This is a genomic window from Flavobacterium crocinum (assembly GCF_003122385.1).
GTDB lineage: Bacteria > Bacteroidota > Bacteroidia > Flavobacteriales > Flavobacteriaceae > Flavobacterium > Flavobacterium crocinum.
The window spans coordinates 1,153,432-1,268,774 of record NZ_CP029255.1; the positions used below are offsets into that span (position 1 = coordinate 1,153,432).

Here is a 115,343-nt window from a genome sequence, read left to right on the forward strand (position 1 = left end):
ACAAACATGTCGCTCCGCTGGAGCTTTTTTTCATTTGTCTTATTGAAATTCTATAAATATTTTACCCCGCTGGGTTCTTTGCTGATAAAATAAGTTTTAAGCAATATTTTTACTTAAATCATATCTTTCATTAGAATCAAGGAAAGAATAACCTATTGTTTTTTTTCTTTTTTTGTTTACTATAATGGTGACAAAGTTATTTTTGTCTTCGGTTGACAATAGAATGTGTTCGAATTTTTCTGAAGAATCTCTGTAAATTTTATAAATTAAGTCGTTGTCTTTAATTTTTTTGGATAAAACTTTAGCAGATTTTAGTTTACTTACATAAGGCCAAATATTAAAAATATTTGAATCTGTTTTTTTTACTTCTACCATATTTTCGGTCCTAGTTGAGTTGTATTTTTCTCTTTCGAGCAACTTGGGACCTTTTTTGTTTTTCATTTTTATAATAACTGCCAGAACACATAGCGAGGCAGATATAATTAACATAACGAGTAGAGATAGATGAAAGTGATGTACGTGAGCTGTCATGATATTTAATGTTTTAAATGTTTTGACAAATTTGATTTAGCTCTACAATACTGCATAAAGTCATGAGATTGCGATTGCCATAATTATACCCCTAATATAATAAAAATTTGGCAATATTTTGATTAAATTTTGCTTTTATTTCAATCACAGCCAAATTTTTTCATCGCGACAGCGGCTATAAATGTATCTTTTTAAATTTGAAATGGTTTCCTGATAATTGGGTGCATCATAACCATAGCGTTCATGTTCCATTTGTTCCCTTTCTATGGCATCGCATCCTTTAATTACTTCCTTAATCATGTCAAGCAATGCAAGTTCTTTATTGTCAGTCTTTTGGAATTTAAATTCAACAATTTCATCCTGTAGCTCTTCACAATAATCAATAAGCTTTATAACTTCCGGTTCATCCAGAAGATATTCTTTATTTCTAAAAATTTCTCGTACCAATTTCATAAATAATTAATTTTCAATTTTTTAAATTCCAAATTCCAAAATTTCTTAAAAAAAGTAAATTAGCGAAAATTAGTGTTATTCGGGGTAATATTTTAAGTAAAAAAAAATCCAAACTCCAATTGTAAAGTTGGAATTTGGAATTTATAATATTGGAATTTTACAGACTAAACGTCGTCGTAATCTACATAAATAGTATCTGATGTTGGATGTGCCTGACAAGTTAAAATTAAACCTTCAGCAATTTCACTATCGGTTAAAATAGAGTTTTTCGTCATTTCGGCAGTTCCGGTAGTCACACGTCCTAAACAGCTGCTGCAAATACCGCCCTGACAAGAATATGGAGCATCAACGCCTTGTTTTAGTGCAGCATCCAGAATCGTCTGTTTTTTAGACATTTCAAAAGTAGTTTCTTCATCATCTACTAAAACCGTAATTTTAGTATGACCTTCCTGAGACCCCTGAATTGCGTGTTCTTCAGAAGAAGAAGTGAAAAGTTCAAATTTAATAGCTGATTCTTTTACATTTTTCTCTTTCAAAATATCAGAAACAGTGTTGATCATTTCTTCAGGTCCACACAAATAGAATTTATCAAACTGTAATTCTTTGTGTTTGTTGTTTAAAACAAAATTCACTGCCGATTTTTCAATTCTGCCAAATAAAGCATTTTCAGCTTTTGCCTGACTAAATACATAGTGTACAAAAAATCTGCCTACATATTGTAGTTGTAAATCATGAAGTTCCTGATGAAAGATGGTGTTTTCAGGAGTTTTGTTTCCGTAAACCAATACAAATGAACTTTTTGGCTCATTTTTTAAGACCGATTTTATGATAGAAAGAACAGGCGTAATCCCGCTTCCTGCAACAAAAGCCGCATAGTTTCTTTGTCTTTCGGCATCTGGTTCAAAAGTAAATTTACCTTCCGGCTGACCTACTTCCAAAACATCTCCGGCTTTTAGTTTTGTGTTGGCAAAATGAGAAAAAAGCCCATTTTTTACCGCTTTTACAGCAATTCTTAATTCGCCGCTATCCGGAGCAGAACAAATAGAATAAGCACGTCTGATTTCCTGATTATCAAGAGTTAATTTTAAATTAATATATTGACCAGCTATAAATTTATAGTCCGATTTTAGTTCTTCAGGAACATTAAAAAGTATAGAAACAGCATCTGCAGTTTCGCGTTTAACCTCTTTAATTATAAGTTTTAAGAATGAAGGCATGATCTAATTTTTCTGCAAAAGTAGCAAACCACTATTAAATCTTTAGTACTAAATTATTTTTTTTAACTTTTTTTGTAACGTTTTCCTACATTTGGTCTCTTACTACAAAAATACTAAAACCATAAACCATGATTAAGAAGTTTATTTACCTCGAATGGAAGGCGTTCATTAGATCAGCATCTTTTGGTAAAAACCTGACAATGAAAATTATAATAGGTTTCTTTATGATCTATTTTTCTCTGATTTTTATTGGGATGGGAGTTGGAGCATTTTATGTTCTTAAGGATATGAAACTGGAACCACTGGTAACGGTCAATAAATTTCTGATTTATTATTTTCTTTTTGATTTGATAATCAGATTGTTATTGCAGTCAATTCCGGTTTTAAATATTAAACCGCTGTTAGTTCTGCCTTTCAAAAAGCCTACAATTGTTCATTTTTCTTTAGGAAAAACAGTTTTATCTTTTTTCAATTGGGTACATGCCTTGTTTTTTATTCCGTTTTCGGTTGTATTAATTTTAAACGGGTATGATGTTGTTGAGATCGTTTTTTGGCATTTAGGAGTTATGGCGATTATCTACATCAATAATTTTCTGAATATCATTTTAAGTAACATCGATAAACTATTTGTTGTTTTTGCTGTGCTAATTGTAGCTTTAGCAGGAGCCCATTATTACAAACTATTTGATATTACATTATTTACAACACCATTTTTTCAGAGCTTTTATGATATCGATGGAGTCTTTTTAATACCAATTGTAATATTAGCAGGATTGTATGTTTTTACATTTAAGTATTTTAAAAAGAATCTTTATCTGGATGCCGGACTTTCTGTAAAACACGATATTGCTTCTACAGAAAATCTTTCCTGGCTGAATCAGTTTGGAACTTTGGGAACCTTTCTTAAAAATGACATCAAACTGATTAAAAGAAATAAGAGATCAAAAACAACCATTTTTATGAGTGTTCTCTTTTTATTCTACGGACTTCTGTTTTTTAGTAACTCATACCAGCCTGCGGTAATGCACATTTTTGCAGGAATATTTGTTTCAGGAGGGTTTCTGTTTGTTTTTGGTCAGTTTGTACCAAGCTGGGATAGTTCTTATTATCAGTTGTTAATGACACAGAATGTTCCGTATCGAGGTTACATCACTTCAAAATGGTGGCTCATAGTTATTGCTACTTTTGCCTCTACAATTCTGGCGTCATTTTATCTTTTTTACGGATGGGAGGTTTATTTGACCATTGTAGTCGGAGCAATTTATAATATTGGGGTGAACTCGCACCTGGTACTTTTAGGTGGTGCATTTACCAAAACCCCAATTGATTTGAGTAATGCAGGAGGGGCATTTGGAGATAAAAAAGCGTTTAATGTAAATGCAATGCTTCTTTCTTTACCAAAAATAGTTTTACCTCTTTTACTGTATTGGCTTGGACTTCATTTTGGGAGCAAACCAATCGGACTGGCTTTGGTTGCCGGAGCCGGAGTTCTTGGATTTATATTCAAAGAAAAGGTTTTTTCATTAATTGAAAAAAGATACAAAATGGAAAAATACAGTACGATAAGTGCTTATAAACAAAAGAATTAATTAGATGATGAGTCAATTTGATAATTAATCTAGAATCAACAATTTAAAATCTAAAATTACCATGATACAAGTAAATCAACTTACAAAAATATATAACGGAACAACAGTCTTAAATATCGAAAGTCTTGAAATTCCAAAAGGGCAAAGTTTCGGATTAGTGGGGAATAACGGAGCAGGGAAAACAACTTTTTTCAGTCTGCTTTTGGATCTTATTCAGCCATCAACAGGATATATAAAAAGTAATGACATTCAGGTAAATACGAGTGAAAACTGGAAATCTTTTACAGGTTCATTTCTGGATGAAAGTTTTCTGATTGGCTATTTAACACCGGAAGAATATTTCTATTTTATCGGAGATCTTAGAAATCAAAACAAAGCCGATGTTGATGCTTTGTTGGCACAACATGAAGAATTTTTTAATGGAGAAATTTTAAAGAACAAAAAGTATCTTAGAGATTTATCAAAAGGAAATCAGAAAAAAGTTGGAATTATTGCCACGTTAATTGGAAATCCTGAAGTTGTTATTTTAGACGAACCATTTGCCAATTTAGATCCAACAACCGTTAGCCGATTAAAAAAAATAATTAAAGATCTGGCAGACAATCCAAATGTGACCGTTTTGGTTTCAAGCCATGATTTGCAACATACGGTGGAAGTTTGTGACCGAATAGTGGCACTTAATAAAGGGCAAATCGTAAAGGATATACAAACCTCAAATGAAACCCTGCAAGAACTGGAATTGTTTTTTGCAGTTTAAATTTCTGTCATTACAAAAAGAAGCGTATTTTTACAAGTCAATATACTAAAATTGATTTTTAGCAGTTATCGTTTTAAACTCTTTTCTATTGAAAAAGAATACTCTTAAATATAGTTTTACTTTCGTTTTTTTATTTGTTTTGATAGCTTGTTCTACCAAAAAAAATACATTTTTGGCCAGAAGTTCGCACTCTATCGGAACCAAGTATAATATTTTGTACAATGGGGGAATTGGTTTAGAAAAAGGACTTCAGTCTATTCAGGCCAACAATGAAGACAATTTTTGGAAAATCCTGCCAATAGAGAAAATGCAGTTTGATGAAAATTTTTCTGAAGGAGAAAAAGCCAAAAATCCCGATTTCGAAAAAGCAGAAACGAAAGCAACCAAAGCTATTCAGAAACACTCCATGAATATTGGAGGAAGAGAGAGAAACTGGCAGATTGATGAAGCCTATCTTATGTTGGGGAAAGCAAGATATTATGATCAGCGCTTTATTCCCGCAATTGAGGCATTCAATTATATTTTGTACAAATATCCGGAAAGCAATAATATTTATACGGCAAAAATCTGGCGTGAAAAAACCAATATGCGTTTAGGTAATGACGCAATTGCGCTTAAAAACATTAAACTTTTACTAAAAAAAACAGATTTAGACAAACAGACTTTTGCCGATGCAAATGCGCTTTTGGCTGAAGCATTCTTGAATTTAGAACAGAAAGACAGTGCTGTTTCCAGACTAAGAATAGCAGAACAGTTTACCCGAAAAAATGAGGAACGCGCAAGATATCGTTTTATTTTGGGACAAATGTATCAGGAAGAAGAAAAACGAGATAGTGCAATTTATTTTTATGATGGTGTAATTGATTTAAACAGAAAAGCCGATCGTAAATATATGATGCATGCTTACGCAAAAAGAGCGCAATTGTATGATTATGAAAATGACAACGATACCATCTTTTTAAAAACATTCAATAAGCTAGTTACAGATCGTGAAAACCGACCGTATTACGATTTTCTTTTTTATGAGATGGGGGTTTTTTATGATAAAAAGAAAGATCAGGAAAATGCCTTGAAGTTTTACAATAAATCTTTAGGAAGAAAATCCAAAGATCCTTATTTAATGGCATCGGCATATCGTAACATTGGAAACATGTATTTTAAAAATACAGATTATTCGATGGCGGCGAAATATTATGACAGTACACTCGTAAAACTGGATCCCAAAACCAGAGAATATGCTTTTATAGAAAAAAATAGAAAAAATCTGGATAATGTCATTAAATACGAAGCAGTTGCAAAACGTAATGACAGTATTATTAAAGTGTACAATTTACCGGCAAATGATAAAAAGATTTACTTCGAAAATTATATTGCCGAGCTGAAAAAGAAAGATGAAGCGAAACGTCTCTTAGAAGAAAAAGAGAAAGAACGATTGGCTAATATCGACTTAAATTCCAGAGCAGAAAATCCGGGAAATGGGGCGGTAAATCCCAATTCTTTAGGAAAACCGGCTGAACTGGAAGGAGCAGGAATTGGAATGCCAATGGGAATGAATGAGTCAGCAAGTACATTTTATTTTTATAATCCTACAACAGTTGCTTACGGAAAACTCCAATTCAAAAAAATGTGGGGTAGCAGAACATTGGGCGGAAACTGGAGATTGGCAGGAATAAAATCGGCTAATGACTTGGCAATGAATGATACTATTGCTGATAAAGAAATTGCTAATGTATCAAAAGATACTATTGTACCGGAAAAATATACCGTTGCATTTTATACCAAACAGCTTCCAACTTCAGAAGTTGCGATGGACAGTATTGGTAAAGAACGCAATTTTGCTTACTATCAGTTAGGACTTATATATAAGGAGAAATTTAAAGAGTATAAATTGGCAAGTGATAAACTTGAACAATTGTTACGTAATAATCCGGAAGAAAAACTGGTATTGCCATCAATGTATAATTTGTATAAAATTTATCAAATTACAGATCCGCAAAAAGCAGAGGCAATAAAAGCTGAAATTTCATCCAAGTATCCAACTTCAAGATATGCTCAGATATTAAACAATAAATCAGACGATCCAAATTCCAGTCCGGATGCTGAATATAAAAGGTGGTATAAACTTTTTGAAGAAGAAAAATTCGAAGAAGTCCTGGCCAATATTGACAATCTGATTAATCAATATTCAGGAGAAGATATTGTTTCGAAGTACGAATTATTAAAAGCCAATACTTTAGGGAAAGTAAATGGTTTAGAAGCCTATAAAAAAGGAATGGAAAATGTTGCAGATAATTATCCGAACAGTGAAGAAGGTAAAAGTGCCCGAGAAATTCTGGAGAAACAAATTCCGGTTCTGGAAAGGTTAAACTTTACAACTGCTGACAACAAAAGTTGGAAAATTTTATATGCAGTTTCAAATAAAGACACCAAAACGGTTAAGCAAATCGAAGAAGCGATTAGAGTCTTTTTATTGGTTGAAAATTTTGAACGATTAACAACTTCTTTCGACAAATACAATTTAACTGAAAGTTTTGTAGTTATTAATGGTTTAAAATCTGAGGCTTATGCCAGAGATGTTGCAACAGTTTTTAAAGACGATAAAAAATACAAAATTGCTCATCCTGCAATTATTATATCTACAGATAATTATAAAGTGGTTCAAATTAAAAAGAACCTGGACGCCTATTTGACCCCAAAAACCCCATAATAATGTTTGAAAAAGTAAAGAAAAACGGAACAGAACAATTAGGAAAAACGAACCGAATAGTAGAAGGAACGTCAATAGTTGGAGACATAGTGTCAAAAGCTGATTTTAGATTAGACGGTGAATTGATTGGAAATTTTACTTCGCAGGGAAAAATTGTAATAGGAGCCAAAGGATCAGTCAAAGGAGAAATTATCTGTAACAATGCCGATATAGAAGGAGTATTTCACGGAAAAATAAAAGTTTTAGAAATCCTCAATATTAAATCAACTGCGCAAATTCATGGAGAAGTAGCAGTAGGAAAGCTTTCAATAGAGCCTGGAGCAGACTTCACAGCAACCTGTGCGATGTTAACACATTCAAATCCGGTAATTATGTTAGAAGATGGAAAAGGAACCGAAGAATAATAGAAATAAATGGATTGCACTCATTAATATTCCGATACAAATGGGTGTAATCATTTTTTTGTTTTCTTATTTGGGAAGCTGGCTCGATGAAAATCATCCGAACGAAAAAGTATATTACCATAAAATCTTAATTATGGTTGGTGTTGCTCTGGCACTATACAATGTATTTCGTCAGGTAAACGAAATCAACAAAACAAAGTAGTCTTCGTTTTAAAACAGCATTAAATAAATATTGCATCTTTGCAGAAAATTTATTGAAAATGTTTTTAAAAAAATACGGACTTATTCTTTACCTATATATAGTAGCATTTATTTCCTATATAATTCATAAAGGAGTTTTTTTTATTCTTAAGATACAAGAACAGAATTTCTATTTCAGTCTGGAAATATTGTATTTGATCTTTTTGTTTTTTTCGACCTTATTATTAATAGGTTTGTTACTAATAAGGAAAAATAAATTTGACAGCGTTGGAATGCTTTTCATGCTCGGAACTTTTATTCAAATGTTTTTGTATTATGGATTTTTAAGACTCATTTTGTCAAACAATATTCAGAACCTGCCTGTCGAAAAAAAGAACTTTTTTCTAACATTTCTTCTCTTTTTGTTATTTCAGACGATTTTAACTGCCCGATTATTAAATGAAAAGCGTTAAAATAACAATTCTTTAAAACTAGGTTTAAAAATAATTTTTCATATCCTTTTGAATATTAATAAAAAATGTACCTTTGCACCAAATTTTAGAAACGTAAAAAATAAGATTTTCCAAGATATGGTGATTTCAAACAAACCACTCAGCTTTATTCTTGCTGCTTTTGTAGCTTGTCTTCCATTAATGAGTTTTTCAAATACTGAAAAAGACTCAGCGCATGTTCAAACTGAAGCAACCCATGAAGGTGCTGCAGAAGATCATCATGCAGAGCCAACAGATATTAAATCTAAGATTAAAGCCTTTATTGGTCATCACGTTTTAGACTCTCATGATTTTACATTAACACAAGATGATGAGACAGGTAAATATTATGGTTTTCCATTACCGGTAATTCTTTGGGATAATGGTTTACACATTTTTTCTTCTTCTAAATTCCACCACGGACATGAAGTAGCTGAATCAAACGGTAACTATTATGTGATCAACCACCACGATGGTAAAATTTACAGAACAGATGCTAAGGGTACAATTACTGAAGATGAGAAAACAGGTCATCCAACAAATGTTCGTCCTTTAGACTTCTCAATTACAAAAACGGTACTTTCTATTATGGTTGCCGCTTTATTAATGTTCTGGTTATTTACAAGCTTAGCAAAATCTTATGCTAAAAATGGAGGAATATCTTCTGGAGTTGGAAGATTTTTTGAACCTTTAGTTCTTTTCATCCGTGATGATGTTGCTATTCCAAACATTGGAGAAAAGCATTATAAAAAATACATGAGTTATTTATTGACTATATTTTTCTTTGTATTGTTTTTAAATATCTTCGGATTAACTCCGCTAGGAATTAACGCAACAGGAAACTTCACAGTTACATTTGCTTTAGCAATCCTTACTTTCTTAATAACAAACTTTTCAGCAAATAAAAATTACTGGGGTCACATTTTCTGGATGCCGGGTGTACCAAAACCAATGAGAATTATTTTGGCACCAATTGAATTGTTGGGAGTTTTTATTAAACCATTTTCATTAATGATTCGTTTGTACGCAAATATTTTTGCAGGTCACATCGTATTAATGAGTATCATTGGTTTAATGTTTATCTTTAAAAGCTGGATTGGAAGTACATTATCTTTCGGATTATCATTTGTACTTTCTATACTAGAGATTCTAGTAGCATTTTTACAAGCCTATATTTTTACTATGCTGTCTGCACTTTATTTTGGTTCAGCAGTAGAAGAGCACCACCACGAAGAGGAGGGGCACCACTAAAATTAGATTTCAGAGTTTAGATTTCAGATTTATAATAATCTAAAATCTACATTCAAAAATCTAAAATCAAAATTGAATGTTTAATTTTTAATATATACAAATATGAACGGTTTAAATTACATTGGAGCAGGATTAATCGTAATCGGAGCAGCAGTAGGTATTGGTAGAATTGGTGGTTCAGCAATGGACGCTATCGCTCGTCAACCAGAAGCTTCAGGAAAAATCCAAACAGCTATGCTTATCGCTGCTGCGCTTATTGAAGGTATTGGTTTCGCTGCGTTATTCGCTGCTTAATTAAAACACAAGAACAATAGTTGCAACGGTTGGTTGTAACTATTGTTTTAAAAATGAAACATTAAAATAAAATTGCTCTTTGCAGTAGTTTAAAAAGATATAATTTAAAATTTATAATTCTATATAATGGAAAAGTTAATAAATCAGTTCGAGTTCGGTTTGTTCTTTTGGCAAGTATTAATATTTGTTGGATTAATTTTCTTGTTGAAAAAATTTGCATGGAAACCTATTCTTGATGCAGTAAATGATAGAGAACAAGGAATTAAAGACGCATTACTTTCTGCTGAAAATGCAAGACAAGAAATGCAAAATCTTCAGGCAGATAACCAAAGAATTTTGAATGAAGCTCGTGCAGAACGTGATGCTATGTTGAAAGAAGCTCGCGAAATGAAAGAGAAGATGATTACTGATTCTAAAAACGAAGCACAGGCACAAGGTCAAAAAATGATCGAGCAGGCTAAAGCGGCTATCGAAAGCGAAAAAAATGCTGCTATGGCAGAATTGAAATCTCAGGTTTCAACTTTATCGTTAAGCATTGCTGAGAAATTATTGAAAGAAGAATTATCTAACAAAGAAGCTCAAACTAAATTAGTTGAGAAAATGTTAGGTGACGTAAAGTTAAACTAAGATTATGGCAAGTACAAGAGCAGCAATTCGTTATGCAAAAGCAATTCTAGACTTAGCAAACTCTAAAGGTGTTGCCGAAGCTGTAAATAACGATATGAAATCAATTGCAAATGCAATTGAGACTAATGCAGAATTGAGTACCTTTATTCAGAACCCAACAACAAAAGTTGAAGTTAAAGAAAGTGCTCTTTTAGAAGTTTTCTCAGATGTAAATGGTGTAACTAAAGGTTTATTTCATTTATTATTTGAAAACAAAAGATTTGAAATTCTAGATGCAATTGCAGTAGAATATAGTAAAGTATTTGATCAAAGCAACGGAATTGAAGTGGCAAAAGTTACAACAGCTATTCCGATGGATGCAGAATTAGAAGCTAAAGTTTTAGCAAAAATTGCAACTTTATCAGATAAAAAAATTACAATTGAAAATATAGTAGATCCTTCCATTATTGGTGGATTTATTTTGAGAATAGGAGATAATCAATACAACGCTTCTGTTGCAAACAGATTACAAGTATTAAAAAGAGAGTTAAGTAATTAGTTTTTATAACACAAAAAGTGTCTAAATTATAAATTAAGATGGCGGAAATCAAACCTGCTGAAATTTCAGCAATATTAAGAAAGCAAGTAGAAGGTTTTGAATCTGGTGCTACGCTAGAGGAAGTAGGAACAGTACTTCAAGTTGGAGACGGTATTGCTCGTGTTTACGGGCTATCTAATGTACAATATGGAGAGTTAGTAGAATTCGATAACGGTATGGAAGGTATCGTATTGAATCTTGAAGAGGATAATGTTGGGGTTGTACTTTTAGGACCATCAACTGGACTTAAAGAAGGATCTACTGCAAAAAGAACTCAACGTATTGCTTCTCTTAAAGTAGGTGAGCAAATGGTAGGACGTGTTGTTAACACTCTTGGTTTTCCAATTGATGGAAAAGGACCAATCGGTGGAGACTTATACGAAATGCCTTTAGAAAGAAAAGCACCTGGAGTTATCTTCCGTCAGCCAGTAACTGAGCCATTACAAACAGGAGTAAAAGCAGTTGATGCTATGATCCCGGTTGGACGTGGTCAGCGTGAGCTTGTAATCGGTGACCGTCAAACAGGTAAATCAACTGTTTGTATCGATACAATCTTAAATCAAAAAGAATTTTACGATGCAGGAAAACCTGTATTCTGTATATATGTTGCAATTGGACAAAAAGCTTCAACTGTAGCAGGAATTGCAAAAATGTTAGAAGAAAAAGGAGCAATGGCTTATACCGTTATTGTTGCTGCTAATGCTTCTGATCCAGCTCCAATGCAAGTTTACGCTCCATTCGCTGGTGCTGCAATTGGAGAATACTTCAGAGATTCAGGTCGTCCAGCACTTATTGTGTATGATGACTTGTCTAAACAAGCTGTTGCTTACCGTGAGGTTTCTCTTTTATTAAGAAGACCACCGGGACGTGAGGCTTACCCTGGAGACGTTTTCTACTTACACTCTCGTTTATTAGAACGTGCTTGTAAAGTAATTGCTGATGATGGTATCGCTAAAAACATGAACGATTTACCAGATTCTATCAAATCTATCGTAAAAGGTGGTGGTTCATTAACTGCATTGCCAATTATCGAAACTCAAGCTGGTGACGTTTCTGCATATATCCCAACAAACGTAATCTCTATTACAGATGGTCAGATTTTCCTTGATGGAGATTTGTTCAACTCTGGGGTTCGTCCTGCAATTAACGTAGGTATCTCTGTATCTCGTGTTGGAGGTAATGCTCAAATTAAATCAATGAAAAAAGTTTCTGGAACTTTAAAATTAGACCAGGCTCAATTCCGTGAATTAGAAGCTTTCGCTAAATTTGGTTCTGACTTAGATTCAGTTACTTTAAACGTAATCGAAAAAGGAAAAAGAAACGTTGAGATCTTGAAACAAGGTTTAAATGATCCTTATACAGTTGAAAACCAAGTAGCTATTATCTACGCTGGTTCTAAAAACTTATTAAGAAACGTTCCTGTAGAAAAAGTAAAAGAATTTGAAGCTGATTTCTTAGCTTACTTAAACAGTAAACATAAAGATACGCTTAACGCGTTAAAAGCTGGTAAATTAGATGACGCTATTACAGATGTTATCGAAAAAGCAGCAAAAGAAATCTCAGCAAAATATAACTAATTAGATAATTCGTTAATTAGATAATTAGGAAATGAGTTAACATTTTTCTAATTATCTAATTTTCAGATTGTCACATTTTCTAATTAATAGATGGCAAATTTAAAGGAAATCCGTAATAGAATTACTTCCGTTTCATCAACGATGCAGATTACGTCTGCGATGAAAATGGTTTCTGCTGCAAAGCTGAAGAAAGCACAAGATGCAATCACTGCAATGCGTCCTTATGCCGAGAAATTAACGGAGTTATTGCAAGATCTTTCTGCATCACTTGAAGGTGAAGTTGGAGGAGATTACACTACACAACGTGAAGTAAAAAAAGTATTGCTTGTAGCTATAACTTCTAACAGAGGTTTGTGTGGTGCTTTCAATTCAAATATTATTAAAGAGATTAAAAATCGTACTGCTTTTTACCAAGGAAAACAAGTAGATGTTTTTGCTATTGGTAAAAAAGGAAACGATGCTTTAAGCAAAACTCATAAAGTACACGGTCATCATAATGCTATTTTTGATCATTTAACTTTTGAAAATGTTGCTGGAATCGCTGATAATCTTACAGAGAAATTTTTGTCTGGAGAATATGATAGAATTGAATTAGTTTACAATCAGTTTAAAAATGCTGCGACTCAAATCGTTCAGACTGAACAATTTTTACCGTTAGCTCCTATTAAATCTGACGTTACTACTTCTACTGGAGATTATATTTACGAGCCTTCAAAAGAAGAGATTGTACTGACTTTAATTCCTAAGTCATTAAAAACGCAATTGTATAAAGGTATCCGTGATTCATTTGCTTCAGAGCATGGAGCACGTATGACTGCAATGCACAAAGCAACAGATAATGCAACTGAATTACGAAACCAATTGAAATTAACTTATAATAAAGCGCGTCAGGCTGCTATTACTAGTGAGATTTTGGAAATTGTTGGTGGAGCAGAAGCTTTAAATGGATAATTTATTCCAAAATATATAAAAAAAAGCCAGCATTTGCTGGCTTTTTTTTATTGGAAGTTTTTTCTTTTTTAAAAATAACTTTTATAAAATGGTGATTCTCAAAATATATAAAGTTGAGAATCACTACCATTTTATAAAAATTGACAGATAAACTCTGCTGTGCTTTGTCTTTTATGGGAACAAACTAGCTTTATTAATCCCAGGGCTCTGTTTTTTTAAGGGTTACAATACAGCAGAATCAATCCCTTGTGCTTTGTCTTTTATGGGAACAAACAAGCTTTATTAGTCCCGGTGCTCTGTTTTTATTAGGGTTACATTACAGCTGAATCAATCCCTTATGCTTTGTCTTTTATGGGAACAAACAAGCTTTATTAGTCCCAGTGCTTCCTTTTTTATAAGGGTTGTATTTAGCTTTCTCAATCCCTGTGAAACAAATTTAGGAAAAGACTGTCTAAAAAAAGTTACATAATTTTCATGTCTAATTTATATATTTCACATGTCATTGATTTTTAATTATATAAGTCTTAACTTAAAGTTTACTTATTTTTGTTTATATTTTAATAATAAATTCATGAATCTTTCTATAAAAGAACTAATTACGTTGCAAGAAATGTTATTTCAAATTGAGATAATTAGGCACTTATATCCTAAGCTTAGCTTAGAGAAATACGAGAATTATCTTAAAGAAATGGTGCCTCATAATTATACTCAGATTGCAGTTTTTGAAAATGCTGTTTGTCTAGGCTTAACAGGATGCTGGTCGGCTACAAAATTATGGACGGGCAAATATCTTGAAATAGACAATTTTGTGGTTAATCCGGAATTTCGATCTAGAGGAATTGGAAAAATGCTAACTGATTATATCGAGAAAAAAGCGATAGAATTAAATTGCAGCAGTATAGTTCTCGATGCCTTTACAGGAAATTTTGATGCTCATCGTTTTTACTACAATCAAGGTTATGCACCGAAAGGGTTTCATTTTGTAAAAATATTAGACGAAACCAAAATGACTGTTTAAAAACAAACACAACTTTTCTTTATTACGTCAACAAAAACACCATTAAACAAAAGAAATGGTTATTTTTGTCCTACAAACATTATTACAATTATATTTTGGGATTATATAAAAATCTATTTAAGCAAACGGCAATTTACGGACTGGCAACAGTTTTACCAAGAATGCTGAGTTTTTTATTAGTGAGATTATATACAGGAATTCTTCCCACTGCCGAATATGGAGAAGTTTCGATTGTATTATCCTGGATGGTTTTCTTTAACGTAGTACTTTCTTACGGTATGGAAACGGCTTTCTTTAGATTCTATAGCGCCGAAGATGACAAGAAAAATGTAATTGCAACTTCTACGATTTCGATATTCTGGACTTCAATTATTTTCTTATTTGTTGCGTTGATATTTAGGAATACGCTGGCGAATTTAGCCGAGGTTGACGTTCAGTATATCACTTATACTGTCTGGATTTTAGTTTTGGATGCTTTGGTTTTAATTCCATTTTCAAAATTAAGAGCTAACCAGAGACCAATGGTTTATGCAGCAATTAAAATAGGAAATGTAGTTATTAATTTGTTACTGAATATTTTCTTCTTAATGTATCTGCCAAAATTAGCAGAAGCAAATCCAAATTCTGTTTGGGATAATTTATATGTAGAAAACTTTCAGATTGCCTATATTTTCATTGCAAACCTTTTAGCAAGTTTGGCAACATTTATTGTGCTTTCTCCAAATTACCTTTCGCTTGGACGAAAATTCGATCCGGAACTTTGGAAAAGAATGATGAAATACGGACTTCCAATTTTAGTAGCTGGATTAGCTTTTGCTGTAAATGAGCATTTTGATAAAATTCTTTTAGGTTATCTGCTTCCTGAAAATTTAGCAAAATCTGAAGTTGGAGCTTATTCTGCTTGTTATAAATTAGGATTGTTCATGGTGCTGTTTGCGACAGCTTTCAGACTAGGAATTGAACCTTTCTTTTTCAGTCATGCGAAAAACGAAAATGCTCCGCAGACTTATGCCGTAATTACAAAATATTTTGTGATACTGGGCTCTCTAATTTTATTGGGAGTTATTGTATTTGCTGATGTTTTAAAATATTTATTATTAGATAATAAAACCTATTGGGAAGCCATGAAAGTGGTACCGCTTATTATTTTGGCAAATTTCTTTTTAGGAATTTACAATAATCTTTCGGTTTGGTATAAACTGACAGATAAAACAAAAATTGGAGCTTACATTTCTATTGTAGGAGCCATTGTCACTTTGGTTTTAAATTATCTTTTAATACCAAAATACAGCTATTATGGTTCTGCCATTGCGACCATTTCTGCTTACGGAAGTATGATGCTTATTTCTTATATTTTAGGAAATAAATATTATCCAATTCCTTATGATATGAACAAAATTGGTGCTTATTTAGGAGTTTCGATATTATTTTCTGTTATTTCGTTTTACGGATTTAGAGAGAAATATTATGTTGGAATCCCACTTCTTCTAGCTTTTATGTATTTAGTTTACCATTTCGAAAAAGATACTATTAAAGGTATAATGAAGAAAAAATAAGCGACGTTTAAAAATTTTATATTTAAAAATGAAAATTCAAATTATCAATAAATCACAACACGATTTACCAAATTACGAAACCATCGCTTCTGCAGGAATGGATTTGCGTGCCAATATTTCAGAACCAATTACGTTAAAACCTTTAGAAAGAACGATTGTAAAAACCGGACTTTTTATTGAATTACCAATTGGTTACGAAGCACAGGTAAGACCAAGAAGCGGACTGGCAGCAAAAAAAGGAGTAACAGTTTTAAATTCACCGGGAACTGTTGATGCAGATTACAGAGGAGAAATAGGAGTAATTTTAGTAAATTTATCAAATGAGGAATTTGTAATTGAAAACGGAGAAAGAATTGCCCAGCTAATTATTGCAAAACACGAAAGAGCAGAATGGATTGAAGTTGAAACACTTACTGAAACATTAAGAGGTGAAGGAGGCTTTGGAAGTACAGGTGTGAAATAGTTTTTGTATTTAGCAAAAACACCATAAAAAGAAAGACCAAACCCAATGAAGATTTTTTGATCTTCCCATAAAATCAAATAAAAAATGAAAATAATTGTCCCAATGGCAGGCCGTGGATCGAGATTGAGGCCTCATACATTAACTGTTCCAAAACCATTAATTCCTATTGCAGGAAAATCTATAGTACACCGTTTAGTTGAAGATATTGCTAAAATATTGAAAGAACCAATTGAAGAAGTTGCCTTTGTTTTAGGTGATGAAGCTTTTTTTGGAGATGATGTTGTAGCAAGTTTAACAGATTTAGCAAAAGGTTTAGGAGCAAAAGCTTCAATTTACCGTCAAGATCAGCCTTTAGGAACGGGTCATGCCATTATGTGTGCTAAAGATTCTTTGTCAGGACCTGCTGTTATTGCTTATGCAGATACTTTAATTAGAGCTGATTTTGAATTAGATCCATCGGCAGACGCTGTAATCTGGGTAAAACAAGTAGATCAGCCGGAAGCTTTTGGTGTGGTGAAATTAAATCAGAATAACGAAATTATTGAATTGGTTGAAAAACCAAAGGAATTCGTAAGTGATTTAGCCGTTATCGGAATTTATTATTTCAAAGAAATTGGAGTTTTGAGAAATGAACTTCAGAATGTTTTGGATAATAATATCAAAAATGGCGGAGAATACCAGATTAATGATGGTATCAAAGCGATGATGGCAAACGGAAAAGTTTTTAAAACCGGAAGTGTTGATGAATGGATGGATTGCGGAAACAAAGATGTTACTGTAGAAACTAATACAAGAATGCTTGGTTTTCTTCATAACGATGGAGAACATTTAGTAGATTATGGTGTGACATTAGAAAACTCAACAATTATTCCGCCATGTTACATTGGAGAAAATGTTGTTTTGAAAAACACTACGATTGGACCAAATGTTTCTTTAGGAAACGGATGTCATGTAACAGACAGTACCATCAAAAACAGTTTGATCCAGACTTATTCTCAAATCAAAAATGCTGACTTGGATAACGCAATGATTGGAAATCATGTAAGTTATGATGGTAAATTTACCAGTATCAGTATTGGAGATTATGCTGTTTTAGAATAAAATAAAAATTAAGAAAGTTTCGTTTTGTTTAAAATGTAGTTTTTAAAAATGATCAAAAAAAGAGTTTTTACTGTTTTGTTTCTTGCTTTATTCAGCACATCGTTTTCGGTTTTTGCACAGACAGAACCCGAAGATATTGCTATGGCAACTGACGAATATCAAGACTCATTTTATGAATCATTAAAACAAAAAGGAATTGAAAATTACGATAAAGCTATTGTGTCATTGGAGAAATGTATCAAACTAAAACCCAATGACGCTGTGGCTTATTTTGAATTAGGAAAAAACTATTTTGCTCTTAAAGAATATCGAAACGCACAGGATAATTTTGAAAAAGCAACGCAGTTAGATCCTAAAAACAAATGGTTTTGGCTGGGAATTTACGATGTAAGTTATGAAACCAAAAACTATCCGCTTGCGATTGAAACGATTCAGAAAATAATTGTTTTTGACGAGGAGTATAAAGACGATTTGATTTCGTTATACATGATTACCAATCAGTATGATAAAGCATTAATTGCGATTAACGAAATGAATGAAAAGTTTGGAAAATCGTCAGATCGTGAGATTTATAAGGCACAGATTTTATCGCAGGGGAAATATCAGAATGCAGAAATTGATAATTTGATTCAACAGATTAAAAAAGATCCAAAAGAAGAATCCAATTATTTGAATCTCATTCTTTTGTATTCAAAAAACAATGAAAATGAGAAATCTCTGGATGTTGCCAAACAATTAGCCAAAGAAATCCCAAATTCAGAATGGGCGCAGGTTAGTTTGTTTAAGACATACTTAGATGCCAATCAGGCAGATAAAGCTATCAAATCGATGAATGTGATTTTGGCAAGCTCAAAAATCGATTCAAAAATCAAACACAGAACTTTGAATGAATTTTTGATTTACGTCAATAAAAATCCACAATATTCTGCCGATTTAGAAAAAGCTATTTCTTATTTTGATAATGATCCAAATGTTGACGTTGCCAAAGAAATTGGAAAGTTTTATCATAGTAAAGGTCAGTTTGAGAATGCGATTAAATATTATGAAAAAGATTTAAAAGCCAATTCAGACACAGAGCTAGAAACCAATATGTTATTATTGGAAGCGTATTCTCAGACCAAACAATTTGAACCAATGACCAAAAGAGCCATGATGCTGATTGAAGTATATCCGAGTCAGGCTCAATTTTATTATTATGCAGGATTAGGAAGCAACCAGCAAAAGCAGTTTAAAAATGCAAAAACCGTTTTAGAAATGGGTCTTGATTATGTTGTTGATGATGTAAAATTAGAATCAAATTTTAATATTCAATTAGGAGAAGCATACAATGGATTGGGAGATGCTAAGAAAAAAGAGGAATACTTTTTGAAGGCAAATGAAATATTAAAGAAAAAAAAATAAAGGAGAAACTCAGATGAAAAAATATATAGCAGTACTAATTCTTTCGATTGCGGTTGTATCATGTAAGACGAAAGCAGTAGCAGTACAAAATAATACAAGCCCAATAGTTGCACCAAAAGAAGAGAAGAAAGTAATTGAAAAACATTACGATAATAAATTAGATTTTTCTACTTTGTACATAAAAGCAAGTGCAAAATATGTTGATGAGAAACAAAGCCAAAATGTTACAGCTGAAATCAGAATTGAAAAAGACAAACAGATTTTAATAAGCGTTCGTTTTTTGGGAATCACAATGGCGAAGGCTTTAATAACTCCTGATGCAGTAAGTTATTATGAGAAAATAAACAGCACTTATTACGAAGGAGATTTTACTAGTTTAAGTAAATGGCTGGGAACAGATTTAGATTATAGTAAAGTACAAAACTTACTGGTTGGTGAAGCTTTTGATGATTTAAGAAAAGGAAAATATACACAGACAATTGTTGAAAACCTTTTTAGACTGGACGAAGAGAAAGATGCGAATTTGAAGAAAACCTTTTTCTTAGATGGCGAAAAATATTTAATTCAGAAAGAGGAAATTTCACAGCCATCAGAAAACAGAACTTTACAGATTGCATACTCAGACAGCAAAACTTTCGATCAGGGAATACTCCCGACAAGTATTGAAATCAATGCGGTACAGCCAAAAGGAAAAACAAGCATTAATTTGAATTACAACAATATTTCATTTAATGAACAACTTTCTTTCCCTTACAGTGTTCCGAGTGGTTATAAAAAAATGACAATTAAGTAAATTTGCAAAAATAAAAATAGAAACATGCCAAAATTTCTCCTAAGTCTAGTTTTAGTTTGTGCCACTACTTTTGTATGGGCGCAGGATTCTCAGCAAGAAAAACTGGAACAGCGTAAAGCTCAAATTCAGCAGGAAATCAGAGACAATGAAAAAATGCTTCAGTCTGTTCGAAAAAAAGAGAAATCTGCTGTGAATGAATATTTGATTCAGGCAAATAAAATCAAACTGAAAGAGAAATTAATCAATACTACAGCAAAACAGGAAAGACTGATTAGTAATGACATGTATATTAATCAGGTTCAGGTTAATAAACTGAAAAAAGAATTAAAAGTCTTAAAAGAAGATTACGCGGAAATGATTTTAAAATCGTACAAAAGCCGATCTGAACAAAGCCGTGCCATGTTTATTTTATCTTCAGAGAGTTTTTTACAAGCTTATAAAAGAGCACAGTATTTAAAGCAATATACTAATTTCAGAAAAAATCAAGGCCTTGAAATTCAGTCAAAAACAGCACAATTAGTTGATTTTAATGCAAAACTTGACGGACAAAGACAAGTAAAAAAGAAGATTATTGCCGAAAACCAAAAAGAGAAAGTAACGCTTGAAGCAGAGAAAAAAGAACAGCAAAAATTGGTTAATTCGCTTAAAAAAGATAAAAATAAAATTGCTGCCGATATTCGATCCAAACAAAGTGAAGCAAAACGAATTGATAAACAAATTGATCGTTTAATTCGTGAAGCAATTGCTGAAGCCAATAGAAAAGCTGCAGCAGAAAGAGCAAAAGCAAACCCAGGTTCCAGCGAAGCAAAAGCACCGGTTTCTTCTTCTAAAATTGCGTTGACACCAGAAGACAAAATTTTAGCAGCCGATTTTAAAGCGAACAGAGGAAGATTGCCGTGGCCGGTAGAAAAAGGATTTATTTCTCTTGGGTACGGAGATCAGCCTCACCCATTGCATCCTTCGATTACGGTACACAATTCAGGAGTTGAGATTACAACTGAAGATGGTGCCAGCGCCAGAGCAGTATTTGCAGGAGAAGTTTCTAAAGTAATCGTTTTATCACCGGTAAACAAAGCAGTTGTAATTCAACATGGGGATTTCTTTACAGTATATCAAAACCTAAGTTCGGTTTCTGTTAGTCAGGGAGACAAAGTGACGATTAAACAAAATATTGGAAAAGTAAGAACAAGCGGAGATACAGGAAAAACAATCATTAAATTCCTGATTCTTCAAAATACTTCAAACAACAATCCGGAAGGATGGCTGCAAAGCAGATAAAAAACAAAAGGGAGCAAATTTGCTCCCTTTTTATTGACTAATAATTTTCTTCCAGGAAATATTTTAAAACATCTGTGGTGGTGACAATTCCCTTTAATTCTCCTTTATCAACAACTGGTGCGGCATGAAATTCTTCTTTTACAAAAATTTCAGCTAAGTCCCTAATAATAAGTTCTGATGAAACTGTCTTTGGTTTAGAAGTCATAACCTGAGGAATAGTGAGCATTTCTAATACAGCTTCATCTGCTCCCTCTTGTCCGTCAAATAATGCACCAAAAGTAAGACGGTTAATATCGGTGCGGCTGATAATTCCAACAACTTCTTTTCCGTTAACCACAGGAATATGACGAATAGAATTAGCTTTTAATTTGTTTACAACATTTTTTAAATTATCATTTTGATTTACAGTTATAACACTCTTTGTCATAATGTGACTTACCGGTTCTCTCTTTTTCATAATTTGATGGTGTTAGATTTATATCAAATATGAAAATTATTTGAAACTAATTAGATGATTTTTATCAGTACAAAAAATAAGAATAAGTAGTATTTTAGGTAGTTACTATTTACAGTAAGAAGATTTAATTCTGATTTCAAACAATAAAAATTACGATTCAAGTTCGTTTGAAATTGCTACGATTGAATTTAAAAATAGTATTTTTGCAGGATGGAAACAAATAGACAGAAAAAAATAGGCGGTGTCCTCCAGAAAGATCTGGTTGATATCCTGCAAGGTGAAGTGAGAAAAAACGGAATTTCTAATTTAGTAATTTCAGTGTCCAAAGTAAGTGTAACTACAGATTTGTCTGTAGCAACAGTATATTTAAGTATTTTTCCACAAGAAAAAGCCAAAGAGACTTTAGAGGCAATTAAAACAAATACAACTTTAATCAAACATGATTTGTCACAGCGCGTACGTTTGCAGTTACGTCGTGTTCCAAATTTAGTTTTCTTTATCGACGACTCTTTAGATTATATTGAGAAAATTGACAATGCACTTGCAGGAAAAGAAAACCCAATAGAAAATCGTGACCTTTTAGAAAAGAGAAGAAAGTCGTAATTTGAATTTCCCTTTATACATAGCCAAACGTTATATTTTTAGCAGCAGTAAAAATAATGCTATCAATATTATTAACCGAATTGCCAGCATGGGAATCATTGTTGGTACTATGGCTTTGTTTGTGGTTTTATCCGTCTTCAGCGGATTAAAAGTTTTCAGTCTCTCGTTTACAAACGAAATCGATCCTGATTTAAAACTGACAAGTACATACGGAAAGTCATTTTTTATTACACCGGATCAGGAAAGTCAAATCAAGAAAATGGATGGTGTTGCCTCATACACCAAAATTATAGAAGAGCGTGTTTTGTTTTTGTTTAAAGACAAACAGCAGGTTACTTATTTAAAAGGAGTTGATAGCACTTATGCCGTTGTTAACGATATAAAGAAAAAACTTTATAATGGTCAATGGCTTAAACCGGATAGTTTTCAGGTTGTAATTGGTTATGGATTAGCTCAAAATTTCTCAATGGGAATCATGGATTTTGAAAACCCACTTCAGATTTTTGCCCCAAAACCAGGAAAAGGGGCAATCGAAAATCCTGAAGAAGCTTTTAATAAAACAGATGTTCTTCCTGTTGGGATTTATTCAATAAGTGAAGAATTAGATTCTAAATACGTATTTGCAGATTTAGGTCTTGCGCAGGAATTATTATTGTATAAGCCAAATCAAATTTCCGGAATTGAGTTTAAGCTAAAAGAAAATGCAGATGAAAATGCAATCAAAAAACAGCTTAATTCTATTTTTAAAAACAAAATCACTTTAAAGAACAGGGCACAGTTAAATGAGTCTTTGTACAAAATGCTCAATACCGAAAATATTGTCGTTTATCTGATTTTTACTTTAGTAATCATTGTCGCTCTTTTTAATTTGGTCGGTGCTTTGATTATGATGATTTTAGAGAAAAAAGGAAATCTTAAAACCCTTTTTAATCTTGGAGCAGAAGTTGGTTATCTCAGAAGAATCTTTTTACTTCAGGGAACTTTATTAAGCTTTTTCGGTGGCCTGATCGGACTTGCTTTAGGAATCATCCTGGTTATTTTACAGCAACAATATGAGCTGATTATGATTACTCCAACATTAGCTTATCCGGTTGTTTTCTCTCTGGAAAATGTTCTAATTGTAATGACCACTATTGTTACACTTGGTTTTGCTGCTTCTTTAATTGCAAGCAGTCGTGTAAGCAAAAAATTACTGGATTAATTTCTTCCTAAAAAATATTACTTATATTTACTCCCTTGAAAATCTACAGCATATGATTGTTTCTGCCTAATCCTAATTTTATTTTTTTAGAATAATTAGGATACTTACGTTTTTAATTTTGAAGTTCAGATTACTACATCTGAACCAATTTTTTCATTTATCCTAAAATATCATGACAGAAACATCTATAAAGGAAAGTTTTATTTCCAAAATTTTTACCACAACAAAACAAGCCTTAAAAGGCGACGAATCATTTGATTATACTTCCGGAAGTATTAAAAAAGCCGTAATTCTATTAGCCATTCCGATGGTTTTAGAAATGATGATGGAATCGGTTTTTGCATTGGTTGATTTGTATTTCGTTGGACATTTAAAACACAGCAGTTTTGCCATTCAGACGGTTGGTTTGACTGAATCTGTATTAACAGTAATTTACTCTCTTGCTATCGGAATGAGTATGGCGGCCACCGCAGTTGTGGCCAGACGCATTGGAGAAAAAGATCCGGTCGCAGCGGCAAAAGCAGGAATGCAAGCCATAATTGTAGCATTTGCGGTGAATAGTTTACTGAGTGTTTTTGGAATTATTTATGCTAAAGACATCCTACTTTTCATGGGCGCATCTGCAGAAGCAGCTGAACATGGTTTCCAATTTACACAGATTATGATTGGTTCCAGTTTGTGTATTATGCTTCTGTTCTTAATAAACGGAATCTTTCGTGGAGCAGGAAATGCAGCTATTGCGATGAAAAGTCTTTGGATTGCCAATATTTGCAACATTATTTTATGTCCAATTTTAATTAACGGTTTGGGACCAATTCCTGCCTTTGGATTAGTTGGAGCTGCTTTGGCAACCACTTTTGGAAGAAGTATTGGAGTTCTCTATCAGGTATATCACTTATTTTTTGGAAGTGGAATTTTAAAAATTAAAATTCCATATTTTGCTCCGGATTTTACACAAATCAAAGCCTTAGTAAAAATTGCTGCTCCCGGAATTTTACAATTTGTAATTGCTTCCTGCAGCTGGATTTTCTTAGCAAAATTAGTAGCAACAACCGGTGGAGATCATGGATCAGCAGGATATCAGACCGCGTTGAGAATTATGATGTTTTTCATTCTTCCGGCCTGGGGATTAAGTAATGCCGCCGCAACTTTGGTTGGACAAAATTTAGGAGCCAAACAAATTGAACGCGCAGAGAAATCAGTTATGACAACCGCCAGATATAATGTAATTTTCATGGCTTCGATTATGGTGATCACACTGGTTTTCGGAAAATATATTATTTCCTTTTTTACGAATGATGAAGCTGTAAAAACCATTGCTGTTGAAGCCTTGCAAATCATGAGCGTTGGTTTTATTTTCTATGGAATTGGAATGGTTTTGATTAATACATTTAATGGAGCAGGAGATACCTGGACGCCAACCGGAATTAATTTCTTTGGGTTTTGGTTATTTCAAATTCCTTTGGCTTTTGCATTAGCAAAGTATTTTAATATGGGACCAACTGGAGTTTTTATAGCAATTCCTGTAGCTGAAACGGCCATTACTCTTGCCGGAATTGTTTTCTATAAAAGAGGAAAATGGAAGCGGGTTCAGGTTTAAAAGATACTCTTTGTACAATATTTCTTAAATTTTTACGTTGGAATTTACTTAAAACCAAAAACTAATTTATTATGAAATTCAACAGAAATTTTTTAGGAATTGCTAGTGCAGTATTTTTATTTGGCCTTTTTGCTTTTATACCATTAGAAGAAAAAAAGATAGTTGTTATTGACGCCGCTCACGGTGGAAATGATCTCGGTGCAGATTATGGGGGAGGTTTACAGGAAAAACTAATTGTAGAGAGAATTGCTAAACTCGTTCAAATTCAAAACAAAGACAACAATCTTGAAATTGTTTTGCTAAGAGATGGAGATCAGTCTATAGAATTAGCTGAAAGAGTTTCAATCATCAACAAATTAAAGCCTGCTTTAGTAATCTCATTACATGCAAATGCGTCTAAAAATATTACCAAAAATGGCGCCGAAGCTTATATTGCTGCCGATGGAAAGTTTTACAATCAATCCAAAGAAAGTGCTGAAACCCTATTACAGAAAGTAGCTGCAGAAAATTTGTCTAAAGGAAGCGTTTCTGGTGCTAATTTCTTTATTCTAAAAAAGTCTAATTGTCCGGCTGTTACTTTAGAAGTGGGATATTTATCCAACGAAAAAGACAGAAAATATATTACCAGTGAAAAAGGACAAATTGAAATTGCAAAGAAAATTTTAGAATCATTAGAATAAAATTATCTAACGAGTTAAATCTTTTGCAAAAAGAATTTATGATATTTAAAATTTGTACATTTGAACGTACAATTAAAAGTACTAAAAAATGAAAGCAATTACAATATCAACTTTAAGAAAAAACATTAAAAATTACTTTGATGAAGTCTCTGAATCTTCAGAAATAATTGTTGTTCCGAGAAATTCGGAAGAAGATGCGGTTGTAATAATTTCTATGAAAGAATACAATTCAATATTAGAAACACAGCATTTGTTGTCAACTAAAGCAAATAGAAAAAGACTTTCAGAATCTATGGAACAAATGGAAAAAGGAAAACTTGTAGACTTTAACCTAGATGAACTTTAGATTACATGGACATTTGTTTTACTAAAAATGGTTGGGAAGAATTTGAATATTGGTTAGAAAACGATACAGATACCGCAATAAAAATAAAAGAATTAATAAAATCTATTCGTGAAAATCCTTTTAAAGGGATTGGAAAACCGGAGCCTTTAAGACATGATTTAAAAAGTTTTTGGTCTCGTCGAATTACAGGGGAGCATCGATTGGTTTATAAAGTTTCAGGAACGAAAAGTGTTGATCAGAAGTGCGTGATTTTACAATGTCGATTCCATTATGATGATTAAAAGGAAAGACCTTCAAATTTTGAAGGTCTTTCTTTTTACAGTTCTTTATCAAAGACTAAATTATATTTTAAACAAACTCATATCCATTATAAACTTCTTCGATTTCTTTCATAATTGCAAATAAATCCTCAGGCCCATCTGTGGTAACTAATTTTTGTTTGAATTCTTTAAAGGAATGAATTCCTTTGAAATAATTGGTATAATGACGACGCATTTCTACAATTCCCAAACGTTCGCCTTTCCATTCCATCGACCATTTTAAATGGTTTCTCGCAGCTTCAACACGATCAATAACAGTTGGAGCAGGTAAGTGTTCACCTGTTTTAAAGAAATGTTTGATTTCGTTAAAAATCCACGGATAACCAATCGCAGCACGACCGATCATGATACCGTCAATTCCGTATTCATTTTTATATTTTAACGCTTTTTCCGGGCTGTCGATATCGCCGTTTCCGAAAATTGGCATCGTAATTCTTGGGTTGTTTTTTACGCGGGCAATATGCGACCAGTCAGAATGACCTTTGTACATTTGGGCACGGGTTCTGGCATGAATTGTTAAAGCCTGAACACCAATATCCTGAAGTCTTTCCGCAACTTCATCAATGTTAATTGAGTTTTCGTCCCATCCTAAACGGGTTTTTACTGTAACAGGTAAATCAGTTCCTTTGATAACCGCTTTGGTTAAACGAACCATCAAATCGACATCTTTTAAAACGCCGGCACCAGCACCACGGCAAACTACTTTTTTTACCGGACAACCGAAATTGATATCCACTAAATCCGGTTTTACAGTAGAAACAATTTTAGACGACATTTCCATCGCTTCTTCATCACCACCAAAAATTTGAATGCCCACAGGACGTTCGTAATCAAAAATATCCAGCTTCATGCGGCTTTTTATAGCGTCACGAATTAATCCTTCCGACGAAATAAACTCAGAATACATCATGTCAGCTCCATGCGTTTTGCATAATCTGCGAAACGGCGGATCGCTTACATCTTCCATCGGAGCTAGTAATAAAGGAAATTCGGGTAATTCTATGTTGCCAATCTTGACCATCTTCGTAATTTTTTGCAAAATTACAACTTTTTAATCGAATTGGCACAATTCGAGTGGCAAAGGCTCAAAGTAACAAAGGGACAAAGGTTTTTTATAGTGCTGATTAACAGCCTTTGAACCTTTGTCCCTTTGTTACTTTGAACCTAATATTAAGATCTATAATCAAAAAATCGAATTGGTTTTCTGCTCATAGGATTAAAAACCAACCGATTCAAAACTTCTTTTGAAGCAAATTCTATTTTTGGAGTTACTCTCAGTTTAGCTCTAAAATGATCTTTTATTTCTTGCAAAAATTCCGGAGTCTGATCTTTCACTGCAATTTTTATGAGGATTTCATCTGTGCCTAAATCATTGGTAGAGATTTCTATCAAATGATTTTCGATATTATCAAAACTGCTCAAAACATCATTCATCGCTGGCGGATACAAAGTTGTTCCTTTATATTTGATCATTTGTTTTTTACGACCAACTACAGGACCAACACGCAAAGTATTTCTGCCGCAAGCACAAGGTTCGTCATGAAACTGAACCATATCTCCGGTTTTAAAACGCAATAACGGCATGGCTTCAATCCCTAAAGTAGTAAAAGTCAATTCGCCCGTTTCTCCGTTTTTTACAGGCTGATTATTCTCGTCTAAAACTTCAACAATAATCAATTCAGGATGATGATGACCGCCTTTTCCGTGTTCACATTCTGTAAAAGCAGTACTCATTTCGGTAGAAGCATAAGTCGAAAATAACTTAATATTCCATTTATCAGTGATTTTTTTCGATAGAATATTCATTGAGAAATCCTGTTCTCTCAAAGATTCTCCAATACAGATTGCCCCTTTTATGCTCGAATTATTATAATCGATTCCGTGAATTTCGGCATATTCAATTAATTTTAAAAGGAAAGAAGGAACCGTAATTAAATAAGACGGATTGTATTTTAAAATCGAATCCCATTGCATTTCCGGAATTCCGGCTCCAACACGAATTACGCCGACTTTCAATTTTCGAAGGCCTAAAAAATAAGCCAAACCAGCCATAAATTTTCGGTCAATTGTTGTCATTAATTGTACCACATCTCCTTCCGCAATTCCCGCACAAGCAAAAGAAATAGCTTCGTTGTAAGCCAATCGGTCTAAGTCAGAATCGGTTAAACCAAAAGTTACGGGATCGCCTAAAGTTCCTGATGTTGAGGCATAATCTATGATTTGATTCTGCGGAACACACACAAAATCATCATTATATTGCTGTAAATCTTCTTTGGTTGTAACAGGTAAATGCTGTAAATCTTCCAGCGTTTTAACTTTCGAAATATCAATATTTTGTCCCGCAAAAAGTCTTTTGTAAAAAGGAGAATTCTCGCTGATATATTCTAAAAGTTCAACTAGTTTTTTTTCTTGAAAAATTTTAATTTCTTCTAAAGAATCTTTTTCTATTGCTGGAATCATTTTAATTTTCTTTTGACTTTTTTTAGATATTTTTCAATCTTTTCTTTATCCGGAACTGTTGTGATTTCAAGACTTAAAGCTTTTTCAAAATTAAGCTTCGCTTGTGCAAATTCCTTTTTTTGGTAAAAATACAATCCTGCTTTATAATACACAACCCAATAATCAGGGTTTAAGGATTGATAAAGCTTTAGAAATTCTGGAGAAATCGTTTCTTTCTTTACAAGAAGCGAATCTATTGTATGATCTTCAATTTTAAATTTTTTAAAATTCTGAAAAGCAGTGGTTTCTAAAAAAGGATCTTTGGCAATGTTCGAATTTTCTTTCTGAAAAGATTTTGTGTGAAGTTGATTTTCACCAAAAATTAAATTCAAATCATAACACACAAACTCGCCCAATTGAAACGGATTTGCAGAAACCCAAACCAATTTTTCTTTTGGTTTAAAAATTATTCCGTGATGAGCGAGCAATTGATTTAATGCTTTTTCGTTTCCAAATCCTAATGAAATATTTTTTAAACCGTCTTTATTTCGTAGAATTTCCGAAGCAATCTTAGGATTTACTTTTGGATTTTCAGATAAAAGTTCCTGCATTCTTTCAAAGCGATATTCAGAATGACTGTTCGCAATTTGTTCCAGATTTCGTTTATCAGTTGCAAAAGCGTCGCCTTGAAAATGATTCGAACAAATTAATTGGTCTGAATTTGGAACATTGTAAACATCCATTTTGTTGGGAGAAACTTCAATCAAAATGGCTTTATTATCATTGGCGCTTCCGACCATAATAGATTCAGAAACAAATACTTTTCTCTTTTTTGCAATGGAAATGGCTTCATCTAAATTTTTGGCGTGTTGTAAAATTTCGCGTGTCAGAATTGAAATTGGAGTTTTTGCAACCAACGGAATTTTAGATTTTGAAGCATTTATCGTAACAGTCAAACCTTCGAGATTCATTCCTGAAACGGCGCCAATCATTCCCGGCCAGGTTACCATCATAAACGGATGTCCTTCTTTTGGTTTTATAAAGGCCGCAATTTTATTTTCCGCGAAAGCGTCATTCACATAAAAATCAAAATTACGAGCCAGAATTAAATTTCCATCTTCTGATTTTTCGTTCCACGCCGCAAAAGAAGAACAGCCAACTAAAGCCAAATCTTGTAAAGCGTGTCCAATATCATGTGCGCCGTGCAGATACAAACCACGCTGGTATTTGGATGCAATGTTGTTAAATTCATCTGAAGAATATTCTGAAACGCCATAAATTTCTGTTTGATATTCATCGGGAACATTCAGGTATAATTTGCGATTGTACCAGTTTAGAAATCCTCTCAATAATTTTTGCTGGAATTTGGACGGAACAAAATCGGTTATTTTGGAAAAGAAAATATGCTGTTGTTTTTGTAAAAGAGAATCGGTTAATGCGCCAGTTGTCAATCCAATTTCAAGCGGATCGCCTTCTACATAAAGTTCCCAAAGTCCTTGTTTATTTTTTAAAAGTGAATTTTTCCCGGAAACAAAAATGCTGTCTGATATTTTGGTTACGACAGGTTTTGAATTATTAAAAGCAGTAAGATCCGGTTTATGATGTTTTGATTTTGATGTACCGCAGGAAGTCAGCAAACTGAAAAAACCGATAAGGAAGAAATAAATAATTCGGTTTTTCATGATTTAATTATTCAGAAGCTTTTTTAATTTTTTCCAGCAGATATTCTTTTCCTACAATTTCAGAGCAGGTTATGACGGCTCCAACCGTAACTCCCAAGACACCATGCATGTTAATACTTTGTCCTGTAAGATACAGATTTTCCAGTTTAGTTTTCGTCGGAATTAAAGTTTTCATCGGATTATTAGAATCTTTAACATATCCATACATATTTCCGCCGTCTCCGCCAATATAATCGCGGTAAGAAAGCGGAGTAGAAGTATGAATCGATTGGATACAATCTCTAATTCCAGGGAATTTTTTTTCAATTTGCTCCAAAAGCTTTTCGGCTTTTTCAGCTTTGAAATCCTCGTAACTTTTTCCACGTTCGTTTTCTTCAAAAGTGGTATTGAAAGTGTTTTCCCAAGCTTTTACATCATCATATTTCATGTACGTCAAAAACGTCATTCCGTCTGCCCATTCTTCGTCTTTTTTGGACGGATTCATAGAAGCCATAAAAGTTTTCGGCCATGAATTATCATCATACTCATGAGCAGTCCAAACATCGTATGAACTTTTAAAATGATAATAATTATGATTGATGTATTTAAAAGTTCTAGGCTTAAAAACAATATAAAGACTAAAGGCAGAAAGAACACTTTCAAGACCTTGAATTCTATTGAAAAATGGCTTTCGGAAGTTTTCCTGACCGACCATTTTCAAAGTTGTTTTAGGCTCGATATTAGAAATAAAAAGCTTTCCTGAAACCTCGGTTCCGTCTTTTATTTGTACCGACTTTACCTTTTGATTCTCAACTTCGATTTTAGTAACTTCTTTATGTTTAAAGAATTCTCCTCCGTATTTTTTTAACTGTTTCAGAAGCTGTTTTGTAATCTGACTGCCTCCGTTAATACAACGCCACGAACTTTCGATATAAGAGTTTACAACAAGTGCGTGAACATAAAAGGGCGATTTATCCGGAATTCCGGCATACAGAAAATTAGAACCCGCCAAAACTGCTTTCAGTTTTTCGTTTGAAGTAAAAGAATCGATTGTCTCTTTCGCGTTAAGCGCTAAAATTTCATCATCATATTTTCCTTCCGATTCCAGATTATAAAGTGGAAAAGCTTTACATACCGACTTTATTTTTTGACAGTAATTTTCGAGATTTTCTTTTTCTTCGGGAAAATAAAAGGCTAATTGCTGAATGAAATTTTCAAACCCCTGCGCATGCGGATATTCAGTTTTATCGTCTTCAAAAGAAATAATATCAAAACCATTTTCATCTAATTTCTTCAGATTCAAATGATCCATTATTCCGATGTATTTGAAATATTGATGGAGATTTTGACCTTCGTCTAAACCACCGATATAATGAATTCCGGTATCGAAAATGGTTTTATCGCGAACAAAAGTCTGAAGATTGCCTCCGTATTGATTGTTTTTTTCGAGTACACAAACACTGTAGCCTTCTTTTGCCAGAATAACAGCAGAAACCAATCCGCCTAAACCGCTACCAATGATGACTACATCGTACTCTTTTTTCATTATTTTTTCTTTAAAATAACTAATGCATTTTCCTCAGAAACCATTTCAAAATTCTCAAACTGATAGTTTAAACCAGAACAATTCACTAAAATAATTAAAGAAGCAACAGGAGTTACTTTTTCAATTTCATCTTTATAACTTTCGTCAGAAATCAAAAGAACATCGTAATGATTTTCCAGCGATGATTCCAATTGATCTAAGTAAACTATTTTTCGCTTTGAAACAATGTAATTGGTTTTGGCCACCAATAATTTTTCTTCATCATTTATAAAAGAAACTATTTTACGCTGCGGTTCCTGCAAGGCTAATAAAACATCCAATTGTCCGTAATCATTTCCTAAATGCAGGATTTTTGCTTTTGGCTGAATGTGTTTATTTAAATTATAATAAACTTCAAGATTCTGTTTTAAATCTTTTTTGACGCTGTTTCCAATTTCGATTTCTTTATAATCATAACTATTAATCAACATGGTTTTGAAATAGTCCGGACCTTCAAGCTGTTCACGGACTTTACGATATTCGGTTTTAAAGAATGCACTTATCAATTTTGTTCTTTCGGTATAATTTGTTCCAAAAGAATCATTATCGGGTGCAATTCTTTCTAAAATTGTAACCGTTAATTTTCCGTGATGAATGACAAAATCGCCTTTCGGAATTAGTTCTGAAGCTCCATGAATTACGACAGGAATAATATCCAGATTGAATTCTTCTGCCAAGAAAAAAGCACCTTTATGGAATCTTTTCACCACATTATTTTCAGAACGTGTCCCTTCCGGAAATACCATTAAAGAATATCCTTGTTCTACTTTTTTTCGCAAATGTTCAACACCGCCCTCCAAACCTTCAGAAACGGGATAAAAACCGGCTTTTCTAACAACACCGCCAAAAATAGGAGAGTTGTAAACCCAGTCGCTTACCAGAAAAATAATTTTTGGACTTAACATTCCGATTGTCAGAATATCCAAAAATGAAGAATGATTGGCAATAATTACGGCTGGTTTCTCGAAAGTTTCATTGAAATTATTAATGACTCTTTTGCGAATAAACGGATTAGAGTACAATACTGATTTCATGAATTTTGAAATCACATATCGAAACGCTTTCATTTTTGCTTTTTTGCTGAAGGGCAAAATCGGCATAATGGTAAAACTGAAAATAGACATTACGATTCCGCCCAAACCATAATAAGCAAACGAAATTACACCATGAACAAAAGTTCGCAATTGAAAAGGCGGATTTCCTTTTTTGGGACGATTCGAAAGAAATACTTTGAACAGAATCGGATAAAAAATGAAAGTGATAATTAACGCTGCAAAGACTCCAATTAAGGAAACCAATGAAATAGAAGTAAGGGCGGGATGTTTGGCAAATATCATCGCACCAATTCCTAAGATTGTTGTAATTACTGCCAGAATAATTGAGGTTCTGTAAATCGCAATTTCGTTGACTCCGTTTGAATATTCTTTTTGTAAAGCACTGGTCATGAAAATACTGAAATCAACTCCGTGACCGAAAATTAAGGTACAGACAATCATACTGAAAATATTCATCTGAATGCCAAAAATACCCATAATGCCAGCCGTTACAATTCCCGTTAGAGCAATTGGAATACAACTGATGATGACCAATTCGATTCTTCGGAAAAAGAAAAATAAAATCAGAATTACAGCAACAAATGAATAATTGACAAGCGAATTAAAATCGGTTTTTAAAGTACTAAAAAACGTTTCGTTCATCTGCTGACGATCGATTGCCACTATATTTTCTTTTGCCGAAGCCGATTTTACAAAAGCGTCACGCTGTTCCGGCGCTACTTTTACTAATGTTGAAATCGTATAAAAACCATTTTTTTCTGTAATGAATTCTTGTAATTGTAAAGCTTTGATTTTTAAAAACTCGGAGGAAGAAACAGGTTTGAAATCAAAATTTAAATGATCAAAAAAGAGATTATAGGTTGTTGGCTTAAAGCCAAGTTTCGAACCCTCAGCAATCAATTCAGATTTTACGAATTGTTTTTTTTGTGAAGTCCAGAATGAATTCCATTTATTTATTTTTTCGATTTGCGCTTGCTGCGAAAGTACAATACCGCCAACCGAACTAAAGTTCAGAATTTTGTTCTGCTGTTTTTCTTTTGCTAAATCTCCAAAAAGTTGGCTGTTGTGCTGTAAAGCTTCTTCCATAGTTTTTCCGTAAGAAGCGACATAAATCGTTTTGGAAGTTAAACTGGTACTTTCTTCCAATTGTTTTTCGGCAGCTTTAATTTCTTTTGGAATAAAATTCAGCTGTGATAAATCATTATTAAAACCAACATCATTATAAGTAAAACAGCAGATAACGGTAATGATAACACAAAGTCCGATTAAGATTTTATTGTTATGAAAAGAAAAATGAGCCATTTTATCGATCATATTCTTTTTATGTTCTGCCGGATTTTCGTGTGGTTTGTATAAATGTGGAACAATTAAAAGCGAGAAAATTCCAGTTGCCATTACAATCACAGCAGCAAAAATTCCCAAATCATTCAGCGCATCCGATTTTACAAAAAGAAGACATAAAAATGCAACGGCAGTTGTAGAACTGCTCATAATTACGGGCATCGTAATGTCTTTGTATAATGTTTTTACATCGCTGTTATGTTTGTAATGCGTAAGAATATGAATAGAATAATCAATCGTGATTCCCAATAAAATAGAACCAATTCCAAGAGAAATCGCTGAGATTTGTTCTCTAACGAAATATAAAAATGCCACAGCAAATAATCCTCCGAATACCGTTGGTAGAAAAATAATCAACGGAATTAAAACTTTTCGATAGAATAAAATTAAAATCAGCATTAAAGTAAACATCGCAATGGATGTCGTCAAAATAATATCACCTTTAATCTGATTGGCATTGGCAACAGCAATTAAGGCAGAACCAAAATAACTGATGGAAGTTTTTCCTTTAAATTTCTGATTTAGATTTTCTTGAATTGATTGTAGTTTTTCTGCAAAAATGGTATTCTTTTCGGTTTCGCTTGACGGAATATTCGATGTAATAAAAAGCAGTAATTTCTTTTTATCCTTTGTCATTACAAAACCATTTTCCAGTGTAAAATCGTCACCAATATTTAGCTGCTGTAATTTTTTTAAAGCAATAAAAGAAATTCCAAAAGGATCCTGCAGAATAAAATCTTTGGTAACAAACCCGGATGGAGAAATAATCGATTTATAATTTCCTTGTACTGTCGCTGCAATGCTGTCTTTTTGCAGTTTTTGTTCAATGCTTTTATAATCTGCGTCATCCAGAAAAAGAGGCAGATTGTTGTAAACAAAATCAATGGTTTCCTGAATATTTTCTTCGTCAACTTTTCCCTGAATTCCGGTTACGTAAGGTTTGCAGGATTTGGAAACACTGTCTGAAAAAGCGGTTGCCATTTCTTTTAAATCCTCAGCAGATCCTTTTTTTTCGAGTTTAAAAATGACAGTGGTTTTATCGGCAAAATTGAGTTGTTTCAGCACTTTTGCCGTAACATCTGTTTTATCGTTTGTCGGGATAAGTTTGGTAATGTCTTCTTCAAATTTCAATCTTGAAGCGAAAAATCCAAAAACCAAAAGCATCAAAACAGCCAAAAAAACCGAGAGCGATTTTCTTCGGTTTACAAATAAATGAATGGCGTAAAAGTATTGATGCATGGTAATTTTATTTTTTTTTGCCACAGATTAAAAGGATTAAAGAGATTCTAATCTATGTCAGTTTGCCACGAATTTCACAAATTTCCGCAAATTAATTCGTGCTAATTTGTGAAATTCGTGGCGAAAAAATCTATTTAATCCTTTTAATCTGTGGCAAAACTTTATTTAATTGTCGTTTTGTTTTTTAGAACTAAAAGCGGTCAAAAGTAAATAACTTATAAGACCAACTGATAGTGCTGAAACGGTTGCTAAAATAAGACTTCCTACGATATATTGAGTAGCATTTTTTTGAATATCATCTAATGTTATTGAACTGTCTAAAACCAAAGGTGCATCAGCCGAAACAAAAAGGCTTCCGATTTTCAAAGAACCATAAATTATAAACGGAATAAAAGGGGGAAAGCTTACATTGGAAGTCAAAAATGCAATAACTTTATTGAGCCTGAACAAAGCAGCCAATGAAAAAAGCAATATGGTTTGAAATCCCCAAAACGGTGAAAGTCCAATAAAAATTCCCAAAGCAATCGCTGCCGATTTTTTAAAATTAGAATCGGAGCTTTCTAAAATATCTTCTAAAAAGAATTTTTTAAAACCTTTTTTTTTTGCCCGGCGAAAGAAATCGCGAGGTTTGATGTATAATAAAGCATTGGTTACCAAAACGGTATTTAAAATACTGATTCGGGTAAAATCCTGAAATGGACGAAAATGAGAAACTCTTTCAGCAGGATCATATAAAACCTGAATCGGAATGTTTTTAACCACAATTCCTTTCCATGCAGCGCGCACAATCACTTCGATTTCAAACTCAAATTTATTGGTATAAAAACGTTTTGGTAATAATCTTAAAGGATATAAACGAAATCCAGATTGTGTATCATCCAGCTTAATTCCGGTTTCGAATTTGAACCAAAAATTAGAAAATTTATTTCCAAAACTACTTTTCTTCGGAACATTTTCCTGCGTCATATTTCGGCTTCCAATCAAAAGTGCGTTTGGTTCATTTTGAATTTCTTCCAAAAAAATTGGAATATCAGCTGCGAAATGCTGCCCGTCAGAATCGATCGTAATCGCATATTCAAAATCCAATTCCAGCGCTTTTCTAAATCCATTTCTTAGCGCACGGCCTTTTCCTAAATTTTTAGGATGATGAATTTGCGTCAGCTGTGAAAATTTTTTTAGGATTTCGCTCGTCGAATCGGTCGAACCGTCGTTGACAATTATAACATTTGAGGTGAAATCTAAAATAGAATCCAGTACTTTTTTCAGTGTTTTTTGGTTATTATAAGTGGGTACAATAACGCAAAAGTTGGTCGAATTAAGTAATTCCTGCTGTGATTTCATGAGGTGTTTTTTGAGCTTACTTCACGAATTGTTTTTCTTTGGCAGAAAAACTTTTAGACTGCATAACGAAATCTTTTAAATACTCTTTTAAAGTAGCATTTTGTTCTGCATAATGTGCCGTAATAAATTTTTTATCCTCTTTGATATTTTTCTTGTAACCGGTTATTCCGGGAACATTTTCCTGAATACTAAGACGAATCATTCTGATTTCGATATTGTTTGGATCACTGTCAATAACCGATTCCAGGAGTTTTGCCCCTTCTTTGAAACGATCAATTTTATCGCCTAATTTTTTCTCAAATTTAGAATCCAGTAAAATAGAAGCTGCTTTGTAAGCCACTAAAATTTTATCATCGCTATTGGAAACACCCGATAGTTTTTCTACAAAATTTTTAGCATTAGTTTCTGATTTTGTAACATCCGTATACATTTTACGAATAGAGGCTAAATCTGGCGTTCCTGCAAAATTTACCCATAAAAGTAATGTCAGTAATAGTTTCATAATTATATTTTTTTGTACACATTGCTCAATTTCAGAGCAGTAGTGTCGTTAAAGTAAGTCGTGTTTTTCACTTTTACCAAACCGTCTTCAGTAGTTGTAATGTCAAGTTCTAAACGTAATTCCGGAGTTACCTCAGGATTAATAAGCGCCATGAATTTTACATTTGCCAAAGACTGAATCATCAACGAACTATTAGTAATCGATTCTGTAAGTTCTTTGATAATCTGAATCATGCAAACACCAGGCATAATAGGATTTCCAGGGAAATGCCCTTTAAAAACCTCATGTTTTTCATTGACTAAAATTGTAATATTATATTTTGAATCGGAGATTTTTTCTTCCGACAGAACTTTGTAAAAATCTTTTAAAATCATCTTTTTTATTTTCCAAATGTATAGGCAGCGCCTATTTGATAAACCATATTCGTATTTATATTAGCGCTTCCTGTTACGTCGTCATACGCATCTCTTGTGCCTTTTTTAATTCTCGCCTCCAATGCAATTCCTTTTGGAAGACTAAATCCAACTCCTCCAATAATTCCAAAGTCAATATCTTCTCCTTTTGAAATTGGTGCAAAAAAGGCATTCGATTTATCATATTTAAATTTGTCGCCAACCATAAAATCTATAAATGGACCAGCTAAGAAATAAATGTTTTCACTAACATTAAATTTGTTCATTGTTATAAATGACAAATATTGAACTGAAATATCAAGATTTCTATTTTCTGTAACCATTTCTGATTGACCATCAGGCAAAGTATTAAAATAGAAACCTTCTACAGAACCTTTTCCTCCTTGTCTTGAATATGTTATTTCAGGTTGTAAAGTATAAACTTTACCTAATTTTAAAGCTCCAAAACCACCAATATAAAAATCTGTTTTACTGTCTAAATCACTATCAGTTATTTTAGAAATATTAACTCCGGCTTGAATTCCTGGTTTAAAAGTTACTTGAGCTTGTGTTTTTACAAATGAAAAAAAAGTTAATGTGATGATAGCAAAAATTGATTTATTCATAATTTTATTTTGTTTTGAAAGTGTAACTAATCCCTAACTGCAAATTGATATTTGTGTTATAATCTCCAAACAAATAATAATTATTGGAGTCGTTTTGATAATAATCGCTACTCAAAACGTCAAGCAAGCCTTTTTTAAATCGGGCTTCAAATGTCAAACCTGATGGCAAAGCATACGCAACACCTAAAACCAAACCAAGATCATTTTGCGCTTTTCTAACAGCAAGATTATCATTTAACAAAATATCCAATGTTGGTCCAGCCTGAAACTGAATTCCCTGTGGCAAAGTAAACTTATTCATTAAAGAAAGCGACAAATAATTTATATCCAGATCCAGATGTTCTACTTTATTGGTTTGACTGCTTTCATCATAATAATTTCGCGCCACATTATTAGAACCTTGTCTGCTGTAATTAATTTCTGGCTGTAAAGAGTAAATTTTAGTAATCTTGATATCCGTAAAACCTCCGACATAAAAATCTGTTTTATAATCGGCATGCATTTCAGAAATAGTCGAAAAACTAAATCCTCCTCTTAAACCTGGTTGGACACTTATTTGGGCATGTATGCTTAATACTGTAAAAAAAACAATAATAAAAAGAACGTTTTTATTCATGGTTTTTACTTCGTTTTAAATTTATAGCTGATTCCAATTTGGAATACCTGATTTAAAATCGCATCATTAGTATAATATCCGTCGTTATCATAATAATCATAACCATAAATGTCTACCAATCCTTGTTTGATTCTCGCTTCGAAAGTTAACCCGTTTGGCAATGTATAGCCAACTCCTCCAACTATTGCAAAGTCAAAATCTTCCGGATTCGTATTGATGTAATTGTCACTAACTTTAAGATCCAATGAAGGGCCTCCTAAAATGTGAAAACCACCACCATTAAAATTAAACTTTGCTACCGCTCCAAGCGTTATATAATTTAGCTCGTACTTTTCAGAATAATAACGGCCGTTTTCAAAATATCTTCCTTCATCTCCTTGTCTGGAATAATTTATCTCTGGTTGAAGAGAGAAAAATTTATTAAATCTAATATCCACCAATCCACCAATATAAAAATCAGTTTTAGAGCTATTATCATCTATATTGGTTAAAGTGGAGATATTTAATCCGCCTCTTAACCCCGGACTAACTCTTACTTGTGCTTCTGAAGATTGAATTCCGAAGAACAAAACAAATGCAATTACTACAAAATTTCTCATTTCGAATTGATTTAAAGTTTATGATTAGTTTAATTTTCTATTCTGATTTAAAGTAATTCAGCTCAATTTTCAACTTAATATTCTGATGAATTATCTGAATCTTTTCAGCAAAAATATTGTTTTCTGAACTGAAAAACAGTGTAAATTTTTCTTTTGTTTTAGAAGCATGAACGATCTTTTCTAGTTTTTGATCTTTTTTAGAGACAAAAATATAGTTGTCGCGTTTGTCGTCTTTCGATTTATAAATTTCAGCTGACTCATTTTCAAACTGTTCCTGAATCGCATATTCCTTTTTTAAAAGCAGACGAAAATCTTCTTTTAAAGTGTTGATTAATATTTTTCGGTCTAATTCTGAAACGATGGAATTGACTTTAAAATCGGTTTCAGAAATTTCAAAATCCATTAATTTATTTCCGAATTCTGTAGTGAAAACAACACGATGTGTAGTATCGTTTATTTTCTTGGCAATGAAAATTCCGGATAACTCATTCCCGTAAACGCTGATATTAGTTTTATAAACATAATCGGTTTTTGAATCGGAGAAATAAGGAACCGTATAAGACGTTTGGTCTAATTTTTTAGGCGTATAGTTTTTTGTAACCGAACCGCAAGAGACGAATACAAGAGCTAAAACGAAATTAATTAGTAAAAACTGAATCGTCGATTTTTGCATTGATTACTTTATTTTTAAGTACAATTCGGGTATAATCTTCAGATGATTCTAATAATTTTACCTGAACTACAGTTGCTTCTTCTTTATCAAAAGTCAGTTCAATTTGTTTGATGTATTTTTTAAGCGTCGCATCTTTCGGAATAAACTTTGCCAGATTCTGACCTTTTACTTTGAAATATGAAATCGTAAATTCTTTATCGTCAAACATATTTCCGCTTACACTTCCTACAATTAATTTATTGATTCGGGCAAAGATTTTACTGTTGCCAATATCGACGGCGCTTTTCTTTCCTTCGTCGTTAATCAGAATTTTTCCGTTTTTAAAAGTAATGCTGTAATTGTATGGTTTTTTATACTGCCATTGTAAAAGTGCCGGTTCTTTAAAAACCATTTTTCCAGATGTTTCAATATCTTTCGAAAGAAAATCCAAATGTTTGTACTGAACAAAATCGGTACTTAAAGTTTTGATTTTTTTCGCCACCACATTTACATCTTCTTTAAATTGAGCAATTTCTGCAGTAGTCATTTTTTGCTCCTGAGCAAACAAACTGCCTGAGATAAAAAGAATTAGTAGAGCTATTTTAGTTTTCATAATTTTTAAAATTGTGCTTTGTTTTTTCGCCACGAATTGCACCAATTTTCGCGAATTTTTAATTTAATAAAATCCGTTTTTATCCGCGTCTTCGCGAAAGCGAATCTGTTTCATCCGCGTTCAATCTCCATAAGCTTTAAGATTCAAAAGTTCTTCGATTGATACGACCTGATAATTATTTTGTTGTAAAAATTGCAAAAACTGTTCCAAGACCAAAACAGAGTGTTCGCCTGTATCATGCAAAAGTACAATTCCGCCGGGAGAAACTCGTTTTGTAATTCGGTTTAAAATCAATTCCTGATTTTTTGTTCCTCCATCAAGCGAACGAATATTCCAGCCAATTGTTTTGTGTCCGGTAATTTTTAGCGCTCTTCTAATGGATGGCGTTGTAACTCCGTAAGGCGGACGAAAAAAGTTGATTTTTCTGGAAGTGAATTTTTCCAGCAGTTTATCTGTCTTACGAAGTTCTTTAGTTATTTTGTCTTCGTGATAAAAATCAAAAAACTTAGAATGACTGTAAGAATGATTTCCAACTAAATGACCTCCCTCGATTACTTTTTGAAGAATTTCGGGATATGTCTCGATATTTTTTCCAATGCAGAAAAAAGTGGCGCTGGCATTATATTTTTTCAAAAGTTCTAAAACTTCTAAAGTATAAGGGCTTGGACCATCATCAAAAGTAAGCGCAATTTTTTTCTCTGTTTCTAATGGATTATTACAATAGGCTTTTACATGATAATTAGAAGAAATTCTCGAAGAACCAACAGCATTTATTCCAATCCACAGCAAAACTACAGCCCAATAATACCAGATATTCATTGGCATAATAAAGTTCGCTAGAAACATTAAAAGCAATAAAAGGATAAAAAATATCGAGATGTTTTTATGCGTTATCATTTGGATAGTAACGTAAAACTATGATTTTTGCCGCTTAATTGATTGTACAATAAAATGGTGTTGTAAGCTGGTTTTGTAACCGAATTTACTTTTACGATTTCCGGAACTTCCTGTGTTTTTAAAATTTTAGAAGCCATCCAAAAAGCAAAAGCCGAAGCCGTATCGTATTCACCGCTCAAATGTTTGTAATATAAAACAGGAGTTTGGGCGAAAGCATTTTCGGCCAGATTTCTGTAATAATTTTCAAAATCTACATTTCCGTCAAAACCTAAAACTAAAGCGTCAATATCTGAAATCTCTAAATGATTCGATTTCAAAAACGATTTTATTTCAGTTTCAACTTCATTAACTTCCAGCGTATTGACAATGGCAACATCTAAAAGTTCAGCATAAGTATTGTCTTTTTTTTCGTTTTCTAAAACAAAAAAACTGGCGCCTTCACCATAAACAGCACCACTTGTTTTAGAAGTCAGAACATCATAAGGCGCAGTATTATCAGCTTTGATGCGTCCGTTTAATTTAAAAAGAGCGGTTGTATAATCTCCGTTTTCGTCAACACCTCCTACTAAAATGGAATTTGCTTCATCTTCTTCAATCTGCATTTTAGCATCAATCAAAGCCGATTCAAAAGAAACGGCACCGTTTACATATGTAAAATTATAACCCTTACATTGCTGTAAAAGTGCAATCTGAGCACCAACGGTATTATGAGTTGACTGAATAAAAGAAGTAGGAGTTAAAAATTCTTCTTTATTATCTAAAATACTTTTCAGGAATTTTTCAGAATCTTCGATGCAACCTAAACCTGTTCCGGTAATGATGGCATCAACATTTTCTACATTGGCATCTTTCATGGCTAAGGTCGAAGCTACGATTCCGTTTTTTACTCCTTTTGCCATTCTTCGGCTTGCTGCAGGCGAAATATATTCTTTGTATGCTGGCGTTACGATTGCCAGCACATTTTCATCGTGATTTACATTGGCTTCTTCCAAAAAAACGGTATCAAATGTTTTTTGAGTCGAAATACAGCCTACTCCATTTATATATGTTTTTTTTGTCATTAGCTTTTTGAAAATATAAGGGTTGAACAGTTTCCTCCAAATCCGAAAGAATTAGATAAAACGTGTTCAATATTTTTATTTATTAATGAAGTCTGCGGTGTCAAATCAAATTCTTCCATTTGCGTTTCAAAATTCAAATTCGGATAAACCACATTATTCTGAATAGACAATACGCTATAAACAGCTTCGATTGCCGCTGCAGCCGCCAATGTATGTCCGGTAAATGGTTTTGTAGAACTAAAATCAGGCACTTTTTTGTCTTCGTAAATTCTGCGTAAAGCTCTTCCTTCAGATAAATCGTTGTTTGGCGTTGCAGTTCCATGAACGTTGATATAGTCAATTTGAGAAGGTTGTAAACCTGAAACTTCAAAAGCTTTTTTCATTGCCAGATAAGCGCCGTCTCCGTTTTCAGAAGAAGCAGTTTGGTGATAAGCATCGTTTGCATTTCCATAACCTGAAACTCTTGCCAGCACTTTTTTATTTTGCTTTTCAACAATTTCATCCGATTCTAAAACTAAAAATGCTGCCGCTTCACCAAGGTTTAATCCTTTTCTGTTATTATCAAAAGGTTTGTTGTAATCATCAGATAAAATCATCAAAGTTTTAAATCCGTTAATGGTAAATTTGGATAAAGCATCGGCTCCGCCTACAATAACACGATCCAGTTTTCCGGTTTTGATTAATCTCGCGCCCAGCATAATCGAATTGGCTGCAGAAGAACAAGCGGTACTTATGGTCGAAACCATTCCTTTTAAACCTAATTCTTCCGCAATTTTTTCAGCAACATCGCCGCCGTCATGACAAGTAATGTATTTTACCAATTCCGGTTTTTCGAAATAATCGTAATAATGTTTCTCAGTCATGTCCATTCCACCCACGCTTGTAGCCGAAATAAGTCCTGTTCTAAATTCGTTAATAGAAGTTATGCCGGCATTTTCAACAGCTTGTTTTGCTGCCAAAGTACCGATCATAGCGGTTCTCGAAAAATTATTATCATCGTTTAATTCCAGTTCACCGATAAGATCTTCATTGGTTTTTTTGATTTCACCAACTTTGATTACATCTGCGTGAACAGTCGAAATATTTTGAATACGAGAAATGCCGATTTTGTTTTCGATTAAAGAAATATAGTTTTCCTCAACCGAATTACCAATCGCAGAAATAATTCCCATTCCCGTTATTGCAACACCTTTTGCCATTTTAGATTTTAGAGTTTTGATTTTAGATTGTAAATTAACTTTGCGTCTTCGCTCCTGATAGCTATCGGGATTGTGAGCATATTTCTCGCAATTAAGAAAAAAGCTTTATAATTTAATCTCGCAAAGTCGCTGAGTCGCTGAGTCGCTAAGCTTTTTTAGCAATCTTTGACAAAATTTCTGTCGATTATTTCGTTCTATTGGCGCTGATATACGCTGCCATAGTTTCGATTGACTGGAAAATAGTTTTTCCTTCTTTCGGATCTACTAATTTAATTCCGTAATCTTTATCTAAAATCACGATCAATTCAAGTGCATCAATTGAGTCTAAACCTAAACCATCTCCAAACAAAGGATCGTTATCAGCAATATCTTCTATTGCAATATCTTCAAGGTTTAGAGTCGTGATAATTTTGTTTTTCAATTCTTCTTTTAATGCTTCCATGCTTATTTATTGTATAATGTATTGATAGTTTCGTTTGTAAATTTTGTGTTTTCTTCCTTGCTGATGGTGCAAAGAAAAGCTTTATAATCTTCTTTAAAAAACTCTATCCAGCCGCACAAAACTTTATCTGCCTTATTCGTATTTAAAAGAATATCCGAATAATTCGACATAAATTCTGTGTTAAAGGTGTCAAATATAAAGAAAGAATTTTCACTTTTCAGCTGATGGCGTATACTTATTTCACCCAGACAAATATTTGGTAGCGTATAAACAAAAACCGCCGGACTTGGAAAATAGTTTTCTTTGTCTGAAATCGATTCCTGATATTTTACGTCCGTATCTAAACTGGATGATTTATTGGCCAAAACCAAAGCGATATTATTTTCTTCTTCTGTAGAAGTTATGGGACTCAAAAGCAATTCTGATCCTAAAAAAGCCAGTTTGCTCAAAGCATCCATTTTGAAAAACTTTGGATACTGCATTTCAAAATTACGATAGGCTTGTTTAGAAAAATCGGCAAAATCGGTTGGTTCTATTTTGAAAACAGAAGTTCCGTTCAAAACAATTTCGTTGTTTTGGATTGTGATGTAGGATTGTATGTAGGTTTTGTTTTGAGTCATTTTGCCAAATCAGTCACTAATTTATTCGTTTAATAATTCCAGTTATACGTGTTCGATCTAATAAATTACTTTTATAAACATAGCTTCCATCTTCAAGAATTTCGATGATTTCGACATAGATTTTTTCACCAATTAAGTATTCTAAATTTTTATCACTTACTTCAAAATAAGTGAGCACATAATTATTATCGTTTATCCAATCGATTTTGTATTTTGAAAAGCCATTCTGATTTTTTTCTACTTGAAATTTTTCGTCTCTTTCTATAATTATATCAGAATAGGCACCATCATTATATTTAAATATGCCATTTTTGAATTCTTTACATTTTGAAATTTTGGATTCTTCAAGTTTTTTATTTTCAAATCTTGCATTGATAAATCTAAATATAAAGTCATAACAATTGTTTCTTAATTTACTATCAGGATAATATTCGATTCCTTTTCTATAAGCAACAACTTGAGCAATATTTTCTTGGTTTTTGTAAGTTGTTTTTTCTGGAATTATTATAACAGAACTTGTTTTACCAAGATTATCAACACAAAAATTTACTGTCAATAATTCTATAGAATTAACATCATTAACGAAAAATTCATCTTGTATTTGTGCACTAATATTTAAATAAAAAAACAAAAAGAGAAAATTAATTATTTTCATTTTCAATTATGAATTAAATTTCACTTTCTCAAAAACCACAGCCGTATTACAACCTCCAAATCCAGAAGCTGTTTTCAAAAAATATTCAATATTTGCGTCTTGATTTTTCTCAATCACATTGATAGCTTCACTAACCCCAATCTCATCAAAACCTTTCGATTCAAAAAGTGTATTTTGATTGGCAGATTCTATCGCAATTACAGTTTCCAATAATCCTGAAGCACCTAAGGTATGACCGTAAAATCCTTTTAAACTATTTACAGGAACATTCTGTAATCCTAAACGATTTAAAGCAATGGCTTCCATTTCGTCATTATATGGCGTTGCGGTTCCGTGCGCTGAAATATAATCTAATTTATTGGCTTCAATCTGCGCTTCTTTTAAAGCATTCTGAATACTTCTGAACAAACCTTCGCCTGTTCTCGACGGTCCAGAAATATGATTGGCATCGTTTATAGAACTGTCGCCAATTACTTTTATTTTAGCGTTTTTGGCTTCCGCCGAAACTAAAACAGCAGCGGTTGCTTCGCCTAAACTTACTCCGGTTCTGTTTTTAGAATACGGTTTACAAGGCAGTTCACTCATCGCTTGAAAAGCATTAAAACCTGATAAAACAAATTCTGAAACTTCGTCTCCAGCGACTACAAAAACATTGTCGTACAATTTAGACTGAATCATTCTTTTGGCAACAGAAACGGCTAAAATTCCGGAAACACAAGCATTTGAAACCACAATGGGCTGTGTTTGAAATCCAAAGAAATCGGCAACGTTTTTAGCTAAAACATCTAAATGCGCATTGTTGAAACTTTCTTCAGAGTCATCTGCTAAAGCCGAAACATTTCCTTTTGTGGTAGAAAGTATAAAAGCGGTTTTGGAATTTAATTCAATTCCAGAATTTTTGATAATTGGCTCTAAAGCCAAAATCATCATTTTCTCTAAACGAGAATATTTGGTTGCACTGTTTATTTTAGCAAAAGCACTGTTTATTTTTTCATTAGAAATAATCGAAGCATAAAATGAATTCGGCATTAAAGAAATATCACTATGAAGCTGAATGCCAGAATCGCCTCGAAGAATTGCTTCGACGTTTGATTCAACATCAAAACCTAAAGGTGTGATGCAATTGGTTTCTGTAATGTATATTTCTCTTAACATTTTATGATTCTCAATTTCTCCTGCAAGGTTTCCAAAACCTTGTAGGTATGTTTTTATTTAAAAGCGTTATCTTCAAAAATGGTTTCACGCAGATTTAGTTTCACGCAGATTTGTGTCAATCTTAATTATTTATACCTACAAGGTTTTGGAAACCTTGCAGGAAAGAAAACTATTTCAACAACCCAACTTTCTTTTTCCATTCCTCATAAAAAGGAGGATTCGTCAGCATTAAATTTCCTGCTGCATCTAAAAAAACCTGAGTTGTTTCGCCTGTGCAGGCTACTTCTCCTTTATCGTCAATAATTTTAAAACGATAAATCATTTTGGCTGCTGGCGTATCTACAACCGTTGTTTCAATTGTTACCACATCGCCGTAACGCAATGACAATTTATGTTCGCAGGTTGATTTTACAATTGGTGTTGTATAACCTGTTGCTGCAATATCTAAATAAGTAAGACCATGTTCGCGTCCAAAAGCTTCACGACCATCTTCGAAATAGGTAATATAATTGCCATGCCAAACGATTCCAAGCGGATCAGTTTCGTTAAAACGAATTCTGATTTCGTGGGAAACGGTCAGGTTTGTGGCTTCTTTAAACTGCTCTTTTCTTTTGATCATAAAATAATGCGATGGCTGATGTGAGAATGAAAAACAAAAAGGATAAACTTATTTCCGGTATAATTTCCAGTAATGAAACGTTACGTAACAAAACGTCGTAAAAAGCTTCTAATCCCCAGTTCATTGGAGACGATTTGGCAATGATTTGCATGATATTCGGCATGGCAAAAACAGGAACCCAAATACCGCCGATTGCAGCTAAAATAATTACGCTAGTTGCACCAAAAGGAGCCGATTGTTCCTGTGTACTTGCAACTGTTCCCAATAAAATTCCAAATCCGATTGCAGCAAAACCTGAAAATAAGGCAACAACACTCATTAAAAATAAATGTCCTTCGATATTTAAAGAAGGCAATCCTATGGACGGAAATAAGAATACGGCAACGGCAACCATCATATAAAACTGAATCATACAAATGACAGAATAGGTAATCGTTTTACCGATAATTACCACTACATTAGAGACCGGATTGGTTCTTAACCGCACAAAAGTTCCCTGTGATTTTTCTTTTACGATATTAATAGATAACGGAATCACGATAAAAAATATCGCAAAAAGTGTCCAGGCGGGAACGTTATGCTGTACCGAATTTGGACGAACTTCTTTATTATTTATTGTGGGAATTATTTCTTTGAAAGTAATGAAACTTTTCTGTTCAAAATCTGCGTTTCCTTCACCTAATTGATTCTGAAAAGTAGTGTAAATCGATTTGGTTTCAATTTGCGAAATCATTTTGTCGATAGAACTCATGACTGCATTTTTGAAACTCATCTGGACCGCAGGATCAAAATAAAGTTTTACTTCTTTTTCTTTTATTATTTTTTGAGGCTCAGCGGTTGAAGTGCTATCTGTCATGCCTAAACTGCTGACAATTTTTTCAACGTTTTGGTCAACTTTAGCCTGTAAATCTGTACTTAAGTTTTTCGGAATTACAATAGCCATCTGATATTTCCCTTTATGAACATTTTCACGGGCAATATCTTCTGTAACCGCCTTGTTGTCGATTTGCGTTACAACACTGAATAAATTACTTTTTTCCAGATTCTCAAAAACGGTTTTTGAAACAGAACCTTTATCATTGTCAACCAATAAAATCGGAATTTTAGAATCGCTTACGGTTTTAAAAGTACTGTCCTGAATTAAAGTCACGGTAATTACCAAAACCAAAGGCATTACAAACAGAATAATCAAACCGCCTAAATCACGTTTAAGCAGTAAAAATTCTTTCACAACCGACATCCAAATTTTATATAGCATCTCTCAAAGCTTTACCAGTTAATGAAATAAAAACATCTTCGAGATTTCGGGCATCTTCAACAGAAGCAATTAAACTGGAAGGCGTTCCTTTAGTAAAAATTTGTCCTTGATCGATGATGGCAATATTGCTGCAGAAATCTTCGGCTTCAGCCAAATGATGAGAAGTATAAATAATGCTTGTCCCGTTTTGGTTCAATACTTTTAAATAATCGATAATTGCATTTTTTGACTGAACGTCAACGCCAACGGTTGGTTCGTCTAAGAATAAAACTTTTGGATTGTGGAGAATTCCTGCAATAAGGTTGACACGGCGTTTCATTCCGCCTGAAAAAGTCTGAACTTGTTTATCGGCAAATTTTAAAAGTCCTAAAAGATCCAAAGTTTCAATTACTTTGTCTTTTAGATCAGAACCTTTTAATCCGTACATGCTTCCAAAATAAAGCAAATTTTCTCTGGCCGTAAGAGTAGGATATAAGGCATATTCCTGAGGAACAACGCCAATAATTTTTTTAATTTTTGAAGAATGATGCTGATAGTCTAAACCATCAATCGTGAAATGTCCCGAGGTTGGTTTTATTAATCCGCAGAGCATGGAGATTAAGGTTGTTTTTCCGGCTCCGTTTGGACCAAGTAACCCGAAAATCTGTCCTTCAGTTATATCCAGCGAAACGTTGTTCAAAGAATACATTTCTGCATTTTTGTACTTTTTCGACAGGGATTCTATTTTAATTATGGACTGCAAAATATAGTTTTAGCTGATCGCTTTTTTTAATTTTTTGAAAAAGATTTCTTCTCTGTTGGCAATGTCCAAAAGTTCATCGGCAATAGTGTTGTAAGCGTTTTCTTTGGCACTTCTGTTTTTATAAATTCGCGAAGCTTCAACAGCAAAATCTCGCCATGAATCGCCAATTTTTGTCATTTCTTTCGAAAGTTCTTTCAATTCTTCATTATTCAAAATAACGGAAGCTTCCTGTAAAAAGGCGGCATAAATAAAACGGAAACCACCGCCTCCGGTTCCAATTTCTTCCTGCATACGAACCATTTGCGCCAGATAATGATTGGCTTTTTTTGTTCCGTGTTTTATCGGCCATTTTCTAATTTGTTTTGAAACAAATTTAATTCCTCGAACACCCACAATTGGCATTGGCGCCAGCATGTCTCTGCAGGTATTTTTTATTCCTTTAATAATCGCACTTTTTAAATCGACATTAGCAGGAACTTGAATTGGATAATACATTTGGCCGCGCGGTGCAAAAGCTCCTTTGGCAAAACGAACTTTATCCAGTTCTTCGTGCGTTAAAGTCGTAACGGTTTCCATTACAGGATCACTCACTAAATAATCTGTATCGGTTTTGCCGTAAACGACTAAATTATGTGCGTTGAAATGGAAACGATATTCATCCGGAAAATAACTTAAGTTGTAAACTCCAACTTGTAATCCGGTTGGAATATTATTTTTTAAATTTTCATCTAAAGCTTTGTTTGCGTTTGAAACAGAAGAAAATTTTTGTCTTTTTATTTTTAAATTTAAACGTGTGGCTACTTTATTAAAAATCTGTCCAGGCAAAGTTCTGTAACTAATCGCTGGTGCATAATTCACTTTGATAAAAGGCAGATATACAAAAAATAATCCTGAGCCAATACCAAAAACCATCGGTTCGCTGATGTTTAGTCCGCTGTTTTTTAGCAGATTTGACGCTACTCCATTCTCGCAATGAGCAGACTGATGATGTGTGAAAGTTAATTCCATTTATTGGGTAATGCTGTTTTTTAATTCTTCAATTGATACTTCAAAAGTATCAGCATATTTCTGCAAAATTTTATTGCTTAATGTTGCAAAAACGCTGGGTTTAAAATGTCTTTTTACGCGCCATTTCCAGAATCCGACATAGCTGGATAAAATAGTAAGATCCATTTTATTGACTTCCATAAAATACACAATCGGACTTACTTCGCCATTTAAAACCTGTTGTTTTGCATCGGCAATGCGTTCGTTTATTTCATCGATTGAATTCGAAAGTGCGATTGTTTTTGGTTCCCAGCCTGTGCTTAAGGTTGTGGTATAATCGCCGTTTTCATCAGTCGCATATAAAAGCTCTTTTACGTTATTTTTCGTTAAGTTACTTGCGTCTTGTGGTACTTTATCTTTTTCCATTTTGCTAATTTAATTCATTAGAAACATATAGATTGCAACTATACATAAACTAATTATTAAAAATCCAAGATTTGCGAAAGCTAAGTTTCGTTGTTTCTTTACAAATAAATAAATCATTTCTATTAATAATCCCAAATAAAACATTTGAGTTATCAAAAATATAAGGACAAAAAATCCCAAGCCGCCGTCAACATGTCTGTGTCCGGTTTCGTCGCAATATTTATGAGGGTCGTAAGTGAAATGCCAAAATAAGAAAACCAACCCAAACAAAAGAACCAGAATTCCGATTCGGATTACGAGATGTAGAATAATTTTTCTTGTATTATTCAACCGTAACTGTTTTTTGAATGAACAAATTAATTTCGCATTCTAGGAGTATCTGGTCTTCGACTGAACTTTGACAGCTCATCGTGCATAAAGTGTAATCGTCGCCAGCGAATTTTGAAACTAAATTTGCTTTGGTAATTATAGTATCGCCGACTTTTGGCAGCGAATGAATTTTTACATTTTTTAAGGCACTTATAAATCCAATTACATTTACGTTCTCATTTTCTGTTCCGTTTTCGTCAAAAAAATATTTTTTTCCAACAATAGACGAACAGGTCTGCGCCGTATTTTCAATTAAACCCGCTTCGATAAAAACATTATTTTGTACAAAAATATTGTCTTCTTTTATCAAAAAGATGGTTTCTACGAAGTTGGCATCAATATCCAAAATCAAATCCACCATAAGCATTGGCGCTCGGTGTGGTAAATAATTTTGTATGTCAACTCCGGTTTTCAAAATCATAATTATTTGGCTAAAACGGTTTTCATTTGTCCGTTTGCAATTTCTTCGTTATTTAATTTCGTCACAATATTTACTAAAGTAATTCCAGCAAACTCTTGTAAAATAGTTACTTCAGATTGAATGTTGTCGTTTAATTGAGGCAGTTTTTTTATTTCAATTTCTTTAATAGAACCGATATAACCTGTTGGAGCAATTTCGTTTCTTAAAAAATATTGATAACCTGTATGCAATGCCACAGACTGTGCCATGTGTTCAATTAAACCTGCTTCCAGAAAAATATTGTTTTCTACGAAAATATTTTCACTTTGAATTTTTAAACCAGAAACCAAAGAAGTTTCGGTATAAGAATGCATAGCGTCGACCATCACAAAAGGAAACTTTTGAGGCAGTAAATTTTCGACCATTTCTTTTTCTAAAAGCGCCATTGTCTCCATTAGCAAACCGTTAAATACGCATATGCGAAAGAAAATCTCCCGCTTTCCGGAACTGATAAAAGGATATGATCTCCTTTTTTCAGATTCCCTGAATTCATTAATTCTTCTAAAGCAAGATAAATAGAGGCAGAACCAACATTTCCAACTCGGGAAAGATTCATAAACCATTTATCATCACTCATTCCGATTCCTTTCTCCGTTAATCCTTTTTTTAATCCTTCCACAAAAAAATTAGAAGAAACGTGAGGAATGAAATAAGTAATATCTTCTGATTTGATGTTGTTTTTATCCATTGCGTCTTTCATGCTTTCCGCACCTTTTGACAGGATAAATTCATCTAATAACTTTACGTCTTGTTTAATAGAGAAAACAGATTCGTTCAACCATTGTTCCGGCGCATAATCGCTCCAGCCTTTGATTTCTCCATTTTCTAATTTATCTCCTCCTGCATACATGCAAGTCTCTAATTCGTAAGCATACGAAAAAGCTTCCATCCATTCGATTTTTAGGGAGATTGGTCCACGTGGTTTGTTTTCTAATAAGAAAGCACCGGCACCGTCTGAAAGCATCCATCTTAAGAAATCTTTTTTGAAAGCAATAATAGGCTGTTCTTCAAGATTTTTTAAGTTCTCTGCTTCGTGATTGTATTTTTGAGCATTCAGCCAAGTCGAAACTTTTTCAGATCCTGTGCAGATTGCATTGTTTGAATTTCCGGAACGCACTGAAAGAAAACCAAATTTTAGAGAGTTCATTCCGGCACAGCAAACTCCCGTTGAAGAGTTTAATTCTACCGATTTATTTTTTAATAAACCATGTACCATCGCGGCATGCGAAGGCAGAAAAATATCCGGAGTTGAGGTTCCGCACGAAAGTACTTCTAAATCCTGTGGTGTGAAATTTTCGTCAAATAATGGAAGAATAGCATTTCTAGTTAATTCGGCATTACTGTGTGTACTTTTTCCTGTTTTGTCAACAGCGTAATATCGGCTTGTAATTTTATTATTGCGCAAAATAATACGTCTTGCTTTTGATGCAGTATCGTTGATAAGACCTAAATAGGCTTCCATTTCATCGTTAGAAACAGCTTCGTTGGGCAAATATTTTGCAGCTTTTGTAATATATACTTCAAACATAATTTAAATTTCGTCTTCTAAACTCCCTGATAATATTGAGTTTGCTTTTTTATAGATTTTAACTTAAGCGGATAGGTAATAAGGTGCAATATATACACTATTGGTGAAATTAACCATATCGCAAGGAATAAATAAATATTAAATACTTTAAGCAACTGTTTTCGCTTTTTTTGATTTTTATAAATGATGTTTGACCACTTATTGAAAATTTTATTTGCCGTTTTATCGACAGTCACTAAATAGGAACTTATTTTTACAGCACCTGCGTTTACTAACTTCGGTTGCAAGTCATTTAAATTATTCTTGTTGAAAGAATCCAGCATAATTTCTCCAAACTGACTTGATTCTTCTATATCTTTATCTGAAACTCCCGGAAGCGGAAAAATACCTAAATATTTTTTCTTAACTCCAGAAAACATCCATTCTACAATTGTGATGACGCTGATTAAGTTTCCAACGCGGTCTACCAAAGCTACATTTCCAACCAATTTAGCGTTTGCTTCTTTCAGCAGGGTTTTAATTTTTTCCTGAGCCATAATCCACATGTTTCTTGAACCGCTGATGGTAATAACAGGAGTATTATTTAATAGTTTTTTGGCATCGTCACTTTTCAAAAAGGAATTGATAGGAATAGAAGGAGATAAATACCAAACCTGATAATGAAAAAGGATCAAATCAAATTTTGTGTTTAAAATTTCTTCCGGAACTGGTTTTAATGCTGTCGGAATCTGTAAAAAAGATTCCGGGAATGCATCAAAAAAAGATTCCTTATTCCAGGGAAAAGGAAACGGCTTTTCTAATTGTATTTCGTGAAAAGTTACCTTTATATTCTCATCTTTTAAAAACGGTTTTGCAATTTGCTTTGCAATAGTTTCCAGCTGCCCTGATTGAGAATAATAAATAACGAGAACATTTTTCATTATGGTTTACTTGCTTTGGTTGCGGACAAAAGTAAGTAAATTTATTTAAACGAATTTTCTTGTTTAATTGATCTAAATTTTCGCTCAGCTTTAGAAATTGCATTCTTTTAAATTTTTGAAGATGCAATTAAAAAATGATTTAAGAAAAGTGCTTTTTTGACAATATAATTAACGAAAACTTCAGAATTCACAGAAAAAAATTATGCTTTTAAATCGTTCCAAAAATCAAAATAGTTAAACCATTGTAAAGGATATTGTCGCAGAATACTTTCTACACTGTTTACATATTCTTTCAGAAGACCTTTTTCGTCACGGTGTTTTACTGTCGCTTCTCTAGCGAATAAATGATAATGAAGATTTGGCTCTTTCATTACATATACAAAAACAACAGGAACTTTTAATCTTGAAGCAATTAAAAATGGTCCGGCAGGAAAATTAGCTTCTTTGCCCAAAAGATTTTCAGAAAGAGATTTAGTGCCTTCAAAATAACGATCTCCTGTAAAACAAACCAATTCGTTATTGGCTAAAGCCGCGTTGATCTCAAAAATATGAGACAAATCTTCTTTGATAATGATGAATTTTACGGTCGGTTTTTGCGTAACACTCTCTAAGTAATTCTTAATGGCAGAATGTTCTAAATCTGTTGTAACTAGATTGATTTGAAAATTGAGGTCAATGTCTCCCAAAAAGTGCTCGGCAATTTCAAAATTACCAACATGGGCACTAATTAAAACACCGCCTTTTTTTTCAGCAAGCAGTTTTTTGAGGGTTTCAATTCCGTCAAACTCATAAGTGAATTTGTTTCGCATTCCTGCTGAGATAGAAACTTTATCAATAATGGTTTGTCCAAAAGTGTAGTAACTTTTGAAAACCATTTTTTTAGATTTGAACCAGGAATACTGCAGCCTCTCTTTAAAATAATAAAAGATAGCACGATTGCTTTTCTTTAAAAATAAAAAGTAATAAGAAGCAACGAAATAAAGTAAGGCGTAAGCAGCTTTAACACCCGCTTTTTTAATCAAAAAAACGAATATTCTATAACCTAAAACAGTTCCTTTTGATTTGCCATCCCATTGACTCATTAAGCTGATTTGGCTTTTATTTTAGTTTCAATAAGGTCATAAAAACTTTGGAAATCAGAAATTCCAACAAAATCTGCTTCAACTAGTTTTACGCCAAAGTTAGATTCAATTGAAACTACTAAATCAACATAATCTAAACTATCTAATCCAAGCGTATCTTTTAAATTAGCATTTGGTTCAATGTCGTCATTATCAACTTCAAATTCATCAACTAAAAAACCATTAATTTTTGCTATAATCTCTTCTTTATTCATCGTTCAATTTAAACTTTTTAACCACCAACGCCGAGTTGGTTCCTCCAAACCCGAAAGAATTGGACAAAAATATGTCAAATTTTTTGTTTAACGTAACTTTAACTAAATTTAATTTTGAAGCATCTTCGTCTGGATTTTCTAAATTGATGTTTGGTGCAATGAAATCGTTCTGCATCATTAAGATAGAATAAATAATTTCACTTGCTCCAGCCATCCAGCATTCGTGGCCTGTCATTGATTTGGTAGAACTTACAGGCGGATTTTTTTCGCCAAAGACTTCAAAAATCGCTTTGGCTTCGTTTGCATCACCAACCGGAGTTGAAGTTGCATGTGCATTTATATATTCAATGTCTGAAGCTTGTAATTGCGCATCATCAAGAGCTCTTTTCATAGCTGTTGCAGGTCCTTCAACGTTTGGAGTAGAAATATGCCCACCATTTGATGAAAATCCGTAACCGCCGATTTCGGCAATAATGTTGGCGCCACGTGCGATGGCTGATTCATAACTTTCCAAAATTAAAGTAGCCCCGCCACCACTCGGAATTAATCCGTCTCGACCAGAATCGAAAGGTCTTGATGCTTTTTCAGGATCGCTTTCTCTGTTGGAAAAAACACCTAATCCGTCAAAACTGCTCATGGCATATTTGTTAATTTCCTGAGCACCGCCCGTAATTACGATGTCCTGAAAACCGCTTTTAATTAAAAAATAAGCTAAACCAATAGAATGTGAACCGCTCGCACAAGCTGCACTTACAGTTAAATTGATTCCTCTAAGTTTAAAAATAGTAGAAAGATTCATGGTAACTGTAGAATTCATCGACTTGAAAATCGCACCAGAACCAATAAGAGCGGTGTCTTTTTTCTCGCGGACAATATCTGTAGCGTCAATGATTGCTTTAGAAACACTATCATTTCCGTACATAATACCTACTTCACGTTCGTCAAAAAAGGCATCGTCAATATTAGCATTTTTTAATGCTTCAATAGTAGCCATATAAGCATACTCGGTTTCTTCACCGATGCTCATACGCTGTCTGCGTGTCAATAGATTTTTTAAATCAGCTTTCGGAACCATTCCTGTAAGGGCCGATTGAAAACCAAATTCTTTTCGCTCAGAATCAAACTGAATACCAGATTTTCCTTGGTACAAAGAATCCTTTACTTCGTCTAAAGAAGTTCCGATACAAGAATAAATTCCCATTCCAGTAATTACAACTCGTCTATTCATCGTCTTTCAAAAGTAATTTTTTATCCTTAAAGTGTTTTTTTAAACACATAGAAACATAGTTTTTGTAAACTTAAAAAAGGCGTTTCACTTATTTTAAATAAACATAGCTTTCTATGTGAAAGAAATGTATTTCTCTTACGTATTCTTTATTGATACATAAAAATCTATGTTTCTATGTTTTTAAAAAATTTTAAGAATATATTCCGCCGTTAATATTGATAATTTCTCCTGTAATATAACTTGCTTTTTTAGAAATCAAAAAGCTTACCAAATCTGCAACTTCTTCGGCTTCGCCAAAACGATTTACCGGAATCAGTTTCAGTAGTTCTTTTTCGTCCAGTTCACTTGTCATATCTGTTTTAATAAAACCAGGAGCAACAGCATTCACTGTAATATTTCGTTTTGCCACTTCTTGTGCCAATGCTTTTGTAGCAGCAACAATAGCGCCTTTTGCAGCCGAATAATTGGTTTGTCCAGCAGTTCCTTTTAATCCGGAAACAGAAACAATATTTACAATTCGGCCGTATTTGTTACGAAGCATTTTTTGAATAAAAAATTGCGTTACATTAAAAAAACCGTTTACACTTGTATTCATCACGTTGTTCCAATCCTGTGGTGTCATCCACATAAAAAGACCATCTTTTGTAATTCCGGCATTATTTACAATCGCTTCTACCAATTTTTCAGGATTGGCTTCCTGCCATTGCGTAAGAACGTTTTGTACTTGATCAAAATCGGCAACATCAAAACCTAGAATTTCTCCTGTTGCACCTAATTTTTGAATTTCTTGTAATGTTTCTTCGGCAGCTGTTTTATTCGAATGATAATTAATCAGAATATGATAATCGGATTCTACGGCTAATTTTTTACAAATAGCACTTCCGATTCCTCTCGAACCGCCTGTTACTAATACACACTTCATAAGTGAAATTTATTTCTTTTTCTTAGCTGCCGGTTTCGGTGTCGATTTCGCAGCTGGTTTGCTTGTTTTTGTTTCTTGTTTTGGTGCTTCTGTCGGAGCTGCGACAGGTTGTGGTTTTTCAGATTTCGAAAACAATTCAGCGTTTTCAAACCATTGGTTGGCTAAAACTGTCCCATCCGGTTTAAGAAATCCCCATTTCCCTTCGTTTTTTACTCTTGCTACGCCACTGATAAATCCTTTATCTTGTTGTGTAAACATCGCAATAATTGCATTTGTAGTAATACCGTATTGTGTTGGAATGACCAATTTTCCAGATTCGTTAATGAATCCCCAGTTGCTTTCTTTTACCGGAGCTAAACCGTTTGTACTGAAAACTTCTGCATCGCTGTAAGTTGGTTCAATAACAAATTTTCCTTCCGGATTGATAAACCCCCATTTTTTTCCAACTAAAACGGGCGCCAGATTTTTTGAGAACGCTTTTCCTTTATCATAAATAGGAAGAATTGCCCAATTTCCTTTTAAATCAATATAACCAATTTTTCCGTTCTTTTTGGCATAAGTTAAATCCTGAGTTTCGAAATCCCAGATTTTTTCAGCTCCATCAACCGGAATAAATTTCCCGCCGCTTACTAATCCAAAAGTTTTGTCTTTTCTGGCCCAGGTAGTTCCTTTAAAATAATTTCCAATTTCGGCATAAGCAGGTTCAACCAGTTCTTTTCCTTCCGTATTGATAATTCCCCAGTTTTTATTTAATTCTACTCTCGCATATCCATTTTCAAAAGGCTTGATCTGATCGTATTTTGGTTCCAGAACAACAGTCATTTTGTTGTTAATTAAACCGACTTTATTGTTTTGTCTGATAAAAGCAACTCCATCATTAAAATCAAAAACTTTTTCAGTAGCAGGAGCTTTTTGAATTTCACCTTTTGTATTGATATAAACCCACTCTTTATCTTTTTGTACAACTGCAATTCCGTTGTTAAAATCTTTCGCATCTTTAAAGTCGGCTGGAATAACCCAAGTTCCTTTCGTATCGATAAATCCCCATTTTCCGCCATTTTCTACAGCAGCCAAACCTTCAGAAAAACTTCTGGCCGATTTGTATTGTGGTTCGATTTTAAAAGATCCGTCTTTAGAAAGATATCCAATTTTGGAGTTCTTTTTAACTAATGCCAATTCCTGACTATTAACAAATTGAATACTTACCAGCAGTAAAAAAATAAGTGTCTTTTTCATGATTTTAAAAATTCAATGTTTAACGATTAAAAAACTAAAACTTTTTTGGGGCCTATCTTGTATGTCAATTTCTAACTGTTGATCAAATAATCTTTTACCTTTTGGACAAAAGGATACATTACCTGATCTTCTTTAAATGTTGGAATTATATTTCGGATATCTTCGTACCATTTTTTAGTAACCGATGAAATTTTACCTTTTTGGTCTAAATAATCAATTGCCTGAGCGATTGTGATTAATTCGATTGCTAAAACTTCAAAAGAGTTTTCGATTACTTTAGCAGTCATCACGGCAGCATTTGTTCCCATACTCACAATGTCCTGATTGTCATTGTTGTTTGGAATACTGTGCACATACATTGGGTTAGATAATGTCTGACTTTCTGCAGTTGTTGATGTAGCAACGAACTGAACGCCCTGCATTCCAAAGTTAAATCCTAAAGTTCCTAAGTTTACAAATGGAGGAAGCAATTCGTTAATTTTTGAATTCAATAAATAATTCAATTGACGCTCTGCCAGCATCGTTAATTTAGTGATAACGATTTTCAGTTTATCCATTTCAAGCGAAATATAATCTCCGTGGAAATTTCCTCCGTGGTAAACGTGCTGATTTTTTACGTCGATAATTGGGTTATCGTTTGCAGAGTTAAATTCGTCTTCCAAAATAGAAGCTACATTATTTATAGTTTCTAAAACAGGCCCCAAAATTTGAGGAACGCATCTTAATGAATAATATTCCTGAACTTTTTCTTTGAAGATTTCTTCTGTGTTTTCTCCAGAATATAAATGGTCTTCTCTTTTACGGATTAAAGTACTGTCAGAAAGATTTGTTCTCATTCTTTCCGCCACTTCCTGTTGTCCTTTATGGCGTTTCGTTTGATTTAATTCCTGAGAAAAATGATCGTCATATGCCTGTACCAATTCGTTGATTGCACAAGAAGCTTTTAATGACCAGTCTAATAATTTTTGAGCATAATGAACATTTACAACACCAATTCCTGTCATTACAGAAGTTCCGTTGATCAATGCCAGACCTTCTCTAATTTCTACCTGAATTGGTTTTAATCCTTCGATTTCAAAAACTTCAGCCGTTGCGCGTCTTTCTCCTTTATAAAAAACTTCACCTTCACCAATTAAGACTAAAGCTAAATGTGATAACTGAACTAAATCTCCACTTGCTCCAACACCGCCGTGTTCAAAAATTAAAGGCGTAATATCTCTATTGATTAATTCTGCCATTAAATGAATAACAGAAGGATGAACTCCTGAATTTCCTAAAGAAAGTGTATTTAATCTTGCTAAAATAGCTGCTTTTGCACATTCTGGATTTAAAGGTTTTCCTGTTCCGGAAGAGTGGCTTCTAATTAAATTATACTGTAACTGAATTTGATCAGACTCTTTAATTCTATATTGAGCCATTGGACCAAAGCCAGTATTTACTCCGTAGATTACTTTGTTTCCTGAGAATTCTTTCAGGAAATTAAAACTTTCGTTTACTCGATTTAAGACCACATCGCTTATGGCAACTTTGTTTTTTCCAAAGATTATGGCTTCAAATTCTGCTAAACTTAAATATTCATTTATTGTATTCATCAAATCGATTTTGGTTGCGCTAATTTAATTTTATTTATCAAAATAATTGTAGTTATTTTGATGATGGCAAATGTAGGTTAATTAATGATAATAATTCTAATATGACAAAGGAGTTTGTTGATGTTTTAGTGATTGGTGCAGGACCATCCGGATGTGTTTCGGCATCATATCTTTTTAAAAACAATGTTAAGGTTAAAGTAGTAGAAAAACAAAAGTTCCCGAGACTTGTTGTTGGCGAAAGCCTTATTCCGCGTGTTATGGATCATTTTGCTGAAGCAGAATTGTTTGATGCGCTTGATGCCATGAACTTCGAGAAAAAATTAGGCGCTCGTTTTATTAGAGGAGAAGAAATCTGCAATTTTGATTTCAGTGTAAAATTTGGAGAAGGCTGGGATTGGACCTGGCAGGTTCCTCGTGCTGATTTCGATAATACAATGGCACAGGAAATTGTACGTAAAGGAATCGATTTGGAATTTGAAACAGAAGTTTTAGAGGTTTCTTTTGAAGGAAAAAACTCAAAAACTATTGTAAAAGACAAAGACGGAAATCTGAAAGAAATTCACGCTAAATTTATCATCGATTCAAGCGGATACGGACGTGTTTTACCAAGACTTTTAGATTTGGATACGCCTTCAAAATTAGATCCGCATTCTTCTATTTTTACGCATGTAAAAGATATAAACAGAGAAGAAGGTGTAGAGGGAACTCAAATTTCTTTTGATATTCTGGAAACAGAAGTCTGGCTTTGGGTAATTCCGTTTTCTAACGGAAATACCAGTTTAGGAGTTGTTGGGCCAACTGATTTTATCAATTCGCTTTCTGAAAATAAAGATAATGCGGAGGCTTTACGAAATGCTATTCAGAAATCAGATTATTATATTAAAAGATTTGCCGGAACAGAATTTTTATTTGAGCCGGTTAAATTAGAAAACTACTCAAGAGCCGTAAAAAGAATGTATGGCGATGGTTTTGCGTTAACAGGAAACAGTTCAGAATTCTTAGATCCGGTTTTCTCATCAGGAGTAGCTTTTGCAACGGAATCCGGAATGCTGGCGGCAAAATTATACTTAAAAGAATCACAAGGAATTCCTGTTGATTGGGAAGTGGAATTTACACAATACATGAAACGCGGCATTGCTGTTTTCACCACTTATGTACAAGAATGGTACACAGGAAATTTACAGACTTTGTTTTTCCATCAGCCGGAAAACCCAGAAGTAAAAGAAAAAATATGTGCTGTTTTAGCAGGTTATGTCTGGAACGAAGAAAATTCGTTTGTCAAGAAACACGATCACGTAATTGCGAATATGGCGTATTTACTGAATATGCAAAAAGAACAAAGCCCTGAATGATTCAGGGCTTTACCAACGAAATATTCCTACGGAATATAAAATGATGTTCTTATTTAGTTTTTTTAGCAATCAGTTTAGACATTGTTTTTGCCGTTTTAGCAAATCCTTCTCCAATTCTGGTTTCGTTGCTAAAGTTGCTTCCCCATTGGTCTCCCGGAGCTTCGTCACTGGTAATTTCCAACAACACATTTGATTTATTTGCTGTTTCAACAAATTTTAAATTGGTTGTTACTTTTGCAGGCTGTTTCATAATTCCTGCGTCCCAACCCGGATAAATCCATACTGCTTTTACAATTAAAGTATAAGGAGTATTTAAACCTTCCTGAAAGTTTAAATCTTTTTTCTCTTTCGTTAAAACGATATTAGCAATTTCTAAAAATTTAGGAGTCCAGATTTGGTCTTTGGCATTTATCCATTTTTTTTCCCAGATGTTCCCGTTTCCTTTTGCTTTTTCATCAAGATCAGCTTTGTGTTCTTTTACATATTGTGCTTCAGACTTTTTTTCTTTCATCATAGTAAAATCACTATAATCAAATACAGTATTGATTTCCTTCTGGTCTTTTAAAAAGTCAAATTTTCCCTGAACAACATTCATGTCCTGAGCGAACATTGCTCCCGAAATAAAGAAGCATGCGATAATTAATTTTTTCATTTATTGGTTAATTAAGGTTGATTTTTACACGACTAAAATAGTCAAAAGGACGAATATATAATTTATTTCATGTTAAAATAATATTGTTATTTTATTTTAAAAACAAAAAGAGGATTCCAATTTAGAATCCTCTTTTTTATGATTTGCGATAAGATTAGAATATTACAATCCAAAAATCTTATCCATTAAAATCCATTTTTGTCCCGGTTTTGCCCAAGGTAAAGCTTGTTGGAATTTCCACATTAAAGTTTCCCATTCCTGAACTTTCTCGTTTGCAGCGTCAGCCTGATCTTTCATTTCGAAAGTAAAATCGGCATCTGCTTCGATAATCATGAACAATCGGTTTCCTGTGCAGTAAATATCCAGAACTTCAATTCCGGAATCCTGAATGCTTTTTTTAATTTCCGGCCATACATTTTCATGCAGTTCTTTGTATTCTGCAATTAAATCTGCATCGTCTTTTAAGTCTAAAGCCAGATAGAATTTTTGAGTTGCCATAATCTGAAATTTATCCTTGGTAAGCTACAGCAGTTTGTTTGCTAGTACCTAAACCTTCAATTCCTAATTCGATTACGTCACCTGCTTTAATGTAAATTGGATCTGGTTTAATTCCTAATCCAACTCCTGGAGGTGTTCCTGTACTGATAACGTCGCCAGGAAGCAATGTCATAAACTGACTTAAATAATGCACTAAGAATGGAATTTTAAAAATCAAGTTCGAAGTATTACTGTTTTGGAAAGTTTTTCCGTTTACAGTAAGCCACATTTTTAAATTATTTACATCACCAACTTCGTCTGGAGTTGCCATAATTGGCCCAAGAGGAGCGAAGGTGTCAGAACCTTTTCCTTTTGCCCATTGTCCACCACGCTCGATTTGGAATGCTCTTTCGCTATAATCATTCAAAAGGCAATATCCTGCAATGTAGTTTGGTGCATCTTCTTCAGAAACGTAGCTTGCTTTTTTACCTACAACAAAAGCTAGTTCAACTTCCCAGTCTGTTTTTTCGCTGTTTTTTGGGATAATCAAATTATCATTTGGCCCGCATAAAGAAGTCGTAGATTTAAAGAAAATAATTGGTTCTTCCGGAATTGCAGCGCCGGTTTCTTCGCAGTGATCTACATAATTTAATCCGATGCAGATAATTTTTGAAGGGCGTGCCACTGGTGAACCTAAACGAACTGAATCGCTTACTTCTGGCAATGCTGGATTATTTTTTAAAGCTTCTTCTAATTTTGCTAAACCGTCATTTTCAAAAAAAGCTTCGTTGTAATCTGTAACGATAGACGAAACATCATATCTTTTTTCATTTAGTAAAACTCCTGGTTTTTCCTTTCCTTCTTCTCCGAATCTAATAAGTTTCATATTTTAATTTTTTAGTAATGTGTATTGTTTTTTGCCACAGATTTAAAGGATTAAAATGATTTTTAAAACTGTGCTTAATTTTTTTTGCCACGAATTGCACAAATTTTCTCGAATTAAAATTTGTGGAAATTCGTGAATTGCTTCGCCTATTCGCTATCGCTCGGGTCGTGGCTTATTTTTTTGCACGTAGATTTAGCAGATCGAGCAGATTTTTTTAAATCATTTTAATCCTTTAAATCTGTGGCTAAAGAAAAATTTTAGTTATTTAATTTAATAAAACCACCATCAATTGGGTAGTCAGAACCGGTGATGAAAGATGATTCGTCGCTGCATAAGAATAAAGCTAAAGTGGCAATTTCTTCTGGTTTTCCCATACGGCCGATTGGCTGTGATTGTGATAGTTTTTCGAAAATTTCTTCTTCTTTTCCAGGATAATTTTTAGCAATAAATCCGTCTACAAAAGGCGTGTGAACTCTCGCAGGAGATATAGAATTACATCTGATTTTATCATTCAAATAATCTTTAGCAACCGATAAAGTCATTGCCATAACCGCTCCTTTTGCTGTAGAATAAGCAAAACGATCGGGAATTCCAACCCAGCAAGCGATTGAAGCCAAGTTCAAAATGACACCTCCACCAGAATTTCTTAGCGCCGGAATCGAAGCGTGAAGGCAGTTGTAAACTCCTTTTACGTTTACATTCATGATTCGGTCAAAATCAGATTCTGAAGTAGTGTCTACTTTTCCAACGTGAGCAATTCCAGCATTGTTTACCAGAATATTAATATTTCCGATTTTTTGGAAAGTTGAATTTACTTGTTCATGGTTCGAAACGTCGCAGGCATGAGCAAAAACATTTCCTCCAGCTGATTTGATTTCTTCAACGGTTTCTTTTGCACTTTCTTCTGTTAATTCTAAAACGTGAACTTCTGCACCTTGTTTTGCAAATAAAACCGAAATCGCTCTTCCAATTCCGCTTCCACCTCCAGTGATAATTGCTTTTTTATTTTGTAATGAAAACATTTGATATAATTTTTTTAAAGTTATTTTTAATTGAGTCTTTTACAAAGATACGCCGCGTTTCCACGGAATAAAATCGTCTTGGTTTAATTGTACTGCTTTTGGAATAATTTCGCCGCTTGCCGCTTTGATACAGTATTCCAAAATTTCTTCGCCCATTTCTTCAATAGACTTTTCTCCGCTGATAATTGGGCCGCAGTCAATATCGATAATATCTTTCATTCGGGTTGCCAAAACAGAGTTTGTTGCTACTTTAATTACTGGACAAACCGGGTTTCCTGTCGGAGTTCCCAATCCAGTTGTAAACAAAATTAAAGTTGCTCCAGAAGCCGCTTTTCCAGTTGTTGCTTCAACATCATTTCCAGGAGTACAAACTAAACTTAAACCTGGTTTTGTAACCAATTCAGTATAATCCAAAACATCAACAACAGGAGATGTTCCGCCTTTTTTGGCCGCTCCAGCACTTTTGATGGCGTCTGTAATTAATCCGTCTTTGATGTTTCCCGGAGAAGGATTCATATGGAAACCAGAACCTACTTTATGCGCCAGTTCATCATAAGATTCCATTAAATCGATGAATTTTCGAGCTTTATCTTCTGTGATACATCTGTCGATTAAATTCTGCTCGGCACCGCATAATTCAGGGAATTCAGCCAAAAGAATTTTTCCGCCTAAAGCTACGACTAAATCAGAAGTGTAACCCACAGCAGGATTTGCAGAAACACCACTGAAACCATCACTTCCGCCACATTTTACTCCAATACATAAATCACTTAAAGGCGCATCAGTTCTTTCATATTTATTGATTTCGATTAAACCTTCAAACGTTTTTTTGATGGCATTGGTAATCAGAACTTCTTCGCTTTCTGTTTGTTGCTGTTCAAAAATAAACAATGGCTTATCAAATTCCGGGTTTTGTCTTTTTACATCATTTACAAAATCCTGAACTTGTAAATGCTGGCATCCTAAACTCAAAAGCGTGATTCCTCCAACATTTGGATGATTCGCATAAGAAGCCAGTAAAGCGCTCAAAGTAGAAGCGTCCTGACGCGTTCCACCGCAACCGCCTTGATGATTTAAGAATTTAATTCCATCCACATTTTCAAAAACACGTTTGTTTTTTGGAGTCGGATTTAATTCAATATTGATGTCGTTAATGTCATTTCCGTTCAAATAACCTTCCAGTAATTCATGTGTAAATTGGTTGTATTTGTCCGTTACAGCATAACCCAATTGTTTGTGCAATGCTTCTTTGATAACGTCCAGATTTCTGTTTTCACAAAAAACAGTTGGAACAAAAAGCCAGTAATTTGCCGTTCCAACGCGTCCGTCTTTTCTTTTGTAACCTTTAAAAGTTCTGTTTTCAAACTTAGAAACATCAGGCGCATTCCATTCGTATGAAGCATTTCGGTAAGCGTACGGATCTGCAGCATGTTTTAGGTTTTCGGTCGTCATTAAACTTCCTTTTGCCAAATCGTTTTGCACTTTTCCAACCAAAACGCCGTACATATTTACTTCTTCTCCCTGCTTCATATCCTGCATGTAGAATTTATGTTTGGCTTTGATAAGGTCTTGTAAAACGTAAGTTTCATTTTCAAAATGAATGGTTTCGCCTTTTTGAAGATCGGTTAAGGCAACCAATACATTATCGTCCGGATGTAGTTTTACCACCAGTTTTTTTGTTGTATTCTCTAACATTGTGTTGTTTGTTTTTTTCTTTTTTTTGATGTCACTGCTTTCGTTTTATAACAATTTAATCCTTTGATTTTGTATAGAATTCGGGCAGTTAACGAAAAATAAAATTAGCCTTTTTACACATTCTTTATTAGTCTGATATTATCCGTATCTAATCTTTAATTATCTTTGCAGTATGAAATTGGAACAAACTAAAATAACGTCTTATCTCAACACCAAAGTTTCGGTGCTAAATCGTATTGAACCATTTTTTCAGGCGCCGTTTCATTCGCATCCGGAACTGGAATTGGTTTATGTGAAAGAGAGTTACGGCAAGCGAATCATCGGAAATTCGGTAATGCCGTTTGAGCCTGGCGATATGGTTTTTTTAGGTTCGGATATTCCGCACGTTTGGCTGAATGATGAAAAATATTATCAGGGAATTGAGGATTTGAGAGCCAATTCGATTGTTGTATATTTTCATAAAGATATTTTCGGACCGACTTTTTACGAGTTAAAAGAAACCCAAAAAATCAACGAACTTTTTCTTCAGGCAGGAAAAGGAATTTCGATTATCGGAAAAACCAATAAACAGATTGCGAAAAAACTGGAGAAATTAGTTTCTAAAAAAGACTTTGAAGTTATCGTGGGACTTTTTGAAATTTTGTCTATTCTTTCTGAAAGTCAGGACACGATTTATATTAATGATGAAATTTATTCTTTGATGCAGAAGGATTCAAAAGTGGATCGGCTTTCCGAAGTTTTTCAATATGTCAATAAAAATTATAAAAAGAATATTTCCTTAGAAGAAATTGCCGCAGTTGCCAATATGACGAGAACATCTTTTTGTAGAATGTTCAAGTTAAAAACAAAGAAAAATTTTGTGGATTATCTACACGAAATCCGAATTTCGAATGCCTGTAAATTGTTGTTGGAAACGGATAAAAGCATGTCTGAGATTGCGTATGAATGCGGTTATAAAACGGCTTCGAACTTTAATAAGCTCTTTAAAAAAGTTAAAGGAATTACGCCTTCTGATTTTAAAAATAATGCGAAGGTTAGTTTTGCCACAGATTATAAAGATTAAAAGGATTTTTACTCTTTGGCATAAATTTTAAACACATAGAATCATAGTTTTTCTTTGTCTAAAAAGGCATTTCATTTATCTAAATTCACATAGTTCTATGTGTTCAAATCTAGATTTTTTTTACTCTTTTTATGGATTAAAAATCTATGTTTCTATGTGTTTATTTTTTTCACGCAGATTTAGCTGATTTCTCTAAAAAATCCTTTTAATACTTTAAATCTGTGGCTAAAAAAAATTAAATAGAACGATCTAAATGTGTATAACCACCATCCACATAAATAATCTGTCCAGTGGTATGGCTTGATTTTTCAGACAATAAGAAAACTACCATATTTGCGATTTCTTCTGCTGTTGTCATTCTGTTTTCTAGCGGAATATTTTTGGTAATTGCAGCGAGTTTTTCTTCTTTGTTTTCAAAAGTATTGATCCACGTTTCGTAAAGAGGCGTGTAACATTCTGCCACAATTACGGCGTTTACACGAATGCTGTATTTCAATAATTCAACCGCCCATTCTCTCGTTAAAGCATTTCTTCCACCGTTTGAAGCGGCGTAAGCTGAGGTTCCGCCTTGTCCGGTTTCGGCAGTTTTAGAACCGATGTTTACAATGGCTCCTTTAGATTCTTTCAAATACGGAAGAGCGTGCTGTGCCATTAAATAATAGTGCACTAAATTTTTGTGAAGCGAAGCAGCGAAATCTTCATAATTTCCGTTTTCTAGTCCAACACCGTCATTAACGCCGGCATTGTTTACCAATCCGTCAATTCTTCCGAATTTTGCGATTACGGCTTCAACGGCTTTTTTGCAGTCTTCCGGTTTTGTCAAATCGGCGGCAACTTGGTGCGCTTCTTTTCCAATGGCTTTTAATTCTTCTACGGCTTTGATGTTGTCATTTTCGTTACGTCCAACGATAAACGGAATAGCATTTTCTTCGGCTAAAACCTTAACGATTCCTAAACCGATTCCTTTTGCGCCTCCTGTAACGATAATGATTTTTTGGGTTAATGATAACTGCATGATTTATTGATTATAATTTATTGCTAATATATTTTTTAAACACATAGAATCATAGTTTTTCTTTGTCTAAAAAAGGCATTTCATTTATTTTAAATTCACATAGTCTATGTGTTCAAATCTATGTCTCTATGTGTTTAATATTTTAATAGGTAGTTTATAAAAATTTACAGCTGTTGTTCATGACAAACAACAGCTGTAAAAATAGAGAGAATAGAACTGATAATTTATTACCAGAACTTAACATAAAGAGCCACAATAATCAGTAATGTAATTACGATTAAAACCGTAGTCTGTGGCTGCACTTTAAACATTCCAGGTTCAGTCTCGAATGCTTTAGGGTTTACTTTTGGACCAGCAAAACTGATCAGGATCATTGCAATCATTGTAAATAAGAATGATAATCCCATACAGATATGGAACGGAATTTCGAAAGCTCCTTTTCCATTATTGTAAGCTGTGTATAAAAGTGTATCGTTTCCAAATATAGCCGGAGCGTATTCGTTGAATAAAACAGATAATAAGAATCCTAAGATTACCCCAACGATTGCAGCTGTTCCAGTCGTTCTTTTCCAGAACATACCTAAGAAGAACATAGCAAAAACTCCAGGGCTAATGAATCCGGTGTATTTTTGGATGTATGTGAATCCACCAACACCACCGATTCCTAAAATGTCATTCCAAGTAAATAAAACAGCTAATAGCATTGCAGCAAAAACCGCAAGTCTACCGATATTTACCTGTTGTTTTTCTCCAGCATCTTTTTGGATGTATTTTTTATGAATATCTAATGTATAGATTGTAGAAATACTGTTTACTTTTCCAGCCAAAGAAGCTACGATTGCAGCCGTTAAAGCAGCAACAGAAAGTCCTTTTAATCCTGTTGGAAGGAATGTTAATATTGCTGAATAAGCTCCGTCTTTTCCTCCAACTAATTGAGGTAATTCTCCTTTCATGTATAAAACATAAGCAGCAATACCAGGCAACATTACGATAAGTGGCATTAATAATTTTAACATACCAGCAAATAAAATTCCTGTACGAGCCGTTTGTAAATCTGCTCCAAGTGCTCTTTGCGTGATGTATTGGTTACATCCCCAGTAGTTCAAGTTGATGATCCAGATACCGGCAGCGTAAGATAACAATCCAGGGAAAGTTAAATACTTATCGATTTCAAGTTGTGTAGAAGTTGCAGTTGGTTTTGGAATAATCATTTTAAAGTGCTCAGGAGCTTCCTGCATTAAAACTTTGAAACCGGCAATTGCGTTTTGACCAACACCAAAAGCTTCTGCCACTGTTGTTAAGGCAATGTAAGAAGTTACCAAACCTCCAATAATTAATACAGCAACCTGAATAACGTCTGTATAAGCCACTACTTTCATTCCTCCAAGAGAAATAAATAAAGCAAATACAGCCAATCCAATCATAATAGCATGAAGATATTCTCCTCCTGCAAGACCGTTAATCGCAACTGCTCCTAAATATAAAATAGAAGTTAGGTTTACAAAAACATACAAAAACAACCAGAAAACTGCCATAATCAACGCAGTAGATTCGTTGTAACGTGTTTTTAAGAATTGTGGCATTGTGTAAATCTTGTTTTTAAGATATACTGGGATAAACCACACAGCCACAATAATAAGGGCAATGGCAGCAAGCCATTCGTAAGCAGCAACAGCGATTCCTAAAAAGAAACCTTCACCGCTCATTCCGATGAATTGTTCTGCAGAGATGTTAGAAGCAATAAGAGAAGCTCCAATTGCCCACCATGTTAAATTTCCTTCAGCCAAAAAGTAAGCTTTAGCATCTTGTTCGTCTTGTTTACGTTTGCGGTAAACCGTATAACCGTAGACAGAGACTACGATAAAATAAATAATAAAAACCGCATAATCTGCGAAAGCGAGGTTTTGGTTCATTGTTAGTAGTATTTTAAATAATTATTATAGGGTAAAGTTTGTTTATTTGGTTTTACAATCAGTTTTATTTTATCTCGTTAAAAATGCAAGATGTGTTTTATTTCTGTTATTTTTTTGCGAAAATAAAAGCAGAAGCCAAATGTAAAATAAAAATTTAGAAATCAACCATCAGCAAATGTGTTTTTTACATTTATAAGAGGTGTATTGTGTTAAATTTCTGCATTCCTGACTTTAATAAAACGATATTTCTTACACTTTTACAAGGTTCTTATAATGTTCCTCCGATTGTTGTCTTAAAATTTCGGCACTTTTTTCAGGTGTAATATCACGCTGTGATTCTCCTAACATTTCGTATCCCACCATGAATTTTTTTACGGTTGCCGATCTTAACAAAGGCGGGTAAAAATGCATATGAAAATGCCATTCCGGATGAAGTAATCCGTCGGTTGGTGCCTGATGAATCCCTGATGAATAAGGGAAAGAAGTATTAAATAAATTGTCGTATTTAGTCGTTAACTGTTTTAGTATTTTAGCAAAAGCAGTGCTTTCTTCGGCAGTAAAATCGGTAATTTTACTTATTGCCCTTTTGCTCACAATCATCGTTTCGTAAGGCCAGATTGCCCAGAATGGAACCAATGCAACAAAATGATCATTTTCGATTACAATACGGCTTTCTGCTTTTAATTCTGCCTGAACATAATCTTCCAAAAGAGTTCTTTTGTTTTTATCGTAGTACGATTTTAAACTGTTATGCGTTTTTTCGACCTGAGTAGGAAGAGAAGACTGAGCCCAGATTTGTCCGTGTGGATGCGGATTGCTGCAACCCATTACACTTCCTTTATTTTCAAAAATCTGAACGTGATTGATATATTTGATGTTACCTAAATCGGTGTATTCTCTTTGCCAGGTTTTGATAATCGTTTCAATTCCTTCAACATCCATTTCCGGTAAAGTCAAATCGTGTCTTGGTGAAAAGCACACCACGCGTGAAATTCCCTGCTCCGGTTTTGCTTTAAAGAAAGTATGTTTGATATCTTCTTCAAAAATAATTTCATCCTGTTTCATAGCAGCAAAATCATTTTCAAAAACAAAGCTGCTTTCGTATGCCGGATTATGCATTCCGTTTGCACGAACATTTCCAGGACATAAATAACAAGTTGGGTCGTATTTTGGAAGTTCTTCTGTCGAAATTGTTTCGTTTTGTCCCTGCCAAGGGCGTTTTGCACGATGAGGTGAAACCAGCACCCATTCGTTGATTAATGGGTTGAAGCGTCTGTGCGGATCTTCATTAATGTCAAAATTTTTCATTGTAGTTGTGTTGGGTATTAAAGTAGTGTTGTTCCGTTTGAGATTTTTACATCATAGAATTTTAATTCAATTCCAAATGTATCTAAATAAAGTTTCGAAAATTTACTTTTAACTTCATTTTCGTGACCTTTTTTAACTAAATTAATGGTACATCCTCCGAAACCGCCTCCCATAAGTCGGGAACCAATAATAGCATCGTCTTCTTTTGCAGTATCGACAAGGAAATCTAATTCTTCGCAGCTTACTTCATATTCTTGCGATAAACCGTAGTGTGTTTCAAAAAGCAATTCTCCTAAAAGTTCAATATTTCCCTGATCTAAAGCTTCGCAGGCTTTGATAACACGGTTGATTTCTTTTACAACAAAATGAACTCTGCTGAATACTTTTTCGGTCATTTTATCTTTCAAACTCAAAACTTGTTCTTCGGTAGCATCTCTAAAACTTTTTACTTCCGGAAAATGGTTTTTTATGATTGCTAAACCTTCTTCACACTCAATTCTTCTAGTGTTGTATTCTGATGTGAACAATGAATGTTTTACGTTAGAATCCAATAAAATCAAAGAATAGTCTTTAAAGTCGGCATTGTGATATTCAAAATCTAAAGTGTTGCAGTCTAATTTGATTACTTTGTTTTCTAAACCGTGAACGCTCGAAAACTGATCCATAATACCGCAGTTGATCCCAACCCAGTGTTCTGCTTTTTGTCCTAATAAAGAAATATCTACTTTCTCAATTTTTAAATCAAAAAGAGATTTGATCCCGAAAATCATTCCGCATTCTAAAGCCGCAGAAGACGATAATCCGGAACCAACCGGAATATTACTGCTGAAAACACAGTTGAAACCTTCAAAAGTGAATCCGTTATCCTGCAGTTGTTTGATTACGCCTCGAATATAATTCGTCCAAACCACATCACTCAGTTTTACTTCCTGAGTTAAGTCGATTTCAAACTCTTCATTTAAGTCGATAGCTATTATTTTAGAGGTATTGGTATTGTTTTTTTCAAAAGCAAAACAAATTACTTTATCAATTGCAGCTGGTAAAACATAACCGTCATTGTAGTCAATATGTTCTCCGATAATATTGATTCTTCCCGGAGAAAGTACCGTTTTCTGTGGAGAAGATCCAAAAGATTTCTCAAAAAAAGCAACGGTATTTTGTATTAAAATATCATTCATTATAGTTGTTGTAATTGTATTGGGTAAATAGTTAGTTTAAGGTTTCAAATTGGTACACTGTTTTTTGAGCATATTGTTCTCCTTTTTTCAAAACAGCATTTGGAAAATGTGTCTGATTTGGTGCATCCGGAAAATTTTGTGTTTCAAAGCAAATACCGCTTTGTGCGTTGTAATCGACGTTTTCTTTTCCTTTTAGTTTTCCGAAACAATTTCCGCCTACATATATATGTACACTTGGCTGATCGGTATAAACATTCATTCTCAGTTTATTTTTTAAACTGATTAATTGTGCTACGATTTCGGTTTTAGAATTGACTACAAAAGAATTGTCAATTGGAAACGGACAGTTTTTAGTAGTTCTGAAATCAAAATCATGATCGGTTAAATCAGTAAAATCTCCTGTTGGAATATTATCTGAATTCGTTTCCAGCATTTTAGCCGATTTGATAAACATCTGCTGTTCCAGAACATTTCCATCATGTCCGTCAAGATTAAAATAACTGTGATGCGTTAAATTAATAATCGTATCTTCTGTTGACGTTGCTTTATAATCTAATTTTAATTCGTTTTCTTCTGTTAAAGTATAAGTCAGATAAACCGTCATTTCGCCAGGAAAATTTTCATCTAAATGTTCACTTAGAAGGCCAAAAGTAATAGACGGATTTTCACCGGTTTTGGCATCAGTCACACTCCACGTTTTTCTTCCAAATCCCATTGGTCCGCCGTGAAGCGTATTTCCATTATTATTTCCGTCAAGCTGAAATTTTTTATCATTCAGACTAAAAGTGGCATTATGAATACGACCGGCATAACGGCCAACCGTTGTTCCAAAATAAGGAGCACTTGGTAAATTATACGATTCTAAATACGATTCCAGATTATCAAACCCTAATACAACGTCGGTTAATTTTCCATCAACTGGAATCTGGATTGAAGTTACAGTTGCACCATAATTGATGATTTGAACTTTCATTCCGTTTTTATTCACTAAATCAAATGAATAAATTTCATCTTTATTAGGCATTAAACCGAACAATTTGCAATTATGAGCGTCTTTTAAATGTGATATGTGTTTTATTTCCATATAATTTTTACCAATAATGAAATCCAAAAATAGAAACATTCTGTATATTTGCATACCAGTACCTACCAGTTTTTAATATTAATAGTCAAAATGACTTTATTTATGAACATCATTTCAATCCAAAATAATATTGGTCTTCCAAAATATAAGCAGATAATTCTTTCAATAGAAAAAGCTATTGAAGAGGGAATTTTAGTTAAAGGAGATCGTCTTCCGTCGGTAAATAAAGTCTGTTTGGCGTTCTCTTTGTCTCGCGATACAGTCCTTTTGGCGTACGACGAATTGAAGAAAAGAGGAATTATTTATGCCATTCCGGGAAAAGGATATTACGTTAAAAGCATTGAAATCACTATAACTCAGAAGATTTTCCTGCTTTTTGATGAGTTGAATATTTTTAAAGAAGATATTTATAATTCGTTTCTGAAAAATATTGGAAAAAATGTTCAGGTTGATATTTTCTTTCATCATTTCAATGTTCAGGTTTTTAAAAAACTGATCAATGACAGCAATGGAAATTACACCAAATATATTTTGATGCCGACGAACTTAAACGATATAGTCGATTCGATAAAAACCCTACCAGTGAATGATGTGATAATTTTGGATCAGACGAATTCGGACTTGAAAATATTTCCGGCAATTTATCAAAATCATCAAAAAGATATTTATGAAGGTTTAATGAAAGGCAAATCGAGATTATCAAAATATAAAAAACTGATTTTGATTTTTCCGGGTTTTAGAGAACCACCAGGAATGAAAATTGGTTTCGAATCTTTCTGTCAGGATTATGGTTTTGATTACGAAATTGTTTCTGATTTCAGCAATCAAACTATCGCTTTGGGAGATTTGTATATCATTCCTCACGATCGAGATTTACTTCTGGTTATTGAAAATGCGATGGGAAGAAAATTAAAATTGGGAGAAGATTTTGGAATTATCTCATATAATGAAACACCGTTAAAGAAAATTGCTGCAAACGGAATTACCACAATTTCAACCAATTTTGAAATGATGGGAAAAATTTTGGCCGATATCGTTCTAAAAGGAATAAAAGAGCAAATAGAAAATAAATCGGCTCTTATATTGAGGAACTCTTTATAAATTTCTCCCGCAGATTTAGCAGTTTTTTTTGATAATTGATCAGCTAAATCTCCTAAATCTGCGAGAGAAAAAATAAAGTTCTTATAAATTAAGTGCAAAGTTATTTTGCAGTTTTTCTTCGTATTTCTCTTTATTAAAAGTATATAAATAAGAACCTTTTCGGGAAGACTGCATGTCTTTTTCGTCTAGTTTATTTAAAATATCAAGCGAATTGATTTTACTGATGAAATTTCGCTTGTCCAATTCTTTGCTCAAAATAGCTTCATACAATTCTAAAAGCTGACGCATCGTGAATTTTTCAGGAAGCAATTCAAAGCCGATTGGTTTTACAGACGTTTTATAGCGAAGTCTCTTAATAGCATTTTGAACCATTTCGTTGTGGTCAAAAATCAAGTTTGGCGCATCGTTAATCGGGAACCATTCTGCATGGTAATTCTGAATCAGTTCGGCATTATGGTTTTCGATATTAATTAAAGCAAAATAAGAAACCGAAACGGTTCTTTCTACAGGATCACGGTCGATTTCGCTATAGGCATACAATTGCTCCATATAAATATCGTTCAGACCTGTGTAGGTATTTAAGATTCTGGTAGCCGCGGCATCTAAAACTTCGTCGCGTTTTAAGAAACCTCCAATCAGGGACCATTTACCTTTTTCGGGCTCAAAATCTCTTTGGATCAAAAGGATTTTCAAACCTTCATTATCAAATCCAAAAATGATGCAGTCTACTGCCAGTAACACTTTATCGGCAGAACTATAGCTGTTTAACATATATAATTAATTTGGATTGTAAATATATGAACTTCTTAAAACGTTTCATAATTTATTAATGTTGTTTTTACACTTATGTTAAAAATGTTGCAAAAAGAAGTTTTGTTATTGATTTTAAGTAATGAAAAAAGAACATTTTTTTCAGAATTCTTCCTCATTTTCTATCAAAATTACGAGCCAAAGGTAGAAACATTTTTAAAAGAGAATAAATTTGAGGATCATTATTTCATGCTCAGAATTCAAATAAATTTTAGCTGTTGTTACAAAACCTAGAGAAATCAAGGTTTTTGTAAGTTTTTCAAGTTTCTTAACTTTTTGTAAATCTTGTAACAGCCCTTTGTTTATGCCCGTTTTTTGAATTTCAGTTGATAAATCTGCTTTTTGCAACCAGTTGTTTTGGGAATTTAATTTTTTTACCTGACTTTTTTTTATTTAAATTTACAAATGTCAAACAGACACTTATTAATCTAAACAAACCAAAATCCTGAAGAAATATGAAACCACCATATTTATTTTAGGTTCCAAAAAACCACAAAATCTATGAAAAAACCATTTTTACTGCTGTTTGCAGCCTTGTGTCTGCAATCAGTAAGTGCCCAAAAAGAATCCGTAACCATTACGATAAAAAATGACGCTTCGGCACCGACTATTAATAAAAATATCTATGGTCATTTTGCTGAACATTTAGGGCATTGTATTTACGGAGGATTTTTTGTTGGAGACACTTCAAAAATTCCAAATACAAATGGAGTTCGAAATGACATTATCCAGGCATTAAAAGATTTAAAAATTCCGAATTTAAGATGGCCGGGCGGTTGCTTCGCGGATACTTATCACTGGAAAGATGGAATTGGACCAAAAGAACAGCGTCCGACAATTGTAAACCAATGGTGGGGAGGTGTTACAGAAGACAATAGTTTTGGAACGCATGATTTTTTAAATATGTGTGAACTATTAGGAGCTGAACCGTATTTATCAGGAAATGTAGGAAGCGGAACAGTTCAGGAACTAGCAGACTGGGTTCAGTATACCAATTTTGGAGGTAAAAGTCCAATGAGTGATTTGCGTAGAAAAAATGGAAGAACAGAGCCTTGGAAAGTAAAATATTGGGGAATTGGAAATGAAGCATGGGGTTGCGGAGGAAATATGACTGCCGACTATTATGCTAATGAATATCGCAAATTTGCCACTTTCATGTCAGATTGGAGCAATTCGGGAGGTATTACAAGAATTGCTTCCGGCTCTAATAGTTCAGATTATAACTGGACAGAAGTTTTAATGAAAAATATTCCACGAAATATGCTCGGCGGATTAGGTGTTCATCATTATGCTGTAATCAATTGGGACAAAAAAGGTTCTGATGTTGATTTCAGCGAAAAGCAATATTTCGAAACCATGCAGTCTGCTTTAAAAATGGAAGAATTGGTTACCAAACACGCGGCTATTATGGATAAATACGATCCGGAGAAAAAAGTGGCGATGATTGTAGACGAATGGGGAGGATGGTACGAAGTGCAGAAAGGGACAAATCCGGGTTTCCTATATCAGCAGAATACTATGAGAGATGCTGTTTTAGCCGGAGCAACATTAAATATATTCAATAATCACGCAGATCGTGTTCGTATGGCCAATTTGGCGCAGTGTGTGAATGTGCTTCAGGCGGTAATCCTGACTGATAAAGCCAAAATGATTACTACACCAACCTATCATGTCATGAAAATGTACAGCGTGCATCAGGATGCTAAATTACTTCCGATAGATTTTAAATCACCATCATATACTTTCGACGGACAAACAATTCCGGCGGTTTCGGCTTCTGTATCAAAAGATCAAAGCGGTTCGGTTCATATTTCTTTGGTGAATGTTGATGCGGTAAATAAGAATAAAATCGAAATTGATGTAAAAGACTTAGGCGTAAAAAACTTTACGGGAAATATCATTACAGCTTCAAAACTGCAAGACTATAATTCTTTCGAAAACCCAAACAAAATTATTCCTGTTGCTTTTAAAGGTTTTGAAAACAAAAAAGGAAAATTGGAAATCACATTGCCGCCTTTCTCTGTTTTGGTTTTGGAAGGAAAATAATGTAGCATCATGAAAAAATACCATTATTCTTTATTAAGTATTTGTCTGGCGCTTTTGATATTGGTTTCCTGTAAAGAAACCAAAAATCAGGCTGTGCAAAGTGATAAAACTTCTGTTTTAAAAGCAGGATATCAAATAGAACCAGTAAATATTCAAAATGTAAAGTTGACCGATTCGTTTTGGCTTCCTATTATAAAAAGAGTGCAGGAAATCACGATTGAATATGCCATCAAAAAATGTGATGAAGAAGGTCGCTTTGAGAACTTTTTAATTGCAGGAAAACAAAAAACAGGAAAAGTGAGAGGCGATATGCCTTTTGATGATACCGATGTTTATAAGATTATCGAAGGTGCTTCGAATACTTTAATCAGTGCACCAAATCCTAAACTGGAAAGAGTTCTGGATTCGATGATTGCCATTGTAAAAATTGGTCAGGAACCAGATGGGTATATTACAACCTGGAGAACCATAAATCCGGCGAAACCGCCTGCAAGCTGGGTTCCTGTAATTGAAGGGAAACGTTGGGAATCATTGCAAATTAGCCATGAATTGTACAATCCCGGACATTTAATTGAAGCGGCAATTGTGCATTATGAAGCAACAGGAAAAACTAATTTTCTTGAAATCGCCATAAAAGCCGCTGATATGCTCGTTCGTACTTTTGGAGATAATCCGGGACAGGTAAAAGGCGTTCCGGGGCATCAGATTGTGGAAACAGGATTATTGAAATTGTACCAGATTACAGGAAAAGAAGATTATCTGAAACTGGCAAAATATTATCTTGACAATCGCGGAAATCCAAACAATCACAAATTGTATGGAGAATATGCTCAGGATCACATGCCGGTAGTGGAGCAAAAAGAAGTTGTCGGACATGCCGTAAGAGCAGTTTATATGTATGCAGGAATGACGGATATTGCGGCTTTGACAAAAGATAAAGCGTATGAAAACGCTGTAAATACTTTGTGGGACAACATGGTAAACAAGAAAATGTATATTACTGGCGGCATTGGATCGAGACATGACGGTGAAGCTTTTGGAGAAAATTATGAACTGCCAAACTTAACGGCTTATAACGAAACTTGTGCGGCAATTGGCGATGTATATTGGAATCACAGATTGCATAATTTGTACGGAGCGTCCATGTATTTTGATGTTATCGAAAGAACGATGTACAACGGATTAATTTCGGGAATTTCGCTTGACGGAAAACAATTTTTCTATCCAAATGCTTTAGAAGCAGACGGTGTTTACAAGTCAAATCGCGGTTCTTGTACAAGACAAAGCTGGTTTGACTGTTCTTGCTGTCCAACCAATCTGATTCGTTTTATTCCCTCAATTCCGGGATTGATTTATTCCAAAACAAATGATGTTTTGTATGTCAATTTATATGCATCAAACAATGCTTCTTTCCAATTAGGAAAAACAGATTTACAGATTTCACAACAGACTTCTTATCCTTGGAACGGTAAAATTGCTATTTCGGTAAACCCTAAAAAAGAAAGTCAGTTTACAATTAAACTACGCGTTCCGGGCTGGGCAAGAAATGAAGTTTTGCCAGGAGATTTATACAGTTATAAAAAGGCTTCTGTTCAAAAGGCGACTGTTAGTTTAAATGGAGAAACTTTAGCAATTCAGCCGGAAAATGGTTATTTCAGCATTACGAGAAAATGGAAAAAAGGAGATAAAATCAATTTAGATCTTCCGATGGAAGTTCAGGAAGTGCAGACCAGTTCTAAAGTAGCAACAAATAAAAACAAAGTTTCTCTGGAATATGGTCCAATCGTTTATGCTGTTGAAGAAGTTGATAACAAAAACAAGTTCGATAAGATTAATATAAGCGCTTCGGATACTTTCAAAGTAAAAAAAGAAGCTGATTTATTGCAGGGAGTGAATGTGATTGAAAATTCAAAATTCAAAGCAATTCCATATTATTCCTGGTCAAACCGAGGAGTTGGAAAAATGAAAGTTTGGTTAGATTATAAGAATCAGTAAAAGTTCCAAAGGAACAGATTTCAAATAAGCCAGAGATTTCACAGATTAAAAGGATTAAAAAAAATCCATTTGAATCTTTTTAATCTGTGGCAAAAAATTAAAAATCAACTTTAATAAAATAAAATTCGGTAAGATTTTAAAGTGCGTTTTGATAACGATTTAAAGATTAAGTTGAAGTAATTTCAGTATAATAAATGTATTGTTAACATTTGTTTTTTGAATGAAAGCTAAAATGCTGTTTTAATGCATTTATAGCAAAAATGAATTATGAAATTTAAGTTAAGTGTTTTTTGTACACTTATAAAATAATTATCTCTATATTTGTCAATATTTTAAAAAAGAAATAGAATGAAAAATTATGTAATAGGATTGGACTACGGAACAGATTCTGTTCGCGCGGTGCTGATAGACGCTGAAAATGGACAGGAGTTGGCATCCAATGTTTCTCATTACAAAAGATGGAAAAACAAGCAATATTGTGACGCCTCTATAAATCAGTTTCGCCAGCATCCTTTGGATCATATCGAAGGTTTGGAAATTACAATTCAAAATGTAGTTAAAGAAAGTAAAGTTGATCCTTCATTAGTAAAAGGAATTTGTATTGATACTACCGGATCTTCTCCGGTTCCAGTTACAAAAGACGGAACGCCATTAGCATTGACAAAAGGTTTTGAAGAAAACCCAAATGCGATGATGGTTTTATGGAAAGACCATACTTCAATAAATGAAGCAAACGAAATCAATGAACTGGCAGTAAGCTGGGGCGGAGAAGACGTAACAAAATACGTTGGGGGAATTTATTCTTCGGAATGGTTTTGGGCAAAAATCCTTCACATTGCAAGAGAAGACGAAGCGGTTCGAAATGCAGCACACACCTGGATGGAGCACTGCGATTTAATGACGTATTTGTTAATTGAAGATAAAGATTTAAAAACGTTCAAAAGAAGCCGTTGTGCAGCAGGACATAAAGCCATGTGGCACACAGACTGGAACGGATTACCGCCAGTTGAGTTCTTAGAAAAATTACATCCCTATTTAGCACAGCTTCGTGGAAATTTATACGATGAAACGTATACATCAGATTTAGTTGCCGGAAAACTAAGCAAAGAATGGGCAGACCGTTTAGGACTTTCGACTGAAACAGTTGTAGCTGTTGGAACTTTCGATGCGCATTCTGGAGCGGTTGGAGCTAAAATCGAAGAGAATGCTTTAGTTCGTGTTATGGGAACTTCAACTTGTGATATTCTGGTTGGTTCTTATGATGAAGTGGGAACAAAAACCGTTCGTGGAATTTGCGGACAAGTTGATGGTTCTGTAATTCCAGGCTTTATTGGTCTTGAAGCAGGACAATCTGCTTTTGGCGATTTATTGGCTTGGTACAAAGAACTTTTAATGTGGCCGACAGAGCATTTATTACAAACTTCTTCTGTTTTAAATGATGCTCAAAAAGAACAGTTAAGAGAAGAATTCAGCGATAAATTAATCGTGGAATTAACGAAAGAAGCGGAGAAAATCCCTGTTTCAGAAAGTCTTCCAATTGCTTTAGACTGGATCAACGGACGTAGAACTCCAGACGCAAACCAAGAATTAAAAAGTGCGATTTCAAATCTTTCTTTAGGAACAAAAGCGCCACATATTTTCAAAGCTTTAGTAAATGCAATCTGTTTTGGAGCTAAGAAAATTGTAGACCGTTTTGAAGAAGAAGGCGTAAAAATTGACAGCGTTATCGGTATCGGTGGTGTTGCTCGTAAATCTCCTTTCATTATGCAGACTTTGGCTAACGTTTTAAACAAGCCAATTAAAATTGCAGCTTCAGACCAGACTCCTGCTTTAGGAGCGGCAATTTACGCAGCCGTTGCAGCCGGAATTTATCCAAACGTAATCGAAGCAAGCCAAAAAATCGGAAGTGATTTTGATGGAGAATATTTCCCTCAGACAGACAAAGTTGAAGCCTATCATAAACTGCTTTTAGGGTACGAAAAATTAAGTGCTTTTGCAGATCCAAACTTAAAAATATCGCAACATGAGCTCTCTTTATAAAGATTTAAAACAAGAATGTTACGAAGCCAATATGCAGTTAAATGCATTGAATTTGGTGGTATACACTTTTGGAAATGTAAGTGCTGTGGACCGCAAAAATGGTGTTTTTGCCATTAAACCAAGTGGTGTTCCTTACGAAGATTTAAAACCGGAAGATATCGTAATTGTCGATTTTGATAATAACGTGATCGAAGGAACAATGCGTCCGTCGTCTGACACCAAAACGCATGCTTATTTATACAAACATTGGCCAAATATTGGAGGTGTTGCACATACGCACGCAACCTATTCTGTGGCTTGGGCGCAATCTCAATTGGATATTCCAATTTTTGGAACTACACATGCCGATCATTTAACGGCTGATATTCCGTGCGCACCGCCAATGGCAGATTCTCTTATCGAAGGAAACTACGAACACAATACCGGAATTCAGATTTTGGATTGTTTCAAAGAAAAAAATCTTTCTTATGAAGAAGTGGAAATGATTTTGATTGGAAATCACGGGCCATTTGCATGGGGGAAAAATGCTGCAAAAGCAGTTTACAATAGTAAAGTTTTAGAAGTTGTAGCAGAAATGGCGTACCTGACTTTACAAATCAACCCAAATGCACCAAGATTAAAAGATTCATTAATAAAAAAACATTACAACCGTAAACACGGAAAAGATTCGTATTACGGACAATAATGATTTTAGATTTTAGAGTGTAGATTTTAGAGTGTAGATTTTAGAGTGTAGATTTTAGATTTAGGATTGAAATCTGAAATATCACAAAACCAAAATAATAAAAATAACAATTTGAGTTTTCAGATTCCAACCACATGAAACCTGAAACTTGAAATAAAATAAACAAAAACAATGGTAGATATATCTCAAAAAGAAATTTGGTTTGTCGTAGGAAGCCAAGAATTATATGGTGAAGAAACGCTTAGAAAAGTAGCAGAACATTCGCAGATTATTGCAAAAGGATTAGACGCTTCGTCTTCGATTCCGGTAAAAGTGGTTTATAAAGATATCGTAAAATCGCCTTCGCAGATTTTAGATGTATGTTTGGCAGCAAACTCAGAGAAAAACTGTATCGGTATTATTGCCTGGATGCATACTTTCTCTCCGGCAAAAATGTGGATTGGCGGATTAAATATCCTAAAAAAACCATTATGCCATTTACATACACAATATAATGCTGAAATTCCGTGGGGATCTATCGACATGGATTTCATGAACTTAAACCAATCGGCTCACGGAGATCGTGAATTTGGTTTCATTATGTCCAGATTGCGTAAAAAACGTAAAGTTGTAGTGGGACACTGGGAAGACGAAAGAGTTCAGAAAAAATTAGGAATCTGGTCAAGAGTTGTACTTGGATGGGATGAACTTCAAAACTTAAAAGTAGCTCGTATTGGAGACAATATGCGTGAAGTTGCCGTTACAGAAGGTGATAAAGTTGAAGCACAAATTCGTTTCGGAATGTCTGTAAACGGATATGATTCATCAGACGTTACAAAACATATTGAAAAAGTAACTGACAAAGAATTAGCTGATTTATTAGCAGTTTACGAGCAATCATACAACTTAACAGATTCTTTAAAAGAAGGCGGAGCACAAAGAAGTTCTTTGGTTGAAGCAGCAAAAATCGAATTAGGATTAAGAGCTTTCCTTGAAGAAGGAGGATTTGGCGCTTTTACAGATACATTTGAAAATCTTGGTGTTTGGAAACAATTACCAGGAATCGCAACACAAAGATTAATGGCCGACGGTTATGGTTTTGGTGGAGAAGGAGACTGGAAAACAGCTGCAATGGTTAGAGCATTAAAAGTGATGAATATTGGTTTGGAAGGAGGAACTTCTTTCATGGAAGATTATACTTATCATTTCACACCACAAAAATCTTATGTTTTAGGATCTCACATGTTGGAAATCTGTCCATCTATTGCTGACGGAAAACCTTCTTGCGAAGTGCATCCATTAGGAATTGGAGGAAAAGAAGATCCTGCTCGTTTAGTATTCAATTCGCCTGCTGGAGATGCAATCAATGTTTCTTTGGTTGATATGGGAACTCGTTTCCGTTTGATTGTAAACGAAGTTACAGCGGTGAAACCTATGGCAGAATTGCCAAAATTACCGGTTGCACGTGTTCTTTGGGATTGTAAACCAAACCTTGAAGTTGCAGCAACAGCATGGATTTTAGCGGGTGGAGCGCATCACACAGTTTACAGCCAATCTATTACAACAGAATTTATGGAAGATTTCGCAGATATCGCGGGAATCGAATTGTTGGTAATTGATGAAAAAACAACTGTAAGAGAGTTTAAAGATAAAATCAACGCAAACGAAGCCTATTTCCATTTGTTTCAGCACGGACTTTAAATAAAGATGCTAAGATTCTGAGGCGCTAAGGTTCTAAGTTTTTTGTACTTTTAACTTTTAACATCTAACATTTTACTTTTTTTACAAACCAAAAAATTATCATTTATGAATGTATTAAAACGCTCTCTTTTCATACTAAGCATGTTAGGTATTGCTATAGTTTCAGTTCAATGTAAAGGCGATAAAAAAGCAGATACAGAAAAAGTTGCTGCTGAAGGAAAAGATTTAGTTACCATTGACAAATCAGAATACGGAACTACTGCTAAAGGCGAAAAAGTAGAGAGTTATAAACTGAAAAACCAAAATGGGATGGAAGTTGACATCATCACTTTTGGTGGAAGAATTACAGATTTGAAAGTGCCTAATAAAGCTGGTGTTTCAGAAAATGTGGTGATCGGCTTTAATTCTTTGGCACAATATGAAAAAGAAAATCCTTTCTTCGGCGCTTTGATCGGAAGATACGGAAACCGAATTGCTAAAGGTAAATTTACTTTAGATGGAAAAGAGTATCAATTGGCAATCAACAATGCGCCAAATGCTTTACATGGCGGGCCGCAAGGATATTTTAATGTGGTTTGGAAAGCCGATGAGGTTAAATCAGGTGAAAACGCTTCTTTAAAATTATCTTATGTAAGTAAAGATATGGAAGAAGGATATCCAGGGACTTTGAAAGTTTTTGTGACTTATACATTGACAAATGATAATCAGTTAGAGGTTTTGTATGAAGCGACAACAGACAAAAAAACAGTTGTGAATTTAACACAGCATTCGTATTTCAATTTATCGGGAGATTTTACCAAAACGATCTTAGATCACGAATTGACTTTAAATGCTGATAAATTAGTTCCGGTTGATGCAGATTTAATTCCGACAGGAAAATTAGAAGATGTTGCTGGTACACCTTTTGATTTCAGAACGCCAAAATTAATTGGAAAAGACATTAATGTTAAAAATGATCAGTTAGAAAGAGGAAAAGGTTACGATCACTGCTGGGTTTTAAATAATCCTGAAAAAGGAAAAACAATTATTGCAAAAGTATACCACGCAGCAAGCGGAAGAGTTATGGAAATGACAACAGACGAACCTGGAATTCAATTCTATTCTGGAAATTTCCTTGACGGAACTTTGCCAATGCCAAACGGAGGAACTTTTGCACACAGAACAGGATTATGTCTGGAAACAGAACATTATCCGGATTCTCCAAACCAGAAAAACTTCCCAACTACGGTTTTAAACCCTGGAGAAAATTATAAAACTAAAACTACTTTTAAGTTTTCAGTTCAGAAATAATTTTTTAGAATTTGTTAATTAATTTTAATTCCGAAAAACCTCGAAAGTATCGCTTTCGAGGTTTTTTTATTTGTAAAATATCTGATGGACAGGTGGTTTTGTCATTTCGACGAAGGAGAAATCTCCACGAGAAACTCTACAAAGATTGGCTTCTGATTGCGGAGTTACTTGCGAAGATTTCTCCTTCGTCGAAATGACAAGATTGAGTATAAAGCTTTGCTTTTCTGCTCCCGATGACTATCGGGATTGCGAGATTAATTCATTAGCAGTCTATAAAATCTTAACTTAGCGTCAGTAAAAGCAAACAAAATGAAACATTTATTCAAAGCAGAACTAAATTGGACTTCAAATAAAAATCAAGAGGTAACAGTTGGGAAAGTTTATAATAAAACCCATCAAATAAAAATAGAAGGAAAACCAGTTTTAGACATTTCAGCTGCAAAAGCTTTCAAAGGCGATCCAGAATTGTACAACCCAGAAGATTTATTGTTGAGCAGTTTGGTTTCCTGCCACATGATGTCTTATTTATATGTCTGTTCTCAAAATGGAATAGAAGTTCTGGAATATTCAGATAATGCAGAAGCAACTTTAAAAGTAAATCCAGACGGAAGTGGGCGTTTTGTTGAGGTAAAATTGTTTCCGAAAGTAAAAATCGCAAATTCGGATAAGATTAAACTGGCTTTAGAATTGCATCAAAAAGCAAATCAATTGTGTTTTATTGCTAATTCGTGTAATTTTCCTGTATTGCATTATGCAGTTTGTGAAGCAGTATAAATGAAAAAACCTCTTCCGTAAAGAAGAGGTTTTTCGTACCCGGAGCCGGAGTCGAACCGGCACGGTTTCCCACAGGTGTTTGAGACCAGCGCGTCTACCAATTCCGCCATCCGGGCGTAGCAGACGAAAAAATAATGATAAATCAATTATTTTAACGCAATAGAATGAAGTCATAAATGATGTCATTCCTTTAACACGGTGCAAATGTAAAAAATAAAATTAAACATTCTAATAAAAATACTTAATTTTTTGCTTTCAGTGTCCAATAAATTTTATAAATTTGCACCTCGTTAAAACGAAGCACACACAACTAACTACATCCGAGACATTTATGCAGATCAACTTTGTCTGAAATGACAAAGAGGAATTATTTAAAAGTAACGGAATAAAACAACAAATTACAATGTCGCACCTAGAACCAGAAGCTAAAATTTTTGCTTGTTCACAAAGTGTTTATCTTGCAGAAAAAATTGCAAAAGACTACGGGATTCCGTTAGGAAAAGTAACGATGTCAACGTATAGTGATGGAGAATTTCAGCCATCTTACGAAGAATCAATCAGAGGTTTACGCGTTTTTATCGTGTGTTCAACTTTTCCAACTGCAGATAATCTGATGGAATTGTTGTTAATGATTGATGCAGCAAAACGTGCATCAGCAAGACATATTACAGCTGTTATGCCTTATTTTGGTTGGGCAAGACAGGACAGAAAAGACAAACCAAGAGTGCCAATTGGAGCTAAGTTAGTAGCAAATCTATTAACAGCTGCAGGAGCAACAAGAATCATGACTATGGATTTGCATGCAGATCAAATTCAGGGATTCTTCGAAAAACCGGTAGATCATTTATTTGCATCTACAATCTTTTTGCCTTATGTGCAAAGTTTAAATTTAGAAAATTTAACCATTGCATCTCCGGATATGGGAGGATCAAAAAGAGCTTATGCTTACTCTAAGTTTCTGGAATCAGATGTAGTAATCTGTTACAAACAAAGAAAAGCAGCCAACATTATCGATACTATGGAGCTGATTGGTGATGTAAAAGGTCGTAATGTAATCTTAGTAGACGACATGATCGATACAGGAGGGACTTTAGCAAAAGCGGCAGACCTTATGATCGAGAAAGGAGCGCTAAGCGTGAGAGCAATTTGTACACACCCAATATTATCTGGCGGGGCGTATGAAAAAATTGAGAACTCAAAATTAACAGAGTTAATTGTTACAGATTCTATTCCGTTAAAGAAAGAATCTAAAAAAATAAAAGTGGTAAGCTGTGCGCCTTTATTTGCAGAAGTAATGCAGATGGTTCACCACAACAATTCCATTAGTGGAAAATTCATAATCTAAAAAACAGAAAAACTGTTTTTTATTAAAAGTCTTTAAGGTTCAGGCTTTAGGCTTAAAACAAAATAGAATATTTATTTAATAACTATATTTTTTTTACAATGAAATCGATTACAATTAAAGGATCAGAAAGAGAAAGCGTGGGCAAAGTGTCAACTAAAGCCTTACGTAATGCTGGAGCGGTTCCTTGCGTGTTATACGGAGGAAATCAAGCAGTACACTTCTCAGCAGACGCTGCAGCGTTCAAAAACTTGGTTTACACTCCAAACGCACACACAGTTGTGATTGAGCTTGGAAAAGGAAAATCATTCAATGCAATTTTGCAAGATATCCAGGTTCACCCTGTAACTGACAAAATTTTACACATTGACTTCTTCCAATTATTTGATGACAAAGAAATCACAATGGAAGTTCCTGTGAAAATCGTTGGTACATCTAAAGGTGTTCTTGCGGGAGGTGTTTTACGTTTAAACCAACGTAAATTAAAAGTTAAAGCTTTACCATCAAATCTTCCTGATTTTGTTGAAGCTGACATCACTCCACTTGAAATGGGTAACAAATTATACGTTACTAAAGTTGGAAAACCAGAGTACAAAATTATGCACCCGGACAACACTGTTGTTTGTCAGGTAAGAATCTCTCGTGCTGCTATGAAAGCTGCTCAAGAGGCTGCAAAAGCTGCAAAAGCTCCTGCAAAAGGAAAGAAAAAATAATTTTTTTAAAACTCTATACAAAAAGCCTCAATCTTTCGATTGGGGCTTTTTTTTTGAGGATCTGAGATGCTGAGGTTCTAAGATGCTAAGTTTTTTCGGTTATTTTTTAGAAGCAGAAACTCCTCGTTTTCAGTAGACGTGACGTTCCTGCCATCCGCTATATCTTTTCCCTGCTAAAGGAGCAGGAAAAAGGATGCCGCTTCTGTCAGGGCTAGCAAGAAAAAATCTTTTTCATAAGATTGTAAGTTCTTGTGATTCTCGGATTTTAAGAGATAATCAACATAATCATCGACAATTACTTTTATAAAGGATTATAATAAAATCCGTGTAAATCCGTGTTTTTGCGATAGCAAATCAGTGTCATCCGCGTGCTATTTCTTAGTGTTCTTTACGTAAATCCTTCGTGCTCTTTGCGGTTAAAAATAATTAGTCCTATTTTTGTCAAATGATAAAATGGATAACAAAACTGTTTTCATCAACACCAAAAGAAGAGAACATAGAAGACAATATGAAGAAATATTTAATCGTAGGATTAGGAAATATCGGCGCTGAATACGTAAACACAAGACACAATATAGGATTTAAAATTCTGGACTTCTTAGCTAAAAAAGAAGGTCTTTCATTCGAAACTGTAAAATTGGGCGCTTTGGCTGAATATAAATTCAAGGGAAGAACTTTTTTTCTGCTAAAGCCAAATACTTATATGAATCTTAGCGGAAAAGCCGTAAAATATTGGATGGATAAAGAAAATATTCCGCTGGAGAATATTATGGTTATTACTGATGATTTAAATCTTTCTTTTGGAACAATCAGAATCAAACCAAAAGGAAGCGATGGAGGTCATAACGGACTTAAGAATATCAATTTAGTTCTAAACACGCAAAATTATACCCGTTACAGATTTGGTATTAGTGATCAATTCAAAAAAGGGCAGCAGGTGGATTATGTTTTAGGGGAGTGGAACGAAGAAGAAGAGGCAAAACTTCCGGAACGTTACGAAGTTTCTGCAGAAATCATTAAAACATTTGGTACAGCAGGTTTAGAAAATACGATGACGACTTTTAACGGAAAATAAAGATTTTCAGGTGTTTATATTGTAAAAATGTAAATTATCGATGAATTTAATTCAATTATAACGAAATAGTATTTTCAATTCCAAAGTTAAATGTCTAAATTTGGGATAAATTATTATAAACCATAAAAATTAGAAATATCATGGCTTTTGAATTACCACAATTACCTTATGCATACGATGCATTAGAACCACATATTGATGCGCGTACAATGGAAATCCATCATACAAAGCACCACAATGCTTATACTACAAATCTTAACGCAGCTATCGCCGGAACAGATTTAGAAGGAAAAACAATCGAAAATATCTTAATCAACTTAGATAAATCTAACGCTGCAGTTCGTAACAATGGTGGAGGTTTCTACAACCACAATTTATTCTGGACTGTAATGTCTCCAAACGGAGGAGGATTGCCAACAGGTGATTTATTAGCGGCTATCGAAGCTTCTTTCGGATCATTTGAAGAGTTTAAAGCAAAATTTGCTAAAGCAGGTGCTACACAATTTGGTTCTGGATGGGCTTGGTTAACAGTTCAAAAAGGAGGAAAATTAGAAGTTGTAGGTACTCCAAATCAAGACAATCCATTAATGCCGGAAGTTGCTGGTCACGGTGGAACTCCAATCTTAGGAATGGATGTTTGGGAGCACGCTTACTACTTAAACTACCAAAACAGAAGACCTGATTATATCGAAGCTTTCTTCAGTGTAATCAACTGGACAGAAGTAGCTAGAAGATTTGCTTTAGATAAATAAGAAAAATAGAGCATAGAATATAGAAGAAAGACGAGTACCATAAAGTACTCGTCTTTTTTATTTTTACCATTTCCCGAAGAAACTATTTATATCAAAATAATATTCAATTTCTTCTCCTTTTTCGTTTGTCAATTTTAAAACATCATAATGTTTTTTCCCTTCACTAATTAAGGCCTGACCATTTATTTTGCAGCCAGGACAAAGCTGTCTGGCAATTTGATATTCCTCAGGAATGCTTTTTACCTTAATAGCATTTTTTGTAGAACTACCGTCTTTAGAAGATTTTTTAGAGGCAGAAGTTTTCTCAGAATTGTTTTCTGCAACGGATGTATTTCCTTTGCTGCTTTGATTTTCAACCGAAGTGCTTGCAACAGTTGTTTTTGCTCCAGAGCAATTAAAAAGAAATAAACTTAATAGAATAATAAAAGAAATTTTGATGATTGATTTCATGGGTTTGTTTTTTTGGTTAAAACAATATTATGAAATTTTTTTAAATAAAAAAGGCGGAATTACTTCCGCCTTTTTTGCCCCAAATCTACCATAAACTTAACCTACTAATGTCATGGTTTAGTAAATGTATGGCAGTTATTATTGTGAAAAAAACTTTTCAGATGAAAGGTAAGTTTATCCGATAAATGGAAAGTAATTTGTTGTTTTAAAAGTAGATAAGAATATAGACGAGTAGTAGGTTTGTCTTTTTTTATGCTCATTTTTTAAAAATCTTTATTCTATGTTCTATTGTCTTTTCTCTAAAAAGGAAAAAATAAAAAAGGCGGAATTACTTCCGCCTTTTTTGCCCCAAATCTACCATAAACTTAACCTACTATGTTATGGTTTTGTAAAGGTATGGGAGTGATTATTTTGAAAAAAACTTTTCGGATAAAAGGTAACTATATCCGATAAATGGAATATACTTTATGGTCCTGTCCTGTTAAAGGAAATATTTGAGATGATGAATTATAGAATATAGAACAAAGAATATAGATTGTAGGTTATGAAAGGAAGGGAAGCTTGCTGTTTTTTATAGAAACAATCTATATTCTATGTTCTATAATCTATTCTCTAAAAAAAAAGAAATAAAAAAGGCGGAATAATTTCCGCCTTTTTTGCCCCAAATCTACCATAAACTTTACCTACTAATGTTATGGTTTAGTAAATGTATGGCAGATATATTTTTGAAGAAAATTTTTCAGATAAAAGGTAAGTATTTCCGATGAAGAGAATGTAATGGGTTGTTTTAGAAATATTTGACTTTATTCCAATAAAAAAGGTGGAATTGCTTCCACCCTTTTTGCCCCAAATCTACCATAAACTTAACCTACTAATGTTATGGTATCTCAAAAGTATTGTAGCTTTTCAATTTTACCAAACAAACAGGATGAACGGCAAAAAAAACCGATGAAATGCACAAATTAACCTTTTATTAATACTTTTTTAATAAGCTCGAGCGTCTTTTCCTTCGTAAAAATTCATAAAAGCACGATTTACAACTCGATTTCCACCTGGAGTTGGGTAGTCTCCGGTGAAGTACCAGTCGCCTAAATTTTTAGGACACGCTTTGTGAAGATCTTCCACTGTTTGGAAAATAATTTTCACTTCCGCATTTATTTCTGGTGAGCTTAACATTTCTGCAATTCTGTCTGAAATTTCCTCGTCGGTAAATTGGCTGTAAATTTCTGTTACATAATTTACAACGTCTTTATCAGCAAAATTTTCCTGTGCTTTACATTTTGCATAAACTTCATCTACAATATGATAAAGGTTTCTTTCTTTTAATAAATCAAGTGCAGCTCTAAAAGCAACTAAACCTTCTAGTTTTGCCATATCAATTCCGTAACAATCCGGGTAACGAATTTGTGGGGCAGATGAAACAATTACAATACGTTTTGGTTTTAAACGATCCATCATTTTGATGATACTCATTTTCAATGTAGTACCACGAACAATACTGTCGTCAATAATAACCAAATTGTCTTCTGGTTTAATTACACCATACGTAACATCGTAAACGTGAGCAACTAAATCGTCACGGCTGCTGTCTTCAGTAATAAAGGTTCTAAGTTTAGCATCTTTAATAGCTACTTTCTCTGTACGTATTTTTACAGCTAAAAGTTCCTGAAGAGTTTCGGCAGTAAGTGTATTTCTATTTTCTAGAATATGATTATTTTTTCTCTGATTTAAGAAATCCTGAGCCGCTTCAACTAAACCATAAAATGAAGTTTCGGCTGTATTGGGGATATAAGAGAAAACCGTATTATCTGTATCGCTGTCAATTGCTTTAAGTACAGCAGGTAAGATGAATTTACCTAAGTTTTTACGCTCTTGATAGATTTCAGCATCACTTCCTCTTGAGAAATAGATTCTTTCAAAAGAACATGCTTTTTTAACAGTTGGTTCCAAGATTTGATTCATGGTAACTTTTCCGTTTTTCTTAATAATCAAGGCATTTCCTGGATCGATTTCCTGAACGCTTTCAAAAGGTACATTAAATACCGTTTGAATAACAGGTCTTTCAGAAGCTACGACAACTACTTCGTCATCTTGATAAAAATAAGCTGGACGAATTCCTGCTGGATCTCTAAAAACGAAAGCATCACCATGACCTAATAATCCAGCCATTGCGTAACCACCGTCTAAGTTTTTAGCAGAACGAGCTAATATTTTTGCAATATCCAAACGCTCAGCAATAACTGGTGAAGCTTCTCTTTTAGAATAACCTTCGGCTTTGCAATCTTGGTACAATTGCATAACTTCTTTGTCTAAGAAGTGACCAATTTTTTCCATTACCGTAACAGTATCCGCCATTTCTTTTGGATGCTGTCCTAATTCAACTAGATTTTCAAAAAGTTCTTTAACATTTGTCATGTTGAAGTTTCCTGCCAAAATCAAATTACGGTGCATCCAGTTGCTTTGACGTAAGAATGGGTGAACGCTTTCAATACTATTTTTTCCGAAAGTTCCGTAACGAACGTGACCCAAAAACAATTCTCCAACATAAGGAATGTTTGCTTTTAGTTCTTTCATGTTGTCTCCCAATTCAGGATGTGCTTTTAGTTCTTCGCTAACACGCTCATTGATTTGTTTGAAAACATCTTGTATTGGCTGCGAATGATTAGAACGAACTCTGCTAATGTAACGTTGTCCGGGTTCAACATCCAATTTAATGCTTGCAAAACCAGCACCGTCTTGTCCACGGTTGTGCTGTTTTTCCATCATTAAATACATCTTCTGAATTCCGTAAAAAGCAGTTCCGTATTTTTCTTTATAATATTCAAGCGGTTTTAGTAGTCTAACTAAGGCTATACCACATTCGTGTTTTAAAGCGTCGCTCATTGTTTTTTGTTATTTGTGTGTTGTTGTAAGTTGTGTGTATTAACGTAATAAAAAAGCCCCGTTTTATCGAGGCTCTTAGGCATTATATTTCTATGTCAAACTGAGTTAACGACTTAAATTGCTGTAATCGAATCGCTACTTCGGCTTTGCTTAAATTTTCCATCCTTTCAGTTCCAAATTTCTCGACGCAGAACGAAGCTAAATTTGAACCGTAAATAATTGCATTCTTCATGTTTCCAAAAGAAATGTTTTCACTCTGTGCAATAAATCCAGAGAAACCACCTGCAAAAGTATCTCCCGCTCCAGTTGGATCGAAAACTTCTTCTAACGGTAAAGCCGGTGCAAAGAATACTTCTCTATTGTGGAATAAAAGCGCTCCGTGTTCTCCTTTTTTGATCACCACATATTTTGGTCCCATATCCTGGATTTTCGCAGCTGCTTTTACTAATGAATATTCTCCAGAAAGTTGTCTTGCTTCTTCGTCATTGATTGTAATAACATCTACACGTTTGATAACGTCTAATAATTCCGGAAGAGCGCAATCCATCCAAAAGTTCATAGTATCTAAAACTACTAATTTTGGTTTTTTCTCCATTTGATCTAAAACACTGCTTTGTACTAACGGATGTAAGTTTCCTAACATCACAACATCAGCATCTTTGTAGTTTTGAGGAACTTTAGGCTGAAAATCAGCTAAAACGTTTAACTCGGTTACAAGAGTGTCTCTAGAATTTAAATCGTTGTGATATAAACCGCTCCAGAAAAAAGTCTTTCCTCCTTTTACAATTTCGATACCAGAGATATCAATATTTTTTGAAGTTAAAAGATCTAAATGTTCTTGAGGGAAATCGTCGCCAACTACAGAAACAATGGCCGATTGCAAGTTAAAAAATGATGCTGATAATCCGATGTAGGTTGCAGCACCACCTAATATTTTATCTGTTTTTCCGAAAGGAGTTTCAATCGCGTCGAAAGCAACTGTTCCAACAATCAATAGTTTATTCATTTTATGAATTTCGAATTAGGGTGCAAAGATACTTCATAAGTTACAATCTTGCAACGGTTTAGGTTCTCAAAATTTTCTTAAAAAAAAGAGAACGATTTCGAATTAAAAATACTGTAAATGAATGGGTTAAAATTGATTTTTATGAAAATTTAAAATAGTTTTTTTAGAATTAAGATGCAAGTTTTTTGAAAATAATTGCGAATAATTTACAACTCATATTTCTTATCAAAATAATTCTTCAAAATCCCAACCTGAACCAAAATCATAAAAGGAACAATTAAAATAGCGTACAGGATATTTTTAGAAAAATGAATTCCTGAAAAAGTGTTTGAGATTTTATCCGAATATAATTTCCCAACTTTATCTATTTCCAGGTTGCTTTCTGTTGAAGAGAATAGAGAGATGTAAATAATCAAAGCGATTACGGCAGCTCCCATAAGCATCCAAACGGTTTTAGAGATTAATGGTTTGTAAGTTTTAAGTTTTTTCTCTTCTAAAACCTGAACTTCCGCCATTATTTTAGAAGTAAAATCGATTGATGGTGACTGCAGTTTGTCATCAGCCATCATTTTTTCAATAAGTTTCTCTATATTTTTATCGCTCTCTTTCATAACATTCTATTATTTCTGGTTCTAACTGCTGTCTCAAAATTACGGCTAATTTTTGTCGACTCCTAAACAATTTTACTTTGGCATTGTTGGCCGAGATATTCATGATTTTTCCAATTTCTTCTAAATTCTGATCATCAAAATAAAAAAGAGTTAAAAGGAAATTTTCATCACTTGGTAATAAATTTAAACATTTCTGAATGGTTTGCTTTCGTTCTTTTTCTTCCAGAGCGCTTAAAGCATTGTCCATTGTTTTAATTAAATGCGACGAAAAATCATCAATAGAGATATTTAAATCGTCTTTTTTACTTTTCTTTAATCTATCTAAACATGTATTATAAGCAATTTTATAAATCCAGGTCGAAAATTTAGACTCTCCTTTAAATTTATTAAGCGAATTATAAATCTTAATAAATGTATCCTGAGCAACTTCTTCGGCTTCTTCGTGGTTTTTAACCATTTTGAGAGCCAATGTAAAGATCATATCCTTGTAACGATCAACCAGAACAGCAAACGAATTGGTTTCGCCCTGCAAAATTTTATCGATATAATGTTGATCAGTTAATGTGCTCATATTATATAGGACGACAGTTTGTTATTTTAGGTTACAAGAAAGGTGAAAATAAATTCCAAATTCCAAAAAATCTAGTTCTTTACATATTATATATATGTCTCGGTGAACTTTGTCAAAGTTTTTAGAATTAAAATTAACTGATTATCAATTAGTTTTGAGATTTGGAATTTAAAAATTGAAATTTTTTGAAAAATGTTGTAACCTGATTTTAAAAAGCCTCGTCATATGGGATATATCAATCAATTAAAAACGTAAAATATCATGGACGACAAAATTTTAATTCCAATTAGCTTTTTCTTAATGATCTTCGGGATCGTTTATTTAGTTTATTCAACAAGAAACAGAGAGCGTCTGGCTCTTATCGAAAAAGGTGTTGATGCCAGTATCTTTTTGCAAGGAAAAGGAAATGGAGTTCCGGCCTGGAAAATCTTTGTAGTAAATCTGGCATTCTTATTAATAGGAAGTGGTGTTGGAATTTTTCTTGCGCTATTAATAACAACTTATACATCTCTAAATGACGGAGCGGTTTATCCATCAATCATTTTCATTATGGCGGGAATCGGACTTTTGACTGGATTTAAAACGGCGAAAGATTTAGATAAAGAATAATCAGTAAGACTTTAAGTTAGTAAAAAACGCATCAGATATCTGATGCGTTTTTTTATTCTTTAGATCCGATGGTTTCGTAATAAACATCGACAGAAAGTTTAGGTTGTTGTGATGCCATAACGGCCAACTGATCACAGCGTTCGTTTTGCGGATGATTGTTATGACCTTTGATCCATTTAAAATCGACCTGATGTTTTCGGTAGGCAATTAAAAAACGTTTCCATAAATCCGGATTTTTTTTGTCTTTATAGCCTTTTTTTTCCCAGCCAAAAACCCATTTCTTTTCAACAGAATCCACAACATATTTAGAATCTGAAACTACAAGGACTTTCATATTTGGATTTTTCAATTTTTCTAAACCCACAATTACAGCCAAAAGTTCCATTCTGTTATTAGTTGTCAAACGAAAACCTTCATAAAATTCTTTTTTATAAGGAGTGCCGACCAATTCCATTACCACGCCGTAACCGCCATTGCCGGGATTTCCTTTCGCCGCGCCATCTGTGTATATATGTACTTCGTGCATTTTTTAATTGTAGATTTTAGACTTTAGATTGAATATTCTTTGTCTAAAATAATTGATTTTTGATATTGTAATTGATATTGATTTTTGAATTGGACTTTATTCTTCTAATAATCTATGAATAATTTCTGGAAAATGCTTTTGTTCTAATTCGTGAATCTTTTCTGCAACAGTTTCAGGAGTGTCTTCGTCAGTTAGTGAAACGTTTGCTTGGAAAATAATAGCGCCTTCATCATAGTTCTCGTTTACATAATGAATAGAGATTCCGGTTTCTTTCTCTTTATTATTTACTATGGCTCTGTGAATGTGCATTCCGTACATTCCCTTGCCTCCGTATTTAGGTAAAAGTGCCGGATGTATGTTGATTATTTTATTTGGATATTGTTCAATTATGTTTTCAGGAAACTTTAGTAAGAAACCGGCAAGAACGATCAAATCCGGGTCGATTTTTTGTATTTTTTGTAATACATTTCGTTCCAAAAGTTCGTTTTTTTCGAAGATTTCGACAGGAATTTGATGATTTTTTGCTCTGTCAATAACTTTTGCAGAAGCATTATTTGTAAAAACCGAAACGACCTTTGCAGTTTCAGTACTCGAAAAATATTTTATAATGTTTTCTGCATTAGTTCCTGATCCTGAGGCAAAAACGATAATTTTTTTCATGATTGAATTTATTTTAAGACTGCAAAAAACGGAATAAAAATCGAAAATAAATAGCTTTCAAACGGCTTTCTTGAAATTAATTTTATAAATTAGTGTCACATTTATAAACTAAATAGTTGTTTTAAAATAAAGTTTTTTATTTTTGCCAACAAATTAAATTCTAAAATTAAAGATTATGTCAGACATTGCATCAAGAGTAAAAGCGATTATCGTAGACAAATTAGGTGTTGACGAAAACGAAGTTGTAACAGAAGCAAGCTTCACTAATGATTTAGGAGCTGACTCATTAGACACTGTTGAGCTTATTATGGAATTCGAAAAAGAATTTGATATTCAAATTCCAGACGATCAAGCAGAAAACATTGCTACTGTTGGTCAAGCTATTTCTTATATCGAAGAAGCTAAAAAATAATAATACCACACCCGAATTTTAAAAATTCCAAATTTAAATTTACAAATTCCAAAATTGGAATTTGTTTTTTGAAAAATTGGAATTTTTAAAATCGGGTGTTATTATTTTTTTAAATTTTAAAGTTAGATTGATTTTCAATCAAAAGATATATTTTATTGTAATTCCCATGGCTCTTAAGTAACAATAAGTTAAGAAAGCGTGGGTTTTATTTGTTTAAAGTACAAAACACATATTTATGGCATTAAGGCGAGTTGTTGTAACAGGATTAGGTGCACTTACTCCTATCGGGAATAATATCCAGGAATACTGGAATGCACTTGTGAATGGGGTTAGCGGAGCGGCTCCTATAACATATTATGATACAGAAAAGCATAAAACGAAATTTGCCTGCGAAGTAAAAAACTTCAACATTGAAGATTACATGGATCGCAAGGAATCTCGTCGATTAGATAAATTTGCACAATACGCTATTGCTGCCAGTGATGAAGCTATTAAAGATGCTGGAATTACAAACGATAATGTAAACAAACAAAGAGTTGGTGTTATCTGGGGGGCAGGAATTGGAGGTTTAGAGACTTTCCAGGAAGAAGTATTGTATTATGCAAAAGGTGATGGAACTCCAAAGTTCAATCCTTTCTTTATCCCTAAAATGATTGCCGATATTGCACCTGCACATATTTCTATGCGTAACGGTTATATGGGACCAAATTATACTACGGTTTCTGCTTGTGCATCTTCTGCAAATGCATTAATCGATGCTTTCAATTACATTCGTTTAGGAATGTGCGATGTTATTGTTTCCGGAGGTTCTGAAGCAGCAGTTACGATTGCTGGTATGGGAGGTTTCAGTTCGATGCACGCTTTATCTACAAGAAACGAAAGTCCGGAAACGGCTTCAAGACCTTTTGATGCAACCAGAGATGGTTTTGTTTTAGGTGAAGGAGCAGGAGCTTTGGTTTTGGAAGATTATGAACATGCTAAAGCCAGAGGTGCAAAAATCTATTGCGAAATTGGCGGTGGCGGAATGTCATCTGATGCATATCACCTGACGGCACCACATCCGGAAGGAATTGGAGTAATTGCTGTAATGGAAAATACTTTGAGAGATGCCGGAATGACACCTGATCAGGTAGATCACATTAATACTCACGGAACTTCTACTCCATTAGGAGACGTTGCTGAGTTAAAAGCGATTAGCGCTGTTTTTGGTGATCACGCTAAAAACATTAACATTAACTCAACAAAATCAATGACAGGACACTTGCTTGGTGCTGCCGGAGCTATTGAAGCTATTGCTTCTATTTTAGCAATGCAACACGGAATTGTTCCTCCAACGATTAACCATACAGTTGTTGACGAAAATATTGATCCATCTTTAAACCTTACTTTAAACAAACCTCAAAAAAGAGAGGTAAATGTTGCCATGAGTAATACATTTGGTTTTGGTGGACATAATGCTTGTGTATTGTTTAAAAAACTAGTTGACTAATTTCTGTATATGAATATTATCAAAAAAATATTTTCTAAATCCCGTTCTCTAGAAGACGGGATTTTTTTTGACACTATTCAGAAAATTCTTGGTTTTCCGCCTTCAAATGTTGATTTTTACAGAAGAGCTTTCACACATCGCTCTTCTAATAAGTTAGATTCGAATGGACATCCTATTAATTATGAGCGTTTAGAATTTTTAGGAGATGCTATGTTAAGTGCTGTTATTGCGGCACATTTATTTAACAAAGCTCCAAATGGCGATGAAGGTTATTTAACCAAAATGCGTTCAAAAATTGTGAGTCGTGAACATTTGAACGAATTAGGTAAAGATCTAAATTTAGTGCAGTTTGTAGAGAGTAAAGTGCCAATCCAGCATTTTGGAGAAAATATTCATGGTAATATTTTTGAATCTCTAATAGGTGCCATTTATTTAGATAAAGGCTATTCTTTCTGTGAGCGATTTATTCAAAAAAGAGTAGTTACTCCTTATGTCGATATTGCCCGACTGGAAGGAAAAGTAATAAGTTATAAAAGTCTTGTTATCGAATGGTGTCAGAAGGAAAAAAGAGTTTTTCATTATGACATTTTTGAAGATAACGGTATAGACGGACAACGTTTATTTGGTGTCAAATTGAGTATTGATGATAAAGTTGTTGCAAGAGCGAGAGCAACTTCAAAAAAGAAAGCAGAAGAAAAAGCATCGCAGAGAGCTTATTTTGCATTTCAGGAAAAAATTGACAAGAAATAGTTACAAAAATGTTGTAAGTATCACAATGCTATAACGTTTTCGTTTATAATTTAACAAAACAACCATGTCATAACTGTTGAAGCTCCGTTTAGAAATAGTATATTTACAACTTGATTTTTCAAGACATGGCTATTCATAAATTGGATTTAGACGAATTTGACGAAATTGATTATTATTTAATGGCAATTCATACTTCATTAGAAGATTATAGATTAGCCTATTTTATCAATAAAATCCTTCCGATAAACTTAAGTAAGAGCAAAAACGAGATTCATGCTCAGACTAAGGAAGGTGAAGCAAATTTTTCCAGATTCTATTATTATGATGAAGAAAAAGCGGTTTCCTGGAATTTAATTCAGAATAAAAATGAAATCATTTCTGTGAGTACAAATGATTTTCAGAATTTGTTTTCTAATGAAACAAGTGAGGTTTCGACAACAATTCATTTACTTCCTGAATTCAAAAAAGTCGATTTTTTCCTGAAAATAGACAATAGCGAAGAGGCGCTTAATTTTTCAGAAATTCAACAAAAATTAAAAACAATCGAAAGTATTGCAGCTATTTATGCTGTCGATACGGACAATATAAAATCAAAAAACAATCTAATTTTTTAAAAAAAATGCTAACAAACAAGAAAACCAAAATTGTTGCTACACTTGGCCCCGCTTGTAGTACAAGAGAGATCATTAAAGATATGATCGAAGCAGGTGTTAATGTGTTTAGAATCAATTTTTCGCATGCAGATTACGAAGGAGTAAAAGAAAAAATTAATATTATTAGAGGCCTAAACGAAGAGTTTGGTTACACTACTGCAATCCTTGGAGATTTACAGGGACCAAAACTTAGAGTTGGTGTAATGGAAGAAGGTACTGTAGTAAACGATGGTGACGAAATCACTTTTACAACTGCTGAAGATATTGTCGGAAATGCAAAAAAAGCATTTATGAAATATCAAAATTTTCCAAATGATGTAAATGTTGGAGAGCGTATTTTGCTTGACGATGGTAAACTTATTTTTGAAATTGTTTCTACAGATAAAAAAACAGAAGTTGTTGCTAAAGTTATTCAGGGTGGAGAATTAAAATCTAAAAAAGGAGTTAATCTTCCAAATACTAAAATCTCTTTACCGGCTTTAACAGAAAAAGATATTGCAGATGCGATTTTCGCAATCGAGCAAAAAGTAGACTGGATCGCACTTTCATTCGTGAAAACTCCTCGCGATTTACAAGATTTACAAGAATTAATCGCTAAACATTCTGAAGTAAAAATTCCAATCGTTGCTAAAATTGAAATGCCGGAAGCTCTTGAGAACATGGATAAAATTGTAGCTTATTGCGATGGTTTAATGGTGGCTCGTGGAGATCTTGGTGTTGAGCTTCCTGCTCACGAAGTTCCATTGGTACAAAAAGATTTGATCAGAAGAGCAAAAACTGCCAGAATTCCGGTTATCGTTGCGACACAAATGATGGAAACAATGATTACAAGTTTAACTCCAACAAGAGCAGAGGTAAATGACGTTGCTAACTCGGTAATGGACGGTGCAGATGCTGTAATGTTGTCTGGAGAAACTGCAACAGGAAATTATCCGGTACAAGTTATCCAGAGAATGGCTCAAATTTGTGAGGCTGTTGAGAATTCACCATTAATTCAGGTTCCTCAAAATACACCACAAATTAAAACAAACCGCTTTGTAACTAAAACTGTTTGTCATCAGGCCGCTTTATTAGCGAATGAAATCGAAGCTAAAGCAATTTGTACTTTAACAAACAGCGGTTATACAGCTTTCCAAATTTCGGCTTGGAGACCTTCTACAGCTCACATTTTAGTATTTACTTCAAACAGAAGAATTTTAACACAATTGAATTTATTATGGGGAGTTAAATCTTTCTACTATGATAATGACGAAAGCACAGATGATACTGTTACAGATGTAAATCAAATTGCAGTTGAAAAAGGATATGCACAACAAGGAGATTATTTAATTAATCTTGCAGCAATGCCAATTAAAGAAAAAGGAATGGTTAATACGATGAGAGTATCTCAAATCGAATAATATTTCCCTACAATATTTTAAAAAAGCCGCTTATTAAAAAAGCGGCTTTTTTGTTTTTTACTGTTTTTTGTATGTTTCATTTTATAAAATGAAACGTTTTGGTGCAAATTCTTCATTTTTCTTGTTTCATTTTATAAAATGAAACAAGCTGACACCAAATAAATAAGATTCTTCGCTTATTTATTAGTTAATTTTGAGAAGCTTAAAAAAAAAGTTAAAGAAACTGTGTTTCAGATTTTTATATAAAAATGAATTTGAAACCGCTCACAAAAATATAACCTGCCTAAAGATTTTTTTTAAGATTTACCATTTACAATTTCCCATTTGCTTTTTGGATTTATAACGTCATACATATAACAAGAATTATTAACGAATTTTTTTATCATGAAACAAATCAAACTAAAATGCGGATTAAAAAATACCATACGGGTATTAACATTACTACTTTTTGCAGGCGTTTCTGTAACAGCCCAAAACAAGAAGCCAAATATTTTGGTGCTTTGGGGAGATGATATCGGAACAACAAATATCAGTGCGTACAGTGATGGACTTATGGGATATACAACCCCAAATATTGATCGTTTAGCAAACGAAGGATTACGTTTTTTACATTATTATGGAGAACAAAGCTGTACAGCTGGACGTGCTGCGTTTTTAACCGGACAACACGGACTTAGAACTGGTCTTACAAAAGTAGGTTTTCCCGGAGCGCCAATGGGAATGAGCCAGCTGGATCCTTCTGTTGGTGGAATCATGAAAAGCTTAGGTTATACCACAGGACAATTTGGTAAAAACCACGTAGGAGATCGTAACGAGAGTTTACCTACTGTAAATGGTTTTGATGAATTCTTCGGAAACTTATACCACTTAAATGCAGAAGAAGAACCTGAATTGCCAGATTACCCAAAAGATCCGGAATATTTGAAAAAATTTGGACCAAGAGGAGTTTTAAAATGTGTAGCAACCAATGTTGATGATGCGACTACTGATCCTCGTTTTGGCAGAGTTGGAAAACAAAAGATTGAAGATACAGGAGCACTTACTAAAAAAAGAATGGAAACTGTTGATGACGAAACATCTGCAGCAGCTATTGATTTTATTAAAAGACAACACGCCGCAGGAAAACCATTTTTCTGTTGGTTCAATGCTACCCGTATGCATTTGCGTACACATGTCAGAGCAGAACACAGAGGAAGATACACTCATGGAGACAGTGAGTATATTGACGGTATGATCGAACATGATGAAACCATTGGAAGTATTCTAAAAGCATTAGATGATTTAGGAATTGCAGACAATACTATTGTGGTGTATTCTACAGATAATGGTCCTCACATGAACACATGGCCAGATGGAGCTATGACTCCTTTCCGTTCTGAGAAAAACACCAACTGGGAAGGAGCTTTCCGAGTACCTTGTATCGTTCGTTGGCCTGGGCATATTAAACCAGGAACTGTGACTACAGAATTGATGAGCCATAATGACTGGATCCCTACATTCGCTTCAATTGCAGGAGAACCAGATATCGTTAACAAACTTTTGAAAGGTTACTCTGCAAACGGAAAAACCTATAAAGTGCATTTGGATGGTTTTGATCAAAGTAAATTTTTAGAAGGCAAAACACCAAAAAGTGCCAGAGATAAATTCTTCTACACAGATGATGACGGTCTTTTAGTTGGTTTAAGAGAAGGAGATTATAAATACGTTTTTGCAGAGCAACGTTTAGGTGGAACGATGGGAGTTTGGGCAGAACCATTTACTAAACTTCGTTTACAGAAAATATTTAATTTATACCAAGACCCTTTCGAAAGAGCTGATATTACTTCAAATACTTTTTGGGATTGGCAAATGAATCACGTACAGTTAATGTATGGTGCCATACAGGACGTTGTTGTATTCGCTGAAACATTTAAAGATTATCCTCCAAGATCAATCCCGCCAAGTTTCTCTGCATATACTATTATGGAGGAAGCCATGAAAGATATCAAAGCTCAAAAATATATAGAGAAAAATGTTCTTCCTAAATTAAAAGAAGACGAAGAGGCGGCTTCAAAAAAGAAAAAATAAATAGTAATCTAAAAAGAGATTCAGACTATTAAGCCTGAGTCTCTTTTATAAAACATTCAGAGCATGAAAAAAGGATTATTTATTTTATTGTTTGTTGCTTTATTGGCATTCTCTTGTAAAAAATCAGAACCTACAACTTCTACAGCAACAGAGAGTAAGCAAACTGAAACTGCAGTAAGCGGTGATCCATTGCCAAGTTGGAATGACGGCACATTAAAAAAAGATATCATTGCATATGTTGAAAAAGTCACCAAAGAAGGAAGTCCGGATTTTATTCCGATAAACAGCAGAATTGCCACTTTTGATAATGATGGAACACTTTGGGCAGAAAAGCCTTTGGTTCAGGAACTGTTTGCTTTTTATCGTGTTAAAAAAATGGTAGAAGCCAATCCTGCTTTGGCACAAAAACAACCTTTTAAAGCTGTAATTGAGAAAGACAAAAGTTATTTTGAAAAAGGCGGAGATAAAGCACTTATAGAATTGGTAGCAGCAACGCATACTGGAATGTCTGAAGATGAATTTGAAGCTTCGATTACCGAGTTTTTTAAAGACGCAAAAATTCCCGGAAAAGAAACTGCACTGAAAAACATACGTTATCAGCCGCAATTGGAACTGCTAAACTACCTGCGAGCCAACGGATTTAAAACATTTATAGTAACAGGTGGAACAATCGAAGTCGTAAGAGGAATCTCTGAAGATTTTTATGGTATTCCTAAGGAACAAGTGGTGGGAACTTCTTTTAAATACAAATACGATCCTGTTAAAAACGTAGTATTGAGAGAACCAGCTTTGGATCTTTTTAATGACAAAGATGCAAAACCTGTAGGCATACAACTGCATATCGGGCAGCGTCCTGTTTTCGCTTGCGGAAATGAAGGAGGAGCAGGAGATCTTGCGATGCTGAAATATTCTCAAGGCAGTAAATATCCATCTTTCCAAATGCTGGTAAATCACAATGACTCAATTCGAGAGTTTAATTATCAGGAAAAAGATAATTTATCGCTCAGCACAGCAGCAAAAAACAAATACCACGTCATGAATATGAAAGACGACTGGAAGAAAGTTTTTGCGGACTAATAATCCAAAGAGTTAATACAGATTGACGATTATAGATTTGAGTTGTTTTTTTTAATCAATAAAATGAAGTCGTATGAAATATTCTTTTCTAATAATGATACTGATGTTTTCAGTTCATTTTACAATTTCTGCACAAGAAGAAGTGGCAAAACCAGGAAACAGCGCACAAGAGCTTGCAGATAAACTGGCAAATCCTGTTGCGAGTTTAATTAGCGTACCGCTTCAGAATAATTTGAATTATGGAATTGGCCCTTATAATGGAATAAAATATACTATTAATGTACAGCCCGTTATTCCATTTAAATTAAGTGACAACTTAAACTTAATAACTCGTTGGATTCTTCCTGTGGTTGATCAAAGAAATATTACAGGACTAAATACACACGAATTTGGTCTGAGCGATGCTACCGTTACGGCTTTTTTTGCTCCTAAAAGTGAAAAAATCATATATGGAATTGGCCCCGCATTTTTAGTGCCAACTGCAACAGAAAAATTATTGGGGACAGAAAAGTTTGGTGTTGGGCCAAGTGTACTAGTAATGCATCAGGGAAAAGGGCTATCAGTTGGTTTTATAGCCAATCAAATCTGGTCTGTAGCAGGAGCTTCAGATCGTGCTGATTTTAATAGTTTTTATACTCAGATATTTATGTCTCATAGTTATAAAAGTGGTGCAAACTGGGGAGTCAATGCAGAAATTACGCAAAACTGGGAAGCCAATACAACTTTGATTTCTTTAAATCCAATGATGGGAGGAATTACAAAATTTGGAGATCAGATTGTTCAGTTTTCGGTACAGCCTTTAATTCCTATTGTTGGACATCAGGCGATAAAACCAGATTGGGGATTGAGAGCGGTTGTAGCTTTTGTATTTCCGGGATCTTAATCTTTAATTGAAACAAAGTATGAAAAATAAAAACTTCTTTATTGTAGCTTTTCTTTTATTGATTTTTTTGTTAGGATGCAAAGAATCAACAATTAAAAATTCAGATACAGCAGCAACTGTTTCGCAGTCTGATTCTGATGTAAAAATGGATGGCGAACTTCCATCAAAAGAATCTATTCCGAAGTTATTTGACGAAATGGATTTCCAGCAGGCAACGCAATCTTATTTATGGGGATTGCCTATTGTGGCTTTCGCCGAATGGCAGCAACAACATTATAAAACCTTTAATGCAACGAGCAATGATCTTGTGTTATACAATTCCTATCATGACAGATTAGGGATTTTAACAGCAAATGCCACGACACCTTATATCATGTCATTTATAGACTTAAAAGCAAATGGCCCAACAGTTATCGAAATGCCAGCCGGGCGCACTGCTGGAGGATTGAGTGATTTCTGGCAAAGAGAAGAGGCTGTAATTGGAGAAATGGGGCCAGATAAGGGAAAAGGAGGAAAATATGTTTTGGTGCCGCCAACCCTAAAAGATTTTAAAGCCGATGGTTATTTTATAATTCCGTGTACGACTGTAAATAATTTCTTTGGTTTTAGAACATTAGATCCAGATCCTAAGGTTACTGAAGAATTGGTAAAAAAAGTTAAAATATACCCTTACGCACAAAGAGCAAATCCGACAGCAACAAAAATAGTAAGTCCGCCTGCTGATAAAAAGTGGTACGGAATCCAGCCATCCGGAATTAAATATTGGGAATGCCTTCATGCTATTTTGCAAAATGAACCTGTTGAAGAACGCGATCGTTTTTTTATGGCCTGGCTTAAAAATCTGGGTATAGAAAAAGGAAAACCTTTTGCACCAGATGAACGTCAGAAGAAAATTTTAATTGCTGCTGCAGAAAAAGGGGAACAAATGGCAAAGGCTAATTCTTATGAAAAACGTTTTAAAGATGTCAGACACTGGCCAGATAAAAAATGGGATTATGTTATTACGATGAAAAATTCGGCACAGCGTGAAGAGAATTTTGATGAATTTTTTGAGAGATCTGCCTATTTCTACGAAGCGGTAACTTTCTCAAATGCCATGATATCAAAAACTCCGAATTTAGGTCAAGCCTATTTAGGAAATTATTCTGATAGCAGTGGAAACTGGTTAGATGGAGGAAAAAACTATACTTTAAATGTTCCGGCAAATCCGCCTGCGGTTAATTTTTGGTCAATAACAGTTTATGATTCTGCAACTCGATGTTTGATTGATAATCCACAGAAAAATGCTGATTTGTCTTCTCGTAAAGATTTAATCAAAAACGCAGATGGCTCGGTAGATTTATACTTTGGGCCAAAAGCTCCTGCAGGAAAAGAGAAAAACTGGGTACAGACTTTACCGGGAAAACACTGGTTTACTTATATGCGTTTTTATGGGCCAACGACAGCTTATTTTGACAAAAGCTGGAAAATGGATGATATAAAAGAAGTGAAATAAAAATTAACTAAATAGTACTCAAGATGAAAAAACTGTTTTTTGTTACTTTAGTTTTTATAGCCTTATTTTCCTGTAAAAAGAAAGAAACCGAAGATATAAAGGTTACTACAACGACATTGATTACGCAATATCCTGATTCTGCAAAAGCAATTGCAAAAGAAGCCTGGACGTATGCTTTTTCAATGGCGATGAATTATCGAACAATGCATTTGTATGCCTTAGATAAAACTTATCCTGATTATGCCGGAGGGTTTAATAAGTTTAGACATTATGACAAAATTTTTACAGCAGCAGATACGGCGGTAGTGACACCAAACAATGATACACCTTATTCCTGGGCAACTTTAAATCTTAAAGACGAACCTGTTGTTTTAGAGGTGCCGGCTATTAAAGACCGTTATTACTCCTTTCAGTTTGTTGATTTGTACACCTATAATTTTGCTTATATCGGAAGTCGTACCACTGGAGATAATGCGGGAAAATATCTCATTGCCGGACCCGATTGGAAAGGCGAAAAACCAGCAGGAATAAATCAGGTAATCCAGTCCGAAACCTATTTGGTAACATTGTTAGGGCGTACCGAACTTAAAATGGCTTCGGGAGATATCGAAAATGTAAAGAAAATTCAGAGACAATATAAATTAATGCCATTCCATGAATTTACAAAGACAGCAGCACCTCCGCATAAAGATTTTACATTGCCTTTCCCTGGTTTTGATCGTGCAGATTTAGGTTCTTCAAAATTCATTGGATTAACGAATAATCTTCTTCAATATACTGTTCCAAATCCTGTTGAGAAAGATTTAATGAGAAAGTTTTCTCGAATAGGGATTGTTGCAGGAAAGGAGTTTGACCCTAAAAGTTATACTCCGGAAGTCTTAAAAGCAATTGATGAAGGAGTACAGGAAGCAAGCAAACAACTGGAAGATGGTGCTAATAAATTGACCAATGCAACTTTTTTGTTTGGAACAAGACAAGATCTTAACGGAAATTACACGAACAGAGCATTGGGAGCGGCGGCTGGATTATTTGGTAATACAAAAGAAGAAGCCATTTATATTGGCACAAGAACCGATAAGGACAAAAATATTCTTTCAGGACAAAATAAATATATTATTCGTTTCCCAAAAGGGCAAACACCTCCAGCTCAATATTTTTGGAGTATTACCTTGTATAACCTTCCATCACGTTATTTGGTTGACAATCCAATTAACAGATATTCAATTGGAGACCGAACAGCAGGGTTGAAATACGAAGCAAATGGAGATTTGATTATTTATATTCAAAATGAAGCGCCCAAAGGTAAAGAGTCCAATTGGCTTCCCGCACCAAAAGAAGCATTCTATTATTTAATCAGGGTTTATGGACCTAAAGAGTCTTTGATAAGTGGCGCGTGGAAAGCACCACAACCAGAATTAATGAAATAAAATTGCAGTGTCAATGATGAATTTAATATTGTTTTTATGGTTGAAAAAATAACAGATATCGCTGAAAATATATTGGATTCTCAGGCATCAAAAGCAGAAAGATACAGTAAAGGTGCGGCAATGAGAAAAGCGGTGCCAAGATCATCTCATAAAGAATGGAAAGCGCCAAAGGATCGTGAAGATCCAATTGAAGTTTTAGTCAAAAGCAGTATTGGAAGAATTGAAGATCTGCTACCCATTCGATACAGAAGAATGATAGAATCTCCATTTGCATTTTATCGAGGAGCGGCGTCAATTATGGCAGGAGATTTAGCCAGTACACCAATTTCCGGAATTAATTTGCAATTGTGCGGTGATTGTCATTTAATGAATTTTGGCGGATTTGCAACTCCGGAACGTAAACTGGTTTTTGATATTAATGATTTTGACGAAACTTATCCGGGACCTTGGGAATGGGATGTTAAAAGATTGGCAGCAAGTTTTGTAATTGCCGGAAGATGGCGAAAGTTTTCTGAAAAAAGCTGTAAAGAGTTTGCATGGAATGTTGCTGATAGTTACCGAAAAAGAATGCAGGAATACAGTAAATTATCAGCACTTCAAATTTGGTATGCAGATATAGATCTGGTTAAACTTATTGATTTAGGAAAAGACGAGGAACTGAAAAAATTTCGTCAAAAAAGAATCAAAAAAGCAACAGAGACATCAGCGCATGAAAAAGAATTCGCGAAACTAACTTATAAAGACGGAACTAAAGCAAGAATAAAAGATGAACCGCCTTTATTATATCATCCAACAGGAGATGCAGAAAAAGAAATTTTTAAACAGGCAGATTTTGTTCATCAGCGCTATTTAAATTCTTTGCCTGATGATAAGAAAGTTTTGTTAAGCAGATATTCATTACATGATGTGGCTATTAAAGTGGTAGGCGTTGGAAGTGTTGGAACACTTTGCGGTGTTTCTTTGCTAATGTCTGCAACTGGAGAACCTATTTTTTTGCAGTTTAAGGAAGCCAGACACAGCGTTTTAGAAGCACATGTAAAAAATAAGGGAAAATATAGTCATCAGGGCGAACGAATTGTAATGGGACAAAAACTAATGCAGTCGGCTTCGGATATGTTTTTAGGATGGACGGATAATGATAAGGACCGTTTTTTTTATATACGTCAACTTAGAGATGCCAAGATAAAGCCCATTTTAGAAATTATGAAACCAGAAAATTTGAAAGAATATGCTAAAGCGTGTGGCTGGGCGTTAGCTAGAGCACACGCAAGATCAGGAGACCCTTCTTTAATTTCCGGTTACATCGGAAAAGGAAATGTATTTGCCAATGCAATTTCAGGATTTTCGGTTTTGTATGCTAAACAAAATGAGCTCGACTACAATAAAATGGTCAAAGCGGTTAAAGAAAGAAGATTGCCGGTTTCGACAGAAATATAATTTTGGGTACTATCAATAATGCATAAATCTTTAAATGAATATGAAGAAAAAGTAAAGATAAGTAAGATTTTATTTGTTTAATTGTGTTAATTCAATAAAATCGTTTATCTTTGATAGTGGTCTAAATAATTGTTTAACAGTAACTTGTATCTGATTAACAATTGTTAAAGACATTCTCCGCCTCTTCACTTAAGATTTTTTAGATTTTAATAGATTCAAGTTAAACTGATTTAATTATTAATTTAAATACCACATCATGAATATTAAAAGCACAAATCTTCGTATGATCCCATTATTATTTTTGGGTTTAATTTACAGTTGTTCCCCAACTGTAAAAGTCACAACAGATTATGATCATTCTGCCAATTTTGGAGAATACAGAACATTTGCAGTTTATGACTTAAAAGCGCAACAAGGCCAGGTAAATCAATTAAATGTAGATCGCGTGACAAAAGCAATTCGAAACGAAATGCTGGCTAAAGGATTTACAGAATCAGATAATCCGGATTTAAAAGTAAATGCAGTATCGATTTTAAAGAATAAAACTTCGATGACTGCCAATACAGATTTTTATGGATACGGAGGAATGTATCGTCCTTACGGATATTGGGGCGGTGGCGCGATGATGGGTGGTGCCAACACAACATTCAATACTTATGATTATGTGGATGGTTCGCTGGTTATTGATATCGTCTCTACAAAAACACAGAAACTGGTTTGGCAGGGAATCGGAAATGCCGAAATCGACAGCAAACCGGATAATCCTGAAGAATTTATCAATACTTCTATCAAAAAAATTCTGGAAGGCTTTCCTCCAGGCTTAGCCAAAAAATAATTTAGTTAATAACGAGGCTATTGTACTTGCTTATTTTGAGGCAAGTACATTGCTTTCTTATTAAATTCCCCACTTCGCACTCTATTTTTAAGAACAATAATTAACTAATTAAGCTTAAAAAAAATGATCGATATATTACTTTCTCTTTTCTTTTTTATTGCCACGATTGCAGGTCTTGCTACTTCGTTAATGGTTCTTTTTTCTAAAAAATACTATTCCAAAAGTTTCTTTTTAGGAATGTTTTTATTGAGCCTTGCCGTAGTGAGTATCTATAACTTTTATCTGTCGGCAAATATGTTTAAAGAGTTCCCGGATCTCTTTACCATTACAAAATCGTTTATTTTTTTAGCAGCGCCTTGCTCTTTCTTGTATGTTAGAAACATTTTGTCTCCAAACAACAAAAACAAAAAATACGATTGGGTACATTTTATTCCTTTTGGAATCTATTTCGTCTTAACCCTTTTTGTTTACATTGGAAGTTTTACCGAATCAAAAGTTGTAGATTACGTAGGCTCTATTATTAAAAATCCATTTTCTATTCTGACTTTGACGATTTGGCTTTTCTATGTATTTTTTCAAACCATGTTGATTTTAAACTATGATCTGAAAAAATTCAAAGGAAACCAATTTCACAGAAACAAAGTAATCAATTGGATTAGAGTTTATAATCTTATGATTTTGTTCTTGTTTTCGGCGCTTTTTGTGTATCACTTTTTATTAAGAAAAATAGACGTTGTAGATATTTCGTGCTATTTTTTAATTTCCACTGTTTTGTTTTTTACGGTTGGATGGCTTTATTTCAGGCCTCAGATTTTTCAGGACGAAGAAGAAACATTCGATTTTGTGACTGATAATACACTGCTCGTAAAATCAAAAGAAATCAAAACCAGTCTGCCTATTCCGCACGAATTGACAATGGAGAAAAAGGAAGATTATCTATTAAAGTTAGACTACGTTTTAAATGCTCAAAAACTGTTTTTAAAGAAAGATTTTGTAATTCGTGATCTTTCAGATGAAACAGGAATTTCAGTTCATCTTTTGTCCAATTTAATCAATTCGGAATTTGGACTTCATTTTCAGGATTACGTAAACCTTAAAAGGATTGAATATTTCAAGGAAAAAATAAACGATCCGGAATGGAAAGATTTATCTCTTGAGGGAATGGCATGGGCTTCAGGTTTTAAATCCCGTACCACCTGCTTCAGAGCTTTTATCAAGCATACCGGAAAATCTCCTTCCGAATATTTTAAAACCATCAGAATAAATCCGGACCGCACAAACGCTTATTATTTTAAATAAAATTCTCTCCTCTATAATCGCCGCGGTTGTAAAGTCTTAATTCATTTTAAAACATTTCAGCATGAAAGCAAAAAATACTAATTCCAAAAAAGCATTACAAGTCGTTTTAGTGGTAATGTTTGCATTGATTTCATTTCACGGCAATGCCCAATTAAAAGGCGGACATATTTTGGGCGCGATGGGACTGCAGTCAGGCACTCAGGCTCCCGAAAATACGGTGAGTGTTTATGTTCCGGCTTATATTTATACAGCAAATTGCCTGCGAAATGGCGACGGCGACAATATTGGAAATCCCGATTTAACTATGTTTATAACCGGTGTTGGAGCAAATTATGTAAGCGATTTTAAAATTTTAGGTGCCAATTACGGTGCTACAATTTTACTGGCAGGAGCTTCAAACACTATTCAGGGAAGTTATATTGATTCTAAAAGTAATTTTGCCTTTACAGATATGTATGTACAGCCTATACAGTTAGGCTGGCATAACAAAAAAGCTGATTTTGTTTTCAGTTATCAAATGTATATCCCAACAGGGAAATATGAACTCGGCGGTAGTGACAACAGTGGATTAGGAATGTTTATGAATGAGTTTTCAGCAGGAACAACTTTGTTTTTTAATGAGAAAAAAACATTTCATTTTTCTGCTTTAGCCGCATATGAAATCAATGGGAAGAAAAAGGATACTGACATTAAAACAGGAGATATTTTAAGTATCGAAGGAGGTATCGGAAAAACATTCTATTGCATGAATGCCGAAAAAACAGCTCCAAAAGGAATCCTGAATGCCGGATTAATTTATTATTTCCAGTACAAAGTTTCAGACGATAAAATTCCGGTTGGAAGCTTTTTAACCCTTGAACCGGATAAAGATCATGTAAGCGCACTCGGAGCAGAGGTCAATTACCTTCATATTGGCTGTATGACACAGGCAGGTTTTAGATGGGTTTCGGAATTGGGTGCTGTGAATAGGTTTCAGGGAAATACTTTTTTCATCACTTTGGCGCATGTTTTCAGTCTCAAGAAAAAATAATCTTTTTAGAATAAGGTAAATTTTAATTGTAATTAAAGATTCGGATTCTTATGAAAAACAGAAAAACAAATATCTTATTCTCGCTTTTGATTCTTTTGGCGTTTAATACTTTAAATGCGCAGAAATATAAAATCAGTGTAAAAGATTCCTTAGATGGAGCGTTCGATTTGAGCGATTACATTATTTATGCACACGGTTTTATTGTTGTGCCCACAATTATTACAGAACCTGCTTTAGGAAATATTGGAGGAGCATTAGTGCCCATTTTTCTAAAAAAACATGCTCCGGTTGTAGATGAAGACGGTAAAAAACGCATTGTAAGTCCGGATATTACAGGAGGAATAGGAATGTACACGGGCAATAAAAGCTGGATGGTTGGAGCCTTTCGTTCGGCAACTCTTGTAAAACCCAGAATATTGTATCGTGTTGCAGCAGGTTACGGAGACGTGAATTTGTCGTTTTACGCCAACAACAGACCCAATCTGCCGGATCAGGAATTCAAGCTAAATTTCAGATCTACTATTTTTTACACACAATGGCTAAAACAATTTAATAATGCCAAATGGAGTGCTGGACCTCAGTATATGTTTTTAAATTCAAAAATAAATCTGCCGGACTTTAATCTTCCTCCACCTTTTGTAAAACCCGGCGATATAAAAAGTACCGTAAGTCAGTTAGGAGGCGCAATTCAGTTTGACGGGCGGGACAATATATTTACACCAGACAAGGGAATCCGGATTCAGTCGGATTTCTTTTGGTCAGATAACGCAATAGGAAGCGACTACGATGCCTGGCGCGTTAATTTATCGGCAATAGGATATTATCCATTAGCTAAAACATTAATTGGCGGACTAAGGGTAGAAGGAGAGCAGGCGTTTGGGAGTCCGCCTTTTTATTTAAGGCCGGGAATTAACCTGAGAGGAATCCCCGCAGCACGTTATCAGGGAAAAACCAGTATTGTAACCGAAGCCGAATTAAGATGGGATGTTTACAAAAGATGGAGTATCATGGGATTTGGCGGACTGGCAAGTGCTTTTGACGACTGGGATAAGGCTTTTGCAAAACCTGTCGTTTATAGCTACGGAACCG

112 protein-coding genes and 1 tRNA gene (1 of these 113 running past the window's edge) are annotated in these 115,343 nt (G+C 34.0%); 54 read left to right on the plus strand and 59 right to left on the minus strand.

Translation table 11 applies throughout. The features are described 5' to 3' along the window. Positions 1-96: 96 nt before the first annotated feature. The 3 genes from HYN56_RS05335 to HYN56_RS05345 all read right to left on the minus strand — a co-directional run bounded on the left by HYN56_RS05335 (position 97) and on the right by HYN56_RS05345 (position 2,201). Positions 97-531, minus strand: a complete 435-nt coding sequence (locus HYN56_RS05335) for a hypothetical protein (protein ID WP_109191235.1) — start codon at positions 529-531, stop codon at positions 97-99. Positions 532-675: 144 nt separating this feature from the next. Then, positions 676-984 carry a hypothetical protein gene (locus tag HYN56_RS05340; protein WP_109191236.1) on the minus strand — a complete coding sequence of 103 codons (309 nt, stop codon included), beginning with the start codon at positions 982-984 and terminating at the stop codon, positions 676-678. A gap of 164 nt (positions 985-1,148) precedes the next feature. After that, positions 1,149-2,201, minus strand: a complete 1,053-nt coding sequence (locus HYN56_RS05345; protein WP_109191237.1) for a 2Fe-2S iron-sulfur cluster-binding protein — start codon at positions 2,199-2,201, stop codon at positions 1,149-1,151. Positions 2,202-2,329: 128 nt separating this feature from the next. On the opposite strand from HYN56_RS05345, the gene HYN56_RS05350 reads away from it, so the two are divergent. The 18 genes from HYN56_RS05350 to HYN56_RS05440 all read left to right on the plus strand — a co-directional run bounded on the left by HYN56_RS05350 (position 2,330) and on the right by HYN56_RS05440 (position 21,216). Further along, positions 2,330-3,790 (plus strand): DUF5687 family protein, encoded by a 1,461-nt coding sequence (locus HYN56_RS05350; protein ID WP_109191238.1) that lies wholly within the window; start codon positions 2,330-2,332, stop codon positions 3,788-3,790. A 61-nt stretch (positions 3,791-3,851) separates the two neighbouring features. Further along, entirely contained in the window at positions 3,852-4,547 is a 696-nt protein-coding gene (locus HYN56_RS05355; RefSeq protein ID WP_109191239.1) for an ABC transporter ATP-binding protein, read from the plus strand. An 88-nt stretch (positions 4,548-4,635) separates the two neighbouring features. Continuing rightward, positions 4,636-7,254: a type IX secretion system periplasmic lipoprotein PorW/SprE gene (gene porW, locus HYN56_RS05360; protein WP_109191240.1), complete on the plus strand. Its 2,619-nt coding sequence runs from the start codon at positions 4,636-4,638 to the stop codon at positions 7,252-7,254. Between the two features lie 2 nt (positions 7,255-7,256). Next, positions 7,257-7,658 (plus strand): bactofilin family protein, encoded by a 402-nt coding sequence (locus HYN56_RS05365; protein WP_109191241.1) that lies wholly within the window; start codon positions 7,257-7,259, stop codon positions 7,656-7,658. After that, a complete protein-coding gene (locus HYN56_RS05370) occupies positions 7,636-7,860 on the plus strand; it encodes an AtpZ/AtpI family protein (protein WP_109191242.1) in 225 nt (74 codons plus the stop codon). The genes HYN56_RS05365 and HYN56_RS05370 overlap by 23 nt, the downstream gene beginning before the upstream one ends. Positions 7,861-8,428: 568 nt before the next feature. Then, positions 8,429-9,580, plus strand: coding sequence for a F0F1 ATP synthase subunit A (gene atpB, locus HYN56_RS05380; RefSeq protein WP_109191244.1), 1,152 nt, complete (start codon positions 8,429-8,431; stop codon positions 9,578-9,580). 102 nt (positions 9,581-9,682) lie between these two features. Beyond that, entirely contained in the window at positions 9,683-9,874 is a 192-nt protein-coding gene (gene atpE, locus HYN56_RS05385; RefSeq protein ID WP_109191245.1) for an ATP synthase F0 subunit C, read from the plus strand. A gap of 126 nt (positions 9,875-10,000) precedes the next feature. After that, positions 10,001-10,501, plus strand: coding sequence for a F0F1 ATP synthase subunit B (locus HYN56_RS05390; protein WP_109191246.1), 501 nt, complete (start codon positions 10,001-10,003; stop codon positions 10,499-10,501). 4 nt (positions 10,502-10,505) lie between these two features. Further along, complete coding sequence (gene atpH / locus HYN56_RS05395) at positions 10,506-11,039, plus strand: ATP synthase F1 subunit delta (RefSeq protein WP_109191247.1); 534 nt, start codon at positions 10,506-10,508, stop codon at positions 11,037-11,039. 38 nt (positions 11,040-11,077) lie between these two features. Next, positions 11,078-12,655 (plus strand): F0F1 ATP synthase subunit alpha, encoded by a 1,578-nt coding sequence (gene atpA, locus HYN56_RS05400; protein WP_109191248.1) that lies wholly within the window; start codon positions 11,078-11,080, stop codon positions 12,653-12,655. Positions 12,656-12,745: 90 nt separating this feature from the next. Then, positions 12,746-13,606 carry an ATP synthase F1 subunit gamma gene (gene atpG, locus HYN56_RS05405; RefSeq protein WP_109191249.1) on the plus strand — a complete coding sequence of 287 codons (861 nt, stop codon included), beginning with the start codon at positions 12,746-12,748 and terminating at the stop codon, positions 13,604-13,606. Positions 13,607-14,177: 571 nt separating this feature from the next. Then, the gene (locus tag HYN56_RS05410; protein ID WP_109191250.1) at positions 14,178-14,624 is read left to right on the plus strand and encodes a GNAT family N-acetyltransferase; all 447 of its coding nucleotides are present in this window, start codon (positions 14,178-14,180) and stop codon (positions 14,622-14,624) included. A 95-nt stretch (positions 14,625-14,719) separates the two neighbouring features. Then, the gene (locus HYN56_RS05415; protein ID WP_109191251.1) at positions 14,720-16,180 is read left to right on the plus strand and encodes a lipopolysaccharide biosynthesis protein; all 1,461 of its coding nucleotides are present in this window, start codon (positions 14,720-14,722) and stop codon (positions 16,178-16,180) included. A gap of 28 nt (positions 16,181-16,208) precedes the next feature. Then, positions 16,209-16,643 (plus strand): dUTP diphosphatase, encoded by a 435-nt coding sequence (gene dut / locus HYN56_RS05420; protein ID WP_109191252.1) that lies wholly within the window; start codon positions 16,209-16,211, stop codon positions 16,641-16,643. 84 nt (positions 16,644-16,727) lie between these two features. Then, positions 16,728-17,744, plus strand: a complete 1,017-nt coding sequence (locus HYN56_RS05425; protein ID WP_109191253.1) for a sugar phosphate nucleotidyltransferase — start codon at positions 16,728-16,730, stop codon at positions 17,742-17,744. Between the two features lie 48 nt (positions 17,745-17,792). Further along, on the plus strand, positions 17,793-19,145 hold the full coding sequence (locus HYN56_RS05430) for a tetratricopeptide repeat protein (RefSeq protein WP_109191254.1): 1,353 nt from the start codon (positions 17,793-17,795) through the stop codon (positions 19,143-19,145). 13 nt (positions 19,146-19,158) lie between these two features. Then, the gene (locus HYN56_RS05435; RefSeq protein ID WP_109191255.1) at positions 19,159-19,938 is read left to right on the plus strand and encodes a DUF4292 domain-containing protein; all 780 of its coding nucleotides are present in this window, start codon (positions 19,159-19,161) and stop codon (positions 19,936-19,938) included. 24 nt (positions 19,939-19,962) lie between these two features. Continuing rightward, entirely contained in the window at positions 19,963-21,216 is a 1,254-nt protein-coding gene (locus HYN56_RS05440; protein WP_109191256.1) for a murein hydrolase activator EnvC family protein, read from the plus strand. Between the two features lie 37 nt (positions 21,217-21,253). On the opposite strand, the gene HYN56_RS05445 is transcribed toward HYN56_RS05440, so the two are convergent. Continuing rightward, positions 21,254-21,673: a CBS domain-containing protein gene (locus HYN56_RS05445; protein WP_109191257.1), complete on the minus strand. Its 420-nt coding sequence runs from the start codon at positions 21,671-21,673 to the stop codon at positions 21,254-21,256. Positions 21,674-21,883: 210 nt separating this feature from the next. Between HYN56_RS05445 and rbfA the strand changes: the two genes are divergently transcribed. The 6 genes from rbfA to HYN56_RS05475 all read left to right on the plus strand — a co-directional run bounded on the left by rbfA (position 21,884) and on the right by HYN56_RS05475 (position 26,384). Further along, positions 21,884-22,276 carry a 30S ribosome-binding factor RbfA gene (gene rbfA / locus HYN56_RS05450; RefSeq protein ID WP_091490249.1) on the plus strand — a complete coding sequence of 131 codons (393 nt, stop codon included), beginning with the start codon at positions 21,884-21,886 and terminating at the stop codon, positions 22,274-22,276. Position 22,277: 1 nt separating this feature from the next. Then, positions 22,278-23,477: an ABC transporter permease gene (locus tag HYN56_RS05455; protein ID WP_109191258.1), complete on the plus strand. Its 1,200-nt coding sequence runs from the start codon at positions 22,278-22,280 to the stop codon at positions 23,475-23,477. Between the two features lie 172 nt (positions 23,478-23,649). Next, positions 23,650-25,077 (plus strand): MATE family efflux transporter, encoded by a 1,428-nt coding sequence (locus HYN56_RS05460; RefSeq protein WP_109191259.1) that lies wholly within the window; start codon positions 23,650-23,652, stop codon positions 25,075-25,077. A 71-nt stretch (positions 25,078-25,148) separates the two neighbouring features. Continuing rightward, positions 25,149-25,757, plus strand: a complete 609-nt coding sequence (locus tag HYN56_RS05465; protein ID WP_109191260.1) for an N-acetylmuramoyl-L-alanine amidase family protein — start codon at positions 25,149-25,151, stop codon at positions 25,755-25,757. Between the two features lie 88 nt (positions 25,758-25,845). Next, positions 25,846-26,103, plus strand: coding sequence for a type II toxin-antitoxin system Phd/YefM family antitoxin (locus HYN56_RS05470; protein WP_109191261.1), 258 nt, complete (start codon positions 25,846-25,848; stop codon positions 26,101-26,103). Between the two features lie 5 nt (positions 26,104-26,108). Further along, positions 26,109-26,384 carry a Txe/YoeB family addiction module toxin gene (locus HYN56_RS05475; RefSeq protein WP_109191262.1) on the plus strand — a complete coding sequence of 92 codons (276 nt, stop codon included), beginning with the start codon at positions 26,109-26,111 and terminating at the stop codon, positions 26,382-26,384. A 67-nt stretch (positions 26,385-26,451) separates the two neighbouring features. Here the strand turns inward: HYN56_RS05475 and dusB are convergent, their stop codons facing one another. The 35 genes from dusB to HYN56_RS05655 form a co-directional block, all read right to left on the minus strand. Further along, entirely contained in the window at positions 26,452-27,444 is a 993-nt protein-coding gene (gene dusB, locus HYN56_RS05480; protein WP_109191263.1) for a tRNA dihydrouridine synthase DusB, read from the minus strand. Between the two features lie 149 nt (positions 27,445-27,593). Further along, positions 27,594-28,883 carry a phenylacetate--CoA ligase family protein gene (locus tag HYN56_RS05485; protein ID WP_109191264.1) on the minus strand — a complete coding sequence of 430 codons (1,290 nt, stop codon included), beginning with the start codon at positions 28,881-28,883 and terminating at the stop codon, positions 27,594-27,596. After that, complete coding sequence (locus HYN56_RS05490; protein ID WP_109191265.1) at positions 28,880-30,544, minus strand: C45 family autoproteolytic acyltransferase/hydolase; 1,665 nt, start codon at positions 30,542-30,544, stop codon at positions 28,880-28,882. The genes HYN56_RS05485 and HYN56_RS05490 overlap by 4 nt, the downstream gene beginning before the upstream one ends. A 7-nt stretch (positions 30,545-30,551) precedes the next feature. Then, positions 30,552-32,069 carry a phytoene desaturase family protein gene (locus HYN56_RS05495; RefSeq protein ID WP_109191266.1) on the minus strand — a complete coding sequence of 506 codons (1,518 nt, stop codon included), beginning with the start codon at positions 32,067-32,069 and terminating at the stop codon, positions 30,552-30,554. Beyond that, entirely contained in the window at positions 32,069-35,743 is a 3,675-nt protein-coding gene (locus HYN56_RS05500) for a 1-acyl-sn-glycerol-3-phosphate acyltransferase (RefSeq protein ID WP_109194731.1), read from the minus strand. Before HYN56_RS05500 ends, HYN56_RS05495 begins: the two co-directional genes overlap by 1 nt. Before the next feature lie 165 nt (positions 35,744-35,908). After that, the gene (locus HYN56_RS05505; RefSeq protein ID WP_109191267.1) at positions 35,909-37,084 is read right to left on the minus strand and encodes a DUF2062 domain-containing protein; all 1,176 of its coding nucleotides are present in this window, start codon (positions 37,082-37,084) and stop codon (positions 35,909-35,911) included. A 16-nt stretch (positions 37,085-37,100) separates the two neighbouring features. Then, positions 37,101-37,586 (minus strand): hypothetical protein, encoded by a 486-nt coding sequence (locus tag HYN56_RS05510; RefSeq protein WP_109191268.1) that lies wholly within the window; start codon positions 37,584-37,586, stop codon positions 37,101-37,103. Between the two features lie 2 nt (positions 37,587-37,588). Continuing rightward, positions 37,589-37,960 (minus strand): hotdog family protein, encoded by a 372-nt coding sequence (locus tag HYN56_RS05515; RefSeq protein ID WP_109191269.1) that lies wholly within the window; start codon positions 37,958-37,960, stop codon positions 37,589-37,591. Positions 37,961-37,965: 5 nt separating this feature from the next. After that, entirely contained in the window at positions 37,966-38,604 is a 639-nt protein-coding gene (locus tag HYN56_RS05520; RefSeq protein ID WP_109191270.1) for an outer membrane beta-barrel protein, read from the minus strand. A 4-nt stretch (positions 38,605-38,608) separates the two neighbouring features. Next, complete coding sequence (locus tag HYN56_RS05525) at positions 38,609-39,220, minus strand: outer membrane beta-barrel protein (RefSeq protein WP_109191271.1); 612 nt, start codon at positions 39,218-39,220, stop codon at positions 38,609-38,611. Between the two features lie 5 nt (positions 39,221-39,225). After that, positions 39,226-39,819 carry a porin family protein gene (locus HYN56_RS05530; RefSeq protein ID WP_109191272.1) on the minus strand — a complete coding sequence of 198 codons (594 nt, stop codon included), beginning with the start codon at positions 39,817-39,819 and terminating at the stop codon, positions 39,226-39,228. 37 nt (positions 39,820-39,856) lie between these two features. Further along, positions 39,857-40,492: a hypothetical protein gene (locus HYN56_RS05535; protein WP_109191273.1), complete on the minus strand. Its 636-nt coding sequence runs from the start codon at positions 40,490-40,492 to the stop codon at positions 39,857-39,859. Next, positions 40,458-41,084 (minus strand): outer membrane lipoprotein carrier protein LolA, encoded by a 627-nt coding sequence (locus HYN56_RS05540; RefSeq protein ID WP_109194732.1) that lies wholly within the window; start codon positions 41,082-41,084, stop codon positions 40,458-40,460. The genes HYN56_RS05535 and HYN56_RS05540 overlap by 35 nt, the downstream gene beginning before the upstream one ends. A gap of 120 nt (positions 41,085-41,204) precedes the next feature. Beyond that, positions 41,205-41,903, minus strand: a complete 699-nt coding sequence (locus HYN56_RS05545) for a polysaccharide deacetylase family protein (RefSeq protein WP_240622659.1) — start codon at positions 41,901-41,903, stop codon at positions 41,205-41,207. Positions 41,904-41,977: 74 nt separating this feature from the next. Continuing rightward, complete coding sequence (locus HYN56_RS05550) at positions 41,978-43,042, minus strand: beta-ketoacyl synthase N-terminal-like domain-containing protein (RefSeq protein ID WP_109191275.1); 1,065 nt, start codon at positions 43,040-43,042, stop codon at positions 41,978-41,980. After that, on the minus strand, positions 43,042-44,241 hold the full coding sequence (locus HYN56_RS05555) for a beta-ketoacyl-[acyl-carrier-protein] synthase family protein (RefSeq protein ID WP_109191276.1): 1,200 nt from the start codon (positions 44,239-44,241) through the stop codon (positions 43,042-43,044). Before HYN56_RS05555 ends, HYN56_RS05550 begins: the two co-directional genes overlap by 1 nt. 184 nt (positions 44,242-44,425) lie before the next feature. After that, positions 44,426-44,683 (minus strand): phosphopantetheine-binding protein, encoded by a 258-nt coding sequence (locus tag HYN56_RS05560; protein WP_017496902.1) that lies wholly within the window; start codon positions 44,681-44,683, stop codon positions 44,426-44,428. A gap of 2 nt (positions 44,684-44,685) precedes the next feature. After that, positions 44,686-45,303 carry a 3-oxoacyl-ACP synthase gene (locus HYN56_RS05565; RefSeq protein ID WP_109191277.1) on the minus strand — a complete coding sequence of 206 codons (618 nt, stop codon included), beginning with the start codon at positions 45,301-45,303 and terminating at the stop codon, positions 44,686-44,688. A 16-nt stretch (positions 45,304-45,319) separates the two neighbouring features. Further along, a complete protein-coding gene (locus HYN56_RS05570) occupies positions 45,320-45,958 on the minus strand; it encodes a hypothetical protein (protein WP_109191278.1) in 639 nt (212 codons plus the stop codon). A gap of 6 nt (positions 45,959-45,964) precedes the next feature. After that, positions 45,965-47,113, minus strand: a complete 1,149-nt coding sequence (locus HYN56_RS05575) for a beta-ketoacyl synthase N-terminal-like domain-containing protein (protein WP_109191279.1) — start codon at positions 47,111-47,113, stop codon at positions 45,965-45,967. A 169-nt stretch (positions 47,114-47,282) separates the two neighbouring features. Further along, a complete protein-coding gene (locus tag HYN56_RS05580; protein ID WP_109191280.1) occupies positions 47,283-47,732 on the minus strand; it encodes an acyl-CoA thioesterase in 450 nt (149 codons plus the stop codon). Further along, the gene (locus HYN56_RS05585; protein ID WP_167398277.1) at positions 47,707-48,990 is read right to left on the minus strand and encodes an ABC transporter permease; all 1,284 of its coding nucleotides are present in this window, start codon (positions 48,988-48,990) and stop codon (positions 47,707-47,709) included. The genes HYN56_RS05580 and HYN56_RS05585 overlap by 26 nt, the downstream gene beginning before the upstream one ends. Next, positions 48,980-49,678, minus strand: coding sequence for an ABC transporter ATP-binding protein (locus HYN56_RS05590; RefSeq protein WP_167398278.1), 699 nt, complete (start codon positions 49,676-49,678; stop codon positions 48,980-48,982). The genes HYN56_RS05585 and HYN56_RS05590 overlap by 11 nt, the downstream gene beginning before the upstream one ends. Positions 49,679-49,741: 63 nt before the next feature. Beyond that, complete coding sequence (locus HYN56_RS05595; RefSeq protein ID WP_109191282.1) at positions 49,742-50,740, minus strand: BtrH N-terminal domain-containing protein; 999 nt, start codon at positions 50,738-50,740, stop codon at positions 49,742-49,744. Beyond that, positions 50,741-51,145 carry a hypothetical protein gene (locus HYN56_RS05600; protein ID WP_109191283.1) on the minus strand — a complete coding sequence of 135 codons (405 nt, stop codon included), beginning with the start codon at positions 51,143-51,145 and terminating at the stop codon, positions 50,741-50,743. Positions 51,146-51,467: 322 nt separating this feature from the next. Beyond that, positions 51,468-51,935: an ABC transporter permease gene (locus tag HYN56_RS05610; RefSeq protein WP_167398279.1), complete on the minus strand. Its 468-nt coding sequence runs from the start codon at positions 51,933-51,935 to the stop codon at positions 51,468-51,470. Between the two features lie 2 nt (positions 51,936-51,937). After that, complete coding sequence (locus HYN56_RS05615; RefSeq protein WP_109191285.1) at positions 51,938-52,369, minus strand: hypothetical protein; 432 nt, start codon at positions 52,367-52,369, stop codon at positions 51,938-51,940. After that, entirely contained in the window at positions 52,369-53,502 is a 1,134-nt protein-coding gene (locus tag HYN56_RS05620) for a beta-ketoacyl-ACP synthase III (protein ID WP_109191286.1), read from the minus strand. The genes HYN56_RS05615 and HYN56_RS05620 overlap by 1 nt, the downstream gene beginning before the upstream one ends. Positions 53,503-53,519: 17 nt before the next feature. Continuing rightward, positions 53,520-54,422, minus strand: a complete 903-nt coding sequence (locus HYN56_RS05625) for an NADPH-dependent FMN reductase family protein (protein ID WP_109191287.1) — start codon at positions 54,420-54,422, stop codon at positions 53,520-53,522. Positions 54,423-54,622: 200 nt separating this feature from the next. Next, entirely contained in the window at positions 54,623-55,504 is an 882-nt protein-coding gene (locus HYN56_RS05630) for an LpxL/LpxP family acyltransferase (protein ID WP_109191288.1), read from the minus strand. Then, positions 55,504-55,758: an acyl carrier protein gene (locus HYN56_RS05635; protein ID WP_091490330.1), complete on the minus strand. Its 255-nt coding sequence runs from the start codon at positions 55,756-55,758 to the stop codon at positions 55,504-55,506. The genes HYN56_RS05630 and HYN56_RS05635 overlap by 1 nt, the downstream gene beginning before the upstream one ends. Further along, the gene (locus tag HYN56_RS05640) at positions 55,751-56,986 is read right to left on the minus strand and encodes a beta-ketoacyl-[acyl-carrier-protein] synthase family protein (RefSeq protein ID WP_109191289.1); all 1,236 of its coding nucleotides are present in this window, start codon (positions 56,984-56,986) and stop codon (positions 55,751-55,753) included. Before HYN56_RS05640 ends, HYN56_RS05635 begins: the two co-directional genes overlap by 8 nt. A gap of 190 nt (positions 56,987-57,176) precedes the next feature. Further along, on the minus strand, positions 57,177-57,908 hold the full coding sequence (gene fabG / locus HYN56_RS05645; RefSeq protein WP_109191290.1) for a 3-oxoacyl-ACP reductase FabG: 732 nt from the start codon (positions 57,906-57,908) through the stop codon (positions 57,177-57,179). Between the two features lie 9 nt (positions 57,909-57,917). Next, the gene (locus HYN56_RS05650; RefSeq protein WP_109191291.1) at positions 57,918-59,144 is read right to left on the minus strand and encodes a WG repeat-containing protein; all 1,227 of its coding nucleotides are present in this window, start codon (positions 59,142-59,144) and stop codon (positions 57,918-57,920) included. Between the two features lie 71 nt (positions 59,145-59,215). Then, entirely contained in the window at positions 59,216-60,736 is a 1,521-nt protein-coding gene (locus tag HYN56_RS05655; protein WP_109191292.1) for an HAL/PAL/TAL family ammonia-lyase, read from the minus strand. 101 nt (positions 60,737-60,837) lie between these two features. Here HYN56_RS05655 and HYN56_RS05660 point away from each other — a divergent pair, with 101 nt between their 5' ends. Beyond that, positions 60,838-62,088: an NAD(P)/FAD-dependent oxidoreductase gene (locus HYN56_RS05660; protein WP_109191293.1), complete on the plus strand. Its 1,251-nt coding sequence runs from the start codon at positions 60,838-60,840 to the stop codon at positions 62,086-62,088. Positions 62,089-62,137: 49 nt separating this feature from the next. Here HYN56_RS05660 and HYN56_RS05665 read toward each other — a convergent pair whose 3' ends face one another. The 5 genes from HYN56_RS05665 to HYN56_RS05685 form a co-directional block, all read right to left on the minus strand. Beyond that, positions 62,138-62,740 (minus strand): hypothetical protein, encoded by a 603-nt coding sequence (locus HYN56_RS05665; RefSeq protein ID WP_109191294.1) that lies wholly within the window; start codon positions 62,738-62,740, stop codon positions 62,138-62,140. 162 nt (positions 62,741-62,902) lie between these two features. Further along, positions 62,903-63,238 (minus strand): L-rhamnose mutarotase, encoded by a 336-nt coding sequence (locus HYN56_RS05670; RefSeq protein ID WP_109191295.1) that lies wholly within the window; start codon positions 63,236-63,238, stop codon positions 62,903-62,905. Positions 63,239-63,248: 10 nt separating this feature from the next. Then, complete coding sequence (locus HYN56_RS05675) at positions 63,249-64,103, minus strand: fumarylacetoacetate hydrolase family protein (RefSeq protein ID WP_109191296.1); 855 nt, start codon at positions 64,101-64,103, stop codon at positions 63,249-63,251. A gap of 257 nt (positions 64,104-64,360) precedes the next feature. Further along, positions 64,361-65,125 carry an SDR family NAD(P)-dependent oxidoreductase gene (locus tag HYN56_RS05680; protein WP_109191297.1) on the minus strand — a complete coding sequence of 255 codons (765 nt, stop codon included), beginning with the start codon at positions 65,123-65,125 and terminating at the stop codon, positions 64,361-64,363. Between the two features lie 39 nt (positions 65,126-65,164). Further along, entirely contained in the window at positions 65,165-66,820 is a 1,656-nt protein-coding gene (locus HYN56_RS05685) for a UxaA family hydrolase (protein ID WP_109191298.1), read from the minus strand. A gap of 172 nt (positions 66,821-66,992) precedes the next feature. Between HYN56_RS05685 and HYN56_RS05690 the strand changes: the two genes are divergently transcribed. Then, a complete protein-coding gene (locus HYN56_RS05690) occupies positions 66,993-67,883 on the plus strand; it encodes an AraC family transcriptional regulator (RefSeq protein ID WP_109191299.1) in 891 nt (296 codons plus the stop codon). A gap of 235 nt (positions 67,884-68,118) precedes the next feature. Here the strand turns inward: HYN56_RS05690 and HYN56_RS05695 are convergent, their stop codons facing one another. From HYN56_RS05695 to HYN56_RS05715, 5 genes are all read right to left on the minus strand, one after another. After that, positions 68,119-68,898 carry an L-fucose dehydrogenase gene (locus HYN56_RS05695; RefSeq protein ID WP_057115557.1) on the minus strand — a complete coding sequence of 260 codons (780 nt, stop codon included), beginning with the start codon at positions 68,896-68,898 and terminating at the stop codon, positions 68,119-68,121. A gap of 227 nt (positions 68,899-69,125) precedes the next feature. Beyond that, the gene (locus tag HYN56_RS05700; RefSeq protein WP_109191300.1) at positions 69,126-70,811 is read right to left on the minus strand and encodes a sodium/sugar symporter; all 1,686 of its coding nucleotides are present in this window, start codon (positions 70,809-70,811) and stop codon (positions 69,126-69,128) included. Positions 70,812-71,060: 249 nt separating this feature from the next. Then, positions 71,061-72,119 (minus strand): UDP-glucose--hexose-1-phosphate uridylyltransferase, encoded by a 1,059-nt coding sequence (locus HYN56_RS05705; RefSeq protein WP_109191301.1) that lies wholly within the window; start codon positions 72,117-72,119, stop codon positions 71,061-71,063. A 17-nt stretch (positions 72,120-72,136) separates the two neighbouring features. Next, positions 72,137-73,297, minus strand: a complete 1,161-nt coding sequence (gene galK / locus HYN56_RS05710) for a galactokinase (protein WP_109191302.1) — start codon at positions 73,295-73,297, stop codon at positions 72,137-72,139. A 31-nt stretch (positions 73,298-73,328) separates the two neighbouring features. Then, on the minus strand, positions 73,329-74,321 hold the full coding sequence (locus HYN56_RS05715; protein ID WP_317047925.1) for an aldose epimerase family protein: 993 nt from the start codon (positions 74,319-74,321) through the stop codon (positions 73,329-73,331). Between the two features lie 162 nt (positions 74,322-74,483). Here HYN56_RS05715 and HYN56_RS05720 point away from each other — a divergent pair, with 162 nt between their 5' ends. Next, on the plus strand, positions 74,484-75,482 hold the full coding sequence (locus HYN56_RS05720; RefSeq protein WP_109194736.1) for a GntR family transcriptional regulator: 999 nt from the start codon (positions 74,484-74,486) through the stop codon (positions 75,480-75,482). 81 nt (positions 75,483-75,563) lie between these two features. On the opposite strand, the gene HYN56_RS05725 is transcribed toward HYN56_RS05720, so the two are convergent. Both HYN56_RS05725 and HYN56_RS24965 read right to left on the minus strand, forming a co-directional pair. Then, on the minus strand, positions 75,564-76,253 hold the full coding sequence (locus tag HYN56_RS05725; RefSeq protein WP_109191303.1) for an NUDIX hydrolase: 690 nt from the start codon (positions 76,251-76,253) through the stop codon (positions 75,564-75,566). Between the two features lie 195 nt (positions 76,254-76,448). Further along, positions 76,449-76,640 carry a hypothetical protein gene (locus tag HYN56_RS24965; protein WP_146194572.1) on the minus strand — a complete coding sequence of 64 codons (192 nt, stop codon included), beginning with the start codon at positions 76,638-76,640 and terminating at the stop codon, positions 76,449-76,451. 153 nt (positions 76,641-76,793) lie between these two features. On the opposite strand from HYN56_RS24965, the gene HYN56_RS05735 reads away from it, so the two are divergent. The 7 genes from HYN56_RS05735 to HYN56_RS05765 all read left to right on the plus strand — a co-directional run bounded on the left by HYN56_RS05735 (position 76,794) and on the right by HYN56_RS05765 (position 86,802). Then, entirely contained in the window at positions 76,794-78,338 is a 1,545-nt protein-coding gene (locus HYN56_RS05735) for an alpha-N-arabinofuranosidase (RefSeq protein ID WP_109191305.1), read from the plus strand. 9 nt (positions 78,339-78,347) lie between these two features. Continuing rightward, on the plus strand, positions 78,348-80,333 hold the full coding sequence (locus HYN56_RS05740) for a glycoside hydrolase family 127 protein (protein WP_109191306.1): 1,986 nt from the start codon (positions 78,348-78,350) through the stop codon (positions 80,331-80,333). A gap of 348 nt (positions 80,334-80,681) precedes the next feature. Then, positions 80,682-82,373 (plus strand): ribulokinase, encoded by a 1,692-nt coding sequence (locus HYN56_RS05745; RefSeq protein ID WP_109191307.1) that lies wholly within the window; start codon positions 80,682-80,684, stop codon positions 82,371-82,373. Then, positions 82,357-83,058 (plus strand): L-ribulose-5-phosphate 4-epimerase, encoded by a 702-nt coding sequence (locus HYN56_RS05750; protein WP_012023205.1) that lies wholly within the window; start codon positions 82,357-82,359, stop codon positions 83,056-83,058. Before HYN56_RS05745 ends, HYN56_RS05750 begins: the two co-directional genes overlap by 17 nt. 171 nt (positions 83,059-83,229) lie before the next feature. Further along, positions 83,230-84,738, plus strand: a complete 1,509-nt coding sequence (gene araA, locus HYN56_RS05755) for an L-arabinose isomerase (protein ID WP_109191308.1) — start codon at positions 83,230-83,232, stop codon at positions 84,736-84,738. A 105-nt stretch (positions 84,739-84,843) separates the two neighbouring features. After that, on the plus strand, positions 84,844-86,028 hold the full coding sequence (locus tag HYN56_RS05760; RefSeq protein WP_109191309.1) for an aldose epimerase family protein: 1,185 nt from the start codon (positions 84,844-84,846) through the stop codon (positions 86,026-86,028). Positions 86,029-86,337: 309 nt separating this feature from the next. Continuing rightward, positions 86,338-86,802, plus strand: coding sequence for an OsmC family protein (locus HYN56_RS05765; protein WP_109191310.1), 465 nt, complete (start codon positions 86,338-86,340; stop codon positions 86,800-86,802). A gap of 36 nt (positions 86,803-86,838) precedes the next feature. Here the strand turns inward: HYN56_RS05765 and HYN56_RS05770 are convergent. Beyond that, positions 86,839-86,918, minus strand: a tRNA-Leu gene (locus tag HYN56_RS05770). A gap of 287 nt (positions 86,919-87,205) precedes the next feature. Here HYN56_RS05770 and HYN56_RS05775 point away from each other — a divergent pair. The 4 genes from HYN56_RS05775 (at position 87,206) to HYN56_RS05790 (ending at position 90,684) form a co-directional block, all read left to right on the plus strand. Further along, positions 87,206-88,147: a ribose-phosphate pyrophosphokinase gene (locus HYN56_RS05775; protein WP_091490388.1), complete on the plus strand. Its 942-nt coding sequence runs from the start codon at positions 87,206-87,208 to the stop codon at positions 88,145-88,147. A 98-nt stretch (positions 88,148-88,245) separates the two neighbouring features. Then, complete coding sequence (locus tag HYN56_RS05780) at positions 88,246-88,857, plus strand: 50S ribosomal protein L25/general stress protein Ctc (RefSeq protein ID WP_091490390.1); 612 nt, start codon at positions 88,246-88,248, stop codon at positions 88,855-88,857. A 445-nt stretch (positions 88,858-89,302) separates the two neighbouring features. Then, positions 89,303-89,932, plus strand: coding sequence for an aminoacyl-tRNA hydrolase (gene pth, locus HYN56_RS05785; protein WP_109191311.1), 630 nt, complete (start codon positions 89,303-89,305; stop codon positions 89,930-89,932). Positions 89,933-90,072: 140 nt separating this feature from the next. Continuing rightward, positions 90,073-90,684 carry a superoxide dismutase gene (locus tag HYN56_RS05790; protein ID WP_091490394.1) on the plus strand — a complete coding sequence of 204 codons (612 nt, stop codon included), beginning with the start codon at positions 90,073-90,075 and terminating at the stop codon, positions 90,682-90,684. A 63-nt stretch (positions 90,685-90,747) separates the two neighbouring features. On the opposite strand, the gene HYN56_RS05795 is transcribed toward HYN56_RS05790, so the two are convergent. From HYN56_RS05795 to HYN56_RS05815, 5 genes are all read right to left on the minus strand, one after another. Next, complete coding sequence (locus tag HYN56_RS05795; RefSeq protein ID WP_109191312.1) at positions 90,748-91,134, minus strand: hypothetical protein; 387 nt, start codon at positions 91,132-91,134, stop codon at positions 90,748-90,750. 984 nt (positions 91,135-92,118) lie between these two features. Beyond that, positions 92,119-94,017 (minus strand): amidophosphoribosyltransferase, encoded by a 1,899-nt coding sequence (locus HYN56_RS05800; protein ID WP_109191313.1) that lies wholly within the window; start codon positions 94,015-94,017, stop codon positions 92,119-92,121. Between the two features lie 82 nt (positions 94,018-94,099). Further along, positions 94,100-95,023: a PfkB family carbohydrate kinase gene (locus HYN56_RS05805; protein WP_091490398.1), complete on the minus strand. Its 924-nt coding sequence runs from the start codon at positions 95,021-95,023 to the stop codon at positions 94,100-94,102. A 206-nt stretch (positions 95,024-95,229) separates the two neighbouring features. After that, entirely contained in the window at positions 95,230-95,634 is a 405-nt protein-coding gene (locus HYN56_RS05810; RefSeq protein ID WP_109191314.1) for a hypothetical protein, read from the minus strand. Beyond that, positions 95,618-96,205: an RNA polymerase sigma factor gene (locus HYN56_RS05815; protein WP_109191315.1), complete on the minus strand. Its 588-nt coding sequence runs from the start codon at positions 96,203-96,205 to the stop codon at positions 95,618-95,620. The genes HYN56_RS05810 and HYN56_RS05815 overlap by 17 nt, the downstream gene beginning before the upstream one ends. A gap of 261 nt (positions 96,206-96,466) precedes the next feature. Here HYN56_RS05815 and HYN56_RS05820 point away from each other — a divergent pair, with 261 nt between their 5' ends. Beyond that, the gene (locus HYN56_RS05820; protein ID WP_109191316.1) at positions 96,467-96,814 is read left to right on the plus strand and encodes a DUF6249 domain-containing protein; all 348 of its coding nucleotides are present in this window, start codon (positions 96,467-96,469) and stop codon (positions 96,812-96,814) included. 52 nt (positions 96,815-96,866) lie between these two features. Here HYN56_RS05820 and rnhA read toward each other — a convergent pair whose 3' ends face one another. Beyond that, positions 96,867-97,340, minus strand: coding sequence for a ribonuclease HI (rnhA, locus tag HYN56_RS05825; protein ID WP_109191317.1), 474 nt, complete (start codon positions 97,338-97,340; stop codon positions 96,867-96,869). Positions 97,341-97,436: 96 nt separating this feature from the next. Further along, positions 97,437-98,000 carry a phosphoribosylglycinamide formyltransferase gene (gene purN, locus HYN56_RS05830; RefSeq protein WP_109191318.1) on the minus strand — a complete coding sequence of 188 codons (564 nt, stop codon included), beginning with the start codon at positions 97,998-98,000 and terminating at the stop codon, positions 97,437-97,439. Between the two features lie 175 nt (positions 98,001-98,175). On the opposite strand from purN, the gene HYN56_RS05835 reads away from it, so the two are divergent. The 15 genes from HYN56_RS05835 to HYN56_RS05905 all read left to right on the plus strand — a co-directional run. Next, positions 98,176-98,412: an acyl carrier protein gene (locus HYN56_RS05835; RefSeq protein ID WP_007137004.1), complete on the plus strand. Its 237-nt coding sequence runs from the start codon at positions 98,176-98,178 to the stop codon at positions 98,410-98,412. A 235-nt stretch (positions 98,413-98,647) separates the two neighbouring features. Beyond that, the gene (fabF, locus tag HYN56_RS05840) at positions 98,648-99,901 is read left to right on the plus strand and encodes a beta-ketoacyl-ACP synthase II (RefSeq protein ID WP_109191319.1); all 1,254 of its coding nucleotides are present in this window, start codon (positions 98,648-98,650) and stop codon (positions 99,899-99,901) included. 9 nt (positions 99,902-99,910) lie between these two features. Continuing rightward, on the plus strand, positions 99,911-100,651 hold the full coding sequence (gene rnc, locus HYN56_RS05845) for a ribonuclease III (protein WP_091490410.1): 741 nt from the start codon (positions 99,911-99,913) through the stop codon (positions 100,649-100,651). Positions 100,652-100,776: 125 nt separating this feature from the next. After that, the gene (locus HYN56_RS05850) at positions 100,777-101,265 is read left to right on the plus strand and encodes an IPExxxVDY family protein (RefSeq protein ID WP_109191320.1); all 489 of its coding nucleotides are present in this window, start codon (positions 100,777-100,779) and stop codon (positions 101,263-101,265) included. 5 nt (positions 101,266-101,270) lie between these two features. Beyond that, positions 101,271-102,704 carry a pyruvate kinase gene (gene pyk, locus HYN56_RS05855; protein ID WP_109191321.1) on the plus strand — a complete coding sequence of 478 codons (1,434 nt, stop codon included), beginning with the start codon at positions 101,271-101,273 and terminating at the stop codon, positions 102,702-102,704. Positions 102,705-103,088: 384 nt separating this feature from the next. Next, entirely contained in the window at positions 103,089-104,771 is a 1,683-nt protein-coding gene (locus HYN56_RS05860; RefSeq protein ID WP_109191322.1) for an arylsulfatase, read from the plus strand. Positions 104,772-104,834: 63 nt separating this feature from the next. After that, positions 104,835-105,848: an HAD family hydrolase gene (locus HYN56_RS05865; RefSeq protein ID WP_109191323.1), complete on the plus strand. Its 1,014-nt coding sequence runs from the start codon at positions 104,835-104,837 to the stop codon at positions 105,846-105,848. A 73-nt stretch (positions 105,849-105,921) separates the two neighbouring features. Further along, positions 105,922-106,731: a hypothetical protein gene (locus HYN56_RS05870; protein ID WP_109191324.1), complete on the plus strand. Its 810-nt coding sequence runs from the start codon at positions 105,922-105,924 to the stop codon at positions 106,729-106,731. Between the two features lie 19 nt (positions 106,732-106,750). Then, positions 106,751-108,226 carry a DUF1254 domain-containing protein gene (locus HYN56_RS05875; protein WP_109191325.1) on the plus strand — a complete coding sequence of 492 codons (1,476 nt, stop codon included), beginning with the start codon at positions 106,751-106,753 and terminating at the stop codon, positions 108,224-108,226. Between the two features lie 23 nt (positions 108,227-108,249). Further along, complete coding sequence (locus HYN56_RS05880; protein WP_109191326.1) at positions 108,250-109,653, plus strand: DUF1254 domain-containing protein; 1,404 nt, start codon at positions 108,250-108,252, stop codon at positions 109,651-109,653. Positions 109,654-109,689: 36 nt separating this feature from the next. Then, complete coding sequence (locus HYN56_RS05885) at positions 109,690-111,090, plus strand: DUF2252 domain-containing protein (protein WP_109191327.1); 1,401 nt, start codon at positions 109,690-109,692, stop codon at positions 111,088-111,090. A gap of 256 nt (positions 111,091-111,346) precedes the next feature. Further along, on the plus strand, positions 111,347-111,925 hold the full coding sequence (locus tag HYN56_RS05890; RefSeq protein ID WP_109191328.1) for a DUF4136 domain-containing protein: 579 nt from the start codon (positions 111,347-111,349) through the stop codon (positions 111,923-111,925). 123 nt (positions 111,926-112,048) lie between these two features. Then, positions 112,049-113,224, plus strand: a complete 1,176-nt coding sequence (locus tag HYN56_RS05895; RefSeq protein WP_109191329.1) for a helix-turn-helix domain-containing protein — start codon at positions 112,049-112,051, stop codon at positions 113,222-113,224. Between the two features lie 61 nt (positions 113,225-113,285). Continuing rightward, on the plus strand, positions 113,286-114,254 hold the full coding sequence (locus HYN56_RS05900) for a SphA family protein (RefSeq protein WP_109191330.1): 969 nt from the start codon (positions 113,286-113,288) through the stop codon (positions 114,252-114,254). A gap of 50 nt (positions 114,255-114,304) precedes the next feature. Next, on the plus strand, positions 114,305-115,343 hold the 5' portion of the coding sequence (locus HYN56_RS05905; protein WP_109191331.1) for a BamA/TamA family outer membrane protein. It continues 113 nt past the right edge of the window; only the first 1,039 of its 1,152 coding nucleotides appear in the window; it begins with the start codon at positions 114,305-114,307; the stop codon falls past the right edge of the window.

Coding starts and splice junctions, on each gene's coding strand:
- HYN56_RS05335 (WP_109191235.1), bottom strand. CDS start 531: ATGACAGCTCACGTACATCACTTTCATCTATCTCTACTCGTTATGTTA.
- HYN56_RS05340 (WP_109191236.1), bottom strand. CDS start 984: ATGAAATTGGTACGAGAAATTTTTAGAAATAAAGAATATCTTCTGGAT.
- HYN56_RS05345 (WP_109191237.1), bottom strand. CDS start 2,201: ATGCCTTCATTCTTAAAACTTATAATTAAAGAGGTTAAACGCGAAACT.
- HYN56_RS05350 (WP_109191238.1), top strand. CDS start 2,330: ATGATTAAGAAGTTTATTTACCTCGAATGGAAGGCGTTCATTAGATCA.
- HYN56_RS05355 (WP_109191239.1), top strand. CDS start 3,852: ATGATACAAGTAAATCAACTTACAAAAATATATAACGGAACAACAGTC.
- HYN56_RS05365 (WP_109191241.1), top strand. CDS start 7,257: ATGTTTGAAAAAGTAAAGAAAAACGGAACAGAACAATTAGGAAAAACG.
- HYN56_RS05370 (WP_109191242.1), top strand. CDS start 7,636: ATGGAAAAGGAACCGAAGAATAATAGAAATAAATGGATTGCACTCATT.
- atpB (WP_109191244.1), top strand. CDS start 8,429: ATGGTGATTTCAAACAAACCACTCAGCTTTATTCTTGCTGCTTTTGTA.
- atpE (WP_109191245.1), top strand. CDS start 9,683: ATGAACGGTTTAAATTACATTGGAGCAGGATTAATCGTAATCGGAGCA.
- HYN56_RS05390 (WP_109191246.1), top strand. CDS start 10,001: ATGGAAAAGTTAATAAATCAGTTCGAGTTCGGTTTGTTCTTTTGGCAA.
- atpH (WP_109191247.1), top strand. CDS start 10,506: ATGGCAAGTACAAGAGCAGCAATTCGTTATGCAAAAGCAATTCTAGAC.
- atpA (WP_109191248.1), top strand. CDS start 11,078: ATGGCGGAAATCAAACCTGCTGAAATTTCAGCAATATTAAGAAAGCAA.
- atpG (WP_109191249.1), top strand. CDS start 12,746: ATGGCAAATTTAAAGGAAATCCGTAATAGAATTACTTCCGTTTCATCA.
- HYN56_RS05410 (WP_109191250.1), top strand. CDS start 14,178: ATGAATCTTTCTATAAAAGAACTAATTACGTTGCAAGAAATGTTATTT.
- dut (WP_109191252.1), top strand. CDS start 16,209: ATGAAAATTCAAATTATCAATAAATCACAACACGATTTACCAAATTAC.
- HYN56_RS05425 (WP_109191253.1), top strand. CDS start 16,728: ATGAAAATAATTGTCCCAATGGCAGGCCGTGGATCGAGATTGAGGCCT.
- HYN56_RS05430 (WP_109191254.1), top strand. CDS start 17,793: ATGATCAAAAAAAGAGTTTTTACTGTTTTGTTTCTTGCTTTATTCAGC.
- HYN56_RS05435 (WP_109191255.1), top strand. CDS start 19,159: ATGAAAAAATATATAGCAGTACTAATTCTTTCGATTGCGGTTGTATCA.
- HYN56_RS05440 (WP_109191256.1), top strand. CDS start 19,963: ATGCCAAAATTTCTCCTAAGTCTAGTTTTAGTTTGTGCCACTACTTTT.
- HYN56_RS05445 (WP_109191257.1), bottom strand. CDS start 21,673: ATGAAAAAGAGAGAACCGGTAAGTCACATTATGACAAAGAGTGTTATA.
- rbfA (WP_091490249.1), top strand. CDS start 21,884: ATGGAAACAAATAGACAGAAAAAAATAGGCGGTGTCCTCCAGAAAGAT.
- HYN56_RS05460 (WP_109191259.1), top strand. CDS start 23,650: ATGACAGAAACATCTATAAAGGAAAGTTTTATTTCCAAAATTTTTACC.
- HYN56_RS05465 (WP_109191260.1), top strand. CDS start 25,149: ATGAAATTCAACAGAAATTTTTTAGGAATTGCTAGTGCAGTATTTTTA.
- HYN56_RS05470 (WP_109191261.1), top strand. CDS start 25,846: ATGAAAGCAATTACAATATCAACTTTAAGAAAAAACATTAAAAATTAC.
- HYN56_RS05475 (WP_109191262.1), top strand. CDS start 26,109: ATGGACATTTGTTTTACTAAAAATGGTTGGGAAGAATTTGAATATTGG.
- dusB (WP_109191263.1), bottom strand. CDS start 27,444: ATGGTCAAGATTGGCAACATAGAATTACCCGAATTTCCTTTATTACTA.
- HYN56_RS05485 (WP_109191264.1), bottom strand. CDS start 28,883: ATGATTCCAGCAATAGAAAAAGATTCTTTAGAAGAAATTAAAATTTTT.
- HYN56_RS05490 (WP_109191265.1), bottom strand. CDS start 30,544: ATGAAAAACCGAATTATTTATTTCTTCCTTATCGGTTTTTTCAGTTTG.
- HYN56_RS05495 (WP_109191266.1), bottom strand. CDS start 32,069: ATGAAAAAAGAGTACGATGTAGTCATCATTGGTAGCGGTTTAGGCGGA.
- HYN56_RS05500 (WP_109194731.1), bottom strand. CDS start 35,743: ATGCATCAATACTTTTACGCCATTCATTTATTTGTAAACCGAAGAAAA.
- HYN56_RS05505 (WP_109191267.1), bottom strand. CDS start 37,084: ATGAAATCACAGCAGGAATTACTTAATTCGACCAACTTTTGCGTTATT.
- HYN56_RS05510 (WP_109191268.1), bottom strand. CDS start 37,586: ATGAAACTATTACTGACATTACTTTTATGGGTAAATTTTGCAGGAACG.
- HYN56_RS05515 (WP_109191269.1), bottom strand. CDS start 37,960: ATGATTTTAAAAGATTTTTACAAAGTTCTGTCGGAAGAAAAAATCTCC.
- HYN56_RS05520 (WP_109191270.1), bottom strand. CDS start 38,604: ATGAATAAATCAATTTTTGCTATCATCACATTAACTTTTTTTTCATTT.
- HYN56_RS05525 (WP_109191271.1), bottom strand. CDS start 39,220: ATGAATAAAAACGTTCTTTTTATTATTGTTTTTTTTACAGTATTAAGC.
- HYN56_RS05530 (WP_109191272.1), bottom strand. CDS start 39,819: ATGAGAAATTTTGTAGTAATTGCATTTGTTTTGTTCTTCGGAATTCAA.
- HYN56_RS05535 (WP_109191273.1), bottom strand. CDS start 40,492: ATGCAAAAATCGACGATTCAGTTTTTACTAATTAATTTCGTTTTAGCT.
- HYN56_RS05540 (WP_109194732.1), bottom strand. CDS start 41,084: ATGAAAACTAAAATAGCTCTACTAATTCTTTTTATCTCAGGCAGTTTG.
- HYN56_RS05545 (WP_240622659.1), bottom strand. CDS start 41,903: ATGAATATCTGGTATTATTGGGCTGTAGTTTTGCTGTGGATTGGAATA.
- HYN56_RS05550 (WP_109191275.1), bottom strand. CDS start 43,042: ATGACAAAAAAAACATATATAAATGGAGTAGGCTGTATTTCGACTCAA.
- HYN56_RS05555 (WP_109191276.1), bottom strand. CDS start 44,241: ATGGCAAAAGGTGTTGCAATAACGGGAATGGGAATTATTTCTGCGATT.
- HYN56_RS05560 (WP_017496902.1), bottom strand. CDS start 44,683: ATGGAAGCATTAAAAGAAGAATTGAAAAACAAAATTATCACGACTCTA.
- HYN56_RS05565 (WP_109191277.1), bottom strand. CDS start 45,303: ATGACTCAAAACAAAACCTACATACAATCCTACATCACAATCCAAAAC.
- HYN56_RS05570 (WP_109191278.1), bottom strand. CDS start 45,958: ATGAAAATAATTAATTTTCTCTTTTTGTTTTTTTATTTAAATATTAGT.
- HYN56_RS05575 (WP_109191279.1), bottom strand. CDS start 47,113: ATGTTAAGAGAAATATACATTACAGAAACCAATTGCATCACACCTTTA.
- HYN56_RS05580 (WP_109191280.1), bottom strand. CDS start 47,732: ATGATCAAAAGAAAAGAGCAGTTTAAAGAAGCCACAAACCTGACCGTT.
- HYN56_RS05585 (WP_167398277.1), bottom strand. CDS start 48,990: ATGCTATATAAAATTTGGATGTCGGTTGTGAAAGAATTTTTACTGCTT.
- HYN56_RS05590 (WP_167398278.1), bottom strand. CDS start 49,678: ATGTATTCTTTGAACAACGTTTCGCTGGATATAACTGAAGGACAGATT.
- HYN56_RS05595 (WP_109191282.1), bottom strand. CDS start 50,740: ATGGAATTAACTTTCACACATCATCAGTCTGCTCATTGCGAGAATGGA.
- HYN56_RS05600 (WP_109191283.1), bottom strand. CDS start 51,145: ATGGAAAAAGATAAAGTACCACAAGACGCAAGTAACTTAACGAAAAAT.
- HYN56_RS05610 (WP_167398279.1), bottom strand. CDS start 51,935: ATGATTTTGAAAACCGGAGTTGACATACAAAATTATTTACCACACCGA.
- HYN56_RS05615 (WP_109191285.1), bottom strand. CDS start 52,369: ATGGAGACAATGGCGCTTTTAGAAAAAGAAATGGTCGAAAATTTACTG.
- HYN56_RS05620 (WP_109191286.1), bottom strand. CDS start 53,502: ATGTTTGAAGTATATATTACAAAAGCTGCAAAATATTTGCCCAACGAA.
- HYN56_RS05625 (WP_109191287.1), bottom strand. CDS start 54,422: ATGAAAAATGTTCTCGTTATTTATTATTCTCAATCAGGGCAGCTGGAA.
- HYN56_RS05630 (WP_109191288.1), bottom strand. CDS start 55,504: ATGAGTCAATGGGATGGCAAATCAAAAGGAACTGTTTTAGGTTATAGA.
- HYN56_RS05635 (WP_091490330.1), bottom strand. CDS start 55,758: ATGAATAAAGAAGAGATTATAGCAAAAATTAATGGTTTTTTAGTTGAT.
- HYN56_RS05640 (WP_109191289.1), bottom strand. CDS start 56,986: ATGAATAGACGAGTTGTAATTACTGGAATGGGAATTTATTCTTGTATC.
- fabG (WP_109191290.1), bottom strand. CDS start 57,908: ATGAAGTGTGTATTAGTAACAGGCGGTTCGAGAGGAATCGGAAGTGCT.
- HYN56_RS05650 (WP_109191291.1), bottom strand. CDS start 59,144: ATGAAAAAGACACTTATTTTTTTACTGCTGGTAAGTATTCAATTTGTT.
- HYN56_RS05655 (WP_109191292.1), bottom strand. CDS start 60,736: ATGAATACAATAAATGAATATTTAAGTTTAGCAGAATTTGAAGCCATA.
- HYN56_RS05660 (WP_109191293.1), top strand. CDS start 60,838: ATGACAAAGGAGTTTGTTGATGTTTTAGTGATTGGTGCAGGACCATCC.
- HYN56_RS05665 (WP_109191294.1), bottom strand. CDS start 62,740: ATGAAAAAATTAATTATCGCATGCTTCTTTATTTCGGGAGCAATGTTC.
- HYN56_RS05670 (WP_109191295.1), bottom strand. CDS start 63,238: ATGGCAACTCAAAAATTCTATCTGGCTTTAGACTTAAAAGACGATGCA.
- HYN56_RS05675 (WP_109191296.1), bottom strand. CDS start 64,103: ATGAAACTTATTAGATTCGGAGAAGAAGGAAAGGAAAAACCAGGAGTT.
- HYN56_RS05680 (WP_109191297.1), bottom strand. CDS start 65,125: ATGTTTTCATTACAAAATAAAAAAGCAATTATCACTGGAGGTGGAAGC.
- HYN56_RS05685 (WP_109191298.1), bottom strand. CDS start 66,820: ATGTTAGAGAATACAACAAAAAAACTGGTGGTAAAACTACATCCGGAC.
- HYN56_RS05690 (WP_109191299.1), top strand. CDS start 66,993: ATGAAATTGGAACAAACTAAAATAACGTCTTATCTCAACACCAAAGTT.
- HYN56_RS05695 (WP_057115557.1), bottom strand. CDS start 68,898: ATGCAGTTATCATTAACCCAAAAAATCATTATCGTTACAGGAGGCGCA.
- HYN56_RS05700 (WP_109191300.1), bottom strand. CDS start 70,811: ATGAACCAAAACCTCGCTTTCGCAGATTATGCGGTTTTTATTATTTAT.
- HYN56_RS05705 (WP_109191301.1), bottom strand. CDS start 72,119: ATGAAAAATTTTGACATTAATGAAGATCCGCACAGACGCTTCAACCCA.
- galK (WP_109191302.1), bottom strand. CDS start 73,297: ATGAATGATATTTTAATACAAAATACCGTTGCTTTTTTTGAGAAATCT.
- HYN56_RS05715 (WP_317047925.1), bottom strand. CDS start 74,321: ATGCCTAATAAAGATGAAATTTATTCATTTGATTTAGTGAATAAAAAC.
- HYN56_RS05720 (WP_109194736.1), top strand. CDS start 74,484: ATGAACATCATTTCAATCCAAAATAATATTGGTCTTCCAAAATATAAG.
- HYN56_RS05725 (WP_109191303.1), bottom strand. CDS start 76,253: ATGTTAAACAGCTATAGTTCTGCCGATAAAGTGTTACTGGCAGTAGAC.
- HYN56_RS05735 (WP_109191305.1), top strand. CDS start 76,794: ATGAAAAAACCATTTTTACTGCTGTTTGCAGCCTTGTGTCTGCAATCA.
- HYN56_RS05740 (WP_109191306.1), top strand. CDS start 78,348: ATGAAAAAATACCATTATTCTTTATTAAGTATTTGTCTGGCGCTTTTG.
- HYN56_RS05745 (WP_109191307.1), top strand. CDS start 80,682: ATGAAAAATTATGTAATAGGATTGGACTACGGAACAGATTCTGTTCGC.
- HYN56_RS05750 (WP_012023205.1), top strand. CDS start 82,357: ATGAGCTCTCTTTATAAAGATTTAAAACAAGAATGTTACGAAGCCAAT.
- araA (WP_109191308.1), top strand. CDS start 83,230: ATGGTAGATATATCTCAAAAAGAAATTTGGTTTGTCGTAGGAAGCCAA.
- HYN56_RS05760 (WP_109191309.1), top strand. CDS start 84,844: ATGAATGTATTAAAACGCTCTCTTTTCATACTAAGCATGTTAGGTATT.
- HYN56_RS05765 (WP_109191310.1), top strand. CDS start 86,338: ATGAAACATTTATTCAAAGCAGAACTAAATTGGACTTCAAATAAAAAT.
- HYN56_RS05775 (WP_091490388.1), top strand. CDS start 87,206: ATGTCGCACCTAGAACCAGAAGCTAAAATTTTTGCTTGTTCACAAAGT.
- HYN56_RS05780 (WP_091490390.1), top strand. CDS start 88,246: ATGAAATCGATTACAATTAAAGGATCAGAAAGAGAAAGCGTGGGCAAA.
- pth (WP_109191311.1), top strand. CDS start 89,303: ATGATAAAATGGATAACAAAACTGTTTTCATCAACACCAAAAGAAGAG.
- HYN56_RS05790 (WP_091490394.1), top strand. CDS start 90,073: ATGGCTTTTGAATTACCACAATTACCTTATGCATACGATGCATTAGAA.
- HYN56_RS05795 (WP_109191312.1), bottom strand. CDS start 91,134: ATGAAATCAATCATCAAAATTTCTTTTATTATTCTATTAAGTTTATTT.
- HYN56_RS05800 (WP_109191313.1), bottom strand. CDS start 94,017: ATGAGCGACGCTTTAAAACACGAATGTGGTATAGCCTTAGTTAGACTA.
- HYN56_RS05805 (WP_091490398.1), bottom strand. CDS start 95,023: ATGAATAAACTATTGATTGTTGGAACAGTTGCTTTCGACGCGATTGAA.
- HYN56_RS05810 (WP_109191314.1), bottom strand. CDS start 95,634: ATGAAAGAGAGCGATAAAAATATAGAGAAACTTATTGAAAAAATGATG.
- HYN56_RS05815 (WP_109191315.1), bottom strand. CDS start 96,205: ATGAGCACATTAACTGATCAACATTATATCGATAAAATTTTGCAGGGC.
- HYN56_RS05820 (WP_109191316.1), top strand. CDS start 96,467: ATGGACGACAAAATTTTAATTCCAATTAGCTTTTTCTTAATGATCTTC.
- rnhA (WP_109191317.1), bottom strand. CDS start 97,340: ATGCACGAAGTACATATATACACAGATGGCGCGGCGAAAGGAAATCCC.
- purN (WP_109191318.1), bottom strand. CDS start 98,000: ATGAAAAAAATTATCGTTTTTGCCTCAGGATCAGGAACTAATGCAGAA.
- HYN56_RS05835 (WP_007137004.1), top strand. CDS start 98,176: ATGTCAGACATTGCATCAAGAGTAAAAGCGATTATCGTAGACAAATTA.
- fabF (WP_109191319.1), top strand. CDS start 98,648: ATGGCATTAAGGCGAGTTGTTGTAACAGGATTAGGTGCACTTACTCCT.
- rnc (WP_091490410.1), top strand. CDS start 99,911: ATGAATATTATCAAAAAAATATTTTCTAAATCCCGTTCTCTAGAAGAC.
- HYN56_RS05850 (WP_109191320.1), top strand. CDS start 100,777: ATGGCTATTCATAAATTGGATTTAGACGAATTTGACGAAATTGATTAT.
- pyk (WP_109191321.1), top strand. CDS start 101,271: ATGCTAACAAACAAGAAAACCAAAATTGTTGCTACACTTGGCCCCGCT.
- HYN56_RS05860 (WP_109191322.1), top strand. CDS start 103,089: ATGAAACAAATCAAACTAAAATGCGGATTAAAAAATACCATACGGGTA.
- HYN56_RS05865 (WP_109191323.1), top strand. CDS start 104,835: ATGAAAAAAGGATTATTTATTTTATTGTTTGTTGCTTTATTGGCATTC.
- HYN56_RS05870 (WP_109191324.1), top strand. CDS start 105,922: ATGAAATATTCTTTTCTAATAATGATACTGATGTTTTCAGTTCATTTT.
- HYN56_RS05875 (WP_109191325.1), top strand. CDS start 106,751: ATGAAAAATAAAAACTTCTTTATTGTAGCTTTTCTTTTATTGATTTTT.
- HYN56_RS05880 (WP_109191326.1), top strand. CDS start 108,250: ATGAAAAAACTGTTTTTTGTTACTTTAGTTTTTATAGCCTTATTTTCC.
- HYN56_RS05885 (WP_109191327.1), top strand. CDS start 109,690: ATGGTTGAAAAAATAACAGATATCGCTGAAAATATATTGGATTCTCAG.
- HYN56_RS05890 (WP_109191328.1), top strand. CDS start 111,347: ATGAATATTAAAAGCACAAATCTTCGTATGATCCCATTATTATTTTTG.
- HYN56_RS05895 (WP_109191329.1), top strand. CDS start 112,049: ATGATCGATATATTACTTTCTCTTTTCTTTTTTATTGCCACGATTGCA.
- HYN56_RS05900 (WP_109191330.1), top strand. CDS start 113,286: ATGAAAGCAAAAAATACTAATTCCAAAAAAGCATTACAAGTCGTTTTA.